104 protein-coding genes (1 of these 104 cut by a window edge) are annotated in these 114,806 nt (G+C 71.4%); 43 read left to right on the forward strand and 61 right to left on the reverse strand.

The features are described 5' to 3' along the window. Positions 1-22: 22 nt before the first annotated feature. From ABD999_RS18560 to ABD999_RS18580, 5 genes are all read right to left on the reverse strand, one after another. Positions 23-559 carry a hypothetical protein gene (locus tag ABD999_RS18560; protein ID WP_271279089.1) on the reverse strand — a complete coding sequence of 179 codons (537 nt, stop codon included), beginning with the start codon at positions 557-559 and terminating at the stop codon, positions 23-25. A gap of 240 nt (positions 560-799) precedes the next feature. Further along, a complete protein-coding gene (locus ABD999_RS18565; RefSeq protein WP_345482808.1) occupies positions 800-5,671 on the reverse strand; it encodes an NAD-glutamate dehydrogenase in 4,872 nt (1,623 codons plus the stop codon). A 24-nt stretch (positions 5,672-5,695) separates the two neighbouring features. Next, positions 5,696-5,959 (reverse strand): hypothetical protein, encoded by a 264-nt coding sequence (locus tag ABD999_RS18570; protein ID WP_148034193.1) that lies wholly within the window; start codon positions 5,957-5,959, stop codon positions 5,696-5,698. A gap of 83 nt (positions 5,960-6,042) precedes the next feature. Next, a complete protein-coding gene (locus tag ABD999_RS18575; RefSeq protein WP_148034194.1) occupies positions 6,043-6,240 on the reverse strand; it encodes a zf-HC2 domain-containing protein in 198 nt (65 codons plus the stop codon). Next, positions 6,240-6,794: a sigma-70 family RNA polymerase sigma factor gene (locus ABD999_RS18580; protein ID WP_246639336.1), complete on the reverse strand. Its 555-nt coding sequence runs from the start codon at positions 6,792-6,794 to the stop codon at positions 6,240-6,242. The genes ABD999_RS18575 and ABD999_RS18580 overlap by 1 nt, the downstream gene beginning before the upstream one ends. A gap of 120 nt (positions 6,795-6,914) precedes the next feature. On the opposite strand from ABD999_RS18580, the gene ABD999_RS18585 reads away from it, so the two are divergent. The 4 genes from ABD999_RS18585 (at position 6,915) to ABD999_RS18600 (ending at position 11,326) form a co-directional block, all read left to right on the forward strand. After that, positions 6,915-7,547: a DUF4142 domain-containing protein gene (locus tag ABD999_RS18585; protein ID WP_261808830.1), complete on the forward strand. Its 633-nt coding sequence runs from the start codon at positions 6,915-6,917 to the stop codon at positions 7,545-7,547. After that, the gene (locus tag ABD999_RS18590) at positions 7,544-8,959 is read left to right on the forward strand and encodes a DUF1996 domain-containing protein (protein WP_271276710.1); all 1,416 of its coding nucleotides are present in this window, start codon (positions 7,544-7,546) and stop codon (positions 8,957-8,959) included. The genes ABD999_RS18585 and ABD999_RS18590 overlap by 4 nt, the downstream gene beginning before the upstream one ends. 77 nt (positions 8,960-9,036) lie before the next feature. Continuing rightward, the gene (locus tag ABD999_RS18595; RefSeq protein WP_148034196.1) at positions 9,037-9,816 is read left to right on the forward strand and encodes a hypothetical protein; all 780 of its coding nucleotides are present in this window, start codon (positions 9,037-9,039) and stop codon (positions 9,814-9,816) included. Between the two features lie 28 nt (positions 9,817-9,844). Then, a complete protein-coding gene (locus ABD999_RS18600) occupies positions 9,845-11,326 on the forward strand; it encodes an NADH-quinone oxidoreductase subunit NuoF family protein (RefSeq protein ID WP_271276709.1) in 1,482 nt (493 codons plus the stop codon). 3 nt (positions 11,327-11,329) lie between these two features. Here the strand turns inward: ABD999_RS18600 and ABD999_RS18605 are convergent, their stop codons facing one another. Next, a complete protein-coding gene (locus ABD999_RS18605) occupies positions 11,330-11,959 on the reverse strand; it encodes a GNAT family N-acetyltransferase (protein ID WP_271276708.1) in 630 nt (209 codons plus the stop codon). Positions 11,960-12,067: 108 nt separating this feature from the next. Beyond that, entirely contained in the window at positions 12,068-13,015 is a 948-nt protein-coding gene (locus ABD999_RS18610) for an AraC family transcriptional regulator (RefSeq protein WP_148034199.1), read from the reverse strand. A gap of 105 nt (positions 13,016-13,120) precedes the next feature. On the opposite strand from ABD999_RS18610, the gene ABD999_RS18615 reads away from it, so the two are divergent. Together ABD999_RS18615 and ABD999_RS18620 are read left to right on the forward strand one after the other, a co-directional pair. Then, positions 13,121-14,017: an NADP-dependent oxidoreductase gene (locus ABD999_RS18615; RefSeq protein WP_271276707.1), complete on the forward strand. Its 897-nt coding sequence runs from the start codon at positions 13,121-13,123 to the stop codon at positions 14,015-14,017. A 10-nt stretch (positions 14,018-14,027) separates the two neighbouring features. Next, positions 14,028-14,585: an NADPH-dependent FMN reductase gene (locus tag ABD999_RS18620; protein ID WP_219543550.1), complete on the forward strand. Its 558-nt coding sequence runs from the start codon at positions 14,028-14,030 to the stop codon at positions 14,583-14,585. Here the strand turns inward: ABD999_RS18620 and ABD999_RS18625 are convergent. The 3 genes from ABD999_RS18625 to ABD999_RS18635 are packed head-to-tail and all read right to left on the reverse strand — an operon-like array spanning position 14,575 to position 18,366. Then, the gene (locus tag ABD999_RS18625; RefSeq protein WP_271276706.1) at positions 14,575-16,536 is read right to left on the reverse strand and encodes an acetoacetate--CoA ligase; all 1,962 of its coding nucleotides are present in this window, start codon (positions 16,534-16,536) and stop codon (positions 14,575-14,577) included. The two genes, ABD999_RS18620 and ABD999_RS18625, sit on opposite strands and share 11 nt — an antisense overlap. A gap of 58 nt (positions 16,537-16,594) precedes the next feature. After that, on the reverse strand, positions 16,595-17,452 hold the full coding sequence (locus ABD999_RS18630; protein ID WP_148034202.1) for a serine hydrolase: 858 nt from the start codon (positions 17,450-17,452) through the stop codon (positions 16,595-16,597). Beyond that, the gene (locus ABD999_RS18635) at positions 17,449-18,366 is read right to left on the reverse strand and encodes a LysR family transcriptional regulator (RefSeq protein WP_219543552.1); all 918 of its coding nucleotides are present in this window, start codon (positions 18,364-18,366) and stop codon (positions 17,449-17,451) included. Before ABD999_RS18635 ends, ABD999_RS18630 begins: the two co-directional genes overlap by 4 nt. 107 nt (positions 18,367-18,473) lie before the next feature. On the opposite strand from ABD999_RS18635, the gene ABD999_RS18640 reads away from it, so the two are divergent. After that, positions 18,474-20,060: a penicillin-binding transpeptidase domain-containing protein gene (locus tag ABD999_RS18640; protein WP_271276705.1), complete on the forward strand. Its 1,587-nt coding sequence runs from the start codon at positions 18,474-18,476 to the stop codon at positions 20,058-20,060. A gap of 37 nt (positions 20,061-20,097) precedes the next feature. Here the strand turns inward: ABD999_RS18640 and ABD999_RS18645 are convergent, their stop codons facing one another. From ABD999_RS18645 to ABD999_RS18685, 9 genes are all read right to left on the reverse strand, one after another. After that, entirely contained in the window at positions 20,098-20,805 is a 708-nt protein-coding gene (locus tag ABD999_RS18645) for an HAD family hydrolase (RefSeq protein ID WP_271276714.1), read from the reverse strand. Between the two features lie 83 nt (positions 20,806-20,888). Beyond that, positions 20,889-21,515, reverse strand: coding sequence for an HAD family hydrolase (locus tag ABD999_RS18650; RefSeq protein WP_148034205.1), 627 nt, complete (start codon positions 21,513-21,515; stop codon positions 20,889-20,891). A 1-nt stretch (position 21,516) separates the two neighbouring features. After that, entirely contained in the window at positions 21,517-22,041 is a 525-nt protein-coding gene (locus tag ABD999_RS18655; RefSeq protein ID WP_148034206.1) for a DUF6912 family protein, read from the reverse strand. A gap of 31 nt (positions 22,042-22,072) precedes the next feature. Next, entirely contained in the window at positions 22,073-22,720 is a 648-nt protein-coding gene (locus tag ABD999_RS18660) for an HAD family hydrolase (RefSeq protein ID WP_271276704.1), read from the reverse strand. A 54-nt stretch (positions 22,721-22,774) separates the two neighbouring features. Then, the gene (gene nagZ, locus ABD999_RS18665) at positions 22,775-24,097 is read right to left on the reverse strand and encodes a beta-N-acetylhexosaminidase (protein ID WP_271276703.1); all 1,323 of its coding nucleotides are present in this window, start codon (positions 24,095-24,097) and stop codon (positions 22,775-22,777) included. 69 nt (positions 24,098-24,166) lie between these two features. After that, on the reverse strand, positions 24,167-24,427 hold the full coding sequence (locus tag ABD999_RS18670; protein ID WP_148034208.1) for an HPr family phosphocarrier protein: 261 nt from the start codon (positions 24,425-24,427) through the stop codon (positions 24,167-24,169). 47 nt (positions 24,428-24,474) lie between these two features. After that, a complete protein-coding gene (locus ABD999_RS18675; RefSeq protein WP_148034209.1) occupies positions 24,475-24,921 on the reverse strand; it encodes a PTS sugar transporter subunit IIA in 447 nt (148 codons plus the stop codon). An 11-nt stretch (positions 24,922-24,932) separates the two neighbouring features. Then, on the reverse strand, positions 24,933-25,169 hold the full coding sequence (locus ABD999_RS18680; RefSeq protein WP_148034210.1) for a PTS sugar transporter subunit IIB: 237 nt from the start codon (positions 25,167-25,169) through the stop codon (positions 24,933-24,935). Positions 25,170-25,219: 50 nt separating this feature from the next. Further along, complete coding sequence (locus ABD999_RS18685; RefSeq protein WP_378525255.1) at positions 25,220-26,242, reverse strand: SIS domain-containing protein; 1,023 nt, start codon at positions 26,240-26,242, stop codon at positions 25,220-25,222. Positions 26,243-26,378: 136 nt separating this feature from the next. Between ABD999_RS18685 and ABD999_RS18690 the strand changes: the two genes are divergently transcribed. From ABD999_RS18690 to ABD999_RS18700, 3 genes are all read left to right on the forward strand, one after another. Further along, positions 26,379-27,119 (forward strand): GntR family transcriptional regulator, encoded by a 741-nt coding sequence (locus tag ABD999_RS18690; RefSeq protein ID WP_271276701.1) that lies wholly within the window; start codon positions 26,379-26,381, stop codon positions 27,117-27,119. A 24-nt stretch (positions 27,120-27,143) separates the two neighbouring features. Further along, the gene (locus tag ABD999_RS18695) at positions 27,144-28,472 is read left to right on the forward strand and encodes a PTS transporter subunit EIIC (protein ID WP_271276700.1); all 1,329 of its coding nucleotides are present in this window, start codon (positions 27,144-27,146) and stop codon (positions 28,470-28,472) included. 181 nt (positions 28,473-28,653) lie between these two features. Beyond that, positions 28,654-29,031: an Rv3235 family protein gene (locus tag ABD999_RS18700; RefSeq protein ID WP_271276699.1), complete on the forward strand. Its 378-nt coding sequence runs from the start codon at positions 28,654-28,656 to the stop codon at positions 29,029-29,031. 326 nt (positions 29,032-29,357) lie between these two features. Here the strand turns inward: ABD999_RS18700 and secA are convergent, their stop codons facing one another. Continuing rightward, a complete protein-coding gene (gene secA / locus ABD999_RS18705; RefSeq protein WP_219543558.1) occupies positions 29,358-32,153 on the reverse strand; it encodes a preprotein translocase subunit SecA in 2,796 nt (931 codons plus the stop codon). 224 nt (positions 32,154-32,377) lie between these two features. On the opposite strand from secA, the gene ABD999_RS18710 reads away from it, so the two are divergent. Continuing rightward, a complete protein-coding gene (locus ABD999_RS18710; protein WP_148034216.1) occupies positions 32,378-32,638 on the forward strand; it encodes an HGxxPAAW family protein in 261 nt (86 codons plus the stop codon). A 173-nt stretch (positions 32,639-32,811) separates the two neighbouring features. Beyond that, the gene (locus tag ABD999_RS18715; protein ID WP_271276698.1) at positions 32,812-34,026 is read left to right on the forward strand and encodes a winged helix-turn-helix domain-containing protein; all 1,215 of its coding nucleotides are present in this window, start codon (positions 32,812-32,814) and stop codon (positions 34,024-34,026) included. An 85-nt stretch (positions 34,027-34,111) separates the two neighbouring features. Here ABD999_RS18715 and ABD999_RS18720 read toward each other — a convergent pair whose 3' ends face one another. The 6 genes from ABD999_RS18720 to mtrA form a co-directional block, all read right to left on the reverse strand. Further along, positions 34,112-34,810, reverse strand: coding sequence for a response regulator (locus ABD999_RS18720; protein ID WP_148034218.1), 699 nt, complete (start codon positions 34,808-34,810; stop codon positions 34,112-34,114). A 171-nt stretch (positions 34,811-34,981) separates the two neighbouring features. Further along, entirely contained in the window at positions 34,982-35,644 is a 663-nt protein-coding gene (gene hpf / locus ABD999_RS18725) for a ribosome hibernation-promoting factor, HPF/YfiA family (protein WP_148034219.1), read from the reverse strand. Between the two features lie 608 nt (positions 35,645-36,252). After that, positions 36,253-37,077, reverse strand: coding sequence for a phosphoribosyltransferase family protein (locus ABD999_RS18730; RefSeq protein ID WP_271276697.1), 825 nt, complete (start codon positions 37,075-37,077; stop codon positions 36,253-36,255). A gap of 897 nt (positions 37,078-37,974) precedes the next feature. Continuing rightward, positions 37,975-39,738 carry an LpqB family beta-propeller domain-containing protein gene (locus tag ABD999_RS18735; protein WP_148034220.1) on the reverse strand — a complete coding sequence of 588 codons (1,764 nt, stop codon included), beginning with the start codon at positions 39,736-39,738 and terminating at the stop codon, positions 37,975-37,977. After that, positions 39,725-41,461: an MtrAB system histidine kinase MtrB gene (gene mtrB, locus ABD999_RS18740; RefSeq protein ID WP_345482810.1), complete on the reverse strand. Its 1,737-nt coding sequence runs from the start codon at positions 41,459-41,461 to the stop codon at positions 39,725-39,727. The genes ABD999_RS18735 and mtrB overlap by 14 nt, the downstream gene beginning before the upstream one ends. A 19-nt stretch (positions 41,462-41,480) precedes the next feature. After that, positions 41,481-42,158, reverse strand: a complete 678-nt coding sequence (gene mtrA / locus ABD999_RS18745; protein WP_090763607.1) for an MtrAB system response regulator MtrA — start codon at positions 42,156-42,158, stop codon at positions 41,481-41,483. A gap of 267 nt (positions 42,159-42,425) precedes the next feature. Here mtrA and ABD999_RS18750 point away from each other — a divergent pair, with 267 nt between their 5' ends. The 5 genes from ABD999_RS18750 to ABD999_RS18770 all read left to right on the forward strand — a co-directional run bounded on the left by ABD999_RS18750 (position 42,426) and on the right by ABD999_RS18770 (position 47,980). Then, a complete protein-coding gene (locus tag ABD999_RS18750; protein ID WP_271276695.1) occupies positions 42,426-43,688 on the forward strand; it encodes a DUF3824 domain-containing protein in 1,263 nt (420 codons plus the stop codon). Beyond that, complete coding sequence (locus tag ABD999_RS18755; protein WP_148034223.1) at positions 43,685-44,302, forward strand: DUF4129 domain-containing protein; 618 nt, start codon at positions 43,685-43,687, stop codon at positions 44,300-44,302. Before ABD999_RS18750 ends, ABD999_RS18755 begins: the two co-directional genes overlap by 4 nt. Before the next feature lie 117 nt (positions 44,303-44,419). Next, the gene (locus ABD999_RS18760; RefSeq protein ID WP_271276694.1) at positions 44,420-45,634 is read left to right on the forward strand and encodes a DUF4350 domain-containing protein; all 1,215 of its coding nucleotides are present in this window, start codon (positions 44,420-44,422) and stop codon (positions 45,632-45,634) included. Then, on the forward strand, positions 45,624-46,604 hold the full coding sequence (locus tag ABD999_RS18765; protein ID WP_271276693.1) for an AAA family ATPase: 981 nt from the start codon (positions 45,624-45,626) through the stop codon (positions 46,602-46,604). Before ABD999_RS18760 ends, ABD999_RS18765 begins: the two co-directional genes overlap by 11 nt. Continuing rightward, positions 46,604-47,980 (forward strand): DUF58 domain-containing protein, encoded by a 1,377-nt coding sequence (locus tag ABD999_RS18770; protein WP_271276692.1) that lies wholly within the window; start codon positions 46,604-46,606, stop codon positions 47,978-47,980. The genes ABD999_RS18765 and ABD999_RS18770 overlap by 1 nt, the downstream gene beginning before the upstream one ends. Here the strand turns inward: ABD999_RS18770 and ABD999_RS18775 are convergent. After that, positions 47,977-48,969, reverse strand: coding sequence for a stage II sporulation protein M (locus ABD999_RS18775; protein WP_271276713.1), 993 nt, complete (start codon positions 48,967-48,969; stop codon positions 47,977-47,979). The two genes, ABD999_RS18770 and ABD999_RS18775, sit on opposite strands and share 4 nt — an antisense overlap. Before the next feature lie 51 nt (positions 48,970-49,020). Here ABD999_RS18775 and ABD999_RS18780 point away from each other — a divergent pair, with 51 nt between their 5' ends. Next, the gene (locus tag ABD999_RS18780) at positions 49,021-49,926 is read left to right on the forward strand and encodes an RDD family protein (RefSeq protein WP_271276691.1); all 906 of its coding nucleotides are present in this window, start codon (positions 49,021-49,023) and stop codon (positions 49,924-49,926) included. A gap of 51 nt (positions 49,927-49,977) precedes the next feature. On the opposite strand, the gene ABD999_RS18785 is transcribed toward ABD999_RS18780, so the two are convergent. Both ABD999_RS18785 and ABD999_RS18790 read right to left on the reverse strand, forming a co-directional pair. Continuing rightward, the gene (locus tag ABD999_RS18785) at positions 49,978-51,366 is read right to left on the reverse strand and encodes an LVIVD repeat-containing protein (RefSeq protein ID WP_148034228.1); all 1,389 of its coding nucleotides are present in this window, start codon (positions 51,364-51,366) and stop codon (positions 49,978-49,980) included. 79 nt (positions 51,367-51,445) lie between these two features. Next, positions 51,446-52,783, reverse strand: a complete 1,338-nt coding sequence (locus tag ABD999_RS18790; RefSeq protein WP_271276712.1) for an LVIVD repeat-containing protein — start codon at positions 52,781-52,783, stop codon at positions 51,446-51,448. A gap of 221 nt (positions 52,784-53,004) precedes the next feature. On the opposite strand from ABD999_RS18790, the gene ABD999_RS18795 reads away from it, so the two are divergent. Beyond that, the gene (locus ABD999_RS18795) at positions 53,005-53,640 is read left to right on the forward strand and encodes a DUF305 domain-containing protein (protein ID WP_148034230.1); all 636 of its coding nucleotides are present in this window, start codon (positions 53,005-53,007) and stop codon (positions 53,638-53,640) included. Positions 53,641-53,642: 2 nt separating this feature from the next. On the opposite strand, the gene ABD999_RS18800 is transcribed toward ABD999_RS18795, so the two are convergent. Together ABD999_RS18800 and ahcY are read right to left on the reverse strand one after the other, a co-directional pair. Continuing rightward, positions 53,643-54,878: an adenosylhomocysteinase gene (locus ABD999_RS18800; protein ID WP_148034231.1), complete on the reverse strand. Its 1,236-nt coding sequence runs from the start codon at positions 54,876-54,878 to the stop codon at positions 53,643-53,645. A 67-nt stretch (positions 54,879-54,945) separates the two neighbouring features. Then, positions 54,946-56,373, reverse strand: a complete 1,428-nt coding sequence (gene ahcY, locus ABD999_RS18805; RefSeq protein WP_222709088.1) for an adenosylhomocysteinase — start codon at positions 56,371-56,373, stop codon at positions 54,946-54,948. A 102-nt stretch (positions 56,374-56,475) separates the two neighbouring features. On the opposite strand from ahcY, the gene ABD999_RS18810 reads away from it, so the two are divergent. Both ABD999_RS18810 and ABD999_RS18815 read left to right on the forward strand, forming a co-directional pair. After that, positions 56,476-56,835: a MerR family transcriptional regulator gene (locus ABD999_RS18810; RefSeq protein WP_271276690.1), complete on the forward strand. Its 360-nt coding sequence runs from the start codon at positions 56,476-56,478 to the stop codon at positions 56,833-56,835. Then, positions 56,832-57,302, forward strand: coding sequence for a GerMN domain-containing protein (locus tag ABD999_RS18815; RefSeq protein ID WP_271276689.1), 471 nt, complete (start codon positions 56,832-56,834; stop codon positions 57,300-57,302). The genes ABD999_RS18810 and ABD999_RS18815 overlap by 4 nt, the downstream gene beginning before the upstream one ends. Before the next feature lie 4 nt (positions 57,303-57,306). Here ABD999_RS18815 and ABD999_RS18820 read toward each other — a convergent pair whose 3' ends face one another. Genes ABD999_RS18820 through ABD999_RS18840 form a run of 5 tightly spaced genes read right to left on the reverse strand, consistent with a single transcriptional unit; the run spans position 57,307 to position 61,306 of the window. Further along, a complete protein-coding gene (locus ABD999_RS18820; RefSeq protein WP_271276688.1) occupies positions 57,307-58,233 on the reverse strand; it encodes a cation diffusion facilitator family transporter in 927 nt (308 codons plus the stop codon). Between the two features lie 46 nt (positions 58,234-58,279). Next, positions 58,280-59,386 carry an SIS domain-containing protein gene (locus ABD999_RS18825; protein ID WP_271276687.1) on the reverse strand — a complete coding sequence of 369 codons (1,107 nt, stop codon included), beginning with the start codon at positions 59,384-59,386 and terminating at the stop codon, positions 58,280-58,282. Continuing rightward, positions 59,383-59,550 carry a Trm112 family protein gene (locus tag ABD999_RS18830; RefSeq protein ID WP_219543568.1) on the reverse strand — a complete coding sequence of 56 codons (168 nt, stop codon included), beginning with the start codon at positions 59,548-59,550 and terminating at the stop codon, positions 59,383-59,385. Before ABD999_RS18830 ends, ABD999_RS18825 begins: the two co-directional genes overlap by 4 nt. Further along, positions 59,547-60,896, reverse strand: a complete 1,350-nt coding sequence (locus ABD999_RS18835; protein ID WP_148034238.1) for a phosphomannomutase/phosphoglucomutase — start codon at positions 60,894-60,896, stop codon at positions 59,547-59,549. Before ABD999_RS18835 ends, ABD999_RS18830 begins: the two co-directional genes overlap by 4 nt. Positions 60,897-60,937: 41 nt before the next feature. After that, a complete protein-coding gene (locus ABD999_RS18840; protein WP_148034239.1) occupies positions 60,938-61,306 on the reverse strand; it encodes a DUF3499 domain-containing protein in 369 nt (122 codons plus the stop codon). Between the two features lie 149 nt (positions 61,307-61,455). Between ABD999_RS18840 and ABD999_RS18845 the strand changes: the two genes are divergently transcribed. Then, positions 61,456-61,896: a metallopeptidase family protein gene (locus ABD999_RS18845; protein ID WP_261808834.1), complete on the forward strand. Its 441-nt coding sequence runs from the start codon at positions 61,456-61,458 to the stop codon at positions 61,894-61,896. A gap of 13 nt (positions 61,897-61,909) precedes the next feature. Here the strand turns inward: ABD999_RS18845 and ABD999_RS18850 are convergent, their stop codons facing one another. The 4 genes from ABD999_RS18850 to ABD999_RS18865 form a co-directional block, all read right to left on the reverse strand. Continuing rightward, complete coding sequence (locus tag ABD999_RS18850; protein ID WP_271276686.1) at positions 61,910-63,214, reverse strand: DUF5719 family protein; 1,305 nt, start codon at positions 63,212-63,214, stop codon at positions 61,910-61,912. 58 nt (positions 63,215-63,272) lie between these two features. After that, positions 63,273-66,809, reverse strand: coding sequence for a glycosyltransferase (locus tag ABD999_RS18855; protein WP_345482811.1), 3,537 nt, complete (start codon positions 66,807-66,809; stop codon positions 63,273-63,275). Between the two features lie 114 nt (positions 66,810-66,923). Further along, positions 66,924-67,184, reverse strand: coding sequence for a WhiB family transcriptional regulator (locus tag ABD999_RS18860; protein WP_185088496.1), 261 nt, complete (start codon positions 67,182-67,184; stop codon positions 66,924-66,926). A gap of 318 nt (positions 67,185-67,502) precedes the next feature. Next, the gene (locus tag ABD999_RS18865; RefSeq protein ID WP_271276896.1) at positions 67,503-69,710 is read right to left on the reverse strand and encodes a hypothetical protein; all 2,208 of its coding nucleotides are present in this window, start codon (positions 69,708-69,710) and stop codon (positions 67,503-67,505) included. A gap of 159 nt (positions 69,711-69,869) precedes the next feature. On the opposite strand from ABD999_RS18865, the gene cofD reads away from it, so the two are divergent. The 3 genes from cofD (at position 69,870) to ABD999_RS18880 (ending at position 72,957) form a co-directional block, all read left to right on the forward strand. Continuing rightward, positions 69,870-70,808: a 2-phospho-L-lactate transferase gene (gene cofD, locus ABD999_RS18870; protein ID WP_271276897.1), complete on the forward strand. Its 939-nt coding sequence runs from the start codon at positions 69,870-69,872 to the stop codon at positions 70,806-70,808. Beyond that, a complete protein-coding gene (locus ABD999_RS18875; RefSeq protein WP_271276898.1) occupies positions 70,805-72,097 on the forward strand; it encodes a coenzyme F420-0:L-glutamate ligase in 1,293 nt (430 codons plus the stop codon). Before cofD ends, ABD999_RS18875 begins: the two co-directional genes overlap by 4 nt. 125 nt (positions 72,098-72,222) lie before the next feature. After that, complete coding sequence (locus ABD999_RS18880; protein ID WP_271276899.1) at positions 72,223-72,957, forward strand: lytic polysaccharide monooxygenase; 735 nt, start codon at positions 72,223-72,225, stop codon at positions 72,955-72,957. Between the two features lie 45 nt (positions 72,958-73,002). Here ABD999_RS18880 and ABD999_RS18885 read toward each other — a convergent pair whose 3' ends face one another. The 7 genes from ABD999_RS18885 to ABD999_RS18915 all read right to left on the reverse strand — a co-directional run bounded on the left by ABD999_RS18885 (position 73,003) and on the right by ABD999_RS18915 (position 82,499). Further along, positions 73,003-74,751, reverse strand: a complete 1,749-nt coding sequence (locus ABD999_RS18885) for a substrate-binding and VWA domain-containing protein (RefSeq protein WP_271276900.1) — start codon at positions 74,749-74,751, stop codon at positions 73,003-73,005. An 82-nt stretch (positions 74,752-74,833) separates the two neighbouring features. Next, on the reverse strand, positions 74,834-77,392 hold the full coding sequence (locus ABD999_RS18890) for a bifunctional FO biosynthesis protein CofGH (RefSeq protein WP_271276901.1): 2,559 nt from the start codon (positions 77,390-77,392) through the stop codon (positions 74,834-74,836). 59 nt (positions 77,393-77,451) lie between these two features. Then, entirely contained in the window at positions 77,452-78,348 is an 897-nt protein-coding gene (locus ABD999_RS18895; RefSeq protein ID WP_271276902.1) for a DNA-3-methyladenine glycosylase family protein, read from the reverse strand. 58 nt (positions 78,349-78,406) lie between these two features. Next, complete coding sequence (gene manB / locus ABD999_RS18900) at positions 78,407-79,486, reverse strand: mannose-1-phosphate guanylyltransferase (RefSeq protein ID WP_246639343.1); 1,080 nt, start codon at positions 79,484-79,486, stop codon at positions 78,407-78,409. Between the two features lie 35 nt (positions 79,487-79,521). Further along, on the reverse strand, positions 79,522-80,640 hold the full coding sequence (locus ABD999_RS18905) for a glycosyltransferase family 4 protein (protein WP_271276903.1): 1,119 nt from the start codon (positions 80,638-80,640) through the stop codon (positions 79,522-79,524). Positions 80,641-80,733: 93 nt separating this feature from the next. Next, positions 80,734-81,612 (reverse strand): lysylphosphatidylglycerol synthase domain-containing protein, encoded by an 879-nt coding sequence (locus ABD999_RS18910; protein WP_271276904.1) that lies wholly within the window; start codon positions 81,610-81,612, stop codon positions 80,734-80,736. A gap of 59 nt (positions 81,613-81,671) precedes the next feature. Next, entirely contained in the window at positions 81,672-82,499 is an 828-nt protein-coding gene (locus tag ABD999_RS18915; protein WP_219543579.1) for a class I SAM-dependent methyltransferase, read from the reverse strand. Positions 82,500-82,608: 109 nt separating this feature from the next. Between ABD999_RS18915 and ABD999_RS18920 the strand changes: the two genes are divergently transcribed. Genes ABD999_RS18920 through ABD999_RS18930 form a run of 3 tightly spaced genes read left to right on the forward strand, consistent with a single transcriptional unit; the run spans position 82,609 to position 85,761 of the window. Next, positions 82,609-83,655: an SPFH domain-containing protein gene (locus ABD999_RS18920; protein ID WP_271276905.1), complete on the forward strand. Its 1,047-nt coding sequence runs from the start codon at positions 82,609-82,611 to the stop codon at positions 83,653-83,655. A gap of 50 nt (positions 83,656-83,705) precedes the next feature. Then, the gene (locus tag ABD999_RS18925; protein ID WP_271276906.1) at positions 83,706-84,767 is read left to right on the forward strand and encodes a TFIIB-type zinc ribbon-containing protein; all 1,062 of its coding nucleotides are present in this window, start codon (positions 83,706-83,708) and stop codon (positions 84,765-84,767) included. A 37-nt stretch (positions 84,768-84,804) separates the two neighbouring features. Next, positions 84,805-85,761, forward strand: coding sequence for a lysylphosphatidylglycerol synthase transmembrane domain-containing protein (locus ABD999_RS18930; protein ID WP_271276907.1), 957 nt, complete (start codon positions 84,805-84,807; stop codon positions 85,759-85,761). On the opposite strand, the gene ABD999_RS18935 is transcribed toward ABD999_RS18930, so the two are convergent. From ABD999_RS18935 to ABD999_RS18945, 3 genes are all read right to left on the reverse strand, one after another. Continuing rightward, a complete protein-coding gene (locus ABD999_RS18935) occupies positions 85,665-86,723 on the reverse strand; it encodes a glycosyltransferase family 4 protein (RefSeq protein ID WP_271276908.1) in 1,059 nt (352 codons plus the stop codon). The genes ABD999_RS18930 and ABD999_RS18935 overlap by 97 nt on opposite strands. Positions 86,724-86,725: 2 nt before the next feature. Beyond that, complete coding sequence (locus ABD999_RS18940; protein ID WP_148037069.1) at positions 86,726-87,622, reverse strand: glycosyltransferase family 2 protein; 897 nt, start codon at positions 87,620-87,622, stop codon at positions 86,726-86,728. A gap of 89 nt (positions 87,623-87,711) precedes the next feature. Beyond that, positions 87,712-89,742, reverse strand: a complete 2,031-nt coding sequence (locus tag ABD999_RS18945; RefSeq protein ID WP_271276909.1) for a hypothetical protein — start codon at positions 89,740-89,742, stop codon at positions 87,712-87,714. Positions 89,743-90,251: 509 nt separating this feature from the next. On the opposite strand from ABD999_RS18945, the gene ABD999_RS18950 reads away from it, so the two are divergent. From ABD999_RS18950 to ABD999_RS18970, 5 genes are all read left to right on the forward strand, one after another. Further along, positions 90,252-91,703 carry a hypothetical protein gene (locus ABD999_RS18950; RefSeq protein WP_271276910.1) on the forward strand — a complete coding sequence of 484 codons (1,452 nt, stop codon included), beginning with the start codon at positions 90,252-90,254 and terminating at the stop codon, positions 91,701-91,703. Between the two features lie 143 nt (positions 91,704-91,846). Continuing rightward, a complete protein-coding gene (locus ABD999_RS18955; protein WP_219543585.1) occupies positions 91,847-93,463 on the forward strand; it encodes an LCP family protein in 1,617 nt (538 codons plus the stop codon). Between the two features lie 151 nt (positions 93,464-93,614). Continuing rightward, positions 93,615-94,781 (forward strand): acyltransferase family protein, encoded by a 1,167-nt coding sequence (locus tag ABD999_RS18960; protein ID WP_271276911.1) that lies wholly within the window; start codon positions 93,615-93,617, stop codon positions 94,779-94,781. A gap of 56 nt (positions 94,782-94,837) precedes the next feature. Further along, positions 94,838-95,824, forward strand: coding sequence for a glycosyltransferase (locus ABD999_RS18965; protein WP_271276912.1), 987 nt, complete (start codon positions 94,838-94,840; stop codon positions 95,822-95,824). 36 nt (positions 95,825-95,860) lie between these two features. Further along, the gene (locus ABD999_RS18970; RefSeq protein ID WP_148037064.1) at positions 95,861-96,577 is read left to right on the forward strand and encodes an acetoacetate decarboxylase family protein; all 717 of its coding nucleotides are present in this window, start codon (positions 95,861-95,863) and stop codon (positions 96,575-96,577) included. On the opposite strand, the gene ABD999_RS18975 is transcribed toward ABD999_RS18970, so the two are convergent. The 8 genes from ABD999_RS18975 to ABD999_RS19010 form a co-directional block, all read right to left on the reverse strand. Further along, positions 96,574-97,071 carry a TetR/AcrR family transcriptional regulator gene (locus tag ABD999_RS18975; RefSeq protein WP_271276913.1) on the reverse strand — a complete coding sequence of 166 codons (498 nt, stop codon included), beginning with the start codon at positions 97,069-97,071 and terminating at the stop codon, positions 96,574-96,576. The two genes, ABD999_RS18970 and ABD999_RS18975, sit on opposite strands and share 4 nt — an antisense overlap. Continuing rightward, the gene (locus ABD999_RS18980) at positions 97,043-97,423 is read right to left on the reverse strand and encodes a DUF4260 family protein (RefSeq protein ID WP_271276914.1); all 381 of its coding nucleotides are present in this window, start codon (positions 97,421-97,423) and stop codon (positions 97,043-97,045) included. Before ABD999_RS18980 ends, ABD999_RS18975 begins: the two co-directional genes overlap by 29 nt. 98 nt (positions 97,424-97,521) lie before the next feature. Continuing rightward, the gene (locus tag ABD999_RS18985; RefSeq protein WP_219543591.1) at positions 97,522-98,406 is read right to left on the reverse strand and encodes a glycosyltransferase; all 885 of its coding nucleotides are present in this window, start codon (positions 98,404-98,406) and stop codon (positions 97,522-97,524) included. 188 nt (positions 98,407-98,594) lie between these two features. Then, the gene (locus ABD999_RS18990; RefSeq protein ID WP_148037061.1) at positions 98,595-99,362 is read right to left on the reverse strand and encodes a CDP-alcohol phosphatidyltransferase family protein; all 768 of its coding nucleotides are present in this window, start codon (positions 99,360-99,362) and stop codon (positions 98,595-98,597) included. Further along, positions 99,340-100,398 (reverse strand): iron-containing alcohol dehydrogenase family protein, encoded by a 1,059-nt coding sequence (locus ABD999_RS18995; protein WP_271276915.1) that lies wholly within the window; start codon positions 100,396-100,398, stop codon positions 99,340-99,342. The genes ABD999_RS18990 and ABD999_RS18995 overlap by 23 nt, the downstream gene beginning before the upstream one ends. Before the next feature lie 9 nt (positions 100,399-100,407). Further along, entirely contained in the window at positions 100,408-101,142 is a 735-nt protein-coding gene (locus ABD999_RS19000; RefSeq protein WP_219543592.1) for a phosphocholine cytidylyltransferase family protein, read from the reverse strand. Between the two features lie 77 nt (positions 101,143-101,219). Further along, the gene (locus ABD999_RS19005; protein WP_219543593.1) at positions 101,220-101,843 is read right to left on the reverse strand and encodes a DUF5941 domain-containing protein; all 624 of its coding nucleotides are present in this window, start codon (positions 101,841-101,843) and stop codon (positions 101,220-101,222) included. Then, positions 101,840-103,276, reverse strand: coding sequence for a CDP-alcohol phosphatidyltransferase family protein (locus ABD999_RS19010; protein WP_271276916.1), 1,437 nt, complete (start codon positions 103,274-103,276; stop codon positions 101,840-101,842). The genes ABD999_RS19005 and ABD999_RS19010 overlap by 4 nt, the downstream gene beginning before the upstream one ends. A 95-nt stretch (positions 103,277-103,371) precedes the next feature. On the opposite strand from ABD999_RS19010, the gene ABD999_RS19015 reads away from it, so the two are divergent. Next, positions 103,372-104,619, forward strand: coding sequence for an SDR family oxidoreductase (locus ABD999_RS19015; protein WP_271276917.1), 1,248 nt, complete (start codon positions 103,372-103,374; stop codon positions 104,617-104,619). A gap of 37 nt (positions 104,620-104,656) precedes the next feature. On the opposite strand, the gene ABD999_RS19020 is transcribed toward ABD999_RS19015, so the two are convergent. Beyond that, positions 104,657-105,673 (reverse strand): glycosyltransferase family 2 protein, encoded by a 1,017-nt coding sequence (locus ABD999_RS19020; RefSeq protein ID WP_271276918.1) that lies wholly within the window; start codon positions 105,671-105,673, stop codon positions 104,657-104,659. A gap of 81 nt (positions 105,674-105,754) precedes the next feature. Here ABD999_RS19020 and ABD999_RS19025 point away from each other — a divergent pair, with 81 nt between their 5' ends. The 5 genes from ABD999_RS19025 (at position 105,755) to ABD999_RS19045 (ending at position 110,132) form a co-directional block, all read left to right on the forward strand. Then, entirely contained in the window at positions 105,755-107,197 is a 1,443-nt protein-coding gene (locus ABD999_RS19025; protein ID WP_271276919.1) for an LCP family protein, read from the forward strand. 33 nt (positions 107,198-107,230) lie between these two features. Next, positions 107,231-107,578 (forward strand): STAS domain-containing protein, encoded by a 348-nt coding sequence (locus ABD999_RS19030; protein ID WP_271276920.1) that lies wholly within the window; start codon positions 107,231-107,233, stop codon positions 107,576-107,578. A 47-nt stretch (positions 107,579-107,625) separates the two neighbouring features. Further along, complete coding sequence (locus tag ABD999_RS19035; RefSeq protein ID WP_271276921.1) at positions 107,626-108,486, forward strand: GNAT family N-acetyltransferase; 861 nt, start codon at positions 107,626-107,628, stop codon at positions 108,484-108,486. After that, the gene (locus tag ABD999_RS19040; RefSeq protein WP_271276922.1) at positions 108,483-109,316 is read left to right on the forward strand and encodes an LLM class flavin-dependent oxidoreductase; all 834 of its coding nucleotides are present in this window, start codon (positions 108,483-108,485) and stop codon (positions 109,314-109,316) included. The genes ABD999_RS19035 and ABD999_RS19040 overlap by 4 nt, the downstream gene beginning before the upstream one ends. A gap of 81 nt (positions 109,317-109,397) precedes the next feature. Continuing rightward, positions 109,398-110,132 carry a DUF4097 family beta strand repeat-containing protein gene (locus tag ABD999_RS19045; RefSeq protein ID WP_271276923.1) on the forward strand — a complete coding sequence of 245 codons (735 nt, stop codon included), beginning with the start codon at positions 109,398-109,400 and terminating at the stop codon, positions 110,130-110,132. Positions 110,133-110,160: 28 nt separating this feature from the next. On the opposite strand, the gene ABD999_RS19050 is transcribed toward ABD999_RS19045, so the two are convergent. Continuing rightward, positions 110,161-110,361, reverse strand: a complete 201-nt coding sequence (locus tag ABD999_RS19050; protein ID WP_271276924.1) for a hypothetical protein — start codon at positions 110,359-110,361, stop codon at positions 110,161-110,163. Positions 110,362-110,479: 118 nt separating this feature from the next. Between ABD999_RS19050 and ABD999_RS19055 the strand changes: the two genes are divergently transcribed. From ABD999_RS19055 to ABD999_RS19070, 4 genes are read left to right on the forward strand one after another with little or no spacing between them, the layout of a single operon-like run. Then, positions 110,480-110,935: a TetR/AcrR family transcriptional regulator gene (locus ABD999_RS19055; RefSeq protein WP_345482812.1), complete on the forward strand. Its 456-nt coding sequence runs from the start codon at positions 110,480-110,482 to the stop codon at positions 110,933-110,935. Continuing rightward, positions 110,932-111,315 carry a group I truncated hemoglobin gene (locus tag ABD999_RS19060; protein WP_271278380.1) on the forward strand — a complete coding sequence of 128 codons (384 nt, stop codon included), beginning with the start codon at positions 110,932-110,934 and terminating at the stop codon, positions 111,313-111,315. Before ABD999_RS19055 ends, ABD999_RS19060 begins: the two co-directional genes overlap by 4 nt. After that, positions 111,316-112,437: a globin domain-containing protein gene (locus ABD999_RS19065; protein WP_148037035.1), complete on the forward strand. Its 1,122-nt coding sequence runs from the start codon at positions 111,316-111,318 to the stop codon at positions 112,435-112,437. Then, a complete protein-coding gene (locus ABD999_RS19070) occupies positions 112,434-113,081 on the forward strand; it encodes a DivIVA domain-containing protein (RefSeq protein ID WP_271278379.1) in 648 nt (215 codons plus the stop codon). Before ABD999_RS19065 ends, ABD999_RS19070 begins: the two co-directional genes overlap by 4 nt. A 758-nt stretch (positions 113,082-113,839) precedes the next feature. On the opposite strand, the gene ABD999_RS19075 is transcribed toward ABD999_RS19070, so the two are convergent. Continuing rightward, a protein-coding gene (locus tag ABD999_RS19075) for an NACHT domain-containing protein (RefSeq protein ID WP_271278378.1) crosses the window boundary here: on the reverse strand, positions 113,840-114,806 show its 3' portion. Its footprint extends 1,739 nt past the window's final position; the window shows 967 of its 2,706 coding nt (coding positions 1,740-2,706); its start codon lies off the right edge, out of view; the stop codon is at positions 113,840-113,842.

Genomic DNA, 114,806 nt, shown 5'->3' on the forward strand with positions numbered 1-114,806 from the left:
CTCTCCGCATCAGCCACTTCGCTCACCCCCGTGACTGGCCGGCCCGCCGGACGGGACGCGTGCGCCGACGTGCCCCCTCACCCTCGGCCTTCTCCTGGGTCCGCGCCGGCCGCTTGGCCCGCGCCGGCTCCTCGGCCTCTTCCTCTTCGCCCTCCTCCTCTTCAGGCTCTTCCTCGTAGTCCTCTTCTTCGCCTTCTTCGCCTTCTTCGTCGCGGGACGCCTGTTTGGTGACCTTGTCCGCGGCTTCGCCGACACCGCCGAGCGACCCCGCGCGCTCCTGCAGCCTCTGGCTCAGAGAGTCGATCTGCCTGCTCGCCGCGGTCATGACCGCCGTCTTGCCGGCCTCCACGAGCTCGCCACGAAGGCGTTCGGTGATCTGCTGGAGCTCCGGGGTCGAGCCGAGCGCCTTGACGCCCTGCGCGAGCGGGCCCCCGTTGCCGCAGCTCGCACGCCCCGCCAGCCCCGCCGCCGCCAGAGCCGCCGCCGTGCGCAGCTTCCGGCGCCTTCCGAGGCAATAGCCGGCGAGTACGGCGAAGGCCACCTGCAACTTGTTCGACATGATCAGCGCTCCTTCCGCTCGCTCACCATCTCGACGAACACTGGTGCAGTGCAGGCGGACAGACCCGAATGTGCTGGTGCCTGTTCGCCGCGGCATGCCCTACCCGCAATTCGGACAAAGCACCTCATTCGGTGAAAAGTGGCGCAGACTTGACGCGAGGCGCGTCCATCCGGACCACTGGTGAAACCCGCCTCGTCCGGGGCGGCACCGGCCGATCAGGCGCCGCCCCGGACGACGGGCTCAGGCCTCCGTGCGCGGGAGGCTGGTCGACGAGACCAGGGTGCGGATGGCGCGGAGCGCCACCGACAGCGTGGCCAGGTCGAAGTTGTCGCTCTCCCAGATCTCGGAGAGCGTCTGCCTGCTGCGCCCGACCGCCGCCGAGTTCGCCTCCACCCACCTGGCCAGCCGCTCCTCGGGGGGCAGCCCGGAGGAGCTGTGAGCCAGGACGTCGCGGGTGAGCGAGGCGTGGGCGGCGTAGAGGTCGTCGCGGAGGGCGGCGCGGGCCATCGCGTTCCACCGGCTGTCGCGGGGCAGCGCGATGATGCGCTCCCTGAGGCGGGCCAGTTGGAGGCGGTCGGCGAGGTCGAAGTAGACCTCGGCGACCTCGTTGACCGGGCGGCCGCTGATGGAGGCGATCTCCACCAGGTCGAAGGTGGAGTAGGCGGGCACCATGGCGGCCACCCGCTCGGCCAGGTCGGCGGGGACGCCGCGGGCCACGAAGGAGTCGCGGCGGTCCTCGAAGGCGGCCAGGTCGGGGCCCGTGAGCAGCTTGGGCAGGTGGCCGAGGAGGCCGTTGACGCCCTTGACGAAGAAGCCGACCGAGCCCGCCAGGTCGAGCGGCGGGCGGCGGTTCGTGAGCAGCCACCGGGTGCCGCGCTCGCCGAGCTTGCGCGCCTCCAGCAGCATGGCGAGCTGGGTGGCGGTGTCGATCTCGTTGTCCAGCGACTCCACCTTGCGGTGGAAGCTGGCCAGGTCGAAGACCTCACGCGTGACGAGGAAGGCCCGCACGATGTCGGGCAGCGAGGCGCCGGTCTCCTCGCCGACCCGGAACAGGAACGTGGTCCCCATGGAGTTGACCAGGTCGTTCACGATGCCGGTGACGATGATCTCGCGCCGCAGCGGGTGCGCGTCCATGTAGGCCCGGAACCGCTCGCGCAGCGCCGACGGGAAGTACGAGACGAGCCGGGGCGCGAGGTAGGGGTCGTCGGGGAGCTCGGTGCCGAGCAGTTCGGCGTCGGCGACGAGCTTGGTGTAGGCGAGCAGGACGGAGAACTCCGGCGCGGTCAGCCCGAGCCTGGACTGTCGGCGCTCGGCGAGCGCCTTGTCCGACGGCAGGAACTCCAGACCCCGGTTGACCCGGCCGTCGCGTTCGAGGCGGCGCAGGTAGCGGGCGTGGATGTGGAGCATCTCGACGGCCTGGGCGCGGGCGGCGGCCAGGACGACGTTCTGCGCGTGGTTGTCGCGCAGCACCAGCTCGGCCACCTCGTCGGTCATGGAGGTGAAGACCTGGTTGCGCTGCTTGTCGGTCATCTCGCCGTCGCGGACCACCTGGTCCAGCAGGATCTTGATGTTGACCTCGTGGTCGGAGGTGTCGACGCCGGCGGAGTTGTCGATGAAGTCCGTGTTGATGAGGCCGCCGTCGAGCGCGAACTCTATGCGGGCGAGCTGGGTGAAGCCGAGGTTGCCGCCTTCGCCGACGACCTTGCAGCGCAGGTCGGCGGCGTCGACCCGGAGCGAGTCGTTGCCCTTGTCGCCGACGTCGGCGTGGGTCTCGGCGCTGGACTTGACGTAGGTGCCGATGCCGCCGTTCCACAGCAGGTCGACGGGGGCGCGCAGGATGGCGCTGATCAGGTCGTTGGGCGCCAGTGAGGTCACGTCGCCGGGCAGGCCAAGCGCGTCGCGGATCTGCGGGGTGAGCTGGACGGACTTGGCGGTACGGGGGAACACGCCGCCGCCCTTGGAGATGAGCGAGGCGTCGTAGTCGGCCCAGGAGCTGCGCGGCAGTTCGAAGAGACGGCGCCGCTCGGCGTAGGAGCGGGCCGCGTCGGGGCTGGGGTCGATGAAGATGTGGCGGTGGTCGAAGGCGGCCACCAGCCGGATGTGCTGGGACAGCAGCATGCCGTTGCCGAACACGTCGCCCGACATGTCGCCGATGCCGGCCACGGTGAAGTCGGTGGTCTGCACGTCCACGCCCATGGTGCGGAAGTGGTACTTGACCGACTCCCAGGCGCCGCGGGCGGTGATGCCCATGGCCTTGTGGTCGTACCCGATGGATCCGCCGGAGGCGAAGGCGTCGCCGAGCCAGAACCCGTACTCCTTGGCGACCCCGTTGGCGATGTCGGAGAACGTCGCGGTGCCCTTGTCGGCCGCGACCACCAGGTAGGTGTCGTCGCCGTCGTGCCTGACGGTGTCGGGCGGCGGCACGACCTTGCCGTCGACCAGGTTGTCGGTGACGTCGAGCAGGCCGGAGATGAACATCCGGTAGCACTCGACGCCTTCGGCGAGCAGGTCCTCCCGGGAACCGGTCACGGGCGGACGTTTCACCACGAACCCACCCTTGGAGCCGGTGGGGACGATGACCGTGTTCTTCACCATCTGGGCCTTGACCAGGCCGAGGATCTCCGTCCGGAAGTCCTCCATCCGGTCCGACCAGCGCAGCCCGCCCCTGGCGACCTTGCCGTAGCGCAGGTGGACGCCCTCCACCCGGGGCGAGTACACGAAGATCTCGTACTTCGGCCGCGGCAGCGGCAGCACGCTGATGGCCTGCGGGTCGAACTTGAGCGAGATGTACGGCTTCCGCTTCCCGTCGACGGTCTGGAAGTAGTTGGTGCGGAGGGTCGCCTCGATCATCTCCAGGTACGCGCGCAGGATCCGGTCCTCGTCCAGCGAGGCCACCTCGTCCAGCGCTCCCAGGATCTCCTCCTTGAGCGCCCCCGTCAGGTCCTCGCGCACCTCGCCGTCGCGGCGCGGGTCCAGGCGGGACTCGAACAGGCGCACCAGCAGCCGGGACAGCCGCACGTTGCCCAGCAGGACCTGCTCGATGTAGCGCTGGGAGAAGTTGCTGCCGGCCTGGTGCAGGTACTTGGCGTAGACGCGCAGGATCTCGACCTGCTCCGTGGTCAGCCCGGCCTTCAGGATGAGCGCGTTGAAGTCGTCGGCCGGCGCCCGCCCGTGCCAGAGCGCCATCAGCCCGTCCTGGAAGAGCCGCTTGAAGTCGCCGCGCTCGATCTCGGGTGACGGGGTGTAGCGCAGCCCGAAGTCGTAGATCCAGGCGTTCTTCGTGGCCGGGTCGTTGTCGCGGTCGATCTCGTACGGGCGCTCGTCCACCACCTCGACCCCGAGGCGCTGGATCAGCGGCAGCATCTTCGACAGCGAGATGGACGACCCGAGCCGGTAGACCTTGAGCCGCCGCTCCCCCTCCGCGGCGTCGTACGGCTCGTACAGGTTGAGGTCGATCTCGTCGTCGCCCGCGCCGACGAGGTGCTCCAGCCGGCGCAGGTCGGCCACGGCCACCTGGGGCTGGAAGTCGGCCTTGTACGCCTCGGGGAAGGCGACGTGGTAGCGCTTGACCAGCCCAGGGGCCTCCTCCTCGGAGGTCATCTCCCTGATGGCCGCGCCGAGGTCGTCCTCCCAGGAGCGGGTGATCGCGGCCAGCCGCGCCTCCAGCTCCTCGACGTCCACGCCCGGCGCCGGGAGCTGCTTGCCCCGCTCGCCGCGGATGACGACGTGCAGCCGGGCCAGAGCGGACTCGCCTATCGACGCCCGGTAGTCGAGACCCTTGCCGCCCAGCGCCTTGAGCAGCAGCTCCTGCATCTGCAGGCGGACCATGGTGGTGTAGCGGTCGCGCGGCAGGTAGATCAGGCAGGAGATGTAGCGGCCGTAGTCGTCGCGCCGCAGGAAGAGCTTGACCTGCTTGCGCTCGCGCAGCCGCAGCACGCCCAGCGCGATCGGCAGCAGCTGCTCGGTCGAGGTCTGGAACAGCTCGTCGCGGGGGAACGTCTCCAGGATCTCGATGAGGTCCTTGCCGTCGTGGCTCTCCGCGGTCAGCCCGGCGGCCTCGATCACGGCCGCCAGCTTGCGGCGCAGCACCGGGATGCGGGAGATGGACTCGTTGTACGCGACGTGCGTGAAGAGGCCGAGGAAGCGGCGCTCGCCGACGACCTCGCCCTCGGGCGAGAAGAGCTTGACGCCGATGTAGTCGAGGTATGCGTCGCGGTGGACGGTGGCGCGGGAGTTGGCCTTGGTGATGATGAGCAGCTGCTTCTCGCGGGCCCTGGCGCGCAGCTCCGCGGGGAGCGCGGAGAAGCTGTCGGAGTGCACCTTGTCGTCGCGCAGGATGCCGAGCGCGGCGCCCGGCAGGGCGCGCAGCGTCTCGCCCTCCTCGCCGCTCTCCAGGCGGTACTCGCGGTAGCCGAGGAAGGTGAAGTGCCCGTCGGCGAGCCAGCGCAGCAGGTCGAGACTGTCCTCGACCTCGGCGGGCGGCAGCGGCGGGGGGTTCACCGCCAGGTCCTCGGCGGTCTGCAGGGCCAGCGCGCGCATCTTGCGGAAGTCCTCGACCGCGTGGCGCACGTCGGTGAGCACCCGCTGCAGGTCGGTCTCCAGGGCCTTGAGCAGCGCGGGGTCGGACTGGCGGTCGATCTCGACGTGGATCCACGACTCGACCAGCATCTGCCCGGTGACGTCCTCCTGGCCGCTGCCGAGGATCTTGCCGGTCAGGTCGCGGCGGACCCGGATCTGCGGGTGGACCACGAGGTGGACGCCGATGCCGTGCCGGTCGAGCTCCATCGTGACGGAGTCGACCAGGAACGGCATGTCGTCGGTGACCACCTCGACCACCGAGCGGCCGGGGTCCCAGCCGTTCTCGTCCAGGGTGGGGGTGTAGGCCCGGACCACCGGCCTGCCCTGCGGGCGGGTCTCGGCCAGCTGCCGCTGCGACATCGCCGGACCGTACACGTCCACCAGATTGCGGTCGAGCAGGTCGTCGGGGGGCACGTGCCGGTAGTAGACGCGCAGGAAGGTCAGTGCCTCCTCGGGGCTCACATGGTCGCTGCCCACCGCGCACCGTTGCGCGGCTCGCTGGAGCAGCTCATCCTTGGCCTCGTCGAGCGGCATTTCGCTCTCACTCCTTTGTGAGGGTTAGCCATGGCGGGGTTGGAGCCAGGCTTTGAGTTCCCACGACAGCGGGAAATAGTACATTTCACTACGGACATGCCCGTATGGACTGAAAACTTCCGGCCGGCGGGACATCGGCCCCGAACGCAAGAAAGTCCTGGGGGCGTCATCGTCTCCCAGGACCTCGACCTGCTCGACCAGCCGGAGGCGGCCGCCGTAGGACAACCGGCGGCCCTCCTCACCGAACTGCCTGTCGCGAGGGACGGTCGCATCGTCGTCGATGCCCACCGCACACCTCCCCCACATCCCCGGTGAAGCGAAACCGGGCGCACGCCTCGCCGTACCGATACCACCCGAAAAGGGCAAAGACGTCAACGTGACATCGACATCGGCGGGTCGTCTTCGGATGCGGAGGGCGCCTGCTTGAGCTCGTCGAGCCGGTCCGGCACTTCGGCCAGTTCGACAAGCTCAGCCTGGCACTGCTCGCACACCTCGAGGTGGCGCTCGAACGCCTCGTGCTCCGAATCATCGAGCACGCCGAGGACGTAGGCGGCCACCCCGTCATGCATCAGCCGGCTACCCCCTTGTCCCGCAGAAGTTCACGGAGAGCCCGGATGCCGTAGTAGAGCCGGGACTTCACCGTGCCCGGCGGGATCCCCAGAATCGCCGCCGCTTCACTTATCGTACGGTCCCGTAGGTAGGTCTGCTCAATAACTTCGCGGTGTTCGTCCGACAGGCTGCGCAGAGCGTCCGCCACGACGATCGCGGACAGCGCTCTCTCGGAGCCGTCGGGCACCGCCATCATGTCGACTTCCGGGGGCTCGACCTCATGAGGCCGAACACTCTTTCGCCGACGTCCGTCAATGACGATCCGGCGGGCCACGGTCAGCAGCCACGCCCAGAGGAGGCCCGGTTCCCACTGCAGTCTGGCCGAGTTGCGCCAGGCCCGGACGAGCGTCTCCTGCACCACATCCTCAGCCCATTGCAGATCGTTACCGGTCGACTTACGTACATGGCGCAGTAGAGGGCCGCCGAACTCCTGGTACAGCACCGCGATGCGGTGCTCCGCCTCGGCATCAGCACTCTCGAACCTGCCGTCGAGGTGACTCAGCACGGGGCACATCTTTACACCTTCGTTATCAGTCCGGTAGCCACTCCGATAACTCCAGTTATTTCTAACTATTCCTCAGGATGGGTGAACCGGCCGTGATAAGGCCGCGTACCTCCCACCATGCACAGGCTTTTGCGTGGCGAAGTAGTGATGTTCGGCGGCTTCGCCCTCGCGGCAGCGGTCACGATCCTCCTGGTCATGCCGCAGGCGAACACGGCCGTGCTGACAGAGGTGACGCAGACGTCCACGGGCCCGCTCGGGCCCGCGGACCGCGACTTCCTCGTCAAGGTGCGGCAAGCCGGCCTCTGGGAGATCCCCGTCGGCCAATGGGCCCAGAAGCGCGCGGACTCCGCGCGGGTCAAGGACGTCGGGCAACATCTCGTGGAGGACCACACGAAGCTGGACGCGCAGGTACGCCGGGTGGCGGCGAAGCTCAACGTCCCGCTTCCCGATCGGCCGAGCCCTGACCAGCAACGGTGGATGGCGCAGCTGGCGTCCGAGACCGGTCCGGCATTCGACAGGGACTTCGCCCGCCTGCTGCGTGCGGCACATGGCAAGGTGTTCGCCGTCGTGGCGAACGTGAGGGCGGGCACCCGCAACGCCGAGATCAGGAAGTTCGCCGGGACGGCCGTGACCGTGGTCATGCGGCACATGACGCTGCTGGAGTCCACCGGCCTGGTCAATTACGACGAGCTTCCGGAGCCCCCGTTGCCCTCACAGGCAGCACCCGCCCCAGCGGCGGTCGACCCGAGGAGACAACCATGAGATCCAGACGCATGGCCGCGGCCATATCCGCCTTAGCGGTGGTGGCCGGCGGGCTGGTGTCCGCAGTGGTCGTCGGCGGCGCTCAACCGGCCTTCGCCGACTGTGAGATCACCGAACAGCGGCCTCCTGGTCAGCAGCAGAACCAACCGCAGGACCAACCTCAGGACCAGCCTGAAGACCAGCAGCAGGACCAGCCACAGGACCAGCCTCAGGACCAGCCGCAGCAGAGCCAGGCTCCGCAGGAGCAGGATCAGGAGAACCAGGGCCGGGACGACGACCAGCAGGGCCAGGATCAGGGAGCCCAGCAGGACCAGAACGGCGACGGGCAACAGAACCAGGAGAACCAGAACCAGAACGACCAGCAGGGCCAGAACGGAGGCGGGGCCCTCGTCGACCCGCCGGCGGACCCTGAGGCGTCCGCTGAGACCTTCGGGCAGCGGAACCGGGACCAGGACCGCGACCGCCGCCGGAACAGGCCCAGGCCCAGTCAGCAGCCGTCCAGCACCGCCTCACCGTCGCCCACCGGAGGCCAGGAGTCGGACTGCCTGAACATCGGCCCGTTCGTGACCGACTTCGTGGACATCAGGCAGATCCCGCGCAGCCGGCAGGACGCCCGCATCGGCCGAGGCGGCTCGCGCGGCACGTTCGTGTCCCGCTGCGGCACCAACGGTGAGGGCCACTTCAACCCCGACAACTTCATCGTCGCTCCCGGAGTGCGCAATGGGGCACACCACCTGCACGACTACGTGGGCAACCTGTCGGCAGACGCCTTCTCGACCGACGAGAGCCTGGAAGCCGCGGGCACCACGTGCCGCCTGGGCGACAAGTCCACGTACTTCTGGCCGGTGCTGCGCGACCGCACGGTCGACGAGAACGTCGACGACCCCGACCGCAACGTCGGCCAGGTGCTCCGTCCGCGGTCGGTGACCCTGCAGTTCCGCGGCAACGCGCGTGCCCGGGTCGTGGCGATGCCGCGCTTCCTGCGGATCATCACCGGCGACGCCAAGGCGGCCACCAACGGCCCGGCCAACGCCCGCGCCGGCTGGTCCTGCAGCGGCTTCACCAACCGGATCAGCTCCGACAAGTACCCCCTGTGCCCGCGCGGCAGCCAGGTCCTCCGGATCATGGACTTCCCGAGCTGCTGGGACGGCCAGAACAACGACAGCGCCAACCACCGCACGCACATCGTCTTCCCGGACCAGAGCGGCGCCTGCCCGCAGGGCACGCAGCCGGTCCCGCAGCTGCGGATGACTCTGGCCTACTCGGTGCCAAGGGGACCCTCGTTCGCCCTCGACGCCTTCCCCGAGCAGTTGCACAACCCGGTCACCGACCACGGTGACTTCGTGAACGTGATGCCGGAGCGGCTCATGTCCAACGTCGTGAACTGCATCAACCGAGGCCGTCGTTGCTGACCTCCGTCCCCGGGAACAGCAACGAGGCCGAGTAGGCCCTCCCGAGTCGCACCCTCATCCGACCTTGGAGGGAATGGATGCTCCACAGACGACACCCCCGGCACGCCCCCACTCAGCTGGATACCAGGAACATCCGGCTCGGGGCGAGCGCGTCGATCGCCGCGGTCCTTCTGTCGGTCTTCGCACTGACACTGACGGATCGCGGCATGGAGATGCTCGGCCGAGGGGTGAGCTTCCTCGAGTACTACGCGGGCGTGCTGGCGCTGGTGTCCCTGACAGCGACGGTGGCCCTGGGGTTGCTCACCACCGAACGTGTTTTCCTGTCCCCGGCGAACCGGGTCCGCGCGCAGCTCGCGCACCGGGCCGCCGCGTTCGCCGGGACGGCGTTCCTGCTCACGCACGTCGCGCTCATGATCTCGCTGGAGCACGTCTCGCCGGCCGCCGCCGTGATCCCCGTCGAGGGGATCTACGTCGGGTTCGGGACGATCGCCTTCGACGCGATGGTCGTGGTCGTGATCACGGGGATCGTACGGGGAAGGTTCGCGGTGACCGGCAGGCCGTGGGTGTGGCGGCTGATGCACGCCTCCGCCTACGTGGCCTGGCCGGTCTCCATCCTGCACGGACTCACCGCGGGCCGGTGGGCGGCGAGCTGGGTCTCCTGGTCGTACATCGCCTGCCTGGCCGCCGTCGCCTCTGCGCTGCTCGTCCGCCTGCTCGCGACGATGCTGCGGCCGCCGCAGACCGCGGAGTGGGTCGACGCGCCCGAGGCCAGTGACGCACCCGTCGAGGTGCCCGCGGGGGTCAACGCGCCGGTGAGCCTCGCCGAGGCCCGGCGGAAGTACCGGGAGGCGGGATGACCCCGCCCATGATCGACCAGGAGAAGCCGTGATCCCCCATTCGGTGCCGCGCGTGCTGCGGCTGGGACCGGCCCGGCTCACCGCCGGACTCGACCACACCAGGCGGCTGGACCTGCCGGCGCATCGCACGCTCCACGGCGACCAGGTGCCCCGCACGCTGGACGACATCATCGCCCAGGTGGAGGAGGTGGACATGCGCGGGCGCGGCGGCGCGGCGTTCCCGTTCGCGCGCAAGCTGCGGGCGGTCTCCGACGCCGCCGGCTCGGGCGAGTGCGTGGTCCTGGTGAACGGGGCCGAGGGGGAGCCCGCCAGCTCCAAGGACGCGATGCTGCTCGTCCGCAACCCGCACCTGGTGCTAGACGGCGCCGTGCTGGCCGCGGAGGCGCTCAACGCCCGCGAGGTGGTGGTCGCCACCGTGGCGGGCGAGGTGGCCGAGTCGTCCATCACCGCCGCCGTGGCCGAGCGGCGCGCCGCCAACGTGGCGGGCGCCGCCGAGAGCCGCATCGGGATCCGCGTCGTCGGCCTGCAGGAGCGGTTCATCTCCGGCGAGGGCGGCGCGCTGGTGCGCGCCGTCAACGGCCTGGAGCCGGTGCCGCCCGGCCGGAAGCGGCGGGCCAGCACGAGCGGCGTGGACGGCCTGCCCACCCTGCTGTCGAACACCGAGACGTACGCGCAGCTCGCGGTGCTGGCCGAGCTCGGCGCCGAGCAGTACGCGAAGGTGGGCACCAGCAGGGAGCCCGGGACCGTGCTGCTGACGGTGAGCGGCGGGGCCGCGAACCCGGCGGTGGTGGAAGCCCCGACGGGCACCAGGCTGATCGACGTGCTCGACGTGTGCGAGTCGGAGATCGGCGACGGCGTGCTCATCGGCGGCTACCACGGCGCCTGGCTGGACTCCCGCACGGCGATGTCGGCGATCGTCTCGCGCGAGGGCATGAAGCAGGCGGGCGGCAGCCTGGGCGCCGGCATCGTGGTGCCTCTCGGCGAGTCGACCTGCCCAATCGGCGAGGCGGCCCGGGTGGCCGCGTACCTCGCCGCCCAGTCGTCGGGGCAGTGCGGCCCGTGCCGGCTGGGCCTGCCCGACGTGGCCAGGGGCCTGACGGCGCTGGCGGACGGCACGGGCTCGATCGACGCGGTGCGCCGCTCGGTCCGCGCGGTGGAGCGGCGGGGGGCCTGCTTCCACCCGGACGGCACGGCCAGGTTCGTGCTGTCGTCGCTGGACGCGTTCGAGGAGGACATCGCGCTCCACCTGGAGCATGGCTCCTGCGGGCGGCCGGTGCGCGGCGTGCTGCCGCTGCCGGAGCGCGAGGACGAGCCGGAGTACCGCCTGGACGTCGACTGGACCCGCTGCCAGGGGCACGGGCTCTGCGCGCACCTGCTGCCGGAGTTCGTGACGCTGGACGACTACGGGTTCCCGTCGTTCAAGACGGTGCCCGGCTGGATGCTGAAGGAGGCGAACCGGGCCGTGGACATGTGCCCGGCGCTCGCTCTGCGGCTGGCGGAGGCGGGTTGACCGCTACAGGCCGAGCAGCGGGAGACACGGGCCCAGGTGGTGGATCTCGATCCCCTCCACCGGGGTCCAATCGGCGCGGGGCAGGCGGAAGTTGCGTGAGACGACCGGCCTGCCCTGCCGCCTGTGCAGGGTGATGCCGTCATCGTGGTAGCCGAACTTCCTGGTCACCGCGATCGAGGAGTGGTTGTCCTCGAACGCCTCGGTGGTCGCGTACTCGGCGCCCAGGCCGGCGAAGGCCAGGTGGAGCACCGCGCCGCGCATCTCGGTGCCGATGCCCATGCCCTGGAACCGGCGGCCCAGCCAGGACCCCGACGACACCTCGCGCAGGAGCGTGAAGTCGCGGCCGGCCAGCGCCTGCGTGCCGACGATCCGGCCCTCGAAGACCACCACGAAGTCCAGCGACCACTTGGCCGGCGACAGCTCGCCCCACTGCCGGAAGTGGTACTGGATCGTGCTGTGGGCCCGTTCGGCCGGGGCCGCCTCGGACCAGGGGAACAGGAACGGCATCACGCCGGCTTCGTGCACGCCTTCGGCCGCCCGTTCCGCGAGCTCGTCCAGGTCCTCAAGTGAGGGATAGCGGAGTTCGAGACGCGGCGTCGTGATGGAAAGTCGAAAAAACGGCCAACTACGCATAGTTCCGTATATTTCCACCGAAAGGCCGCGTCAGCGAACGCTTTTCTCTCGACTGTCAAAAACCCGCGAAACGCTGAAAAGCGGCCCATCGTCCGTACATGATGGACTTCACTCGGCAAGGGCCGGTGTCAGCGGGCAGGACTCCCGCCGGTACCTGCCCGGAGCGACCCCGTGCGCGCGCTTGAACGCGTTGGCGAACGCGAACTCCGAGCCGTAGCCCACGCGGCGCGCGACCTCGCTCAGCGGCGCGTCGGTCGAGCGCAGCAGCCGCGCGGCGGTGGCGAGCCGCCACCAGGTCAGGTAGCCCAGCGGCGGCTGCCCCACCAGCGTGGCGAAGCGGCGGGCGAAGGCGGCCCGGGAGAGCCCGGCCAGCTCGGCGAGCGAGGCGACCGTCCACGGGCGGGCGGGGTCGCCGTGGACGGCCTCCAGGGCGGCGCTGATGCCGGGGTCGGCCAGGGCGGCGGCCCAGCGGCCGACCGTGCAGCGCTCGACGTCGAAGTCCAGGTAGGCGCGCATGATGTAGAGGAGCAGGGTGTCGAGCAGGGACGCCACGATGGTGTCCGCGCCCAGCCGCGGGTCGGCGATCTCGGCGGCGAGCAGGTCGACGGCCGCACGGAGCTCCCGCTGCTCCCCCAGGCGCGCGGGCAGGTGGATCAGGTCGGGCAGATCGCGCAGGATCGGGTGGCCGAGCGTCTGGTCGAGCCGGTAGCCGCCGCAGAGCGTCACCGTGACCGCGCCGGACCCGCCCGCCGAGGCGGAGGCGAACAGCTCGATCTCCCCGTCGGGACCGCAGTGGCTGTCGGCGATCTCGGTGGCCGGCGAGTCGGCCAGCACGTAGCCATGGCCGTGCGGGAAGAAGAGCACGTCGCCGACGTGGAGCTGGATCGGCTCGCCCGAGTCGGGGAGCAGCCAGCAGGACCCTTGCAGGATCACCTGGAAACCGGCGGAGCCGGGCATCGCGGGGAACCGCTGACCCCACGGCGCGTGCCAGGCGACGCGGACGGAGTGGGGCAGCCCGACCCGCATGCCGGCGATCACATCGCTGAGTACGTCCACAGGATGAGTCTAGCCCGGAAGACGATCGCGTATAAACGACAGACATTCACGCATTGGAAGGCGCACCCATCCCTCCTACCGTTGCTTGCGGCAGAGGAGGATTCCGTGACCACGACCCTGATGCGCGCCGCGCGCATCCATGAGTACGGCGACGCCGGCGTGATCCGTTACGAGGCCGTGCCGAGACCGTCTCCCGGGCCGGGCGAGGTGCTCGTCCGGATGGCGGCCACCTCGTTCAACCCTTCGGAGGTGGGGCTGCGGGCGGGCTACCTGAAGGACGTGCTCGACCTGACGCTGCCGCTCACGCTGGGCTGGGACCTGGCGGGCACCGTCGCCGAGACCGGCCGGGGCGTCACCCGCTGGTCGCCGGGCGACCGGGTGTTCGGCCTGGTGAGCGGGAGCGCCGCCGAGTACGCGGTCGCTTCCGAGACCGAGCTGGCGGCCGCGCCGGAGGGCATCCCGCTGGCCCACGCCGCCGCGATCCCCGTCGCCGGGCTGACGGCCTGGCAGGCGGTGTACGAGGAGGCGGGGATCCGGGCCGGGCAGCGGGTGCTCGTCAACGGCGCGGGCGGCGGGATCGGCCTGTTCGCCGTGCAGCTCGCCAAGCGGGCGGGGGCGACCGTGACCGCCACGGCGAGCCCGCGCAGCCGGGAGGCGGTGGCCCGGCTGGGCCCTGACGAGATCGTCGACTACACGGCGGAGCCGCTGCCCGGCGGCATGGACGTGGTGCTCAACCTGGCGGCCGTGGCCCCCGCGGACGCGGCGGCGCTGGCCTCGCTCGGCGACCTGGTCATCACCGTGGCCACACCGGTCGAGGCCCCGAACGCCCGCCACTTCGTCAGCCGCGCCGACCCGGGCCAGCTCGCCGAGATGGCGGCGCTGATCGACAAGGGCGAGCTCGTCGTCGAGATCGCCGAGACCCACCCGCTCACCGCGTCGGCCGAGCTGCACCGCAGGGCCGAGGCCGGCGAGATCCGCGGCAAGATCATCATCACTTTCTGAGGAGCACTTCATGATCAGGATTGGCATCGTCATCGGCAGCACCAGGCCCGGCCGGGCGGCCGAGACCGTCGCCCGCTGGGTGCACGACCTGGCGGTCAAGCGCGGCGACGCGGACTACGAGCTGGTCGACCTGCAGGACTTCGCGCTGCCGCACCTGGACGAGGCGGTGCCCGCCGCCATGGGCCAGTACGCGCGTGAACACACGAAGGCGTGGTCGGAGCGGATCTCCGGGCTCGACGGCTTCGTGTTCGTCACCCCCGAGTACAACCACTCGTACACGGGGGCGCTGAAGAACGCCATCGACTTCCTCTTCCACGAGTGGGGCGACAAGTCCGCGGGCCTGGTCAGCTACGGCGTCGACGGCGGGGCGCGGGCGGCCGAGCACCTGCGGCAGGTGCTCGGCCAGGTCAAGATCGCCGACGTGCCGGCCCAGGTCACGCTCTCGCTCTACACCGACTTCGAGAACATGAGCGTGCTGGCCCCCGGTCCGCACCAGGAGGAACGCGTCACGGTCATGCTCGACCAGGTCGGCTCGTGGGCGAAGGCGCTGCGCCCGCTCAGGGTGTGAAGTAGCGCAGCACCTCGGGGTTGGCCATGGCGTCGGGGTTGGCCGCCTGCTCGACGGGCGTGCCGAGCAGGATCTTGCGTACCGGCACCTCGAGCTTCTTGCCCGACAGCGTGCGCGGGATGCCGGGCACCGCGTGGATCTCGTCGGGCACGTGGCGGGGCGACAGCTCCTTGCGCAGCGCCGTGCGGATCGCCCGCTCCACCTCGGGGGTCATGTCGGCCCCGTCGGCGAGCGTCACGTACAGCAGCAGCCGCCCTTCCTGCCCGAGCTGGCCGGTGTCGATGACGAGGCTGTCGGCCACCTCGCCGAACCGCTCCACGACCCGGTAGAACTCGCTGGTGCCCATCCGGACGCCGCCTCGGTTCAGCGTCGAGTCGGAGCGGCCGTAGATGACGCAGCTGCCGTCGTCGTTCAGCTTGATCCAGTCGCCGTGGCGCCACACGCCCGGGTAGACGTCGAAGTAGCTCTCCCGGTAGCGCTCGCCGTCGGGGTCGTTCCAGAACCCGACCGGCATCGAGGGCATCGGCGCCGTGATGACCAGCTCGCCGACCTCGCCGACGACCGCCTTGCCGCTGGGGTCGAAGGACTCCACCTTCGCCCCCAGCGACCGGCACGGGATGACCCCGGCCCTGATCGGATGGAGCATGGTGGCCCCGACGAACCCGGTGCAGACGTCGGTGCCGCCGGAGAACGACCCGATCGGCACCCCAGGCAACCGCTCGCTCACCCAGGCGAACCCCTCCGGCGGCAGCGGCGACCCGGTCGAGCCGACCCCGCGCAGCCGCTCCAGCCCTGCGGGGACGACCCCGGCCTTCATCGAGGCCATGAGGTACGGCGCCCCCACCCCGAAGTAGGTCACCCTCTCGGAGGCGGCGATCCGCCACAGCGCGGCGGGCGACGGATGGGCGGCCGAGCCGTCGTAGAGCACCGGGGTGGCCCCCACCAGCAGGGCACCGATGAGGTAGTTCCACATCATCCAGCCGGTCGTGGTGTACCAGAAGAACACATCGCCCTCACCCAGGTCCTGGTGGAAGGAGAGCGACTTGAGGTGTTCCAGCACGACGCCGCCGTGGCCGTGCACGATCGGCTTGGGCAGCCCGGTCGTGCCGCTGGAGTAGAGGATCCACAGCGGGTGGCCGAACGGCACCCGCTCGAACTCCAGCGGCCCCGCCACCGCGCGCAGCCCCTCCCAGCCGATCACCTCGCCGTGCGGCACCTCGGCGGTGTCCGGCCCCGCGGGCTCGGCGTGCTGCGGCGGCCGCCCGTCCTCGGCGGCGGCGAGGTACGGGATCCACACGGTGGCGCGCAGGCTGGGCAGCGCGGCGGCGATCTCGTTGACCGCGTCCGAGCGGTCGAAGCTCTTCCCGTTGTAGCGGTAGCCGTCGACCGCGATGAGCACCTTGGGCTCGATCTGCGTGAACCGGTCGACCACGCTCGGCACCCCGAAATCGGGCGAGCCGGCCGACCAGATCGCGCCGAGCGACGCGGTCGCCAGGAACGCGATCAGCGCCTGCGGGATGTTCGGCAGGTAGCCGGCCACCCGGTCGCCGCGCCCGACCCCGAGCCGCACCAGGCCGGCCCGCACCCGGGCGACCTCGTCACGCAGCTCGGCGTACGAGATCTCCTGCCGGGCGCCGTCTTCCGAGACGAACACGACCGCGGTGCCCTCGGTGCGCCGCAGGGCGTTCTCCGCGTAGTTGACGGCGGACCCGGTGAACCATTCGGTGCCGGGCATCGTCCCAGAGATGACGGGCCCGTCGCCACGCTCTCCGACCACCTGGAAGTAGTCCCAGATCGACGACCAGAACTCCGCCGGGTGGTCGACCGACCACTGCCACACGTCCTCGTACGCCTCGCCGGGGCGGCCCAGCCACGCCAGATAGCGTGTCAGCTCGGCGCGGGCCACGATCTCGTCGGTCGGTTCCCAGAGAAGTGCACCTTCAGCAACCATGTGCCCCATCCTGTCGGCAGGCCGGGCGGGATTCATACCCGCGTTCCCACATAACTTGCTAGCGCCTCAGGTGGTCCACCGCCATACGCGCGGCCGTGCCGATCACCGCGTCGGCGCGCGGATGGTTGAGTGCGGCGCTGAAGGCGCGGGTGATGACCGCCACGGCGTAGCGGCCGCCGTCGGGATACTCGACCACGCCCGCCTCGCCGCGCATCGTCGGCAGCGTGCCGGTCTTCCCGCTGACCGCCACGTCGTCGTACGGGAAGCCGGCGGCCAGCCGGTGCGGCCAGACCTGGAGGTTGAGCACGGTGCGCATCCACGCGCAGGACTCGGGCGAGGCGGCCTCGTCGTGCCAGATCAGCCCGAACAGGCGGGCCAGCTCGCGCGGGGTGCTGCGGTTGGTGCGGGCGGGGTCGAGCGCCCGCATCCTGGCCAGGTCCTCCGGGTCGAGGTACGGCCAGCCGTGCCCGGTGTCGACCGCCATGCTCCCGTTGGTCTCCCCCGCGGTCATCAGCACGCGGGTGGCCTCGAACCCGAACCCTTCCAGCATGGCGTTGACCGCGTCCATGCCGACCCTGGACAGCAGCGCGTCGGCGGCGGTGTTGTCGCTCACCGCGATCATCAGGTAGGCGAGGTCCCGCAGCGACATGGTGACGTCGTCGTGCATGGCCGACAGGCCCGTGGGGCCGGCGGCCCGGTCGGCGGCGGTGACGGTCACCCGGCCGGTCAGGTCGAGCAGCCCGGCGTCGGCCTGCCGGCAGAGCTCGACCATCAGCGCCACCTTGAACATCGAGGCCATCGGCAGCCACTCGTCGGGGTCGTGGCCGACCTCCCGCCCGGAGTCGAGGTCGGCGGCGAACAGCCAGCCGGTCACGCCCGCCACCCGGAACAGCTCCGCGAACGCCGGCCCGGTCATGCCAGCATCCCCGGCCTCCGGCTGACCCGCCGCACGGGGGCCGCCGCCTCGTCCGTCATCCCGGCCCGCTCCTTCAGAATCCGTACGGCCAGCGCGGAGAAGCCCTTGACCGCCTCCGTCTCCGCCCGCCAGGCCGTGGAGACCTTATAGGCGATGGGGGAGCCTAGCAGCGGCCGCCAGGCCAGGCCCGGCACCTCCGCCCTGGGCGCGAACGCCACCGCCATCCCGGCCAGCACCAACCCCAGCCCGGCGCCCTGGTGGACCTGGCCGGGCACGTAGCCGTGGCGGCGGCACTCGGCCAGCGTCTCGGCGTGCATGCCGGGCTCCCCCTCTCTGGGCGGCATCAGCAGCTCGCGCCCGCCGAGGTCGGCCAGGTGCAGCTCGCCCGCGCGGGCCAGCGGGTCGCTTTCGGCCAGCAGCACGCCCTGCGGCTGCACCAGCAGCGGGCCGAAGCCGAGCCCGGGGGCGTTCACCGGGTGGCGCACCAGGCCCACGTCGATCGTGCCGCCGGCCAGCGCCGTCACCTGGTCGGCCGTCCAGATCTCCGCCGGCGCGAGCCGTACGCCCGGACTGGTCTCGCGGAAGCCCTCGACCAGGGCGGCGATCGCGGCGGCGGCCAGGTCGGGCGGCACGCCGACCTTCAGCACGGCGCCCTCGCCGTGGCGGGCCAGCTCGTGCAGCCGGTCGACCCTGGCCACGATCTCCCTCGCCTCGCCGAGCAGCAGCCTGCCCGCCTCGGTGAGCCGGACCTGGCGTCCGCCCCTGTCGAACAGCCGCACGCCCAGCTCCTCCTCCAGGCGCTTGATGCGCTGGCTGAGGGGCGGCTGGGCCATGCCGAGCCGGATCGCGGCGTTGCCGAAGTGGAGCTCCTCCGCGACGACGGTGAAGTAGCGGAGGTGGCGGACCAGGTCCATGGCCAGCCACTATATCTAGATTTATATCGATGAGGGCCATATATCAGTATTGGACAGGCTGTGTCGGGCTCTGCTGTCCTCGTCGCATGGCTTCGCAAATGGGGGAAATGTACGCATATCTGCAGCCGGAGGCCGCTCCCCGGCGCAGGAGACGCAGGTGGCCGTGGATCGGGGCCGCGATCATGGTGCCGGTGGTCGCCGCGGGGACCGTATGGGCGCTGCGCACCACGGGCTCGCCGGAAGAGGTGGCCGACGCCTACCTGACGGCGTGGAGCGGGGGCGACTACGCGGCGATGCGGGAGCTGGTCGCCGACCCGCCCGCCGACTTCGAACGCCGCCACCGCCGCTTCCTCGCCGACCTGAAGGCCGAGCACATCACGCTGCGACGGCACGTGCCCAACGGCGTCTTCGCCGCGAGCGCCGAGGACACCGGCTCGGTCAGCTTCACCGCCGCCGTGCAGGGCGCGGGCGACTGGAGGTACGGCGGGGAGCTCAAGGTCGTCGAGCGGGACCGCACCTGGAAGATCGACTGGAGCCCGGCCGCGCTCCACCCCGAGCTGACCGGGAACCGGTCGATCAGGCTCATCCGGGTCGAGGACGAGGCCACCCCGGTACTCGCCGCCGACGGCACCCGGGTCGACGCCCCCGGCTCCCCCGGCTCGGTGCAGCAGCTCGTCGCGGGGCTGCGCGAGACCTACCCCGACCGGTTCGCCGAGACCAAGAGCAACCTTGTGCGGCTGTACGAGGGCGGCAAGCCGGTCAAGACCCTGTCGGGAACGCGGGAGAAGGAGCCCGTGCGCATCACGGTCGACCTGAAGGTGCACGCGGCCGGCGCCGCGGCGCTGGAGGACGTGGACAAGCCGGCCGCGCTGGTGGCGCTGCGGCCCTCCACCGGGGAGATCCTGGCCGCGGTGAACAAGCCCGGCGGGTTCAACCGGGCGCTGCTCGGCAAGTACCCGCCGGGCTCGACGTTCAAGGTGGTGACCGCCGCCGCGCTGGTCGCCGGCGGGGCCGAGCCGGACGCGGACGTGTCCTGCCCGGCCGAGCAGAACATCGGCGGCTTCCCGTTCCACAACGCCGGGTTCAAGGACTTCGGCACGCTGTCGTTCCGTGACGCGTTCGCGCACTCGTGCAACACGACGTTCGGCGACATGACGGTGTCGGGCCTGGGCGCCGAGCGCCTGGCGGAGGTGGCCCGGAGCTTCGGCTTCGGCGAGAAGATCACCCCGGGGGTGCCGGCGGTCAAGGCCGACTTCCCCGCCCCGAAGGACGCCACCGACCTCGCCTCGGCCTCCATCGGGCAGGGCAGGGTGCTGGCCAGCCCGCTCAACATGGCGTCGGTGGCCGCCGCGATCGCCGACGGCGCCTGGCGCCCGCCCCGGCTCGTGGCCGAGGAGGCGGTGCCCGACCGCACGCTGCGGCCGCGGCCGCTGGAGGACGACGTGGTGGCCGCGCTGCGCGACCTCATGCCCGCCGTCGTCACCGACGGCACCGCGCACGCCGTACGCTTCCCGCCCGGTACCGCGGGCAAGACCGGCACCGCCGAGTACGGCTCGGGCAAGGAGCCGCCCTCGCACGCGTGGTTCATCGGCTACCGGGGCGACCTGGCCTTCGCCGTCGTGGTGGAAGGCGGGGGCGCGGGCTCCGCGGTGGCGGCCCCGGTCGCGGCCCGCTTCCTGCGCGAGCTGAGCTGATCATCCCGCGCCTTCGGAACCGGCCTGGTCGCCCTGATCAGCCCGCCTTGCGGTCCATCGGGCTGGTCAGCGCGGCGACCGCCGCCACCACCTCGGCGGCGTTCGACAGGTCGGGCAGCACGATGTCGGCCCCCGCCTCGCGCAGCTCGGCCGCCGTCGCGCGCCCCGAGGCCACCGCGACCATCCCGGCCCCGCCGATGCGGGCCGCCTGCACGTCACGCGCCGAGTCGCCGATCATCACCGTGTTGGCCGAGGTGAACGGGACGCCCAGGCGCTCCTTGGCCCGGCCCTGGGCGACCTGCAGCAGGCTCGCCTTCGGGTAGGGCTCCTCGCCGTAGCCGCCGAGCTCGAAGTCGACGTACTTGTCGAGCCCGAACGCCCTGAGCTTGAGCACCGCGTTGCTCTTGATCGTGCCGGTCAGCACGGCCTGGATCGCGCCGTCGAGCCGGGCCACGGACCTGAGCGCGTCCTTGGCCCCGGCCATCATCCGGCCCTCCTTGGCCAGCCGCTTGCGCCGGTCGGCGAAGGCCGCGGACAGCGCGTCGAGGAAGCGCGGCAGGTGGTCGTCGTCGGCGACGACGCCGTTGACGGCCAGTGTCTCGAAGATGATCTCGGAGTCGGGCCGGCCCATCGGCGGCACCAGCTTGACCAGCGGCCGCCCGGTCACGGCGCGGAACGCCTCGGCGTAGGCGTCTCTGGTCACGATCGCCACGTCGACCAGCGTGAGGTCGACGTTCCACAGCACCAAGCGGTTGATGGCAGCCTCCTGAAAGCGAACCCTTGCCAGGTTACGGCCAACTCCGCCGCCGGGGCCGCCCTCCGCCGGTTTCAGGTATGGTCGAGCGCCTCGGCGAGCGTGTCGACGACCGGGAAGCCGGTCGACTCCAGCTCCTCCCTGGTCGACATGCCCCCGGTGTAGAGCACCGCGCGGGCGCCGACATGGCGGGCCGCCACCCCGTCGTCGACGCTGTCGCCGATCACCAGCACGTCGCGCGGGCGCACGCCGACCGAGGCGATGTGGGCCTCCATGTGGGCCGCCTTCTCCCCGCCCGTCACGCCGAGCAGCCCGTCGACCCGGTTGAAGTGGCGGGTGATGCCGAACGAGTCGACCTTCGGCACGAGATGGGAGTGCGGCGCCATGGAGCAGAGCGACTGCGTGCCCGTCCACGTGGTCAGCGTCACCTCGGCGTCGGCGGCCAGCCCGCAGACGCCGCTCAGGCGGTAGTAGGCGTCGTGGAAGCCGTCGTCGAGCAGCTCCCACTCCCCCTCGGTCAGCGGCCTGCCCAGCATGCGCTCGTACGCGACCCAGATGGGCCTGGTGTAGACGGCGCGGAACCCGTCGGCGGTGAGCGGGGGCAGCTCGTACGCCTTGAAGACCTCGTTGGTGGCTCCGACCACGGCGTCGATGTCGTGGAAGAGGGTGCCGTTCCAGTCCCACACGATGTGCTTCGTCATGTCACCCGCCTGCCTGGTCGAGGGTCAGGAGGTCGGGGATCTCCTGCGTCGCGTACCACATCAGCTCGTGGGCCTCGGCGCCGTCGACGACGAACCGGGCGTCGTCGTCGCCCCCGTCGGCGTCGGGGAGCGCGGCGACGGCCGCCTTGACGTCGGCGACCGCGTACTCGTCGTCGACGTGCACGGCCGCCACCTTGGCCAGCGGGACCGGCTCGGCGACCCGTACCCTGCCCTTCTCCTCCACGTCGGCGTTCGCCTGGATGGCGCCGTCGGCCACCTCGGCGGCCACCACGACGCGGCGGGGCGCGGCGTGCACGCCGTCGGCCAGATCGGCGGCGAGCATGCGCAGCGAGGCGCGGGCGGCCTCGGTGAGGGCGACGTACTCGAGCTCCTCGGTGTCGCCCGAGGCGTACCACTCGACCAGCGCGGGCGTCACCGCGTAGCCGGTCAGCGGGGCGGGGCCGAGCTCACCGGTCTCGACGGCCCTGGCCAGCGCCGGCAGGGTGCACGGCAGGTAGACGCGCATCAGGAACCTTTCGCAGCTTGCACGGGCACCATCATGCCCGCCGCAGCGGGAGCCGGAGGAGAGACTCGAGTTCCAGGATGGTGGTGTCCGGTTCGCGGTGGTGGATGCCGGCGATGCCGAGCGCGCGGGCGGCCACGATGTTGGCCTCGATGTCGTCGATGAACACGCACGACTCGCCCGGCTGCCCGATCAGGTCCAGCGCGTGGTGGAAGATGCGCGGCTCGGGCTTGCGCATGCCCACCTCGCCGGAGATGACGACCGCGTCGAAGACCTCGTCCCAGCCGTCGCGCTCGTAGGTGTTGGACCAGGAGTTGGACAGCAGGCACGTCTTGACGCCGTGCCCGCGCACCTCGCGCAGCATGTCGTACATGGCCTCGGCCCGTTCGAACCCGGCGAACATGCGCGTCAGCAGGCCCTCGGCCACGGGCGGCATGCCGTCGAGCGTCAGCAGGCGGGCCGCCAGGTCGCGCTCGAAGGCGGCCCCGTCGAGCTCACCGCGCTCCAGGGCGTGGATCGCGTTCTCCTCGTCCTCCCCGCTGTAGGCGACCTCGACCAGCTCGCGCATGACCGCACGGTAGTGCTCACCGTCGATGCGGTCGGCGTCGATCCACTTGGCGATGGAGTCGGCCATGCTGGTGGTCAGCACACCACCCCAGTCGATCAGCACCCCGGTGACCACACTGCCTCCTCCTCACGGAAATCAGGTTAAAGAGTAAAGGGTCCGGCGCCGCCGTCAGCGCACGCGGGCGGCCAGCCTGCGGTGCTCGGCCGAGCGCACCACCTCGGCCGCCTTCTCCGCCGAGACGACGGGCGGCTCGCCGAGCAGGCCGCGCTCCTTCTTGAGCGTGAGGAGCCTGGTGACCGACTCGTCCAGCCGGGCCTTGGAGACGCGGCCCGACTCGACCGCCTTCAGCACCGCCTGATACTGCTTCGGCAGGTCGTTCGGCATCAGCAGCAGGTCGGCGCCGGCCAGCACGGCGCGGACCGCGACCTCGCCGTCGTCGTACTTCACCCGGGCTCCGGCCATGTTGAGCGCGTCGGTGGAGATGACGCCCTTGAAGCCGAGCTCCTTCCTCAGCAGCCCGGTCAGGATCGGCTTGGACAGCGTGGCCGGGTCGCCCGACGGGTCCAGCTTGGGGAACACGATGTGCGCGGTCATGATCGCGTCGACCCCGGCGGCGATGGCGGCCTTGAACGGCGGCGCGTCCAGGCGCTCCCACTGGGCCCTGGTGTGCTTGATCACCGGCAGGCCGGTGTGGCTGTCGATGCGGGTGTCGCCGTGGCCGGGGAAGTGCTTGGCGGTGGCGGCCACCCCGGCGGCCTCGAAGCCCTTGACGGCGGCGCCGACCATCTTGGCCACCTCGCCGGGCCGGTTCCCGTACGCGCGCTCGCCGATCACCGGGTTCTTCGGATCGATGTTGACGTCGGCCACCGGCGCGAAGTCGAGGTTGACGCCGAGAGCCCGCAGCTCCTCGCCGGTGGCCTGGGCCACCTCCCGCGCCACCGAGGGCTTGCCGGTGGCGCCGATCCTGGCGGCGCCGGGGAAGCGGGTCATCACCGCGGACATCCGCGACACCAGGCCGTTCTCCTGGTCGGTGCCGATCAGCAGCGGGAGGTCGGTGGACTTCTGCAGCCCGTTGGTCAGCCCGACCACCTGGCCGACGCTCTTGACGTTGGCCGGGAACAGGATGACGCCGCCCAGGTGGTATTTGGCGACGACCTTCTCCGGGGTCTGGGCGCCGTAGCGGGCCTGGTTCTCGCCGGAGACGGTGTCGGCGGCGGTGCCGTAGACGACCGGCATGAACAGCTGGCCGACCTTCTCCCGCACGCTCATCCCGGCCAGCGCCCGCTTGACGGGGTCGGCGGCCGGGGCGGCTCTGGACCCGGTGGCGGTGGGCTCGGTGGCGGTGGGCTCGGCGGGCCGGCCGGCGGCTTCGGTGGCGGGACTCGCCTCGGACGCGGGCGGCTTCGCGGCGGGGGCGACGTCCGCCGCCCCGCCGCCGCATGCCGTGAGTGCCACCGCCAGGAGACTCGCCGTACCGATCCGTCGCAACATGGATCCCACGCTATCCATGACCGGCGGATGCGCCGTCCCCTTTTTCCACAGGACCGCCAGGGACGGGGGTCAGGGGGTCGAGGCGATGTCCGCGAGCCGGTCGAGGATCTCCTCCGACCCGTCGCCCTCCGCCCTGATGACGATCTCTTCGCCCTTGCGGACGTCGAGCGCCATGATCTGCAGGATGCTCTTGCCGTTGATCGGATCGCCGCCCGACGACCGCGCCACCGTGACGTCCATCGGTGCCTTCATCGCCATCTGCACGAACGTGGCCGCCGGGCGGGCATGCAACCCCACCTCCGCGGCCACGGTCGCCTTCCGTTCGCCCATGGGCTCCTCCTTCTTCTCCGGTCCGGACCAGCCGGACCCCTGTCGCGTCACGTCCATTGGAACAGCTCGTCGCCGGCCCGTACCGTGCCTTCGGCCAGAGCCGTCACCGCCGAGTCGAGCGCGTCCAGCGCCACCACGGGGCAGACAGGTGAGCGCCCGCCCGCCTCGATCTCGGTGGGATCCCAGGCCACGACGGGCTGGCCGGCGCTCACCCGGTCGCCTTCCGCCGCGAGCAACCGGAACCCCCTCCCCTTGAGCTGCACCGTGTCGATGCCCAGATGCACCAGCACGCCCCTGCCGTCATCGCCCACGATGACGTACGCGTGCGGATGCAGTTTCATGATTTTTCCAGTGATGGGGGCGACTGCCTCGCCCGGCCCCCTGCTGGGGTCGATCGCCGTCCCCGGCCCCACCATGCCGGCCGAGAACACCGGGTCGGGCACGGCGGCCAGCCCCACCGCCGCGCCCTCCACCGGGGCGAGAACAGTCGTCATGGCCCCGCCCTCTAGCCGATGATGTCCTCGATGTCGCTCGCGATGGTGTCCGCCTCCGGGCCGACGACGACCTGGATCACGTTGCCCGCCGCCATCACGCCGTGGGCGCCCGCGGCCCTGAGCGCGGCCTGGTCGACCTTGGACGTGTCGTGCACCTCCGTGCGCAGGCGGGTGATGCAGGGTTCGATGTCGATGATGTTGCCGGCTCCGCCCAGGCCGGCGATGAGCGCGTTCACGTCCGCCGCCATCAGGCCCTCCTCGTCCGTGGCTGTGCGACCAGGCTACTCAGGCGCCGGGTTCAGTCGGTCTGGGTGACCTTGTTCAGGCCGCGCGGCGCGTCAGGGTCGATGCCCAGCCGCCGGGCGAGCGCCTCGGTGAGCAGCTGCCCCGGCACGATGAGGCCCATCGGGGCCACCCATTCGGGCAGGTCGGGGCCGTTCATCGCGGCCGTGCCGGCCGCGGCGAGCGCCCTGCCGCCGCCGATCGTGTACGCCGCCGCGCCCGCCGAGACGACCCGCTCGGCCAGCGCCACCGTGCCCTGCAGCGTGGGGCCGCTCTCGGCGGCGACGAGCAGCGCCGGGGTGGCGTGGTCGACCACGGCGATCGGGCCGTGCAGCAGGTCGGCGTACGACAGGCCCATGGCGTGCAGGTAGCACGCCTCCTTGAGCTTCAGCGCGGTCTCCAGCGCGGTGGAGAAGGCCAGGCCGCGGCCGGAGACGACCACGCCGTGCTTGTCCGCGAGCCCGTCCACGACGGCGTCCACGTCACCGGGCTCGGCGATCAGCTTCTCCACGGCCTCGGGCACCCGCAGCAGGTCGGCCCGGTCCACGTCGGCGCCGAGCCCGATCGCCAGCACGGCCAGCGCGGCGAGCTGGGTGGTGTAGGTCTTGGTGGCGGGAACCGCCTCCTCCGTCCCCGCGACCGTGCACAGCGCCAGGTCGGCGGCCTGGGCGAGCGGGCTGTCCGGGCCGCCGTTGGTGACCCCGACGGTGGCGGCCCCGCAGTCCTTGGCCCAGGCCAGCGTCTCCACGATCTCTTCCGTACGGCCCGACTGGGAGATCGCGACGGCCAGCACGCCCTCCAGGTCGAGCTTGCGGCGGTAGGTGGTGGCGATGGACGGCGCGGCGAGCGCGGACAGCCGCCCGGCGTGGGATTCCACCAGATAGCGGCCGTAGACTGCGGCGTTGTCGGAGGTGCCACGTGCGACGAACAACAACTGCCGGGTCCGCTCACCCAGCGCCCGCACCTCGTCGATCCTGGGCAGCAGGGAGTCGATCGTGGCCCGCAGCGCCTCGGGCTGCTCGGCGATCTCGCTGCGCATCTTGGTCATCTGGGGGCTCATTCCTCGGGGAGTTAGCGTTCCGGACTTGACCCTGTTTCAGGACATGTGGTCTAGTCCGGACTAGACCAGTGAGAACCATAACCCATCAGACTGGCCCGAGCGAAGGGAGGATCCCGTGGCCCACATCGACCCGGACAGCCCGGTGCCCAAGTACTTCCAGCTCCGCGAGATCCTGCTCGACCTCATCGACAGCGACGAGCTGAGCATCGGCGCCGCGATCCCGTCCGAGCGCGAGCTCTGCCAGCGCTTCGGCCTGTCGCGGATGACCGTGCGGCAGGCGGTCGACCATCTTGTCTCCGAGGGCCGCCTGCACCGGGTGCCGGGCAAGGGCACGTTCGTCGCCCGGCCCAAGATCGAGCTGGCCCTGCAGCTCACGTCGTTCACCGAGGACATGCGCGCCAGGGGCATGGCGCCCGGCTCGCGCGACCTCGACCGGCGCACCATGCGCGCCAGCGCCCACCTGGCCAAGGAGCTGGGCATCCAGCCTGGCGAGGAGGTCCACTTCATCGAACGGCTGCGCACCGCCGACGGCGAACCGCTGTCGATCGAGCGCGCGCACATCCCGGTCAAGCTCGCCCCCGACCTGGCCGACCACGACCTGACCGGCAGATCGCTGTACGAGCTCCTGGAGAGCCGCTACGGGCTGGTCATGGACGCGGGCGAGCTGACCATAGACGGGGGGATAGCCGATCCGAGCGACGCCGACCTGCTCAAACTTCCCCGCGGCGGCGCCGTGCTGCTGCTCCAGCGCAGGTCGTTCTCCGGAGGCGTCTGCGCCGAGCTGGGCGTGTCCACCTACCGGGCGGACCGCTACCAGCTGCGCACCCTACTCGAAATGCCCGCAAGACGGGGTTGAGGGCCCGACCCGGAGGAACACCCGGTGAACGAGACCACCGCCGCCCGGCCTTCGCCGTTCTCACGCCTGATGAACGTGCTGCAGAGGCTGGGCCGCTCGCTCATGCTGCCCATCGCCGCCCTCCCCGCGGCCGCCCTGCTGCTCCGCTTCGGCCAGCCCGACATGCTGGGCGCCAACGGCGCCGAGCCCGGCGGGCTCGCCGACGTGGCGGGCTTCGCCTGGATGACCGAGGTCGCGGCCGTGCTGGCGGCGGCCGGCGAGGCGCTGTTCGAGAACCTCCCGCTGCTGTTCGCGGTGGGCGTGGCCATCGGCTTCGCGCGCAAGTCCGACGGCACGACGGCGCTCGCCGCCGTGGTCGGCTACCTGGTCTTCGACCGGGTGAGCAAGGTGATGTTCGCCGGCTCGGCCATCCGCGAGACCGTGACCCTGCGGCAGGCCGCGGACCAGGGCGTCATCGAGATCATCAACCACGGCATGCAGAACCCCACCAAGGTGCTCGGCGGCATCCTGATAGGGCTGGTCACCGCGCTGCTCTGGCAGCGCTTCCACCGGATCAAGCTGCCGTCGTGGCTGGCGTTCTTCGGCGGGCGGCGGTTCGTGCCCATTCTCACCGCCTTCGTGGCGCTCGGGCTCGGCGTGCTCATCGGCTGGGTGTGGCCGATTCTCGGCGAGTGGATCGGCCACGCCGGGGAGGCGCTGACCACCCTCGGGCCGCTCGGCACCGGCCTGTACGGGCTGATCAACCGGCTGCTCATCCCGCTCGGGCTGCACCACTTCGTCAACTCGATCGTCTGGCACGTGGTGCCCACCTGCGAGGTGGGCGGGCGGGTGCTCGGCGGCGACTGGAACTGCTACTTCGGCGGCGCCCCGGAGTCGGGGCAGTTCATGGCCGGGTTCTTCCCCGTCATGATGTTCGCGCTGCCGGCCGCCGCGCTGGCCATGTGGCGGGCCGCGCCCCCGCACCGGCGGGCCACGGTGGGCGGCATCATGCTGTCGGCGGCGCTGGCCTCGTTCGTCACCGGCATCACCGAGCCGATCGAGTTCGCGTTCATCTTCGTCGCGCCGCTGCTGCTGGCCGTGCACGCCGTGCTCACCGGGCTGGCCATGGCGCTGACCACGCTGATCGGCGGGCAGCTCGGCTTCGGCTTCTCGGCCGGGCTGCTCGACATGCTGCTCAACGCCAGCAAGTCCAACACCCAGAACCTGCCGGGCATCCTGCTGCTCGGGGTGGCGTACGGGGCGGTCTACTACGTCGTGTTCAGCTTCCTCATCAGGCGGCTGAACATCATGACCCCGGGCCGGGAGCCGGAACCGGACGTGGACTCGGGCGAGGCCACCCCTATTCGGTCGTGACATCGCGGCGTGGCCGAGGGTCCGCAACCCGGACGCGGCCACCCCAACACGCGCTGACCTTCTTCGCGATCCTCCGCGAACCAGGGCATGGATCGGGGAAGTTGGCGTGCCGTGTATCCCGGGGCCCGGCCGGAACCTCTTAGTACCGTCTCTCACCAGGAACGCCCCCCGGAGGCTCCCGATGTCGCCCTCTCCCCACGTCCACGGCTCGCTCGCGCTCGACACGCCCCTTGTCTGGGGCCCGCCCGGCGCGCTCCCGGACGAGCGCCGGCTGCGCCACCTCGGCCAGGCGCTCGCCGAGGTCCTCTCCGGCCGCCGGCCCCCGGAGACGGTCGCCGACCGCCTCACCGACCAGGCCTACCGCGAGCTCGTACGGGCCGGTCGCATGCTCGACACCCGTCGCCCGCCCTTCGTCGGCGTCCCCCACGTCAAGGAGCCCAGCGACGGCGTGGTGGAGATGTGCCTCCTGGTCCACTGCGGCGAGCGCGACCGCGTCCTGGCCCTGCGCCTGGAACGCAGGGGCGTGCAGTGGCTCTGCACGGACTTCGAGACCGCCTGACGGCAAGCCGGCTCCAACCGAGCTCCCAGTCGCCCAGGAGATCGTGTCGCGGGGCAGCGCGGTTCGTGCCCCGCGAGACGGAGCTCACCTGGAACCAGACGGGGCCCCAGGGTGCGACGGGTCCCGCCGGACCTCAGGGTGAGCAGGGTGTTCCGGGGATGGGCGGCCCGACGCCTCCGACAGCCACCGGACGTTCCTCACGCTGAAGACCGGCTGCTCCACCCTGATCGTGCGGCGGGTTTCGGAATCCTCCACCACCCACCTCTGAGCCGGACGCACGAGGACCCCCCGCCCGTCCGCCGGGCGAGGGGTCCTTGTGTCACGCGTCAGTTGCCGGCGTTCTTCGGGTCGCCGTGGCAGCGCTTGTACTTCTTGCCCGAGCCGCACGGGCAGGGGGCGTTGCGCTCGACGTTGCCGTAGGCGGCGCGCTCGGCCGAGGTGGTGCGGACGCGGGTGTGCTCCACGTCGCCCTGCTCGCCGGGAGCGGTGTACTCCAGCTCCGCCGGGCGGTCGGGACCGCGGAGGCCGCGCGCGATGATGGAGCGCGTCTCGGCCAGCACCGGGTCTTCCTGCTCCTCGACGATGGGGTTCTCCTGAACCTCCACCTCCAGGTTGAACAGGAAGCCTACGGAGTCCTCCTTGATGCCCTCGAGCATCGCGTTGAACATCTCGAAGCCCTCGCGCTGGTACTCGATCTGCGGATCCTTCTGCGCGTAGGCCCGCATGCCGATGCCCTCGCGCAGGTAGTCCATCTCGTAGAGGTGCTCGCGCCACTTGCGGTCGAGGACGGACAGGATGACGCGCCGCTCGAGGTCGCGGGTCGCCTCGGCGCCCCACTCCTCCTCGCGCCTGGCGTACGCCTCCAGCGCGTCGGCCTTGACCCGCTCCCTGATCAGGTCGTCGGTGACGTTCTCCTGACCACCGGCCTCCTCCAGGAGGTCCTCAAGCTTGACGGAGATCGGGTAGAGGCCGGCGAACGCCTTCCACAGCTTCTCGAGGTCCCACTCCTCGGAGAACCCGTCGGAGGTGGCGCCGTCGACGTAGCCGTCGACGACGTTGCCGATGAAGCCGCGCACCTGCTCGTGCAGGTCGGCGCCCTCCAGCACGCGCCGGCGCTCGGCGTAGATCACCTTGCGCTGGCGGTTCATCACCTCGTCGTACTTGAGAACTTCCTTGCGGATCTCGAAGTTCTGCTGCTCGACCTGGTGCTGGGCGGAGGCGATGGCCTTGGAGACGATGCCGGACTCGATCGGCTGCTCGTCGGGGATGTTGAGGCGCGTCATGATCGCCTCGACCCTGACCGAGTTGAACAGGCGCATCAGGTCGTCGCCGAGCGACAGGTAGAAGCGGGACTCGCCCGGGTCGCCCTGGCGGCCGGAGCGACCGCGGAGCTGGTTGTCGATGCGGCGCGACTCGTGGCGCTCGGTGCCCAGCACGTAGAGGCCGCCCAGCTCGGTGACCTCGTCGTGCTCGGCCTTCACCGCGGCCTTGGCCTTCTCCAGCGCCTCGGGGTAGGCCTTCTCGTATTCCTCGGGCGTCTCGACCGGGTCGAGACCGCGCTGGCGCAGCTCCTGGTCGGCGCGGAACTCGGGGTTGCCGCCGAGCATGATGTCGGTGCCTCGACCGGCCATGTTGGTGGCGACGGTGACGGCGCCCTTGCGGCCCGCCTCGGCGATGATCGACGCCTCACGCGCGTGGTTCTTCGCGTTGAGGACCTCGTGCGTGACGCCTCGGCGCCTGAGCGCCTTGGACAGCCGCTCCGACTTCTCGACCGAGGTGGTGCCGACGAGGACGGGCTGGCCGTGCTCGTGGCGCTCCTTGATGTCGTCGACCACCGCGTTGAACTTGGCGTCCTCGGTCTTGTAGACGACGTCGGCCTGGTCCTTGCGGACCATCGGCCGGTTGGTCGGGATGGGGACCACGCCGAGCTTGTAGGTCTGGTGGAACTCGTTGGCCTCGGTGGTCGCCGTGCCGGTCATGCCGGCGAGCTTGGTGTAGAGGCGGAAGTAGTTCTGCAGGGTGATCGTGGCGAGAGTCTGGTTCTCGTCCTTGATCTTCACGCCTTCTTTGGCCTCGATGGCCTGGTGCATGCCCTCGTTGTAGCGGCGGCCGTGGAGGACGCGGCCGGTGAACTCGTCGACGATGAGGACCTCGCCGTCGGTGACGATGTAGTCCTTGTCCTTCTTGAACAGCTCCTTGGCCTTCAGGGCGTTGTTCAGGAAGCCGACCAGGTGGGTGTGCTCGGCCTTGTAGAGGTTGTCGATGCCGAGCCAGTCCTCGACCTTCTCGACGCCGGACTCGAGGATGCCGACCGTGCGCTTCTTCTCGTCGACGATGTAGTCGCCGGTGCTCTCCTCGCCGGGGTTCTTCGCCTCGACGCCGCGGCGGAGCCGCGGGACGATCTTGGCGAACTCCTGGTACCACTTCCCGGACTGCTCGCCCGGGCCGGAGATGATCAGCGGGGTCCTGGCCTCGTCGATGAGGATCGAGTCGACCTCGTCGACGACGGCGTAGTTGTGGCCGCGCTGCACGCACTCGTCGAGCCCCCACGCCATGTTGTCGCGCAGGTAGTCGAAGCCGAACTCGTTGTTGGTGCCGTAGGTGATGTCGGCGAAGTACTGCTTGCGGCGCTCGTCGGGCGCCTGGCCGGACAGGATCACCCCGACCTCGAGACCGAGGAAGCGGTGGACGCGGCCCATGTTCTCGGCGTCGCGCTTGGCCAGGTAGTCGTTGACCGTGACGACGTGGACGCCCTTGCCGGACAGCGCGTTGAGATAGGCGGGGAGGGTGCAGGTGAGGGTCTTGCCCTCACCGGTCTTCATCTCCGAGATGTTGCCCATGTGGAGATTGGCGCCGCCCATGATCTGCACGTCGAAGTGGCGCTGACCGAGCACGCGGCGCGCGGCCTCGCGTACGGTGGCGAACGCTTCGGGAAGCAGGTCGTCGAGCGACTCGCCATCGGCATGGCGCTGCTTGAACTCGTCCGTCAGGGCGCGCAACTCCGCGTCGGACAGGCTCGTGAAGTCGTCCTCGATGGAGTTGACCTGGTCTGCGATCCGCTTGAGCTTACGCAGAGTCTTGCCCTCGCCGGCACGTAGGATCTTGTCGAGAATGGCTGCCACTTTATGTAAAGCTCCTCGCAGGTCTACCCCGGCGGCGCCGCCAGGAGGAGAGGCCGAGACAAACTTCCCCGCTGCCATCGTAGGCGGTTCTCCAACCAGACACAGCCACCGTGCCGACAAGGGCGCAGGACATGTCTGGGAGAATGTCAGGCGGGCTGATAGTACGCCGGTCAAAGGCCGGTTCGCCCCGATAACCGGGATATCCGGGCAAGGAGGGATTTGTCATGGTTGAGGGACAGAAGTCGGAGCAGACCGAGAATCTCGGTAGCCACGGCGGCCGCGCGTCCTCATGGCTGGCCGTGACGGTGATGCTGCTCGGCAGCGTCGTCGCCGGATTCGGCCTGACCATGGAGAACTGGATGGTCGTCTGGATCGGCGTCGGCCTGTTCGTGGTGGGCGGCATCCTCGCCCTCGTGTTCGACATCTTCACCGATGTGGTGATCGACGCACCCCGGGTGGGGCTGAACGCCGAAGACCACCGCTGACGTTTCCCCCTCGGAGCGGGCACCGTCGAGGCGGCCCCTCCGAGAAGCACCCCCGACGGCGACGGGTTCGTCCCATGATGAACGCGGGCCCGCTGACGGTAATTCCCGGGCCCCGTTCTGTCAGTGGCCGCGGCTAGCATTCCGGCCATGCTCCCCCGTACGGAATCGCGAACATGACCGAACTGACCGCCGACGAGGCGCGCCGGCTCATCCTGCGCGCCCAGGGGCTGCTCGGCTCCGACGGCCGTCAGGGCGGGGTGCAGGGCATGCTCCGCAGGCTCGGCGCCGTCCAGCTCGACACCATCTCGGTGCTCGCCCGCTCCCACGAGCTCGTCGCCTACGCCCGGCTCGGCGCCGTGGGCAGGCCCGCCGTCGAGCAGGCCTACTGGGACGCCCCTGCCCGCAGCTTCGAATACTGGTGCCACGCCGCCTGCATCCTGCCGATCGAGAACTGGCCCCTTTTCGCGTTCCGGCGGCGCGCCTACCGCGAGCGCCGCTTCCGCTGGCACGAGGTGCCCGACAGCGTCGACAAGCTGCTCCAGCAGGTGCGCGACCACGGCCCGCTCACCACCGCCGACGTCGGCGGGGCCAAGAACGGCGGCCCGTGGTGGGACTGGTCCGACTCCAAGATCGGCCTGGAGTGGCTGCTCGACATCGGCGAGGTGGTCTGCACCCGCCGGGTGGGCTGGCGCAGGGTCTACGACCTGGCCGAGCGCGTGGTGCCCGCCGGCCTGCTGGCCGAGGACCTCACCGACGAGGAGTGCGTCGTGCGGCTCGCGGGCATCGCGGGCCGGTCACTCGGGGTCGCCACGCGGGCCGACCTGATCGACTTCCTCCGCCTCAAGGGGCGCTCCGCCGCGATCCTCGACGAGGCCCTCGCGAGCGGCGCCGCCGGGCTGACGCCGGTGCGCGTCGCCGACTGGCCCGCCGCCAGGGCCGGCCGCAACGGCTCGGCGCCCGGATCCGTGCCCAACGCCTGGGCCGACCCGGCCGCGCTGGAGTCGGAGCCGCGCGGACGCCACCGCACGACCCTGGTCTCGCCGTTCGACTCGCTGATCTGGCACCGCGGCCGCACCGAGCGCGTCTTCGGCTTCGCCTACCAGCTTGAGCTGTACGTGCCGAAGCACAAGCGGGTCCACGGCTACTTCACGATGCCGGTGCTGGCCGGCGGCCGCCTGATCGGCAGGGTGGACCCGGCGCGCGAGGGCACCACGCTGGTGGCCAGGAAGGTCAGCCTGGAGCCGGGCCTGACCAGCGCCCGCTGGGTCGAGGCGATGGGCGACGCGCTCCGGTCGGCCGCCACCTGGGTCGGCTGCGACACCGTACGCGTCGAACGCGCCGACCCACCCGAGCTCGCCGAGGCACTCAACACGACCCTGGCCCGCTGACTTGACCAGGTCAGCGAGCCGCTGGGCCCGCCGCCGCCTTGGCCCGCCCTCCCTCAGGGGGAGGGGCGGGCGGGGCTAGGGCGGATCAGGTGATTTCCAGCATGCGCTCGCGGACCGCGTACACCACGGCCTCCATGCGCGAGTGCAGTTGCAGCTTGTCCAGGATGTTGCGGACGTGGTTCTTCACCGTGTTCTCGGAGATGAACAGCTGCTTGGCGATCTCCCGGTTGTTCATGCCCTTGGCGACGAGCCGCAGGACCTCCATCTCGCGCTCCGTCAGCCGCGGGACCGGCACCTGCGGCGGGCGTTCGGTCTCCTTGCGGCTCATGCTGGCGAACTCGTTGATGAGCTTGGCCGCCATGGCCGGGTTGATCAGCGACTGCCCCTCGTGGACGCCGCGGACCGCCGCGGGCACGTCGTTGATCTGGACGTCCTTGAGGAGGTAGCCGGTCGCGCCGGCCTTGATGGCCTCGAAGAGGTCTTCTTCCTCGTCGCTCACCGTCAGCATGATGATGCGGGTGCTCGGCACCGAGGCCTTGATGCCCTTGGTCGCCTCGATGCCGTCCTGCCGCGGCATGCGCACATCCATCAACGCCACGTCGGGCATGAGGCGATCGGCCAGCTCGACCGCCTCCTGACCGTCGCTCGCTTCCCCGACCACCTCGATGTCAGGCTCCGCGGCCAGCGCCAGGGCCAGGCTGCGCCTGATCAGCTCGTGATCGTCCACGATCAGCACGCGGATCGGCTCGCCGCCGGAGGGGCGCGCCTCGCCGGACTCCGTCACAAGGCCTCCTTGATGCGCCTCGCGACCGTCGTGTCTCCGGTTCGCTCGCTCGTCCTCGCCTGACTGAGCTCGCTCACGTCTCCTCCTCGTCGGGGGCCAGAGCCGTCGAACCGCCATGATCGCACGTGTGCCGCGGTTCTCGGGTGGTCGAGAAGATCTTTCCGGCGGCCGTCAGGGCTCTACGAGCCGCAGCACACCGTAGTTGTACCCACGCCGGTTGTAGACGACGGATGGCAGGCCGCTCTCCTTGTCACGGAACAGATAGAAGTCGTGTCCGACCAGCTCCATCTCGAGGAGGGCCTGGTCGATGGTCATGGGCTCTGCTTTGTGGTGCTTCTCCCGGACGATCAGAGGGCCTTCGCCGTCCATCTGGATGGGGACGATGTCGTCGTACTGCTTGTCTTCCGGCAGCCGATCCTCCTCGGGCTCGGCCTCCTCGCGGGCGGGCTCGACCTTGGACGGCGCGGGCGCGGCCAGGTCGGGCATCGTGGCGGTGATCTCCGCCATGGACGGCTGCTTGTGGTTGCCGTGATGGATCTTGCGCCGGTCGGCCAGCCGCCTGAGGCGGCCCTCCAGCTTGTCCATCGCGATGTCCAGAGCGGCGAAACGGTCGTCGGCGCTGGCCTCCGCGCGGATGGCGGGGCCGCGGGTGTGAATGGTCAGCTCGACCCGCTCTCGCTGGTCGGCCGCGCGCACGTTGCGCTCCTTCGACACCTCCACATCGACTCGGATGAGTTTGTTGTCCAGACGCTCGATCCTGGCCAGCTTGGTTGTCACCTGGTCTCGGAACCGATCACTCACTCCCGTGTGCCGGCCCTTGACGATGATGTCCATGCAACAGCCCCCCTTCGTCTAACGACTGAGATAGAGCGCCCGACGACTCGCGTGGTGCCGGGCAGGGTTTTCTGCTGTCCGCCTGTCCTTCAGGGTTACCCTCCTCCGACGCCTCGTCACCGGGAACGCGGGTGGCACCCGTCCGGCCGACCTGGTCTTCGACCCCACATCCGCCTGCTGAGGGTTTCGCAGCTCTGATGCCACTACCGCCCTTCTCTCCTGGCGGGGGACATCTGGACCCCCGGGGAGGCAGGACTTACCCCTAAGCCGCACCGTGATCGGACGACGAAAAGTCGCCTTACGTGGGCCGTTTCGCCTGCGGCTGGCATCGGCTAGCGGAGCCGGGAGCCCCGGCTCTGCGCAACCACGGACCCGAACGGGTGCCATGTTCAGAACGCTATCCGGATCGGCGGCGAATGTCAGCCGGAGGAAGCTCCAAAGGATCACTTTCCGTGATTTTCGCGCGGGGTTACGGGCCGGCTGAATGCCCCGTTTGGTCCCACGGCACCCCTTACAGGACAGGGCGGCAAGCCTTCTGAGCTGCCTCACCTGGCGCTTCCCGCTACGGACATGTGGCCCTCCGGAAGGCAACACACCTGGGCCTTTCTTTACTGACTGTCACCGTGACCATTTCGTGAGATCCGGCGTGTCGCGGCGACGGTGACGGCCAGCGGCACCGTCGCCCCCACCGCCCGCAGCGCCCTCGCGGCGTCCGCGAGCGTGGCTCCCGTCGTGACGACATCGTCCACGACGACCACCCGGGCACGATCGAACACACCCCCGGCCCTCCGCACGAAGCCTGCGGAACTCCCACGTACGCGGACACCACCCCTCCCTGCGACCCGCAGATCATGGACACCTCCTCTCTCTGCGACCGACAGATCGTGGGCACGTCCTCCTCCTGCGACCGACAGATCGAGGGCACCTCCTCTCCCTGCGGCCCACAGATCGTGGACCCCTCCTCTCCCTGCGACTTCGAGATCGCGGACAGCGCTCTCAGATACGGAGAAGGACCCGGCCAGGTTCGACACCCGGTCGGCGGAGCTCAGGCCCGACTGGTCGGCCACCTTCCGGCGCTGCCGCAGCGCGGGCCAGAGCGTGACGGCCATCCCCCGTCCGCGCAGCCGGCGCACCACCCGCTCCGCCAGCGCGCCCACGTGGTCGTGACCCCGCCCCTTGACGGCCGCCCGCCCACTGGGCACCGGCACCACGATCACCCCCTCCCCTCCCAGAAGAAGCCCGCACTCCCCCACCCCACGAAGCCCCACCGACGACCGAGCGCTCCCCCGTCCACGAAACCTCTCCACAGCGCCCTCAGCGCCCTCCTGCGGCGACCGGAGGGCCGCCACGAGGGCGAAGGCCAGAAGGTCGGCGAGGGCCGCCGCCAGGGCCGCCTCACCCCGTTCCTTGTAGGCGATGACGGCCTTGCGCACCACGCCCCCGTACGGAGAAGCGGACCAGCACACGGGAAGCCCATCGGGACACGGCGCGGGCATCCGGCGAGAGGGCACCACCACACCCGCCAGACACTCCTCGCACAGACGCACCCCCGGAGCGCCACAGCCAAGACAGGGCTGCGGCAGCACGACATCAAGCAGACCGGCGAACACGGCCCCAGCATGCCGTCGCCCACCGACACTTTCGGTAGCCGAACAAGCACCCAGAGACGCCACCTGTCACGAGACTCTCTACGGAACTACGGCGAGCTGAGCGGGCCGTCAGGCACGCCTATCGGCGCCCAGCCCGAGGGGGTTCCCAAAAGGATTTTCGCTTTTGGATCTTTCGTTTGAACCCAAGACGCTGACCGAGCGTGCGTCCCTCGGGCCCGCACAGAAAAGATCAAGAGAGGCGCGTGCCTCTGCGCTCGCGCCGCGAGAAATTCGGGCTCGCGCCCCAGGAAGCTTCGCACCCGCGCCCGCAAGAGACGCCCGGCGCACGCCCCAAGAAGCTTCACGCCCACGCCCCAAAAGACATCCGGCTCACGCCCCACAAGGCTTCGCACCCGCGCCCGCGAGAGACGTCCAGCTGCGCCCCAGGAAGCTTCACGCCCGCGCCCCCGAAAGACTTCCCGCTAACGCCCCACAAAGCATCGCGCCCGCGCCCGCGAGAGACGTCCAGCTGGCGCCCCACAAAGCTTCGCATCCGCGCCCGCAAGAGACGCCCGGCTCGCGCCGCAAGAAGCTTCGCGCCGCACCAAAGGACTTCCGCTCACGCTCCAGGAAACTTCACGCCCGCGCCCCAAGAAACCTCCGGCTCGCGCCCCAAGCACCTTCCGGCTCGTGGTTGAGGCGGCCAAACCAATCGAGAGCCGCCGGAGCGATCCCCCGAAGTCAGCCCAGGGCGAAGATCGGCTGGTCGACGGCGGTGGCGGGCTTCGGGGTCCAGGTTTGTTTGTCGCGGCTGTATTCGAGGATCTCGTTGCTGTCCTCGGTGGTCGCCAGGATCGCGTCGCCCAGGGCGGCCAGGCGCTCCAGTCGCTTGCTGGTGGTCGGGAGCTGGGTGGTCTCCCCGTCGCCGACGTTGATCTCCTTGACGACCTGGCCCGCCTTGGTCTGGACGAGGACCAGGAGGTGGCCGCCGTCGCTCCAGGCGATGTCCACGATCTCGTCGCCGCCCGAGACCGTGGTCAGCGTCTCGAAGTTGCTCAGCATGGCGTTGCCGCCGCCGCCCGTGAGCGCGCCGACCTGGACCCGGTTGTCGCCGATCTCGACCGCGACGCGGACCCCGTTGCGCGCCATCCGCAGCGAGGTGACGTTCAGCCCCTGGAGGGCGGGCGCGGCGACGCGTTCGGGCCCGCGGCCGACGACCGGGTGGGAGCGGATGACCTCGCCGTTCTGCCGGTCGAACGTCCACAGGCTGCCGTCGCGGTGCCAGGACGGGTCGGTGAGGTCGGCGCCGGGGATGGACTCCTGCCAGCGGCCGTCGGGCGAGTGCCGGGTCACCCAGATGCCGCCCGCCGCGGACCTGGCGGCGATCCGGTCGCGGTCCTTGGAGACGGCGAAGCCGGTGTAGCCCTGGCTGGGCTGTCCGGCGGGGCCGGTCACGGGGTGGCCCTCGCCGTCGCTGCCCAGCACGAAGACCGCGCCGCCGCTGCTGTAGAACACCTGCTTGTCCTCGCTGCCCAGCCAGCTCTCCGGCAGGTTGGCCGGCACGGTGAGCGGGCCGGAGGAGAAGAACTGCTCGCCGTCGAGCAGCACCTCCAGGGTGCGGCCGTTGGCCAGGTTGTTGCTGCTCAGGCTGGCCCTGAGCTGGGCCTGCAGGCCCTGTGTGTAGGTGTCGAGCGGGTTGAACGGGCCGCCCATGTTGATCACCACCCGGTCCTCGGTGGACCGGATCCACCGCACTCTGGCGCCCTCCGGGAACTCGTTGCCGACCGCGCCCTGCAGCCCGCTGGTCGGCCCTTCGGCGAGGCGCTCGACGATGGTCTGGGCGAAGCTCTTGTCGGGGTCGACGCGCAGCCGCAGCCGGTCGACGACCAGCCGGTCGGGCTGCGGGTCGGCGCCGGAGCTGCCGTTGAGGTAGTAGAGGTTGGTGGGACGGTACGCGCGCCGCACGTCGGCGTCGGTGAGCAGCAGGCCCTGCTGCAACCCGTTGACCTTGAAGGCCCCGTTGGCGTCCTTGACCAGGGTGATCGGCCGGTTGATCTTGGGGTCGTCCGACGAGCCGACCGGCACGTACGTGTCGTCCTCGTTGATCTGCGCGATCTTGTTGCCCTGGATGGAGAGGACGGTCTCGTTCTTCTCCTTGTTCTCGACGAGCTCGCCGAACCGGAACGAGTTGTCGATCACCGTGATGGCGCCGTCGGGCTTCCAGACCCGCCTGGCCTCCTCGGTCAGGTACTTGGGCAGCACGGAGGGGTCGTCGTCGTAGGCGGCCATGGCGGCCAGCAGGCCCTCCACGACCTGCTGCGGCCCCCAGTCGGGCTGCGGCGCGACGGCGAGCATGCGCTGGAACGGCACGGTGACGGAGTCGCCGCTGCCCGCGTCGTCCACCGGGAACGGCCCGCCCACGGGGATGACCGCGCAGCCGGTGCCGGCCAGGAGCATGGTGAACGCGAAGGCGGCGGCGCCGCCCAGCCGCCTAATCCTCGTCATGGCCGCCCCCGTCTCCGGTGGCCGGCAGCAGGACCGGCGTCATCTGGCCGCGCCAGGTGCGGCGCATCTCGATCTCGGGCGGGACCAGCGACAGCGGGGAGCCCTTGAGGTCGGTGCCGGCCTTCCTGGGCAGGGTGAGCCGGAACTGCGAGCCCTCGCCCGGCTGGCCCCACGCCTGCAGCCAGCCGCCGTGCAGGCCGGCGTCCTCGCGGGAGATCGCCAGGCCGAGCCCGGTGCCGCCGATGGTCCTGGCCCGCGACGGGTCGGCCCGCCAGAACCGGTCGAACACCAGCGTGTCCTCGCCGGGTTTGAGCCCTATGCCGTGGTCGCGCACCGCGACCGCGACCGCGTCCCTGTCGGCGCCGACGGTGACCACGACGTCGCGGCCCTCGCCGTGCTCTATGGCGTTGAACAGCAGGTTGCGCAGGATGCGCTCGACCCGGCGGTTGTCGACCTCGGCCATGCACGGCTCGTTGGGCAACCGCAGCTCGAAGCGGGTGCTGTGGCGCTCGGCCAGCGCCTCGGAGTCGGCGATGGCGCGCAGCACCACGTCGCGGATGTCGACGGAGTCGAGGTCGAGGTCGGCGGCGCCGGCGTCGTACCGGCTGATCTCCAGCAGGTCGGCCAGCATCGACTCGAACCGTTCGAGCTGGGCCTGCATCAGCTCGGCCGAGCGCGAGGCCATCGGCTCGAAGTCCTCGCGCGCGTCGTACAGCAGGTCGGCGGCCATGCGGACGGTGGTGAGCGGGGTGCGCAGCTCGTGCGAGACGTCGGAGACGAACTGCCGCTGCACCTGCGACAGCTCCTCCAGCTGGTGGATCTTGAGCGCCAGGTTGGCGGCCATCTCGTTGAACGAGGTCGCGAGCCTCGCCAGGTCGTCCTCGCCGCGCACCTTGAGCCGCTCGTCGAGCTTCCCGGCGGCCAGCCGCTCGGCGGCCTGGCGGGCGAGCCTGACCGGCGTGACGACCTGGCGGGCCACGAGGTACGCGATGGCGGCGAGCAGCAGCACCAGCCCGAAGCCGACCACGACGATGGCCAGCCGGACGTTCGACAGCATCTGCTCTTCCTCGTCGAACGGGAAGAAGTGGTAGACCTCGTAGCTGCCGTTGACGTGGATGATGGCGCCGATGACGAGGGTCTGCCTGTGCTGGCTCTCGCCGGGCAGCCTGATCGGCTCGGTGTAGCGCTGCGGCCTGTCGATGAACTTCTCGGCCTGGCGGCGCAGCATCTGCTGCAGCGCCTCGGGGATGTTCTGCTCGTTGACGTTGCCCGACGCGCGCGACCGGCCGGGCTCGTCGACGTTGAGTATCAGCACCTCGTAGCGCTTCTTCCAGCCGTCCCTGCCGGTGCCGATGATGTTGTCCATCACCTCGTCGAGCGGGTCGGGCGGCACGCTCTTGCCGGGATCGGAGGACTTGGCCTGGTCGTCCTCGCGCCGGGTGAGGGCGTCGGCGATCTGCAGCCGGTCGGCGGCGGCCTCGCTGGCGGCGGACTGCTGCCGCCGCTCGATGACCGAGTTGTTGATCTGGTCGGACAGGAAGATGCCGAGCACCACCACGACGATCAGCGAGATGACCAGGGTGCTGGTGACGACCTGGAGCTGGAGCGAGCGCCGCCACAGCCGGCGCGCCCTGCCCGCCGCACGACGAGCCCGCCGCCGGATCCCGCCGAGTATCTGGCGGAGGGTCCGGCGGCGTGTGCGTCTCGTCTTGGCCGGGGGCATGGCGGGGAGAGCCGGGTCCCTAAGCGGGACCGGCCTTGTAGCCCACGCCGCGGACCGTCACCACGATCTCGGGGTGCTCGGGATCCTTCTCGATCTTGGCGCGGAGGCGCTGCACGTGCACGTTGACCAGGCGGGTGTCGGCCGCGTGGCGGTAGCCCCAGACCTGCTCCAGCAGGACCTCGCGGGTGAAGACCTGGCGCGGCTTGCGGGCCAGGGCGACGAGCAGGTCGAACTCGAGCGGGGTGAGGTTGATGGTCTCGTCGCCGCGCTTGACCGAGTGTCCGGCCACGTCGATGGTGATGTCGCCGATCTGCAGGATCTCGGGGGTCGGCTCGTCGGTGCGGCGCAGCCTGGCCCGCACCCGGGCCACCAGCTCCTTCGGCTTGAAGGGCTTGACGATGTAGTCGTCGGCGCCCGACTCCAGCCCCAGCACCACGTCGATGGTGTCGCTCTTGGCCGTGAGCATGACGATCGGCACGCCGGACTCCGCCCTGATCCGGCGGGCGACGTCGATGCCGTCGGCGCCGGGCAGCATCAGGTCGAGCAGGACGAGATCGGGGCGCGTGTCGCGGAACGCGTCCAGCGCCTTGTCGCCGTCACTGACAAAGGATGGTTCGAAGCCCTCTCCGCGCAACACGATGCCGAGCATCTCGGCGAGAGCGGCATCGTCATCGACGACCAGCACGCGACCTTTCATGGCCCCTCATTCGTTCTACGCATTCTGGGACATACCTGCACGGTCGGTGAAGGTTACCCCCGCTCGGCCCATGAGTGTGACATGAGTCCCGCGAAAGGTCTGTATCAGGCTCGCGCCGCGACCGCTTTCTTCAGTCTGCGGTAACGGAAGGTCTTTCGGCCACCCTGGACGAGATCCGCCGCGCCGAAACGCGTGGAATGCGAGCCAAGATGCGGTCTTCTCGACGGCGCGACGCCACCCAGCCGCCCAGCGTGCCAGGATTGGGATATGTCAGACGGTCACGGTTCCGCGTCAGAGAGGCCTTCGGGCTGGGCAGCGGAGCAGCCCCCGCCCTACGGCGCGCCTCCGGCGTCGCCGTGGACCGCCCCCGGCAGCGAGCAGCCGCCGCCTTCCGGTCCTCCTCCCTACGAAGCCGGCCCCCAGTCCGGCGGGCAGCAGTCTTACGGGCCGCCCCACGGCCCCTACCCGCAGGGCCAGCCCTACGGGTACGGTCCCCACCCGCCCGCGCTGCGGCCCGGCATCATCCCCCTGCGCCCGCTCGCTCTGGGCGACATCTACGACGGCACCATCAAGCTCATCCGCTCCAACCCGAAGGCCGTGCTCGGGCTGTCGGCGGTCGCGGCGCTGCTCGCCGCCATCCCGCTGGCCGTCGGCCAGGGCTTCGTGTTCGGCGCCGTCGCGCCGCTGATGAACGACCCCGCCGCCCTCCAGGCCGAGGACCCGGCCGGCACCTACGGCATGCTCGGGGCCCAGTACGTCAGCGCCTTCGTCTCGTACGCGATCAGCTTCGTCGCGGTGACGGTGCTGACCGGGGTGCTGACGCGCATCCTCGGCCGGGCCGTGTTCGGCGGCAAGATCACCACTCAGGAGGCGTGGCAGACGACCAGGAGGCGGCTGCCCGCCCTGTTCGGCGTCGTCGGGCTGCTGGCTCTCATCATGCTGGCCCCGGTGGCCGTCATGGCCGCGGTGCTCGTGGTCGCCTTCGGCACCGTCGCCGGGGGCTCGCCCGAGGCGGCCGGCGGGCTGCTCCTGCTGTTCCTGCTGATGATCGTGCTCTACATCGGGTACGTGTTCTTCTTCCGCACGCGCTTCGCCTTCGCGCCCGCGGCCGTGGTGCTGGAGGGCAGGGGGCCTGTCGACGCGATGCGCCGCTCGTGGAACCTGGTGACCGGCGACTTCTGGCGCGTCCTCGGCATCCTGTTCCTGACCACGCTGGTGGTCGGGCTGATCGCCAGCATCCTCCAGGTGCCGTTCATGATCGCCGGAATGGTGATCGGGCTGGTCGGCAGCGGGTCGGTGGCGACGATCGTGATCGGTTCCATCCTGGTCGCCGTCGGCGGCACGCTCGGCGCCATGATCACCTACCCGTTCGAGGCGGGCGTCGCCGGGCTCCTGTACGCGGACCGCCGCATGCGGGGCGAGGCCTTCGACCTCGTCCTGCAGACGGCGGCCATCGAGCAGCAACGGCAGGGCTGGGTGCATTCGACGGCCGACGAGCTGTGGCACCCGTCCAACTCCGCCAAGTCGTGAGCCCGATCGGCAGGGACGAGGCCGCCGGGCGTGCGGCGCGCGAGCTCCTCGACCCTCAGTACGCTCGGGAGCCGCTGTTCGACCGGCTGCAGCGCTGGTTCTTCCAGTTCGTCAACGACCTGCTCGACACGGTGGCCGGTGGCGGCACCGCGGGCGGCGTGCTGGCGGCGATCGTCATCCTGCTGCTGCTCGTGGGCGTCGCGGCGCTGGTCGTCTGGCAGGTCCGCCGCGCCGGCCGGCGCAGGGCCGCCGCTCCCGGCGAGCTGTTCGACACCCGGCGGCTGACGGCGGCCGAGCACCGTGAGGCCGCCGAGCGGCTCGCCGCCGAAGGCCGGTGGACGGAGGCGATCCAGGAGCGGCTGCGCGCCATCGCCCGCGACCTGGAGGAGCGCGCCCTGGTCGACGGCATGCCGGGCCGCACCGCCGCCGAGCTCGCCGCCGAGGCCGGCCGGGCGCTCCCGCCGTTCGCCGCCGACCTGGCGGCGGCGGCCCGCTCCTTCGACGACGTCACCTACGGCGACGTCCGCGGCACCCCCGCGGCCTACGAGTCCATGAGCACGCTGGACACCCGCCTCGCGACCGCCCGCCCGGCCGCCCTGGGAGCCACCCCATGACCCTTCCCCGCCCGTCGCCCCCGCACGACCGCCCCGTCCAGGCCACCCCAGCAGGACACCACCCCCTGGAAGGACGCCGGGCCGGGAGGCCGGGTGGGGTGCGGTTCGGAGGTTCTGATGGCCGGTGAAGGCGTGCGGGTGAGGCCGGAGGAGAGCGTTCCGGCGTCGGGCGGGCTGGCGCCGGCGGCCGGGGGCGGGTCGGTGCCGACGTCGCCGACCGTGCGGTCCGTGTGGCGGGGCGGCCGGCTGATCGCGCTGCTCGGCCTGATCGTCGTGGCGGTCGCCACGGCCGTGGTGCTGCTCGGCCCCGACCGGGGCGCCCAGCGCTTCCTCGATCCGGACGACACCTCGCTGCAGGGCTCCAAGGCGCTGGCCGAGCTGCTGCGGGCCAGAGGCGTCACGGTGGACCGGGTGGACTCGGCGGAAGCGGCCAGGGCCCTGGGCGGCGACAGACTGCTGTTCGCCGGCGACACGACGTACGTGGACACGTCCGCCCTGGCCTCGCTCCCCGGCGACCGGCTGATCGTGGGCTTCTACGACCTGCCGACGCTCGCCCCGAACGTCGACCCGGTGCCGGAGGCGGTGCGGGAGCGCTCGCGCGACCCCGAGTGCGCGCTGCCCGCCGCGACCGCCGCGGGGAGCGCCTACATCGGCGGGGTCGCGTTCGAGGTCCCCACCGGCGGCACGGGGTGCTATCCGTCGCATGAGGGCTCGACGCTCGTCAGCTTCCCGAACGGGTCCGGCACGACCACGGTCGTCGGCAGCGCCTCGTTCATGACGAACCTGCGCCTGGCCGAGGACGGCAACGCCGCGCTGGCGCTCAACCTGCTCGACACCGGCAAGCCCGTGACCTGGCTGGTGTCCCCCGACACCCCGCCCACCGGCGACCTGGCGGGCATCGAGGGCCGCTCCATGTACGACCTCATGCCCGCCGGCGTCGGCTGGTCGCTGGTGATGGCGTGCGTGGCGGTGGCGCTGGTGGCGTTCTGGCGGGGCAGGCGGCTCGGCCCCGTCGTGGTGGAGCGGCTGCCGGTGGTGGTGCGGGCCGCCGAGACGGTGGAGGGCCGCGGCAGGCTCTACCGCGCCAGGAAGGCCAGGGCCAGGGCCGCCGACGCGCTGCGGGCGGGCGCGATCGACCGGCTGACGCCCCGGCTCGGGCTGGGCCAGGGCGCGGACAGCCGGGAAGTGGTGGCGGCGATCGCCGTACGGACGGGTGAGGACGCGCAGCGGGTCGGCGCCGCGCTGTACGGGCCTTCGCCGGAGACGGACGACGAGCTGGTCGCCCTGGCCGGATACGTGGACCACATCGAAAGGAAGGTCAGTGAGCTCTGAGCATTTCGCCCGGACGGCGGCCCCCGCGGACGCGGCCAGGGAGGCGCTGAGCGCGCTCCGGGCCGAGGTGTCCAAGGCCGTCGTCGGGCAGGACGCGGTGGTGACCGGGCTGGTCATCGCCCTGCTGTGCCGGGGACACGTGCTGCTGGAGGGCGTGCCGGGCGTGGCCAAGACGCTGATGGTCCGCACCCTCGCCGCGGCGCTGTCGCTGGATTTCAAGCGGGTGCAGTTCACCCCCGACCTGATGCCGGGCGACGTGACCGGCTCGCTCATCTACGACGCGAAGACGGCGGAGTTCGAGTTCCGCGAGGGCCCGGTGTTCACGAACCTGCTGCTCGCCGACGAGATCAACCGCACCCCGCCGAAGACCCAGGCGGCGCTGCTGGAGGCGATGGAGGAGCGGCAGGTGAGCGTGGAGGGCGCGGCCCGCCCGCTGCCCGACCCGTTCGTGGTGTGCGCGACGCAGAACCCCGTCGAGTACGAGGGCACCTACCAGCTCCCCGAGGCCCAGCTGGACCGGTTCATGGTGAAGCTGACGGTGCCGCTGCCGCCGCGTGACCAGGAGATCGCGGTGCTGGAGCGGCACGCGCTCGGCTTCGACCCGCGCGACCTGTCGGAGATCAAGCCGGTGGCGACGGCCACCGACCTGGAGGCGGGCCGCCAGGCGGCGGCGCAGGTGCACGTCGCCCCCGAGGTGCTCGGCTACATCGTGGACGTCGCCCGCGCCACCAGGAACTCGCCGTCGCTCCAGCTCGGCGTCTCGCCGCGCGGGGCGACCGCGCTGCTGGCTGCCTCACGGGCGTGGGCGTGGCTGTCGGGCCGCGCGTACGTGACTCCGGATGACGTCAAGGCGCTGGCCAGGCCCGCGCTCCGGCACCGGGTGCAGCTGCGGCCGGAGGCGGAGCTGGAGGGCGCGACCGCCGACGGCCTGCTCGACGGCATCCTCGCCTCGGTCCCGGTCCCGCGCTGATGGCGCTGACGGGACGCGCCGGGCTGGTCGCGGCGCTCGGGATCGTGGTGGTGCTGTTCGCCCCGCAGCCCGGCCCCGCGCTGGCCGGGGTGTGCCTGCTGCTGGCCGCCGGGATCCTCGTGGACCTGGTGTTCGCGGGCGCGGTGCGGCCGCTGCGCTTCCACCGGTCGGGCGAGCGGCTGGTGCGGCTCGGGCAGCGGGCGACGGTGGAGCTGACGGTCGAGAACCCGGGGAGCAGGCGGGTGCGCGGGGTGCTGCGCGACGCGTGGCCGCCGTCCGCCGGGGCGGCGCCGCGCGAGCTGGCGCTGGACGTGCCGGCCGGCGAGCGCCGCAAGCTGGTCGTGACGCTCACCCCGACCAGGCGCGGCGACCGCGAGTCCGTGGCGGTGACCGTGCGCTCGCGCGGGCCGCTGGGGCTGGCCGCCCGCCAGGGCAACCACTACTCCCCCTGGTCGGTGCGGGTGCTGCCGCCGTTCCTGTCGCGCAAGCACCTGCCGTCCCGGCTGGCCAGGCTGCGCGAGCTGGAAGGTCAGCATCCGGCGCTGGTGCGCGGTCAGGGCACCGAGTTCGACTCACTGCGCGAGTACGTGATCGGCGACGACGTGCGCTCGATCGACTGGCGGGCCACCGCGCGGCGGCACGACGTGGTCGTGCGCACCTGGCGGCCGGAGCGCGACCGGCGGGTGCTGATCGTGCTCGACACCGGCCGCACCTCGGCGGGCCGGGTGGGCGCGGCGCCGATCCCACTGGCCGGGGCGGTCGCGGACGGCCAGGGCGGGCTGCTGGTGCGTCCCGCGCCGCGTCCCGAGCCCGGGTGGCCGCGGCTGGACTGGTCGATGGACGCGGCCCTGCTGCTGGCCGCGCTCGCCGCCAGGGCCGGCGACCGGGTGGACTTCCTGGCCTACGACCGGTCGGTGCGCGCCTGGCTGAGCGGCGCCTCCCGCACCGAGCTGCTGTCGTCGCTGGTCAACGTGATGGCGCCGATCGAGGCCGAGCTGGTCGAGGCCGACGCGCAGGGCATGGTGGCCGCGATCCTGTCCCGGGCCAAGCGCCGCTGCCTGGTGGTGCTTCTCACCGACCTGAACGGGGCCGCGATGGACGAGGGTCTGATGCCCGTGCTGCCCCAGCTCTCCTCGCGCCACCTGGTGCTGGTGGCGGGCGTGTCGGATCCGCGGGTGGCGGCGATGGCCGCCGGACGGAGCACGGCCGAGGAGGTGTACGACGCGGCGGCGGCCGAGCACGCCCGGCTGGAACGCCGGCGGATCACGGCCAGGCTGCGCCGCCACGGCGTCGAGGTGGTCGACGCGCCGCCCGACGACATCGCGCCCGCGCTGGCCGACCACTACCTGGCGCTGAAGGCCGCAGGCCGGCTCTAGCCGCTCGGGGCCACGTCGGGGGCGTCCTCCAGGTCACCGGTCTGGTCGTCGCGGGCCGCGCGGCGTCCGAACGCGATCACGTACCCGAGGAAGACCACCTCGGCGAACACCCCGATGCCGACGCGGGCGGCGGTGGGGAGCCCGGACGGCGTCACGAACGCCTCGATCAGGCCCGACACGAACAGCACCACGACCAGCCCGAGCGCGACCGCCATCACCGCTCTGCCGTGCTCGGCCAGCACCTCGACGCGTCTGCGGGGGCCTGGCGCGATGACGGTCCAGCCGAGCCGCATGCCGACGGCGGCGGCGAGGAACACGGCCGTGAGCTCCAGCAGGCCGTGCGGGGTGATGAGGCCGAAGAAGATGTCGAGCTTGTCCCTGGAGGCCATGAGTCCGCCAGAGATGCCGACGTTGGCGGCGTTCTGCCAGAGCACGTAGGGAATCGGCAGGCCCAGGAGGACGGCGTAGGCGATGACCTGGAGCGACACCAGCGCGTTGTTGATCCACACGCGGTTGGCGAAGGACGCCGCGGGGTTCTCCGAGTAGTAGTCTGCGAAGTCGTGCTCGACCAGCTGGGTGATCGCCTCCTCGGTGGCGATCGAGGCCTGCACCCTCGGGTCGCCGGCCACCCACGCGCCGAGCGCCCAGGCCACCGCCACGAACGCCAGCGACGTGGCGAGCCACCACCAGCGCGTCCGGTAGGCCACCACCGGGAAAGAGACCGTGAAGAAGCGGACGACCTCCCGCCAGGCCGGGTTGCGGGAGCCGGTGACGGCCGAGCGGGCGCGGGCGACCAGCGCCGACAGCCGGCCGGCCAGCATCGCGTCCGACGAGGAGGAGCGGACGATCGACAGGTGGGTCGACACCCGCTGGTAGAGGTCGACGAGCTCGTCCACCTCGGCCCCCGTCAGGGAGGAGCGGTGCTTGACCAGGTGCTCCAGCCGATCCCATGTCGGGCGGTGGGCCGAGACGAACGCGTCGATGTCCACGTGACCATTCTGGCCGCTCACGCGGGCGGTCATTGCCGTTAGGCTCCACATATGTCAGAGGTTGTGACCGGTGACGCCGTCGTCCTGGAGGTACGGGTAGCGCAGTTCCCCTCGCGCGCCCTGGCCTTCTTCATCGACTACGCCATCCAGATCCTGCTCCTGATCGGAGGGCTGAGCACGCTGCCGTACCTCGCGGCGTTCACCGATCCGGCGATGTTCGCGGCCGTGGTGACCCTGTTCCTGTTCCTGGTCATGGTCGGCTATCCGGTGATCTTCGAGACGGCCACGCGCGGGCGCAGCCTCGGCAAGCTGGCGCTCGGGCTGCGGGTGGTGAGCGACGACGGCAGCCCCGAGCGGTTCCGGCAGGCGCTGTTCCGCGGGCTCGCCGGGCTCGTGGAGTTCTGGGCCTTCTTCGGGGCGCCGGCGCTGATCTCCTCGCTCGTCTCGCAGAAGGGCAAGCGGCTGGGCGACCTGTTCGCCGGGACGATGGTGATCTCGGAGCGGGGGCCGCGCGACAACTCCGACGCCATCGTGATGCCGCCGCAGCTGGCGTCCTGGGCGGCGTCCCTGGAGCTGTCACAGGTGCCGGACGAGGTGGCGACGGCCGCCCGTCACTACATCCTCCGCTGGCATGACCTGTCGCCGCGGATCCAGTACGAGATGGGGGTGCGGATCGCCACGCAGATGGCGTCGTTCGTGTCCCCGGCCGCGCCGCCGGGGGTGCCGCCGCACGCCTACCTCAGCGCCGTGCTCGCCGAGCGCCGCCGCCGCGAGCAGGCCCGCCTGATGCGCCAGGCCGCGCCTTCCCCGTACGCGCCGCAGACCGGCCCGTACGGCCCCCCTCCCGTCCAGCCGGCCCCGTACGGGCCCGCTGCCGGTCCTCAAGGCGGGCCGAATCCGTACGGACCACCGCCGCCCGCTTCGGAGGGGACCGGCGGGTTCGCGCCGCCGCAGTGAGGGGCGCCGGCCCCGGTGAGCCGGGACCGGCGCTGATGGTCGGGTCGTGGCCTAGTGGCGGCCCGAGCCTCCACCGGGGTAGGACTCCTGGGTCTGGACGTTGAGGATGTCGCTGCGGACGTGCGACGCCCCCTTGACCAGCGGGTCGTCGATCTTCAGCACGTCGAGGCCGTTGTCGAAGTCGGCCGCGTACACGTACCCGTTGTAGTAGTACGCCGACCAGACACCGCCGCCGCTGCCGTCGGCCTTCGGCCCGCGCTCGAAGTAGCCGAACTCGCGCGGGTTGGCCGGGTCGGTGAAGTCGATGAACGAGACTCCGCCCATGTACCAGGCCTGGACCATGATGTTCTTGCCCTTGACCGGGATCAGCGAGCCGTTGTGCGCCACGCAGTTCTCGGTGTCGGCCTGGTGCCGCGGGATCTTGAAGTAGCCCTGGAAGACCAGCTCGCCGCGGTGGATGCGGTAGATGGCGTCCGCGCCGCGGTTCGGCCCGACGGTCTCGTTGCAGGTGGCCGCGCCGCCGCCGCCGAGCTCGTCGGTGAACAGCACCGTCCTGGCGTCGTTGGTGAAGGTCGCCGAGTGCCAGAACGCGAAGTTCTCGTCCGTGGTCCTGGCGGTCACCTGCGGGTTGAGCCGGTCGCGGATGTCGAACAGCACGCCGTCACCCATGCAGGCGCCGGCCGCGATGTCCTTCTCCGCGTAGACGGTGATGTCGTGGCAGCCGGTGGTGGGCACGAGCAGCCCCGGCTGGGTCTCGTTGCCGCCGTCGGGGAAGACGACCGGCGTGGCGGCCACGTGCGCCTGCGTCGGGTTGCGCAGCGGCACCTTGATGATGGAGATCTTGTCGTGCGGAGGCTGGCAGTCGGGCAGGTTGGCCGCCGGCAGGTACGACGAGACGTAGACGTAGACGTTCTTGTTCCGGTCCCGGCCCTTGCCGGGCACCAGGGTCAGGGTGTGGGAGCCGCAGTCGGTCTCGACCGACTTGATGTAGCGGGGGTTGCGCTTGTCGCGGATGTCGAAGATCCGGACGCCCTCCCACGACTCCTTGATCGCGGCGCTCTGCCCGGTGCTGTTGCACGAGTCGTCGCTGCGGGAGCTGTCGACGGCGGCGAACAGCAGGTCGCCGTAGACGCTGAGGTCCATCTGGGCGCCGGGGCAGACGACCGAGCTGACGACCTTGGCCCGCTTCGGGTTCTTGATGTCGTAGATCGAGAATCCGCCGTAGTTGCCGACGTAGGCGTAGTCGCCCTGGAAGGCGATGTCGGTGTTGATGGTGCCGGCGAGCGGCGCCGGCTTGGGGATGTTGAGCACGTGGCTCACGTTCGGGCTGTGGACGATCGTGTCCGCGGGCGGGATGTCACCCGCGGTGGCGGGTAACGCCGTAAGGCTCAGGGCGACGGCTGCGCCTGCCGCGAGCAGCGTTCGGAACATACGGGACATGCAGAGAGCCTCCTTGGTCTCGTGTTTCCTCATGCCGAAGGCGGCGGGGCCCCGGTGAGGTCCCGCCGCCGACGGACGATCAATGGTGCCCGTGGTCCTTGTAGGACTGCTGGGTCTGGGCGTTGAGGATGTCGAACTTCACGCCGTTGGCCTTGTTGGTCCGCGGGTCGTTGATCTTGAGGACGTCGAGTCCCAGGTTGAAGTCCGAGCCGTAGATGTAGCCGTTGTAGTAGTAGGCCGACCAGTGGCCGCCGCTGAGCGGGTTGGGCGCGTCGGGCCCGCGCTCGAAGAAGGCGATCTCCTGGGCGTTGGCCGGGTCGGTGAAGTCGACGACCGAGATGCCGCCCTGGTACCAGGCCTGGACCATGATGTCCTTGCCCTTGACCGGGATCAGCGAGCCGTTGTGCGCCACGCAGTTCTCGGTGTCGTCCTGGTGCCGCGGGATCTTGAAGTAGCCGCGGAAGGTCATCTGGCCGTCGGCGCCGATGTCGTAGTACGCGTTGGCGCCGCGGTCCGGCCCGATGGCCGCGTTGCAGGTCGCCCTGGTGCCGCCGCCGAGTTCGTCGGTGAAGATCACCCGCGAGCCGCTGTTGTTGAAGGTGGCGGAGTGCCAGAAGGCGAAGTTGGTCTCGTCGCGGACGGTCGCGGTCACCCTCGGGTTCTCCGGGTCACGGATGTCCATGAGGATGCCCTCGCCCATGCAGGCGCCGGCGGCGATGCCCTTCTCCGGGTAGGCGGTGATGTCGTGGCAGCCGGTGGTGGCCGACTTGCCGTTGGGGTACGAGCCGGGCACGCCGGGGAAGCCGCCGTCGGGGAACAGGTTCGGCGTGGCGATGACCGACGCCGAGCCCGGGTCCCGCAGCGGGACCTTGACGATGGAGATCAGGTCGTGCGGCGGCTGGCAGTCGGGGAAGGCCGCGTTCGGGCTGTACGAGGAGATGTAGAGGTAGACGTTCTTGCCGCGGCGGTCGGGGACGAGCGTGTGCGTGTGGGAGCCGCAGTTGGTCTCGACGGACTTGATGTACCGCGGGTTCTTCTTGTCGCGGACGTCGAAGATCCGGATGCCCTCCCACGACTCCTTCACGGCCGCGCTCTGGCCGGTGCTGTTGCAGGAGTCGTCGTTGCGGGAGGAGTCGACGGACCCGAACACCAGGTCACCGTAGACGCTGATGTCCATCTGGCCGCCGGGGCAGACCACGGAGCTGACTACCTTGGTCTTCTTGGGGTTCTTGATGTCGTAGATCGAGAAGCCGTAGTAGTTGCCGACGTAGGCGTAGTCACCCTGGAAGGCCATGTCCGTGTTGATGTCGGCCAGGGCCTCGGGCTTGGGCACGTTGGTGACGTGCGTGATGTTCTGGCTCTTGACGATCTCGCCGGGAGCCGGGATGTCCGCAGCCTGCGCGGGGAGGCCGGCCATCACCAAGGTGAGGGCGGCTCCAGCGAGGACGAGGAACCTGCGGGTGGACGGCACGGGAGGTGTCCTCCTATAAAGGGGGCATAAATGGTGAAATTTTCACCCTTCAACTCCGCTCACGACCAGCACGCAATATGTCAAACATTAGAGCAGGTTGCCCTCTATTAATGATCACCATTCCCTCTTAGAATGCGACGTTCCGACCGAAACCGTCAGGAGGCTGAGTGCGCGCTGCGCTCGTCGTCGTCACCGGTGCCCTCACGATATTCGCCGTTTCAGGCTGCACCTCAGAGACTCAGGCCCCGCGCGCCGACTCGACGGCGCCGGTCATCGCCCCCGGCAAGCCCGGCGAGGAGGCCAGGACGCTCGCTCCGGGTGAGGCGGTCACCGCCGTGCCCCAGGCGAGCGCGAACGCGGCCGACGTCGCGTACGTCCAGGACATGATCGTCCATCACCAGCAGGCGCTCGACATGGCCATCCTGGCGCCGAACAGGGCGGAGTCGGCCAAGCTCAAGAGCCTCGCCTCGCGGATCAAGGACTCCCAGGGCCCGGAGATCCAGTGGATGCGCACCTGGCTGCAGCAGCAGGGCCAGCGGGTGCCCGACCACCACGCCGCGCACGACGGCATGGCCGGCATGGCCACGCCCGAGCAGATGGAGCAGCTGAAAGCGGCGTCGGGCCAGGCGTTCGACCGGCTGTTCCTGGAGCTGATGATCAAGCACCACGAGGGCGCGATCGAGATGTCGACCGAGGTGCTCAAGGGCGGCTCGCACCTGCGGATCGAGGAGCTGGCCAACGACGTGGGCGTCACCCAGCTCTCGGAGATCCGGCGGATGCGCGAGATGCAGGCGGCCGGTTAGCGCTAGGAGCCGCTGCGCCAGGAGTGGAGGTAGGACTCCTGGTCGCCGGTGAGCACGTCGATGCCGATGCCGGCGGCCACCAGCTTGAGCCTGGCCACCTCCTGGTCGATCTCCTGGGGCACGTCGTACACGCCGGGCGCCATCCCCGCCCGCTCGCGGGCGAGCCAGGCGACGGCGAGCGCCTGCGCGGAGAACGACATGTCCATCACCGCGGCCGGATGGCCCTCGGCGGCGGTGAGGTTGACCACCCGGCCCTCGGCGAGCAGCAGCAGGCGGCGGCCGTCGGGCAGGACGTACTCGTCGGTGTTGGGCCGGATCCCGCGGTGCACCTCGCTCGCCAGCTCGTCCAGCGCCCGCACGTCGATCTCCACGTCGAAGTGGCCGGCGTTGGCCAGGATCGCCCCGTCCTTCATGGCCGCCACGTGCGCGGCCGTGATCACGTCGCGGTTGCCGGTGACGGTGATGAACACGTCGCCCGCCGGGGCCGCCTGCTCCATCGGGCGCACCTCGTATCCCTGGAGGGTGGCGTCGAGTGCCTTGACCGCGTCGATCTCCGTCACGATCACCCGCGCGCCCAGCCCTTTGGCCCGCTCGGCCACGCCGCGCCCGCAGTAGCCGAACCCGGCGACCACGACCGTGCTCCCGGCCAGCATGGTGTTGGTGGCCCGCATGATGCCGTCGAGCGTCGACTGGCCGGTGCCGTAGCGGTTGTCGAACATCCGCTTGGTCCGGGTGTCGTTGACCGCCACCATCGGGAAGCGCAGCGCCCCCTCGGCGGCCATCTGCCGGAGCCTGATGACGCCGGTGGTGGTCTCCTCGCACCCGCCCGAAACCCCGTCGAGCAGGTCGGTGCGCTCGGTGTGGAGGATGTTGACCAGGTCGCAGCCGTCGTCGAGCACCAGGTCGGGCCGCACGTCGAGGGCCTGGTGGATGTGACGGTAGTAGGTGGCCCGGTCGACGCCCGCCCTGGCGTGCACGGCCACGCCGTAGCCGCGCAGCGCCTCCGCCACGTCGTCCTGCGTCGACAGCGGGTTGGAGGCGGCCAGCGCGATCTCCGCGCCGCCCGCCTTGAGCGTGCCCATCAGCACCGCGGTCTCGGCCGTGACGTGCAGGCACGCGGCCACCCGCAGCCCGTCGAGCGGCCGCTCGGCGGCGAACCGCTCCCCGAGCGCGGTCAGCACCGGCATCGAACGGGCGGCCCACGAGATGTGCCGCTCCCCGCTCTCCCACAGATCCATGCAAGCCTTCAGACACCAAGGCTCCGGAGGGGCGCCCGCCCCTCCGGAGCATCGAACACGCCGGAGATCAGTAGCGGTAGTGGTCGGGCTTGTACGGGCCCTCGACGTGGACGCCGATGTAGGCCGCCTGCTCCTTGGTCAGCTGGGTGAGCTTGACGCCGAGGGCGTCGAGGTGCAGCCTGGCGACCTTCTCGTCGAGGTGCTTGGGCAGCACGTAGACGTCGATCGGGTAGTCCTCCGTCTTGGTGAACAGCTCGATCTGCGCGATCACCTGGTTGGTGAACGAGTTGGACATGACGAACGACGGGTGGCCGGTGGCGCAGCCGAGGTTCATCAGCCGGCCCTCGGCGAGCACGAGGATGGAGTGACCGTCGGCGAACACCCACTCGTCGACCTGCGGCTTGATGTTGCGCCGCTCGATGCCGGGGGTCTTGGCCAGGCCGGCCATGTCGATCTCGTTGTCGAAGTGGCCGATGTTGGACACGATCGCCTGGTGCTTCATCCGCGCCATGTGGTCGGCGGTGATGATGTTGAAGTTGCCGGTGGTGGTGACGAAGATGTCGGCGATGCCGACGACGTCCTCCAGCGTGGTCACCTGGAAGCCGTCCATGGCCGCCTGGAGCGCGCAGATCGGGTCGATCTCGGTGACGATGACCCGGGCGCCCTGGCCGCGCAGCGCGTCGGCGCAGCCCTTGCCGACGTCGCCGTAGCCGCACACCACGGCCACCTTGCCGCCGATGAGCACGTCGGTGGCGCGGTTGAGGCCGTCGATGACGGAGTGGCGGCAGCCGTACTTGTTGTCGAACTTGGACTTGGTGACCGAGTCGTTGACGTTGATCGCCGGGAACAGCAGCTGGCCGTTCTTGTGCATCTCGTAGAGACGGTGCACGCCGGTGGTGGTCTCCTCGGTGACGCCCTTGATGCCCTCGGCGATCCGGGTCCAGCGCTTCTCGTCGGTGACGGTGCGCTTGAGGAGGCCGATGATGACGTGCCACTCCTCGGGGTCCGCGTCGGTGGCGTCCGGCACGAAACCGGCCTTCTCGTACTCGGCGCCCTTGTGGACCAGGAGCGTGGCGTCGCCGCCGTCGTCGAGGATCATGTTGGGGCCGTCGGCGCCGGGCCAGGTGAGCGCCTGCTCGGTGCACCACCAGTATTCCTCGAGCGTCTCGCCCTTCCAGGCGAACACGGGCACGCCCTTGGGGTCGTCGGCGGTGCCGTCGGGGCCGACGACGACCGCGGCGGCGGCGTGGTCCTGGGTGGAGAAGATGTTGCAGCTCACCCAGCGCACCTCGGCGCCGAGCGCGACCAGCGTCTCGATGAGGACGGCGGTCTGGATGGTCATGTGCAGGGAGCCCATGATCTTCGCGCCGCGGAGGGGCTGGGAGGCCGCGTATTCACGGCGGATCGCCATGAGGCCGGGCATCTCGTGCTCGGCGAGCCGGATCTCCTTGCGGCCGAACTCGGCCAGTGAAAGGTCGGCGACCTTGAAGTCCATCTGCGTTACCCCTCGCGTCATCGTGTGGTCGCGGACGAGTCTAGGCGGCAGTCCGGCAAGGTCGCACCCCGAGACCCCGGAAGTTGACGTAAGAATGTAAGAATGCGAATCACGGAAGCGGCCAAGCGGCTCGGCATGTCTCCCAGGATGCTCCGCTACCGGGAAGCTCTCGGGCTGCTGCCACCGGTGCGGGGTCGCGGCGCGCACCGGCGTTTCGGCCCTGAGGAGCTCGCCGCCGTCGCCCACGCGGTGGAGCTGGAGAAGCGGTTCGACGTCTCACCGGCCGAGCTGGCGTTCGCGCTGCGCGCGCTCAGCGAGCCGGCCGTCGCCGCGAGCGTGCGCGAGCTGGGCGTGCGCATCGGCCGCATCCAGGTGCCGCGCAGGGCGCTGGACTTCGAGAAGGAGAAGGCGCTGCGCCTGCTGCGAACCCCGGGTGCCGGCGATACGTCGAACAGGGCATGAAAGAGCTGCTGCTGGCCACCGTGCTGGCCCTCACCCCCGCGCAGACCGCCGCCGACGTCCAGGTCTACTTCTCCAAGGGGCACGGGGTGCCCGGCAAGGTCGTGCCGGTCACCAGGACCTCCCCGCACGCCGGCGTCGCCAGGTTCGCCGTCGAACAGCTCCTCAAGGGCCCCACCGCCGCCGAGCGGCGCCGCGGCCTGCACTCCGAGCTGACCGGCAAGCTCCGCGGCCGCTCCGACTGCGGCGCCGACTTCACGCTGAAGATCCGCAAGGGCACCGCCACGCTCCGCTTCTGCCGCACGGTCTGGGGCTCGGGAGTCGGCTCCGACGCCCGGGCGCTGCGTACGATCGAGGCGACGCTCAAGCAGTTCGCCACCGTCAAGAAGGTCGTGACGCTGGCCAGAGACGGCCGGTGCCTGTTCGACCAGACCGACTCGGGCAGGTCGTGCGTCACCGGCCACGAGTGACCGGTCAGACCGTGGGCGACACCTCACGGTCGAGGTCGGGCTCCAGGTAGATGACGCGGGCGATCGGCACCGCCTCGCGGATGCGCCGCTCGGCCTCGTCGATGCCCTGGGCGATCTCCGGCGCGGTGTCGGACCGCGTCACCGCGATCTTGGCGGCCACCAGCAGCTCCTCCGGGCCGATGTGCAGCGTCTTCATGTGGATGACGCGGTCGACCTGCGAGGAGGCTTCGAGCGCGGCGCGGATGCGGCCCTCCATCTCGGGGGCGGCGCTCTCGCCGAGCAGCAGCGACTTGGTCTCCACGGCCAGGATCACCGAGATGACGGCGAGCAGGGCGCCGATCATGAGGGTGCCGACGGCGTCCCAGACCGGGTTGCCCGTCACCACGGCCATCGTCACGCCGAACAGCGCGAAGATCAGGCCGAGCAGCGCGCCGAGGTCCTCCAGCAGGATGACGGGCAGCTCGGGCGCCTTGGACCGGCGGATGAACGCCATCCACCCCTGGTCGCCGCGGACCGCGTTGGCCTCGATGATGGCCGTGCGGAATGAGAAGATCTCGGCGATGATCGCGAAGATCAGCACGCCGAACGCCCAGCCGGGCGAGGTGAGCGGCTCGGCGTGGGTCAGCTTGTGATAGCCCTCGTACAGCGAGAACAGCGCGCCGATCGCGAACAGCACCACGGCCACCACGAACGCGTAGAAGTAGCGCTCGCGCCCGTAGCCGAACGGGTGCTCGCGGGTGCTGGCCCGCTTGGCCCGCTTGCCGCCCAGCAGCAGCAACGCCTGGTTGCCCGAGTCGGCGACGGAGTGGATGCCCTCGGCCAGCATCGACGACGACCCGGTGAAGGCCGCCGCCACGAACTTCGCGACCGCGATGGACATGTTCGCGGCCAGAGCCGCGATGATTGCTTTGGTTCCGCCACTCGCACTCACCGGTCGTCTCCAGTCATACGATCACAAAGTCCTGGACGGATGGATCCTAGTGGGAAATCCGAGCCCTCAACTCCGTGATCGGCCGCACCGGGGTCGGGTCGACGCCGTAACCCAGCGCGAGATAGGTGCTCGCGAAATCCGCCAGCCCGATCAGCGAGGCCAGCCGCTCCAGCGGATGGTCGCCGTCGGACGCCAGCTCGGTGACCCGCACGTCGCGATCCTGCGCGACCCGTAGGACCGCCTCCCTCGTGCTGGTCACCCGGGGGTGCTCCTCCATGTCGCGCAGCAGCACCAGCCGGAGCGTCCGTGAGGAGGTGTCGGCGAAGATGTCGCGCTCGGCCAGCGGCCCGTCGAGCACCGCCACCTGGTTGTGGCCTGCCTCGGGCAGCTCGCCGGCCATCGCGGGATATTTGGCGTTCTCGTTGAGCCGGTGGGCGAAACGGGTGGCCGCCGCGGTGGCCAGCGGGGACGAGCCCCAGATCATCGGCACGGATTCGGCCAGGTCCATCGCCAGCGCCTTGCCGGGGTTGATGAACGAGTCGCTGGACGGCCGGCAGCGGTGCGCGATGTCTTCGAGCGTCCTGGCCACCCGCTCGTAGACCGTCGGCTCGGCCCGCACCAGCCTCAGCGAGGCGGCGGCCACCACCAGCGGGGTCGTCACGAGCCACAGGTCGGCCCTGGGCCGGCGGCCGGTGGGGATCGCCACATGGAGCGAGGACGACTGGACCGCCACCGCCTCCAGGGCAGACCCCGCGGGCCCGACCGCGAGGAGTGTGCAGCCGCGCCGCACCGCCTCGGCCGCCATGGCGAGCGTCTCTCCGGTCTCTCCGGACCAGGAGACGGCGATCACCAGGTCGGTGGCGCCCACCCAGCCGGGGAGCTGGTAGGAGCGCACCGTGACCACGGGGATCGGAGCGCCGGGCCCGCACACCGCGGCCAGGATGTCGCCCGCGAGGGCGGAGCCCCCCATGCCCGCGACCACGACCGCTCTCGGCCGCACGTTCGCGGAGAGGCGGTCGACGCCGGACTCGACCGCGCACCGATAGCCGGTGCGGACCTGGGCGGCGGAGTCGGCGACCGCGCGGAGCATGCCGCCGGGGTCGCCCTCGGTGAGGTGATGCGTGTCGTCGAGCCGCTCGGGCTCCCAGGTCACGGCTTCCTGGCCTCGTCGACGAGCAGGACGGGGATGTCGTCACGGACGGGATAGACCAGGCCGCAGCCGGTGCAGGCCAGCTCCTCGGCCTCGCCTTCGGCGCGGAGCGGCGCCTTGCACGCCGGGCACGCCAGGATCTCCAGCAGCCAGTCGTCGATCTTCACTGTTGAACCTCTCTCAGCAGGTCGAGGACCTCGTCCCGGACCGCCGTCATCGTGGTCTCGTCGGCCGCTTCGGCATTGAGCCTGAGCAGCGGCTCGGTGTTGGACGCGCGCAGGTTGAACCACCAGCCGTCGCCGCTCACGGTGAGCCCGTCGAGCTCGTCGGCCTCGCCCCGGCCGCCGAACGCCGAGCGCACGCGGCGCACGGCCGCGTCCTGGTCGGCGACCGTGCTGTTGATCTCGCCCGAGGCGTGGTAGCGGGAGTAGGCGGACACCACCCGCGACAACGGGTCGGGCTGCTCGCCGAGCGCCGCCAGCACGTGCAGCGCGGCCAGCATGCCGGAGTCGGCGAACCAGAAGTCGCGGAAGTAGTAATGAGCGGAGTGTTCGCCGCCGAAGACGGCCCCGGTGCGGGCCATCTCGGCCTTGATGAAGGAGTGGCCGACGCGGGTGCGGACCGGGTCGCCGCCGTGCTCGCGGACGATCTCCGGCACGCCGCGCGAGGTGATCAGGTTGTGGATGACCGTCGCGCCGGGGTGTTTGGCCAGCTCACGCACCGCCACCAGGGCCGTGATCGCGGACGGCGAGACGGACTCGCCGCGCTCGTCGACCACCCAGCACCGGTCGGCGTCGCCGTCGAAGGCCAGGCCGATGTCGGCGCCTTCCGCCACCACGGCCCGCTGCAGATCGACCAGGTTGGCCGCCTCCAGCGGGTTGGCGTCGTGGTTGGGGAAGGAGCCGTCGAGCTCGAAGTAGAGCGGGGTGAGGTCGATCGGCAGCCCGGCGAGGACCTCGGGGACGGTGTGGCCGCCCATGCCGTTGCCGGCGTCGACCACGACCTTGAGCCGCCTGATGCCCGACAGGTCGACGAGCGTGCGCAGGTGGTCGGCGTAGCCCGGCAGCAGGTCCTTCTCGATCAGCGACCCGGTGGGCGTGGCCGTGACGCCGACCAGCTCGGCCGCCCGGTCGCGGATCTCGGTGAGCCCGGTGTCGCCGCCGATCGGCACCGCGCCCGCGCGGCACATCTTCATCCCGTTGTACTGCGCGGGATTGTGGCTGGCCGTGAACATCACGCCCGGCAACCCCAGGCTGCCGCTGGCGTAGTAGAGCAGGTCGGTGGAGCCCAGCCCGGCGTGCACCACGTCGGCGCCGCGGGAACGGGCGCCCCGGACGAACGCGTCGGCCAGCACCGGGGACGACTCGCGCATGTCGTGGGCGAGGACCATCGACCGGGCGCCGGTCACCTCGACGAACGCCGCCCCCACGGCCTCGGCCACCGGCTCGTCGAACTCGTCGGGCACCAGGCCACGAACGTCATACGCCTTGAAGATCCTGGCGAGATCGCCCATCCAGCTCCGCCCCTAGGTCGTCACTCCGGCTAGAGCCGAGCCTACCGGTCGCGGTGCTGCTGGGCCGACCTCAGAACACGCAGGTGTCCGCGCCGCCCGACCTCGACTCCCTGGCCGACTGGCTCCCCCACGCCGGATCCGCTGGGCCTGGCCGCCTCCCTGACCGCGTTGGCCAGCGCTTCGAGATCGTCGGTGCTCGGTGTGGCGCCGTCGGTGGGCAGACGCACCACCTCCCAGCCGCGGGGGGCGGTGAGCCGCTCGGCGTGTTCGGCGCACAGGTCATAACAGTGCGGCTCGGCGTACGTCGCCAGAGGGCCGAGAACTGCGGTCGAATCGGCGTATACGTACGTGAGCGTGAAGACGGCAGGCTGACTGCAGGCGGTGCGGGAACAGCGGCGGACGGGGCTCACGGAGGGACCGTATCTGGTAAGGGGGCGGGACGCCACTATCTGAGCGCTCTTAAAAGGCGTGTCGCCACAATTCGGACAGCTGTCGCAGCCTTTCCACCTACATGCACCGATGCCGGTGTTCTTCGCCGGGGGCGGCTTACACTTGCCGTGTGACTAGCAAGCGCGGTCCTCGACGGCGCGACAGGCACGGCCGCGGCCTGCGCGGCCCGATCGCCCCTTCCTACGTTCCCATGGCCCGTGCCCGCAGCGAGCGCTTCGACGACCTGGTGCTCGACGCGGTCGACCGGCTCAGGCCGAAGTGGGGCAGGCAGCTGTCGTCGGTGGAGTTCGCGGTGGAGGAGGTGCCGCCGCTCAGCGAGCTGGGCGACGGGCCCGGCTTCGGCGCCGACCCGATCCCGCTCGGCCGCGCCGACACGGCCAGGGGGCAGGACCCGGCGTCCATCGTCCTCTACCGGCGCCCGCTGGAGGCCCGCGCCCGCGACCGCGACACGCTGGGCGCCCTCGTCCACGACACCGTGGTGGAGCAGGTCGCCTCCCTCCTCGGCCTGTCCCCCGAGACCGTCGACCCGGGCTACGACGAACGCCGCTGACAGCCGCGGCAGGTCAGGGGAGGACCGCACGGGGAGTGTCGGTGAGCGGCCGGAGCACGGTCCAGAGCCGGGCGGGGGCCAGGGGCTGAGCCGTGATCAGGAGACCGCTCCTGAGCCGCTCCTCCATCACCCGCCCCCCGTACACCCGTCCCGACACCGGCGTGACCACCACCGCGTACGCGCCCTCGCCCTTCAGCCGCACGTTCCTGGTCCGGTCCGCCGGCACCGCCACGTCGATCGGCGCGGGCGGTTCGCCGCTCTCCGGCACCACCTGCACCCGCACCTCCCCCGCGGCGCCCGGCGCGGTCAGCACCAGCCGGGAGCCGGCGCCGTTGGCGGCCACCGCGCTGCCCAGGTCGAGAGAGGGCGTGCCGGCGGTGAACGCCACGTCCGGCTGCCGCCCCGTACCCGTGATCACCACGCCCGCCACCACCGGCGCCGTCGAGGTGAGCACCAGGGCGGCCGACTCGCCGCCGATGCCGGTGGTCACGTCGAGCGGCAGCACGCTGCCCGCCGGCACGTCGACGGACTCCTTGCCGCGCATCGCGTACGCGGCGCCCTCGGTCACGGCCTTGATCGTCACGGTCGCGTCGGTCTCGCCGGGCGCGGCAACCAGCAGCTCACGACGCCCGCCGCCGCCGGGGACCGCGGGCACCACGACCTCGGTGGCCGGGGCCGCGGCCGGGGGCAGCCAGTCGACGCCGCCGGTCTCCAGCACCGCCCTGGCAGAGACCGCCAGCCTCCCGGTGAACGTCTTCACGCTGACCGCCATCACGTCGGCCGCGTCGGCCAGCGTGCGGAGGTCGATCTGGCGGTGCTCGCCGGGCTTGATCTCCAGCCCGAGGCCCCTTTCGCCGGAGACGGGCCCCTCCGCCGCGTACACCTCGACGTCGGCGAAGGCGGGCGCCTTGTCGGCGTTGACCAGGTGCAACGTGACGCGGGCGCGGGCGGGTCCCGGCCCGACGAGCCAGCTCTCGGCGGCGGGCTCGGCGCACCGCACCCCGGCCAGCCCGCGCCCGGTGCCGCTGGTCGTCCGCGTGATGTAGCCGGCCTCCAGTCCGCCCGGCCCGCTCACCGTGTACGGTTCCGCGTCCCTCATCGGCTCCCGTGACAGCGTCCCGGGCAGGTAGACGCTGACGTCCTCGCCTCGTGTGGCGGGACAGGCCGCGGTCGCCGCCTCCACCGCCACCTTCCTCGGCTGCGCCTCCACCGGCCGCTCCGCCGCCGGCCTGGTCACGTACGCGACCCCGTACAGACCGGCGAGCACCCCCACCACCAGCAAGATCAGCCCGAACCGCCCGGCCGCGAACCTCCTCATACCCCACCCCCCAGCCGAGACCGACCGACCACCCACCGGGGGCCCACGACGCGCGCTCTCATCGGGCGCCTGCCAGGACCGGGGACGGGTGGGAGGGTTCGGGGTCGGTGGCGGGGTCGCGGCGGCCGGGTGCGGCCAGCAGCAGCACGGCGAGGACCATCGCGCCCTGGAGCCACAGCCACGGGGTGTGCAGGAAGTGCGCGGGCGGAGGCTGGACGGGGGTGACCGTCTCGGCCACCCGCCACAGCCCGCCCGCTTCCGACAGGCTCATCCGCTGCAGCGACGGCTGCGAGTCCAGCGTCTCGGCCAGTCCGGCCGGCACCGGCGGGGCGATGGCGACCATGGCCACGCCCTGCTGGGCGAGCGTGGCGGCGTCCGTGCCGCCGCGCCCGCCGACGAGCCCTTCCGCGGCGGTGCGGACACGTGCGCGGGCCTCGGGGTCGGCGGGCAGTTCCGCCTCGCCGAGGAGCGGGGCCCGGCCGGGCAGCAAGGTGAACTCCGAACCGTTGACGAGCAGGATCCGCTCTCCGGGCCGCGCGTGGATCGCGGCCAGCGGGGGCGTCGGGTCGGGCACGTCCGATCGGAGCGGCCCGCGTACCCCCTGGACGACCCAGTGACCGGCGGCGAGCAGCGGCGCGCTGATCGCCACGGCGGCCACCAGCACCGCCGCCATCCGGCGCACCCCGCCTGCCGCACCCAGCGCGGCGAGGCCCGGCGCGCTCAGGCCCGCGAGCACGATCAGCGCGGCGGCGGCCAGTGCCAGCGGCACGCCGGGCCAGGCCGTCGCGCCCGACACGGTGATCCGGGCGATCACGACCGCCACCAGCATCGCGAACAGGGCGGCCGCCCACCCGGCGGCCACCGCCCGCCGCCGCCTGCGGGCGAGCAGGGCGGCGAGCCCCGCGGCGACCAGCCCGGCGGTCACCCAGAACGGCGGCACGCCGGGCCCGCCCGGGTTGAGCGCCAGCAGGGACTCCGGCCCGAGCCGGGCGTCGCTCAGCGCCGGGCCGTGCAGCCCGGCCTCCAGCAGGAGCCGGCCCGGGTCCAGCGCCTGGTCCACCAGCCACGGCAGCAGCAGGGCGACCGGCACGGCCAGCGCGATGCCCGCCGAGGTCAGGACGCCGGGCCGCGCCCCGCGCAGCAGCCAGGCCGCCGCCCCGCCCAGCACGGCGACCAGCACGTAGACGAGCGGCACGAACGCGGTCCCGACGGCCAGCAGCAGACCGAGCCCCCAGGCGGCGCGGCGCGACCGGCGCGGGTCCCCGAACAGCAGGTGCCCGCCGAGCACCGCGTAAGCGGGCAACAGCACATGCACCACCGCCGTACCCAGCCGCCCGGCCGCGACCGCACCGGTCACGACAGGCAGCAACGCGTACGTCGCCGCAACCCACACCCGAACCGCCACCCCGGTACGAGTGACCGCCCCTTCACCCCACCCGGCCGCGGAATCGGCGGCCCGGCCGGCCGCCCCGGTAGCGGTGGCCCGGCCCGCACGCCGCCCCGCCGGAGAAGCGGCAGCCGAACCCTCATCCTGAGCCCCCGACCCGGTATCGACGGCAGCTCCACGCCGCCCCCGCCGCCGCCTGCCCGGCTCGGCACCCGCAGGGCGGCCAGCGGCCGAAGTGACGTCCAGGGTCGAGGAGAGGCCCCGGCGCGAAGACCCGCTCGCGGCCAGAGCCCGGTCGGAAGGCGAGGCGAGATCAAAACCCGAAGAACCCTCCGCAGCCGGGGAGCGGCCAGAGGATGAGATGAAATCCGGACCCGAAGAACCGTCCCCAGCCGGAGAGCGACCCGAGGACGAGGCGAAATCCGGACCCGAAGAACCGTCCCCAGCCGGAGAGCGACCCGAGGACGAGGCGAAATCCGGACCCGAAGAACCGTCCCCGACCGGGGAACGACCCCAGGGCGAGACGGGATCACGACCCGAAGAACCGTCCGCGACCGGGGACCGACCCGAGGACGAGAGGGGATCACGACCCGAGAAAGCATCCGCGACCGCCGAGCGACCCGAGGACGAGAAGGGATCACGACCTGAAGGACCGTCCGCGGCCGGAGAGCGGTCGGACGGGGGGTGTTTTGAGCGGCGGAGGAACGGGGGGCGGCCGGTTGGGTGGTTCGGGCGGCGGAGGAATGGGGGGAGGTCAGGGAGGGTGGTCAGGCGGCGGGTGGCGAGGTACGCGGACGCCCCCGCCAGGGGCACCGCGCCGAGGAGCAGCGCCGACACCACCGGACCCGTCTGCCCGAAGGCAGGCAGGGACAGCGCCGCCAGCACCGCCACGTACGGCGGCGCCCAGCCGGCGGAGCCGCCGGTGTAGAAGGCCCAGAGGTCGGCCGCGCTCCCGGTCACCGGGACGAGCGCCCCGCCGCCGAGCCGGTCTCCGCCCAGCAGGGAGCGCGAGGCCACCAGCGTGACCAGGGTGAGCGCCAGCACGAGCAGCACCCCCGGCCGGCCGAGGAAGCGCTTGACCGCGCCGCGGTCCTCCGGCGGGAGCTCGTCGGGGTCCTCCGGCTTGCCGGGGGCGGCGGCGTGGTGGTGCCGGCCGGCGGACTCGACCGGCCGGTCGCCGCTCAGGAAGCCGCGCACCATGTCGACCAGCCGCCGCAGCCCCGACCCTCTGGGCGTGAGCAGCAAGCGGACTCGCGCGTACCCCTTCTTGCGCCCCGCCCGCCTGGCCCGCCGCGCCCGCAGCAGCCGCAGCGGGTGGATGAGGATGGACCCGAGCGCGACCAGCTCGTCCAGCGCGTTCGCGGGCTGCTTGCCCACCAGGAACAGCGACGTCCGTACGAACGAGCCGAGCACGTTCCTGACCAGCGCCCACAGCATGGTGCGGAACGGCAGGTTCGCCATGACGACGAAGATCGCGTTGCGCCGGTCCAGGCGGCGCGGGTGGTCGCCGCTGACCGTGATGCGCCGCCGCCTGCGTGCCGCCGCCTCGGCGTGCCAGGCGACGGCGTCGGTGACGGCCAGCACGCGGTGGCCCGCGTTCCGTACCCGCCAGCACAGGTCGAGGTCGTCGCGGAAGAGCGGGAAGAACGGGTCGAGCCCGCCGGCCGCCTCCCACACGTCGCGGCGGATCAGCATCCCGGCGGTGGACACCGACAGCGCCTCGCGGGTGCCGTCGTGCTGCCCCTGGTCGAACTCGTGCGGCTCCAGGCCGGTGTCCCTGCGGCCGGTGAGCCCGACGGTCACGCCGATCTCCAGCAGCCGCCGCCGGTCCAGCCAGTCGCGCAGCTTCGGACCCAGCACGGCGGCCTTGCGGTCCTGGCCGGCGGCGTACAGCAGCGCCTCCAGAGCCCGCCAGTCGGGGGCGCAGTCGTCGTGCAGCAGCCAGACCCACTCGTCCTCGACGGCGGGCAGGTCGCTCAGCGCCTCGGCCACGGCCTCGCCGAAGCCCGTGGACCGGGGCAGCCTGCGCACGTTGCCGGGGCCGAGCGCCTCCGTCAGCAGGTCGGCCGAGCCGTCGCGGCTGCCGTTGTCGACACCGACCACGCGGTCCGGGCGCCGGCTCTGGCCCAGCAGGCCACGCAGGGTCTCCCCGAGCCAGCGGGCCCCGTCGTGGGAGACGACGACCACGGTGACATAGGGACGGGACATCAGGCTCCAAGGGGCGGATGATCGGCGGCGCTTACCCTACAGGCCGAACCGGGTCATCCACATGAAAAAGGGGTCACACGGGAACTCCCGTGTGACCCCTCCGTCCACATATCGCTAAACGGCCTCGCGCTTGATCCTTCTGCGCTCCCGCTCGGACAACCCACCCCAGATGCCGAAGCGCTCGTCGTGCTCAAGTGCGTATTCCAAGCACTCGGCACGAACCTCGCACGATCGGCACACCTTCTTGGCTTCTCTGGTGGAGCCGCCCTTTTCCGGGAAGAACGCCTCCGGATCAGTCTGCGCGCAGAGCGCGCGCTCCTGCCAGCCCAGTTCTTCAGCGTCAAGCTGATCTTGTGCGATGACCAAGTCGGTCACTGCACACCTCCCTGCCGCCCGCCCGCAATGGAGCCCCCCATGGAACGCCTTCCTTATTACCCACCCACTGGAAGGCGTAACAACATGGTTGTAATTACACGCGTGTGCTGTACGTGACGTCAAGCGGCATGCCGGTATCCGGGGAAAGACCTGGTCTCGCCCCGGTCCAGCTCGCGTGTGTGGTTCGCGCCCGAATTGCGCCGTTCTGATGCGGCGTGGACGGGCGTGTTCAACGCTGTCAGCGGTCGGAACCGTATCAGGGCGGGATAGAGCTCCGCCCTTCAGCCACCTCTTCTCTAGCAGTCCTTTGCGGGTCCCTTACCTGCGGGGCTCGTTGGGGGTGTATATCGCCGTCGGGTCGATCGGGTCGTCCCCGCGGTAGGAGTTCGGGTCGAGCCTGACCGTCGAGTCCGCCGGCTGGCCGCCGCTCCAGCCCGCGGGCGCCTGGTGGGTCGGCTGGTAGGCCTGCGGCTCGTACGGGTTCGGCTGGCCGGGCTGGTGCTGGCCCTGCTGCGGCGCCTGGTGCTGGGGCTGGGGCTGGTGGGCCTGCTGCTGGGGCGGCTGCTGCGGGTGGCCGAACGGGTCGTCGTACGGGTTCGGCTGGCTGGTGTAGTCCGGCACGCGCAGGTCGGGCTGGGTGCCGATGATGCCTGACTGGTACGTCTCCGCCTGCTGGTAGGCGTCGAGCAGCTGCTGCGAGCGCGGGTCCACGGGCGGGTCGGGCTCCTGGGGGGACCCGAACTCGTGGCCGGAGTACCCCGTGAACGGCTGGCCGCCCTGCTGCGGGGACTGCTGGTCGAACGCCGGCGGCTGGTCGTAGTAGGGCTGCTGGGCCTGGTCGGCCTGGGGGTAGGGGACGCTCGGCGCGGTCTCGCCCGAGGAGTAGGGCTGGCCGAACCCGCCGGACTGGCCCGCCGAGGGCTGGCTGTCCGCCTGCGGCGTGTACGGGGCGTACGCGTTGGGCTGGCTGTCGGCGGGGGCGTACGGGTTCGGCTGGGCGTAGACGTCGGGCTGGCTCTCGGCCGGGGCGTACGGGTTGGGCGGGGGGTACGCGTTGGGCTGGCTGTCGGCGGGCACGTACGGGGCGGGCTGGTACTCCTGGGACTTGAACCCGGCGTCCGGCGAGGTCTCACCGGAGGTGTACGCGGCCTGCTGGGCCTGGGGGGCGTAGGGGTCCTGGGCGTGGGCGGGCGTGGCGTACGGGTCCTGTCCCTGGCCGGGCGGCACGTACTGCTCCTGCGACTGCGCGGGCGGCGCCGCGTACGGGTCCTGGGCCTGCGGCGCGAACTGGTCCGGCGCCTGCGCGGGCGGCGCGTACTGGTCCTGGACGGGCGGAGTCGCGTACGCGCCCTGAGGGGGCGGGGCGTACTGGTCCTGCGCGGGCGGGGCGAACTCCTGCGCGGGCGGAGTCGCGTACGCGCCCTGGGCGGGCGCGGCGTACTGGTCCTGGACGGAGGGGGCGTAGGCGTCCTGGGCGGGCGGAGCGTACTGGTCCTGGACGGGTGGGGCGTAGGCGTCCTGAGCGGGCGGAGCGTACTGGTCCTGGACGGGCGGGACGTAGGCGTCCTGAGCGGGCGGAGCGTACTGATCCTGGACAGGCGGGACGTAGGCGTCCTGAGCGGGCGGAGCGTACTGGTCCTGGACGGGCGCGGCGTACTGGTCCTGGGCCGGGGCCTGTTGGGGGAAGGCCGGCTCGTGGTTCTGGTCGCGGTCCGCGGGGGCGGCCGGGAGCGCGGCCCTCGGCTGCTGGGACGGGGGCTGCGGCTGGTAGGCCTCCTGCCCCTGCTGCGCGAATCCGGGAACGCCCTGGGACGGAGGCTGCTGGGCGTACTCCTGCGACGGAGGCTGGGGAGCGTATTCCTGGGGCGGCGGCTGGGGGGCGTACTCCTGGGGCGGCGGCTGCTGGGCGAACCCCGGCATCGGCTGGCCCTGCGAAGGCGGCTGCTGGCCGTAGCCCGGCATCGGCTGGCCCTGGGACGGAGGCTGCTGGCCGTACCCCTGCTGCTGGCCGAAGTCGGGCTGCTGCCCGTACCCCTGCTGGCCGAAGCCCTGCGGGCCGTACCCCGGCGGGAAGCCCTGCGGGTAGCCGGTGGGCTTGCGCTCGGGCAGGACCTGGGGCAGCAGGTAGACCAGCGCGATGACGGTCAGCGCGAGATGGGGCGCGCCGCCGAGCACGAACTCCACGGTGGAGCGCGCGCCCCGGTCCGCGAACAGCCCCAGCAGCAGCGACAGCGCGCCGAACAGGGTGGCCAGCCCCAGGAACGCCGCGGCGCCGTACGCCGCGATCTTGGCCTTGGGCGAGGGCGGGCCGACCTTGGTGAGCAGCAGCACCGCGCCGAGCAGCAGCGCGGTCACCACGGGGCTGGTCAGGCCCCCGAAGTACGTGGCGGCGCGCTCGGTGATCGTGAAGCTGTCGGACGAGCCGATGAAGATCCGGCCGAGCGTGACCAGGATGTCCAGACCGCCGGCGGCCAGCATGATCCAGGCGGCCGGCTCTCTCAACCGGGCGACGTCAAGCTTGTTCACAACTACCCCCATCAGACCCTTTAGCCCGAAGGGAGTTTGCCATATCGTGGCAAAGACCGCTTCGATCACAGGTCGCGCGTTGGTCTCAATGCGCGCCCTTCCTCCCGCTTGCCCCGGCTCAGGGGAAGGGACAAAAGGGCACGATGCAAGACTGACCGCATGCACATCGTGTCCCTCGCCGGCGGCATCGGCGGCGCCCGTTTCCTGCGCGGGCTGCGCGCCACCGCCCCGGACGACCAGATCACCGTGATCGGCAACACCGGTGACGACATCACCCTGTTCGGCCTGCGGGTCTGCCCCGATCTCGACACCGTCATGTACACCCTGGGCGGCGGCATCAACGAGGAACAGGGCTGGGGCCGCCTGGACGAGACCCACGTGGTCAAGGAGGAGCTGGCCGCGTACGGGGTCGAACCGCAGTGGTTCGGGCTGGGCGACCGCGACTTCGCCACCCACATCGTGCGCTCCCAGATGCTGGAGGCCGGCTTCCCGCTTTCCCAGATCACCCAGGCCCTCTGCACCCGCTGGCAGCCGGGGGTGCGGCTGCTGCCGATGACCGACGACCGGTGCGAGACGCACGTGGTCATCTCCGACGAGCGGGGCAGGCGCGCCGTCCACTTCCAGGAGTGGTGGGTCCGGCTGCGCGCCTCGGTCCCGGCGGAGTCGTTCGCGCTGGTCGGCGTCGACGCCGCCAAGCCCGCGCCGGGCGTGCTGGAGGCCATCGCCGAGGCCGACCTGGTGATCCTGCCGCCGTCCAACCCGGTGGTCAGCATCGGGACGATCCTCCAGGTCCCGGGCATCCGCGAGGCGCTGCTGGCGAAGACCGTGGTGGGCGTCTCGCCCATCATCGGCGGCGCCCCGGTGCGCGGCATGGCCGACGCCTGCCTGACGGCGATCGGGGTGGAGACCAGCGCCCAGGCGGTGCTGGAGCTGTACGGCGCCGAGCTGGTCGACGGCTGGCTGGTGGCACCCGAGGACTCCGGGGTGGAGCTGGAAGGCGTCCGGGTGGCGGCCCGTCCCCTTCTCATGACCGACCAGGACGCGGCGGCCGCCATCGCCCGCGCCGCCCTCGACCTCGCGCAGGAGCTCTCCCGATGACCGCTGACCCCACCCTCTCCGCGGCCGAGCGGCTGGAGGTGTTCGGCGTGCCCGGCCTCGGCGAGGTGCGCCCCGGAGACGACCTGGCCGCCCTGCTGGCGGACGCGGACGTGCGTGACGGCGACATCGTCGTGGTCACGTCCAAGATCGTGAGCAAGGCGGAGGGCCGCGTCCGCGAGGCCCCCGACCGGGCCAAGGCCATCGAGGACGAGACCGTCCGGGTGGTCGCCAGGCGCGGCGACACGGTGATCTCGCAGACCCGCCACGGCTTCGTCATGGCCGCCGCCGGGGTCGACGCGTCCAACACCGCCGCCGGCACCGTCCTGCTGCTCCCCGAGGACCCCGACGCCTCGGCGCGCCGGATCAGGGCCGGTCTGGGCCGCCGCGTCGGAGTGATCGTCTCCGACACGTTCGGCCGGCCGTGGCGGAACGGGCTGACCGACGTGGCCATCGGCGTGGCAGGGATGCTCCCGCTGGCCGACTTCCGCGGCGGCGCCGACACCCACGGCAACCCGCTCAGCGCCACCGTGACGGCCCTGGCCGACGAGATCGCCGCCGCGGCCGAGCTGGTCAAGGGCAAGCTCGACGGCGTCCCCGTGGCAATCGTGCGCGGGCTGTCGCACCTGGTGACCGAGGACGACGGCCCAGGGGTCCGGCCGCTGGTGCGGCCCGCCGACGAGGACATGTTCCGGTACGGGTCACGCGACGTGGTCTTCGCCCGCCGGACGATCAGGGCGTTCGCCGACCGGCCGGTGGATCCGCAGGCGGTGCGGCGGGCCGTGGCGGCGGGCATCGCCGCCCCCGCGCCGCACCACACGACGCCGTGGCGGTTCGTGCTGGTGGAGTCGGCGGAGACCCGGGTGCGGCTGCTCGACGCCATGCGGGAGGCGTGGATCGCCGACCTGCGCGGCGACGGGTTCACCGAGGAGTCGATCGCCAAGCGGATCAGGCGCGGCGACGTGCTGCGCGACGCGCCCTACCTGGTGGTCCCGTGCCTGGTGATGGAGGGCTCGCACACGTACCGCGACGAGCGGCGCAACGCGGCGGAGCGGGAGATGTTCGTGGTGGCGACGGGCGCCGGGGTGCAGAACTTCCTGGTCCAGCTCGCCGTCGAGGGGCTGGGCTCGGCGTGGGTGTCGTCGACCATGTTCTGCCGCCCGGTGGTGCGTGAGGTGCTCGACCTGCCGGAGGCGTGGGACCCGATGGGATGCGTCGCGGTGGGCCACGCCGCCGCTCCCCCGCGCGACCGGGCGCCGCGCGACGCCGCGGACTTCACGGTGACGCGTTGATCCGGCGCGGCAGGGGTCACGTATCTCTCACTGACTGGCTTTCTCATGAATAGTCACGAATCGGTTCACTGTTAGGAAACTTTCCTTTACATTGGGCGCACCCCCCAAGGTAAAGGAGCCACTCGATGCGAAGGATGCTCACAGTACTGTCGGTGGCGGCGCTCGCCTCCGCCACCACGGTCGTCTCCGCCGCCCCCGCCCTGGCCCACGGGTACGTGAACGCGCCGCCCAGCCGGCAGGCCCACTGCGCGCAGGGCCGGGTCTCCGGCTGCGGCGACATCATCTACGAGCCGCAGAGCGTGGAAGGCCAGAAGGGCCAGCGCAACTGCCACGGCGGCGTCGCCCGCTTCGCCCAGCTCAGCGACGAGAGCAAGAACTGGCCCGTCACCTCGGTCGGCACCACGGTCAACTTCAACTGGACGCTGACCGCCCGCCACGCCACCAGCACCTGGGAGTACTACATCGGCGCCAACCGCGTCGCCGTGTTCAACGACGGCGGCCGGCAGCCCGCCGCCCAGGTCAGCCACACCGTGAACCTGTCGGGCTACAGCGGCAAGCAGAAGGTGCTGGCCATCTGGAACATCGCCGACACCCCCATGGCCTTCTACGCCTGCATCGACCTGCAGATCGGCGGCGGCGGCAACCCCACCCCGACTCCGACACCCACCCCCACGCCCACCACTCCGACCCCGACCCCGACGCCCACCTCGAACCCGGGCGGCACCTGGAAGGCCGGCACCGCGTACGCGGTCGGCTCCACCGTGACCTACGGCGGCGCCACCTACCGCTGCATCCAGGCGCACACCGCCCTCACCGGCTGGGAGCCGCCGAACGTGCCCGCACTCTGGCAGCGCGTCTGACGATCCCGTGAGCCGAAGGGGGCGCCCCGCACGGCGCCCCCTTCTTCACGCCCCCGGCTTGCAGGTGGGGTGGCAGAGGCGGCGGGCCAGGGCGGCGAGGAAGACGTCGATGATCTCGCCGGGCTGCTGGGCCACGTGCAGCGAGCCGTTGGTGGCGGCGGTGATGGCCGTCAGGCCGTCGCGGTCCACGTCGTCGCCGAAGGCGATGACGATGATCTGCACCGGCCGGTCCGGCTTCCACTCCCCGCGCAGCCGATCCAGCAGGGCCTGCCGCTTGACGCCGCGGCCGTCGTCCTTCCCGGCGGTGATCACCAGGAGCGTGTTGTTCATCTCCTCGCGGTACTCGCCGCCGACCTCGCGGAAGCCGCCGAGTATCGCGTCGTAGAGCGAGCTGTCGCGGTCGGGGTCGGCCTTCATGGTGGTGGTCAGCCGGTTCAGCTCGCCGCGCCGGACGAGCTGGCCGGACTCCGGCTCGTTGATCGGCCCCAGGCCGACCCGCTCGCGGTAGCCGTGCAGGCCGCCGGCCCGGTGCGCGAACTCCCACAGCCCCATGTGCGTGGACTCGGGGAAGAGCTGGAGCCCGATCCTGGCCGCCTCCAGCGCGACCTCGGCCTTGGTTGTGCCCTTCAGCTTCTCCGCCATGTGCCTGGAGGTGTCGGTCAGCACGAGGATGTTCGTCGGCGGGGCGAGCCTGCTCCACGCCCGCAGCGCCTCGTCGATGTCCTCGGGCGACACCGACGGGCGCACCTTCGGCGTCGCCTGCGGGATCTCCGGGCCCGGCGAGATCGGCCCGTGCGCGCCGTCCCCCGACCTGAACCCCGCCCGGCGCACGATCTCCTGCGCCTCGGCGTCCGCCAGCCAACCGGCGAACGCCTTGGACGCCTCGGCCACGGCCGGGTCGGTGGCGGTCACCACGTACGGGTAGTCGAGCGTGATCGTGCCCTCGCGCGGGTGCAGCGCGACCACCGGGTCGTCCGACGGGGCGCGGTTGTGGTGCCACACCGACTGCTCGGGCACGATCACGACCGGCCGCTGCCAGAACGTGCGGTCGTCCACGGCGGTCAGCATGCTCCGGTAGTCGGGCGCCGAACCGGCCTGCGCCCACCGGACGAAAGCGGTCAGCGCCTTGTCCGCCTCCGGGCCCGTACCGACCACGTCGCGGGCGGCGGCGACGGTGGCGATGCCGGCGCCCGCCAGCGACGGGTCGGGCACGCGGACGACGTCGGGCTCGTTCTCCGTGGGCGCGAGCCGGCCCCGGGCGGTGGCCGGGAACACCATCCGCCAGTTCATCTCCGTCTTGCCGATGGCGAACCGCTCGGCGAGCGACGAACGGGTGGCGAACACCAGCGGCGAGGTGGCCACCACGGTCTCGCCGCCCGGCAGCGCGCCGGCCCCCTGGTCGCGGGCGAGCCGGATCCAGGCGGACGAGTCGGCCACCCACCCGTCCGGCCGCTCGCGCAGCACGCCCACCTTGTCGCCGATGAGCGTGCGTAAGACCGTGGCCGGAGGCTGCTCGGTCACCTGGACGAGCACGCACCGGCCGCCGGCCGTGGTGCTGGTCTCGTTGAACCGCCCGGCCGCCTCCATGACGGCGGGGGCCACGTCCACCGCGGCCGCCACGTCGACCAGAACAGGCTCTCGCGTGGCGCACACGGCCGCGCCGCCGCCGAACACCAGGACGATCGCCGCCGCGAGCACGGCCACCACGGTCGTGCCCGCCAGCACGCCGCGCCACAGCGCCCGGCTCCGCCTCTGCTGGGGGGACAGCGCGGCGCGGTGTCGGCCCAAACGCACGGTGAAACCTCTCTCCGAAGGGGGTGCCGATGCTCCCAGTGCCTCCCAGAGCGGACGCCAGTCTAACTAGAACTGGTTATATCTACGCCAGGGGCAGCACCCTGCGCACGCTCTGGCACACGCCGTCGCTGGCCGCGGCGGCGGCCAGCCGCTCCGCGCTGGGCACGCCGTACTCGGTGGTGCGCTGGCGGACCGGCCGCCCGGTCACCTCCACCATGGCCCGCAGCTCGCTGATGGTCTTGTACGAGCCGTTCTCCGACCCGGCCATCCGGCTGATGGTCTCCTCCATGAGGGTGCCGCCCAGGTCGTTCACGCCGCCCTGGAGCACCTGGCGGCACAGGTCGTCCCTGAGCTTGACCCAGGAGCACTGGATGTTGCGGATCGCGCCGTGCAGCAGGATCCTGGCCAGCGCGTGCACGGCGCGGTTCTCCTGCGCGGTGGGGCCGGGCCTGGCCACGCCCGCCAGATAGATGGGCGCGCTGGTGTGCACGAACGGCAGCAGCACGAACTCGGAGAAGCCGCCGGTCTCCTCCTGCAGCCGCCTGATCAGCTTGATGTGCCGCACCCAGTGCAGGTGGTTGTCCACGTGCCCGTACATCATCGTGGCGGTGGTCGGGATGCCGACCCGGTGGGCCGTCGTGACGACGTCGATCCACTCGGCGGCGGGCAGCTTGCCCTTGGTGAGCACCCAGCGCACGTCGTCGTCGAGGATCTCGGCGGCGGTCCCGGGCAGCGAGTCGACCCCGGCCTCGCGGGCGCCGTGCAGCCACTCCTCGACGGACAGGTTCGCCCGGCTGGCGCCGTTGATCACTTCCATCGGAGAGAAGGCGTGCACGTGCATGTCCGGTGTGCGCGCCTTGACCGCCCTGGCGATGTCGAAGTACGCGGTGCCGGGCAGGTCGGGGTGGATGCCGCCCTGCATGCACACCTCGGTGGCGCCCGCCTGCCAGCCCTCCTCCGCCCGGTCGGCCACCTGCTCCAGGCTGAGCGTGTACGCGTCGGCGTCCGTCCTGCGCTGGGCGAAGGCGCAGAAGCGGCAGCCGGTGTAGCAGACGTTGGTGAAGTTGATGTTCCTGTTGACCACGTACGTCACGTCGTCGCCGGCCGCCTCCCTGCGCAGCGCGTCGGCGATCCCGGCCAGCTCGTCCAGCGCCTCGCCGTCGGCCGACAGCAGCGCCACGGCCTCGTCGTCGGTGAGCCCGGCGGGGTCGCTCGCGGCCCTGCCCAGCGCCTTCCTGATCTCGGCGGGCGTCCCGCCGCCGCCGGTCGCGGTGGGGAGGCGGTCGCGCAGGGCCTCCCAGTCGCCGTACACGTGGTCGAAGTCGTCCCGCCGGTCGTGGGTGCGGCCCGTGGTGTCGACCTCGACGTGCAGGTCCACCCGCCCGCCTGGGGCGAACCCGCCGTCGGGCTCCTGCCAGGGCAGTCCCTCCGGGATCGCGCCCTCCCTGGCCAGCCCGGTCTCCGGCTCCGCCAGCGCGGCCACGTGCGCCGCCAGCCGCGGGTCCAGCCACGGCTCGCCCGCCCGGACGTACTCGGGATAGATCGTCAGCCTCTCCCTGAGCCGGAACCCCGACTCGGCGGTACGCGTCGCCAGCTCGTCGATCTGCGGCCACGGCCGCTCCGGGTTCACGTGGTCCGGGGTCAGCGGCGACACGCCGCCCCAGTCGTCGATCCCGGCCCGGATCATGAGCGCGTACTCGGCGTCGACCAGGTTCGGCGGCGCCTGGACGCGTGCCTTCGGCCCGAGGACGAGCCGGGTCACGGCGATGGTGGCGGCCAGCTCCTCCAGGTCGGCGTCCGGCAGCCCGCGCATCGCCGTGTCCGGCTTGGCGCGGAAGTTCTGCACGATGACCTCCTGGACGCCGCCGTACTCGCGGGCCACCCGGCGGATCGCGAAGATCGACTCGGCCCGGTCCTCGATCGTCTCCCCGATGCCGATGAGGATGCCGGTGGTGAACGGCACGTTGCTGCGCCCCGCGTCCTCCAGCACCCGCAGCCGCACCGCCGGGTCCTTGTCCGGCGACCCGTAGTGGGGCTGCCCCTTCTCCTCGAACAGGCGCCGCGACGTGGTCTCCAGCATCATGCCCATGGACGGGGACACTGGCTTGAGCCGCTGCAGGTCACGCCAGCTCAGCACGCCCGGGTTGAGGTGCGGCAGCAGCCCGGTCTCCTCCAGCACCCTGATCGCCATCGCGCGCACGTACGAGAGCGTGTCGTCGTAGCCGTGCGCGTCGAGCCACTCGCGGGCCTGGTGCCAGCGGTCCTCCGGCCGGTCGCCCAGCGTGAACAGCGCCTCCTTGCAACCCAGCGCGGCGCCCTGCCGGGCGATCTCCAGCACCTCGTCGGGGGACAGGAACGGCGACGGCAGCTTGTGCGGGGCGGTGGCGAACGTGCAGTAGCCGCAGCGATCCCGGCACAACCTGGTCAGGGGGATGAACACCTTACGGCTGTAGGTGATGGTCCCGGCACGGCCGACGGCCTCCAGGCCCGCGTCCCGTACCCGGGAGGCGTGCCCGAGCAGGGCGTCGAGATGCTCACCCCGCGCGTGCAGCAGCACGACGGCCTCGGTGAGGTCGAGCGCCTTGCCGTCACGGGCGCGGGCGAGAGCGCGGCGAAGGGCCGAATCACTGACAACGGTCATAGGCAGACCTTACTCAGAGGAACTTCGCAAAGCGGACGCCCGGTACCGCAGAACCGCGGTCAGAACGACCGGTAGTCCCTGGCGGCCATCCGGGGGCCGCGGGCCGGCGGGCGGCGGCCGGTCAGCGTGATGAACAGACCGGCCCGGTGGCGATGGCCGAGATACGGCTCCAGCAGGCGCAGCATGCCCGGGTCGTCGGTCTTCTCCCCCGTCAGCGCGTACCCCACGATCTTGGCGAGGTGGAAGTCGCCGACGCTGATCGCGTCGGGGTCGCCGAAGACCCGCTGGCGCACCTCCGCCGACGTCCACACCCCGATGCCCGGCAGCGCCCGCAGCAGCCGGTCCAGCTCCTCGCTGGTGGCCGCCGCCTCCAGCTTGGCGGCGTGCCAGGCGGCGGTCGCGATCGTCTTCGCGCGCACGGTCTCCGCGCCCGACCGGTGCCAGTGCCAGGCCGGGATCTCGCGCCACACCGACGGCTCCGGCGCCACCCGCATGCCCTCCGGGGCCGGCCCCGGCGCGGGCTCGCCGTAGCGACCCAGCAGCCACCGCCACGCCCGCCAGGCCTCCTGGCCGACGACCTTCTGCTCCAGCACCGCGGGCACCAGGGCCTCCATGACCCGCCCCGTCCTGCCGATCCGCAACCCCGCGTGCCTGCGCACCGCCTCGCGCAGGATCTCGTGCCTGGCCTCGAACCCGGAGACGTCGTCGTCGGCGCCGAGCAGCGCCGGCAGCCCGTCGAGCATCCACTCGGCCCCCGGCCCCCAGGCCTGCCCGCGCACCTGCCCGCCCGCCACCGACACCCGCAGCGTGGCGATCCCTCCGGGAGTGCGGCAGGTGCGCCAGATCGCGCCGTCGGGCGTCTGCCGCCAGGCCGGATCACCGCCGCCCCGCTTGTGCGCCGCCAGCGCCAGGCCCACGTCCAGCGGCCCGTCCGGAACCCAGCTACGCTCCCTCACCCGTCCAGTCTGCCGTGCCCCCGCAGCTCAGCGCACCAGCACGAAGGCGTACGGCCGGTCACTCGTCGCTGGAGTAGCGGATCGCGCGCTCCGGCAGCTCCACCCCGGGCCAGACGCGCACCCCGGCCAGCAGCTCGTTGCCCGGCCCCACGACCGCGCCGTCGCCGATCACCGCGTCGCGCACCACCGCGCCGCCGCGCACCCGCGCGCCCCGGCCCAGGACCGAGTCGGTGACGACGGCGCCGGGCTCCACCACGGACTCCTCGCACAGCACCGAGCCGGTCACCGTGGCGCCCGCGCCGACCACCGCGCCTTCGCAGACGGACGTGCCGCCCTGCACCTTGGCCTCCGGCGACACCGACGAGCCAGGCAGCGCCAGGAACTCGCCCGTGGCCCCCGGCATCGCGGGCGACTCCAGCCGGCCGAGCACCAGGTCACGCGAGCCCTGCACGAACGCGGCCGGCGTGCCGACGTCCAGCCAGTAGGTGCGGGTGGCGTAACCGAGCACGGGCCGCCCCGACTCGATCAGGGCGGGGAACGTCTCGCGCTCCACCGACACCACCTCGTCGCGCGGGATCTCGTCGATGACCGACCGGGTGAACACGTAACAGCCGGCGTTGATCCGGTTGGTCACCGGGTTGGGCGTCTTCTCCAGGAACGCCGTCACCCGCCCCTCGTCGTCGGTGGGCACGCAACCGAACCGGGCCGGATCTTCCACCTCCGTCAAATGGAGCGTTACAGCGGCCTGGCGCGCCAGGTGGAGGCGCACCTGCTCGCCGATGTCGTGACCCGACAGAATGTCGCCGTTGAGCACCAGGACCGGATCGGACGGCCCCGAGCCGAGCGCCTGGGCCGCGTTGCGGATCGCGCCGCCGGTGCCGAGCGGGGTCTCCTCCGTCATGTACTCCAGGGAGAGCCCCAGCGCCGACCCGTCGCCGAAGACCGGCTCGAACATCGCCGCCTTGTAAGACGTCGCGAAGACGATCCGGCGCACCCCGAACGCGCGGGCGCGCGCCAGCTGGTGGGCCAGGAACGGCACCCCCGCCGTCGGCAGCAGCGGCTTCGGCGTGCCGAGAGTCAACGGGTGCAGGCGCGTGCCACGGCCTCCGACCAGGAGTATCGCCTCGAGGTCTGGCAAAGAGCTGCTCTCCATAGTTGTGGGAGGTTACCGAACTATTCCGTCGCGCGTTGGAAGGCGCACAGGTGTGCCTCGGCCGAAGCTTCCCAGGTGAACTCGCGTGCCCTCCGCAGCCCCGCCTCGCTGAGCCGCCGCCTCCTGTCGGGCGAGGCCAGCAGGTCGGCGAGCCCCGCGGCGATGCTGCCGGCGTCGGGCTCGGTGTAGGCGACGGCGTCGCCGCCGACCTCCGGCAGTGACGTGCGGTGGGTGGTGAGCACCGGGGCGCCGCAGGCCATCGCCTCCAGCACCGGGAGCCCGAACCCCTCGCCCCGCGACGGGAACGCCACCACGAGCGCGCCGCCGAGGAACCCCGCCAGGTCGGGCGCGCCCAGGAAGCCCGGCCGCACCACCTTGACCGTGGCCTCCACCTCGCGGCAGGCCGCGTCGACGTCGTCCTCGTGCACGCCGCCGCCGAGCACCAGGGCCGGCGGCGTCTCCAGGTCCTTGACCGCCGTGGCGAAGCCGCGGATCAGGTTGGGCACGTTCTTGCGCGGCTCCAGCGCGCCCAGGAACGCGACGTACGGCTGCCCGTGCAGCCCGCACCGGCTGGCCGCCCGCCGGGTCTCCTCCTCGGAGGGCGGGTGGAACTGGCTCTGGTCGACCCCGTGGTAGGCGACGTCGATGCGGGTCGGGTCGGCGTGGAGGACGCGCACGAGCTCGTCCCTGGTCGCCTTGGACGGCACGATCACCCGGTTGGCGTGGCGCACGGCGGTGCGGGTCGCGGAGCGGAAGAACGAGGCCTTGGCCGGGCTGTACTGCTCGGGCTCGGTGAACCAGGTGACGTCGTGCACCGTCACCACGGTCGGCAGGCCCGAGCGGAGCGGGATGGAGTAGTAGGGGGCGTGGATCACGTCGGCCCCGGCCTGGCGGGCGAGCAGCGGCAGGCCGGTCTGCTCCCAGGTGAGCCTGGCCGCGCGATTCGTGATCGAGACGGGACCGGGGAGGACGCGCGCGGACGGGGCGAGGCGTCTGTAGCGGGCGGCGTCGGCCCGCTGGCAGACCACCGCCAGGTCGGCGCCCGCCCGGTCGAGCGCCGCCACCAAGCCGTCGACATATCTGATCAGTGCGCCGCGGTCGGCGGGAACCGCCGCCGCGTCGACGAGCACTCGAGGCATTACGTGATCTTCTCCCCTCAAGATCAACGTGGGACCCGGCGGCCCCCCTCTTCTTCCACCTTATGACCAGCGTCCCCCAAAACGTGCGCCAAATCACACGGAGGAACGCCGCGCTGACAATCCGGCCACACCGGCGCAGATCAGGTCACCCAGCACGATCACCACGCGGGAGCTGAGCGCGACCGCGATGGCTGGCCCGGCCGGCATCACCGGCGCCAGCGCAGCCACCATGGCCACCTCCCTGACTCCCGCCCCTGCGGGCACCACGAACGTCATGATGCCCAGGCACCACGACAGCGCGAACGCCCCGACGGCGAAGACCACCCCGCCCTGCGGGGCGACGAAGTAGAGGTGGATCCCGTAACAGGCCCAGCCCGCGAACGCCCAGCCGAGCGCGGCGAGCATCCCCTTACGGGTGAGCGGCCGCTCCAGCGGCGGCCGCTTCAGCCTGCGCAGCCCGTAGCCGATCACCGCGTTGATCACCTTGGGCTCCAGCAGCACGAGCAGCGCCGGCACCAGGAGCAGCAGCCATCCGAACCGGTCCCAGCCCAGCGTGGCGAACGCCACCAGCAGCCCGCTGGCGAGCTGGACCGGCATCATCAGGAAGAACGCCGCCGCGCTCCTGGCCCGCGGCACCCCGAGGTCGCGGCCCATCTCCATCTGCGCGAGCATCGGCCAGACGGCTCCCGGGATGTACTTGCCGAGCTGGCCCACGAAGAACACCTTGGCCGCGCTCCGTACGGGAAGCCGCGACCCCAGGTCGGCCAGCAGCGTCCGCCACGTCAGCATCGCGCCCAGCAGCGCCGCCACCACGGCGGCCAGCGAGGCTCCGACCATGCCCGGCGTCAGCTGCCGGAACCCGGCGGCGACCTCCTCCCACCGCGACGCCACCGCCCAGGCCCCGAACCCGAGCGCCACGACGAGGAACCCGCCCCGCACGGCCGTCCGCCACCCCCACCGCCTGGAGGGCACGGCACGCGGCTCTCCGCCGGACGGAAGGGACGGCGACGCCTCGGACCGGGGGACGTCCGTCACAGCGGCCGGACCCGTTCGGGGGGCTGCGGGAGCGCGGGGCCCGCGGGCGGGCGCGGGGTCTTGGTCGCGACCCAGAGGTACGTGGGAACGAGGGGAAGCAGCAGCCGGAGCGCCGCCCGGGGGGTGCGGGCCAGGAGAGCGCGCGCCACGCGGCCCGGGACGCCGGAGAACAGCTCGCCGCCCGCGAACCGCTCCGGCGTCGCGAGCACGGGGAACGTGTAGTCCCACACGTGGAAGGCGCGCAGCATCCTGCGCAGCCCGCGCCGGGTGCGGAACCGCTCGTAGTAGTGGTCGGCCCGCCCGGACGCGCGCACGTAGCGGTCGGCGAGCGAGGGCGGCAGGTAGGACAGGAACGGCAGCTTGTAGTGCGGCTCCATGACGCCCAGCCGGTTGCCCAGCCCGAGGTAGAGCACGCCCTCGTCGGAGAGCACCCGGCGCATCTCGGCGACCACCGCGTCGGGGTCGACCACGTGCTCGTAGATGTGGTTGAACACCAGCACGTCGATCGACCCGTCGGGGAACGGCAGCGCCGTGCCGTCGCCGCAGACGAACGCCACCCGCTCGCCGAACCGGTCGGCCGCCCTGCGCAGCCCGGGCACGTCGATGTCGACGCCGAGCGTGTGCTTGGCCCCCGCCGCGGCCAGCTCGTCGGCGATGAACCCGGCCGAGCAGCCGACGTCGCCCACGGTCAGCCCGCCGAGCGGCCCGTGGAAGTGCTCCAGCACCGCGATGATCTTCGCGGCCTTGCGCCGGCGCTTCTCCTCGTCGAGCATCGCCGCCTGGAACTCGGAGTAGGCCAGCTGCGCGACCCGTTGCTTCCCCACGACGCCCAACAGTACCCGCGCCCGCCGCGACCATCAGTCGATCCGGCTTTGGTACCGTGCCCGCCAGTGCGAACCACCAATAAGCGGGTGCTCTATGGCTTTTCTGGACATGATCCGCGGCGAATTCATCGACATCATCGAATGGCTCGACGACAGCCGTGACACGATCGTGTGGCGCTTCCCCCGGCACGACAACGAGATCAAGATGGGCGCCAAGCTGGTGGTCCGGGAGTCCCAGGTGGCGGTGTTCGTCAACGAGGGCCACATCGCCGACGCGTTCCCGCCCGGCACGTTCACGCTGCAGACGCGCAACCTGCCCGTCCTGTCCACGCTCAAGGGCTGGAAGTACGGCTTCGACTCGCCGTTCAAGGCCGAGGTGTACTTCGTCAGCACCCGGCGGTTCACCGACTTCAAGTGGGGCACGCAGAACCCGATCATGCTGCGCGACCCGGAGTTCGGCCCGGTGCGGCTGCGGGCGTTCGGCTCCTACTCGGTCCAGGTCACCGAGCCGATGAGCCTGCTGCGCGAACTGGCAGGCACCGACCAGCGCTTCCGCACCGAGGAGGTCGAGGGCTACCTGCGGCAGACGATCGTCGGCCGGCTGGCGGGCGCGCTCGGCGCGGCGCAGGTGCCGGTGCTGGACCTGGCCGCCGACCAGCACGCCATGGGACAGAAGCTGGCCGACATCCTCTCCGCCGACCTGTCCACCGTGGGGCTGTCGATCCCGAACTTCTCCTTCGAGAACATCTCGTTCCCGCCCGAGGTGGAGAAGGCGCTGGACAAGCGCACCCAGATGGGCCTGGCCGGCGACCTGGGCCAGTACACGAGGTTCCAGGCGGCCAACGCGCTGGAGAACGCGGGCGGCGCCGGCGAGGGCATGGGCCTCGGCATGGGCATCGCGGCCGGCCAGCAGATGGCGGCCTCTCTGAGCCAGCCCGCCCAGCAGCCGCCGCCGCTCCCCCAGCGGCACCAGTGGTTCCTCGGCGTCGGCGGCGAGCGGCGCGGCCCGTTCGACGAGGCCGGACTGGCCGCCGCCGGGCTCACCCCCGACGCGCTGGTGTGGCGGGCCGGCATGGCCCAGTGGGCGCCCGCCCGCGACGTCCCCGAACTGGCCGCCCTGCTGCACAACACCCCGCCGCCGCTCCCGCCGTCCTGACCGGCTCCCTCGTCCTCACCGCCCCGGCGCCCCGTACGGAAAGACCCGCGATGACCTCGCTCACCCCCACCACCCACCCCTGCGGGGGCTGCGGCGCGAGCGTCCAGTACGCGCCCGGCACCAGCGTGCTGCGCTGCCCGTACTGCGGCCACGAGCAGCCGATCGCCGCCCCCACCCGGCACGTACGCGAGCACTCCTACGACGCGTTCCTGGCCAAGCCCCGCGTCCAGGCCATCGCGCCGAACCAGTTCACCTGCCCGGGCTGCGGCGCCCGCACCGAGAGCGACGCGATCTCCAAGGACTGCCAGTTCTGCGGCACCGCGCTGGTCGCGGGCAGCACCGGCGACGAGATCGCGCCGGAGGCCGTGCTGCCGTTCGCGCTCGACAAGGGAGCCGCCCGCGACGCGCTCCGCACGTGGACCAGGTCCCGCTGGTTCGCCCCGAACCGCCTCAAGAAGGTCACCGAGGCGGAGTCGATGAAGAGCACCTACCTGCCCCACTGGACGTTCGACGCGAGCACCTTCTCCCACTACTCCGGCCAGCGCGGCGTCCACTACTGGGTCACCGAGACCTATACGGACAACGGCCAGACCAAGACCCGCCGGGTGCGCAAGACCCGCTGGTACCCGGCCAGCGGCTCGGTGACCAGGGCGTTCGACGACGTGCTGGTCTCGGCCACCGCCCGGGTGCCCATGGAGCGGCTGGACGCGCTGGAGCCGTGGCCGCTGGAGCGCGCGGTGGCGTTCGAGCCCGGCTTCGTCGCCGGCCACCACAGCCTGCGCTACGACGCCGGACCCGAGGCGGGCCTGGAGAACGCCAAGGGCAAGATGGCCGAGGTGATCGCCGCCGACTGCAAGCGCGACATCGGCGGCGACGTGCAGCGCCTGCACAGCGTCGACACCCGCTACGCGGACGTCACGTTCAAGCTGGTGCTGCTGCCGGTCTGGGTCGGCTCCTACCTGTATGGAGGCAGGCCGTACCAGGTGCTGGTCAACGGGGTGGGCGGCGAGGTGCAGGGCGATCGCCCGTACAGCGCCGTGAAGATCACCCTGGCGGTGCTGGCGGCGGTGGCGCTGGTCGCGCTCGTCGTCTCGCTGTTCGTGATGCGGTAACTGGCTTTCACCTGGGCGGACACCGTACCCTTGCGTGATGTTCCGCCGCCTGCTGCGCATCGTCCTCGCGCTGGTCGCGCTCGGGTTCCTGGGCTACGGCCTGGCGGCCAACTGGGCCGACACCACGGCGGCGGTCGCCGAGATCCCGCTGTGGGGGGTCGCCGGCGCGTTCGCCGCCGTGCTGCTCGGCCAGTTCTGCATGCTGCTCGCCTGGCGGCAGGTGCTGGCCGGGCTGGGCTCGCCGCTGCCGGTGCGGACCGCGGGGCGCATCATGTTCGTGGGCCAGATGGGCAAGTACATCCCCGGCGCGATCTGGGCGTACGCGGCGATGATGGACCTGGGCCGCGACCACGGCAGCCCGCCGCGCCGCACGTTCGCGTGCATCTCGCTGGCGCTGGTGATCAACCTGGGGGTCGGCATCGCGATCGCCGCCGCCACGCTGGCCACCCAGGAGGTGGTGCGGCAGGCATGGTACCTGCTGCTCCTGCTGCCGGTGATCGCCGTCTGCATGCATCCGAAGATCCTCACCTGGGGGCTCAACCTGGCGCTGCGGCTGGCCCGCCGCGACACGCTCGACTCCGTGCTGCCCGGCCGCACGGTCCTGGTCGCGGCCGCCTGGACGGTGCTCGGCTGGCTCGTGTACGGGCTCCACACGTGGATGCTCGCGGGCCGCTGGGACCTGTACGTCATCGCGACCGGCGCCTACGCGTTCGCCTGGTCGACCGGGCTGCTCGCGTTCCTGGTGCCGGCCGGGGTGGGCGTGCGGGAGGGCGCGCTGGTGCTGGTGCTCCACCCGATCCTCGGCACCGGCCCTGCGCTCGCGGTGGCGGTGGTGTCGCGGCTGGTGTTCACACTCGCCGACGTGACGGCCGCCGGGCTGGCGTTCCTGCTGGGCCGTCAGCCGAGCAGGGTGGCGGTGTACGAGGCCCAGAACGGGTCGGGGTCGACGGCCTTGACCCCCGACCGCAACCTCTCGGGCTCCCCCGAGGCGTAGAACCGCTCGATCGCGTCGCGGAGCGCGCCGGCGCTGCCCGGCTCCACGAGCAGCCCGTCGACGCCGTCGGTGACATGGTCGGCGAGCGCCCCCACCCGGGTGGCGATCACCGGCACGCCGTGCTCGTGCGCGAGCCACACGTTCTGGCTGGCGGTGGCGCTGCGGTAGGGCAGCACCAGCGCGTCGGCCCCGGCGAACAGCGAGGGCACGTCCTCGGCCGCGACGTAGCCGGGCCTCAGGTCCACCCGGTCGGCCAGGCCCAGCTCGCCGACCAGCGCCTTCGTCTCGTCGAGCCCGCCCCAGAACTCCCCGGCCACGGTCAGCGACACCCCCGCGGGCAGCGCCCGCAGCAGCAGGTCGAGCCCCTTGTACGGGCGCACGATGCCGAAGAACAGCAGCCGCCGGTGCACCCGGTCGGACCGGGCGCCGTGGGTGGACGGCAGGTGCGGCGGCAGCGCGGCCACCCGCACCGGCCTGGTGGTCAGCTCGCGGGCCACCCCCGCCTGCTGCTCGGAGTGGGTGAGCACCACCCCCGCCCGCCTGAGCAACGCCTTCATCAGCGGCCGGTCGTACGGCTTGCGCTCGTGCGGCAGCACGTTGTGGCAGAGCGCGACCGTCCGGGCCCGGCCCCGCAGCCCGGCCAGGATCGCCAGGTAGGGCGGCACCTGCACCGGGCTGAGCACGGCCAGGACCACCAGGTCGGCGGCGCGCAGCCGCCGCCCGGCGGCCACCCACCCATCGGGCCTGCGCCAGTCGAGCTCGCGCAGCACCTTCGGGTACGGGACGCCTTCCGGCGCGTCGATCGTCTGCTGCCCCGGGTAGAGGAACGACGGGTACTGCGCCCGCCAGGACTCGATGACCACGTCGTGGCCGAGCGCGGCCAGCCGGTGCGCCAGCTCGGTGGTGTGCTGCGCCCCGCCGCCCTTGTAGGGGTAGGTGGGTCCGACGATCGCGACGCGCACGCTCAGTCTCCCCGCGACCGCACGATCAGGTCGGCCAGCAGCGCCACCGACCCGATCAGCATCCCGGACAGGAAGATCATGACGGTGTTGGCCGGGAAGTAGAACGGGTGCTGGATCATGTCCCACGCGCCCTTCACGAGCCCGATGCCGACCAGCCAGAGCGCCGGCGGCATGAGCACCTTGAGCGGGTTGAAGTACATGATCATCCGCAGGACCTGCAGGATGTAGCGGTAGGCGTCGGAGACGAAGCTGAACTTCGACTTGCCCGCCCGCTTGGCGTAGCCGATCGGCAGGTAGTAGACGTCGTGCTGGTTGGACAGGAACGACAGCGTGATCGTCGTGACGCAGGAGAACCCGGGCGGCAGCAGCCGCAGGTAGGGCTTGGCCACCGACTTGCGGAAGGCCCGCAGCCCCGAGTTGAGGTCGGGGATCTTCTGCCCGGCGAGCATCTCGGCGACCTTGCGGATCACCCACTTGGCGGGCACCCGCAGCAGCTTGTGGGACCCCTCCTCGCTGGTGCGCGCCCCGACGACCTGGTCGATCGTCGGGTCCTTGTCGAGGATCTGCACCAGCTCGGGGATGCGCTCGTTGGGGTAGGTCATGTCGGCGTCGGTCCAGACGACGATCTCGCCCCTGGCCTCCTGCGTGCCGATCCTGCGCACGGTGCCGGAGCCGCCGTTGCGGTGGAAGGCCCGGATGCGCAGGTGGGGGTAGAGCGGCGCGGCCTCCTTGAGCCTGGCCAGCGTCTCGTCGGTCGAGCAGTCGTCGACGGCGACCAGCTCGTAGGTGTAGCCGCTCGAGTCCATCGCCTTGGTGATGCGGTCGACCTCGTCGATGACATGGTCCTGCTCGTTGTAACAGGGCAGGACGATGGTGACGTACGGGGTTTCCTCATCCACGGCGGGTCCACCTTGCTGCGGGGGCTCGGAGCGTTCTCACGTGGGACGAGGGTACTCTGCCCGGTCCGTGGCCGAGTGCACATCACAGGTCAAGGCAGGGCCATCCACACGTTGATCCGCAGTGACCAGGTGCCGTCGGGCGCCTCGGTGAGCGACCGCTCGTCCTGCCGGGTGACCAGCCCGATCAGCTGCGTGACCGGACCGTACGGAGCCACCTGCCCCTCCTCGGCGGCCAGCACGACCGGGGTGCGCCCGGCGGCCCGCACCCGCTCGACCAGGCGGCGCACGTCGGACTCCGGCGCGGTGTCGCCCTCCACCTGGCGCACCTCCGCGGCCGGGACGCCGCAGGCGCCGCGGACGACCTGCGTGTACCGGTCGGCGGTGACCCGTTCGGCGATGAGCACCGAGGCGTCCGGCGGGATGCGCGCGCACATGGCGGCCACCGCGGCCGCCTCGCCCCGCCCGACCGGCGTGAAGGCGGTGCCGATCGAGGTCACGGCCGGCGGCACGACCAGGAGCAGCGCGCAGACCGGCACGACCCAGCCGCGCCACCTGCCCTCTCCCGCCCGCTCGCGCAGCCGCTCCGCCCCCCACACGGCCAGCAGGATCACGCCGGGGATCACCACCGGCACCAGGCGGCGCGCGGCCCACGGGTGGTCGGGGGTGATCGCCGGGCGGAGCAGCGTGGTGAGCGTGGCCCAGCCGATGACCGCCAGCGGCAGCAGCCATGGCAGGCCGCGGCCGCGCAGCAGCCGGTGCGTCAGCACGGCCGCGGCCAGCGTGGCGAGCACGAGCGCCGGGACGCCCACGTACCACGCCACCCAGTGCAGGGTGTGCTCGAAGTACAGGCGGGTGCCGTCGATCGGCAGGCCGTTGGCCTTCTGGATCTGCTCGATGAAGGTGGCGGTGAGCCGGTCGTCGACGTTGTCGGGGACCCGGCGCACGGTCACCAGCCAGGGCCGCACCGCCAGCCCGGCCATGGTCAGCGCCACCAGCGTCGCCCCCGCCGCCGGCAGCCAGCCCGGCGGCCTGAGCCTGGCCAGCAGCGGGGCGGCCACCGTACCGGCGAGCGTCAGCACCAGGACGGCGGCGCAGATCAGCAGCAGCGGCCGCATCGAGCTGGACAGGTACGTCAGGTAGGGCCGCGACAGTCCGTAACCGGCGGCCAGGCCGAGGCCCGCCCCGGCGGCGAGCCCGGCCAGCAGCGGCGGCCCCAGCCCTCCGTGGCGGCCGGGCGACCGGCGGCCCATCGCGACGAGCAGGCCGGCGAACGCCAGCACGGGCAGCACGTCACGCAGGCCGTCCACCCGCACCAGCACGGCCAGCCCGAGCGTCAGCCCGCCCAGCGCGGCCCCGATCCGCCGCCCGTGCCCGTACAGGGCGTCGTGCACCAGCGCCAGCCCGCCGAGCAGCAGGAGCATCGACGGGATCTCGCTGAAGGTGGCGCGCGAGGTGTAGATGATCGGCATGCAGCAGGCGAACGCCAGCGCCGCCACCGGGGCCCAGCGCCCGCCGGCCAGCCGGGCCGCCAGCCCGGCCACGGCGAGCACCGCCAGCGCCCCCAGCACGACCGGGGCCAGGAACAGCCCGCCCAGCCACTCCCCGAGCGCGAACAGCATCGGCGCGCCCGGCATGAACTGCGGCACCACGGAGTCGCCGACGGCGTAGAAGCCGACACTCTCGAAGATCAGCGACGGGTCGGCCCCGCCGAACGCCTCCGGCCGCGCGGGGATCGGCAGCGATCCCTCCCGCGCCAGCCAGATGGCGTACTGCGCGTAGGTGGACGGGTCACGCCGGACGGCGAGCTGCTCACCGTGCATGACCCCGTTGAACACCCCGGCCCCCGCCGCGACCGCCACAGCAGCGGCCACCTGCCCCACCGTGGCCCGCACGGTGTCGACCGGCCCGTGTCCGTCGGCGTCCTCCGCCACGCTGACCAGCCCGCGCGTGCCCGCCCAGCACAGCAGCCCCGCCATGGCCAGCCCGAGCGGGATCGCCACCACCGGCCGGTAGACGCCGAACGCGAGCAGCGGCAGCGCGGCCAGCAGCCACCCGGCCACGGCCAGCGCGGGCAGCACCGAGAGCGCCGCGAGCACCCGGCCCGCCGGCGGCCTCCGCATCGGGTCCAACCAGGCGATTCCCATCGGTGAGCGAGCGTATCCAACCTCAAGCCGACGGCACGCCAGGCAGCGCCGAGAACCCACCAATCATGATCACACTAAACCCCCGGCCCCCCAGCACACGATGACGAAAGCCAAGACCAACAGGGACGAGTCACGGATTCACCCCACCTACGGCGGGTCGGGCAGGCCGAAGGCTTGCTATCGGCGCCCAGCCCGAGGGGTTTACCAAAAGGCTTTTGAGTGTCCACCCCACCTACGGCGGAAAACAGAAGAAGGAGACCCCAGCCCGAGCAGACGACCACGACAGCACACGACGTGGCCGGCTTGGGATGCCGGCAGGGCGGGCGGGGCCGGTCACGTACGTGACGGGGGGAAGATCGGGAGGGCACGGGGGCCGGTAGCGAACGCGGCGGGACGGAAGAAGACCCAGCGCCGCGACGTGACGGGAGACAAGGAACCGGCTTGAGATGACGGCGCCGCGGGCGGGGGCCGGTAGCGTACGCGGCGTGGGGGGAGATCGGGAGGGCGCGCGGCGAGCAGCCGCTCGCGTGCGCGGCGTGGTGGATGAGCGGGCCGGGTTCGGGCGGCACGGGTGGTTTCTGGCGGTCCTGGCGATCGGCGCCGCGCTGCGGGTGGTCACGATGCTCGGTTACCGGCCGGCGCTGTGGTTCCCCGACTCCTACACCTACGTGGTCACCGTCCTGCGCCCCCGGCCCGATCTGGTGCGCCCGGCGGGCTACTCGATGTTCATGAAGCTGCTGGAGCCGCTGCACTCCTTCGGCGCGGTCACCGCCGCCCAGCACCTGCTGGGGCTGGCCACCGGGGTGCTGGTCTACTGGGCCGCGGCGCGGCACACCCGGAGGTGGATCGCGACGCTGGCCGCCGCCCCCGTGCTGGTGGAGCCGTACCAGATCGAGCTGGAGCACCTGCTCGTCTCCGACACGCTGTTCATGTTCCTGGTCGTCGCCGCCGTCGCGCTCGCGCTCGCCGGACGGCCCAAGGCGGTCACGATCGGGCTGCTGCTGGCCGCCGCCTCGCTCACCAGGACCGTCGGGCAGCCGTTGATCGTGGTGCTGGTGGCCTGGTTCTTGCTGCGCCGTCAGATCAGGCCGGCCTGGATCATGCTGGTGGCCGCGGTGGTCCCGATCCTCGCGTACGGGGGCTGGTTCTACGCCACCTACCAGCGGGTCGGCGTCATCGGCGCGAACGGCGTCTTCCTCTACGCCCGCACGATGTCGTTCGCCGACTGCGCCGAGATGGACCCGCCGCCCGACCTGCGGGTGCTGTGCGACCCGCGCCCGGCCGGCCAGCGGCCGCCGTCGCAGGAGTACATCTGGGCCAGGGACGCGCCGATCGTGGCCCTGCCCGGCATCACGTTCACCAAGGAGACCGACGACCTGGCCATGCGCTTCGCACTGCTGGCGATCCGCACGCAGCCGCTCGACTACGCCGGCTCGGTGCTGGCGGAGCTGGGCCGCTCGTTCGTGTGGGGCCGCCCGGTCTACCCCGACCAGGAGATCTACGGCTACTACCAGTTCCCCGAGACCCCGCCGGGGCCGCCGGGCCGCTACCCGGCGCAGGTCGGCACCGAGTTCGCCAAGCGCTACGAGCAGGGCCCGATCGGCACCTCGATCGTGGAGCCGTACGCCGGGTGGATGCGCGCCTACCAGGACGTGGCGCGGATCCCCGGCACGGTCCTGCTGGTGGTCCTGCTCGTGCCGCCCGCCGCCGTGGCGTGGCGGGCATTCCGGTACGGGCGGGGCCCGGGTTCCCCTCGTGCCCTGTGGCTGCTGCCCTGGTCGGTGGCCGTCGTGTTGTTGATCACTCCGGCGGCCGTGGCCGAGTTCGACTACCGGTACGTGCTGCCGGCGGTGCCGCTCGCCTGCCTGGCGGCGGCCCTGGCCTGCGGGAACGGTAGAGAATTTACTGATCTTATTCCACGAAATGTCCAACTCTGAGTATGCTTTGCCCCGGTATCATCACCGCTGGGTCACGGTCGATTACTCCAGTCATGGCTGCGGCGACGCCGCCGGTGACCTAGTCTCGTGGCGCAGAACGACCGAGCCAGCGCGTGAGGCGCAGCGACGAGGCTAGGGGGCGCATGAGTGACTACAGAGGCATGTCCGTAGAGGACAGCAGGTCCCCCCAGCCCGGCAGCAGGATGGCACGCAGGCTCGCCGCCTCGGCGCCGCCTCCGCCGAAGGAGCCCGAGCGCGGCCGGCGGGGCGGAGACGGCGGCAACGGCAAAATGCGCGTGCTGGCCTGGGTCAGCATCGCGGCCACGTCCCTCATGGTCGCCGGCTCGCTGACCGGTTACGTCGCCTACCGCGACGCGTTCGGCGCGATCGACCAGAAGAACGTCAAGGACGACATCATCAACCCCCGCCCCCGCGACACCGGCGCGCTCAACGTGCTGCTGGTCGGCTCCGACACCCGTGCGGGCGACGGCAACGCCCAGTACGGCCAGGAGACGGCCCGGCTGGCCGACGCGGGCGGCAAGCGCACCGACACGATCATCGTCCTGCACATCTCCCCCAACCGCGATCAGGCGAGGCTCATCAGCTTCCCGCGCGACTCGATGGTGGACATCCCCAAGTGCAAGAACGAGACGACCAAACAGGAGATGCCGCCCAGCCGCGCGATGATCAACTCCGCCTACAACCACGGCGGCGTCGCCTGCACGATCTCCACCCTGGAGACGCTGACGGGCATCCGCATCAACCACTTCGTCGAGGTCGACTTCAGCGGCTTCAAGAACATCGTCGACTCGCTCGGCGGCATCGAGATCTGCCTCAAGTCCGGCGTCAACGACAAGAATGCCAAGCTGGTCCTCCCGCCCGGCAAGAGCCTGCTCAACGGCGAGAAGGCGCTGGGCTACGTGCGGCTGCGCAGCTACGGCGACGGCAGCGACATCCAGCGCATCAAGCGCCAGCAGATCTTCCTCAGCAAGGTCATCGCCAAGGCCACCAGCAGTGACCTGCTCACCGACCCGATCAAGCTCACCGGGTTCATCAAGTCGGCCGCCCAGTCGGTGACCATGGACCCCGACCTGGCCAACAACCCGCAGAAGCTCATCGACATCGGCATGAGCGCCAAGGACCTCACCGCCAAGGGCGTCAAGCTCACCACGGTCCCGTGGATCCCCGACCCCGAGGACGAGAACCGCGTCGTCTGGCAGCAGCCGGCGGCGGGCGAACTGTTCGACTCCATCATCAACGACACCGAGCTCCCCGAGCCCACGCCGAGCGCGACCGCCGACAAGCCGAAGGTCGCCGTCAAGCCCGGCCAGGTGCGGATCCAGGTGCTCAACGCCACCGGCGAACCGGGCAGGGCGCGCGAGGTCGCCGACCAGCTCGCCAAGGAGGGCTTCCAGGTCACCGGGCTGGGCAACTACGCCGACGCCGGCGGCCAGCCGGTCGCCGCCACCGAGGTCCGCTACCCGAAGACGGCCGAGACCGGCGCCGACCACGCCGACGTGCTGACCAAGAAGCTCAACCCCGCGCCCGACGCGACGGCCGGCAAGGTCAGGCCCACCAACACCGAGCCCTACACGCCGACGGTGGCCCCCACCACCGCGCCGGCCGCCGACGGGCCGAAGGGTCCGGTGCTCCAGCTCGTCATCGGCACCGACTTCAAGGCCGTCAAGGTCACCAAGCTGTCGGAGGCCGTGGAGAAGAACACCATCACCGCGTCCCAGCAGAAGAACGTCTGCGTGTAAGGCTCCTGCAAGTTGTCTGTGTAACCCTCAGGCCGTGAGACAGGACCTCCGGCGCCCGCTAGGGTGGTTCGGGTCGGCGACGCGGCTCGCCCTCGCGGGCGTCGCCGCCTGTCGCGTACCCCGGCCCCGAGCGAAGCTGAGCGACTTCCCTGTGTCTGACACCAAGTACTCCCCTCCGGTCCAGGTTCCCGGCGAAGAGAGTGCGGGGCCGGCGAACACAGGGGCCCGCTGGCCGCTCCCCGGCGGCGGCGGCCTCTTCGAGCGCCCTGGCCAGGAGCAGGCCGAGCCCGCCCAGAAGCCCGAGCCCGAGGCCGGGCCGCCGAAGCGCAGGCGCGACCCGTACCTCGACAACGTCAAGTTCGTGCTCATCGCGCTCGTCGTGGTGGGCCACTCGCTGGTGCCGACGCTCGACGCCGACTCCAACCGGGCGCTCTACATCTTCATCTACACCTTCCACATGCCGCTGTTCGTGCTGATCAGCGGCTACCTGTCCAGAAACTTCTGGAACTCCAACGCCAAGACCAACAAGCTCGTCGACACGTTCCTCGTGCCGTACGTGATCGTCGAGGTCGGCTACGCGGCGCTGCGCTTCTCCCTCGGGCAGAAGTGGAGCCTGACGATCATCGACCCGGCGTGGCTCAACTGGTACCTGCTGGCGCTGCTGTTCTGGCGGCTGTCGACGCCGGTGTGGAAGCGGATGAAGTTCCCGATCCCGGTGGCGATCGCGATCTACCTGTTCGCCGGGTTCTCCGAGATCTCCGGTGACTTCAGCATGGACCGGTTCTTCGGCCTGCTGCCGTTCTTCGTGATCGGGCTGGTCATGCAGCCGGAGCACTTCGAGCTGCTCAACCGGCTGTGGATCAAGATCGCCTCGGTGTTCACCATCGTCGCCGCGGCCACCGTGGCCATCCTCATCGCGCCCAGGGCCAAGCTCGCGCCGTTCTACTTCAAGAACAGCTACGAGAAGATGGACCTGTCCTGGTACATGGGGCTGGGCGTGCGCGTCGGGCTGCTGGTCTGCGCCCTGGCGCTCTGCTTCGCGGTGCTGGCGCTGGTGCCGCGGGGCGAGACGTGGTACTCCGATCTCGGCACCCGCACCCTCTACTGCTACCTGCTCCACGGCATCCCGGTGCTCATCGCCAAGGAGCAGGGCTGGCTCAACCTGCCGTGGCTGCACGGCCCGCTCGGGGCGCTGGCGATCAGCTTCAGCTGCTTCGCGCTGGCGATCGTGCTGTGCCTGCCGGAGACCCGGACGGTCTTCAAGTGGGTGCTGGAGCCGCGCCTGACCTGGCTCTATCGCCGTCCTTCCAGAAGTTAAGCGGCAGTTACCCCCGCATTCACGCCTTTGACCCGGTCGGCGCGGAGCATCGACGCATGCGGGTATGCGTTGCCACCGTCGTCCATCATCCCGAGGACGCCCGGATCATGCATCGGCAGATCAGGGCGCTGCTCGACGCCGGCCACGAGGTGACCTACGTCGCGCCGTTCACCTACCACAACGTGACGCCCACCCCACGGCTCACCGCCGTCGACGTGGCGCGCGAGGCGGGCCCGGGCCGGGCCCGGTCGGCTCTCAGGCGCGGCGTGCGGGGCGCCGACCTCCTGCTCGTGCACGACGCCCGTCTCCTCCGCGCGCTGCCGTACCGCCGCCCTCCGGTCGTCTGGGACGTACGCGAGGACGTCTCCGAGGCCAGGCTGGCGCGGGCCGCACGCAGGTGCCACGTGATCACACCGGACGTGGTGCCCGAGGCCACTCTCGTGGCGCCGGAGCCGCCCCCTCCCGGGGAGACGAGAGTGGTCCACATCGGCCGGCTGTCGGCCGCCAGGGGCGTGAACGAGCTCATCGGCCTGGCCCGGCGGCTGGCCCCGCACGGCATCCGGATGGACCTCATCGGCCAGGCCGACCCGGCGGCGCGCCCGCTGCTGCGTGACGCCCAGCGGGTCGGCCTGCTGGACTGGTTCGGCCACGTGCCGCTCAGGCACGCGCTGCGGATGGCCGAGGGCGCGCTGGCCGGCCTGTCGCTGGCCGGTCCCGCGGTGACCGGGCCGCCCACCAAGATCCTCGACTACCTGGGCCGGGGCCTCCCCGTCGTGACCACCTCGCAGGGCGCCGGGGTGGTGGAGCGGGCGGGCTGCGGCTTCGTGGTCCCGCTGGACGTGGACGCGGCGCTCGACGCCGTGCTCGACCTGAAGGAGAGCCCCGAGCTGCGCCGGTCGCTCGCCGCGCGCGGGCACGCGCACGCCCGCGCGCACCACCACTGGCCGGACCACGCGCCGGCGTTCGTGGCCCGGATGGAAGGCTGCGCCGGGGTTCCCGCCCGCGCCCCGTCGTTCGCGGTACAGAGCAGGTCCGCGGGGTGATGGTCACGGCGTCCGGCGGTTGATGTACTAGACGCCATGGCATCGCATCTGATCCAGGGCCGGACGGTGAGCATGCCCGTCCGGGTACGGGACGTCATGGTGTGTGGCGCTCTCTACCTGGTCCGGGCCGACGCCGCACGGGCCGTGCTCGCGTATTCGGGGCTGGACGTGGCCGAGGTGCTGCCCGGCAAGGCCGTCTGCGTGCTGGTGTTCGCCGACTACCGCGACGGCGATCTCGACTCCTATCACGAGTTCGGCATGGCGTTCCTGATCCGTCGGCCGGGGGCGACGGGCTCGGTGGGGCTCGCCGACCTGCGGAACGCGGCCGCGTTCGTCCACTGGATGCCGGTCGACCAGGGCTTCACGCTGGAGGCGGGGCGCTCGCTGTGGGGCGTGCCGAAGGAGCTGGCCGACATCGACCTGCGGCTCGGCTCCCCGTACAAACGGTGTGTCCTGAGCAGGGACGGCAGGCTCGTGCTCGACATGCTGGTCAAGCCCGGCGCTCCGCTGCCCGGACCGGGCCCGGTGATCGCCCTGGACGCCTACACGCACCGCGACGGGCTCACCCGGCGCATCCCGTGGACCGTCCAGACCCGCGGCCTCCGCGTGCGCCCCGGCGGCGCGCTGATCCGGCTGGGCAACCATCCCATCGCCAAGGAGCTGAGCGAGCTGGGCCTGCCCAAGCGCCCCCTGCTGGCCGGCACGGTCGCGCACGCCACCATGGCCCTGGAAGAGGCCGAGCTCGTCCGCTAGCGGGCGAACGCGGCCAGCCCTGCCCGCCAGGCGCCGTCGAGGTCGGCACCTGGCGGGAAACGACCGTCGAGCTCCAGCATCACCATGCCGTGCGCGAAGGCCCACACGGCCCGCGCCAGCAGCGGGTCACCGTCGACGGCCTTGACCAGGGGCAGAGCCGTCCGGTCCTCCAGTCCGGCGGGCAGAAGTCCGCGCGGCAGCGGCCCGGTGCTCATCAGCCGGTAGAGATGGGGGTGGGCCAGCGCGTAGGCGCGGTAGGCCCGCGCCAGCACTCCCAGGCCGCCCTGCGACGCTTCCAGGGCCCGCGCCAGGTCCTGCATGGCGATCGCGATCACCTCGGCCTCGACGGCGCTCTTGTCGGGGAAGTGCTTGTAGAGCGAAGGGGCCCGGATGCCCAGCCGCCCGGCCAGCGCCCGCATGGTGAGCGCCTCCGCGCCGCCCTCCTCGACGAGGCGCAGGGCCGCCTCAACGATCTGCCGTGACCGCTCGGACACGCCGGCTCCCATCCCGTTCCCGTAGTCCGTAACCGAACGCGCGATCGGCGGCGATGTGCATCAGCCAGGCGAGCCCGGCGGTCCACGTCGGCACTCCGCCGATCGGCCAGAAGATGTATCCAACCAGCAGCAGGAGGGGCGCCCACGCCCGGTGTGCCGCGTTGTAGAACGGCACCGCCCGCGGTGACAGCCGCCCGCCGCCGGCCTTCCTCGCCCCCACGAGCATGGTCAGGTCCGGCAGGATCGCGAAGACCACCGCTGTGACCCAGGCCATTCCCCCGTGCTTGGCCACCTCGAAGACGATGAAGGCCAGGCAGAAGATCGCCAGACCACCCCACGCGCCTCTTCCCATGACCGCCCTCTCGTTGGCTAACGCTGTTAGCCGAAGGCTATGGCTAACAGCGTTAGCCGTCAAGCGGGGAAAAGCCCTCGCCGTGACGGCGAGGGCTTTCAGACGATGGGCGGGCGGCCGAGCTTCACCATGCGCCAGGCCGTCTTCCAGGCCATCGGGCGGCGCTCGCCCGCGGGTGTGCGCAGGCCCTCGAAGAACCCGGTGAACCATGCTTTCAGCGAGTCTTTGGAGCCGCGCTCCCTGATCAGGGTCAGCACCACCCAGTCGAGCAGGTAGAGCGCCGCCAGCGGCCACGGCAGGTTGCGGCGGGCCAGCCACACCCGGTTGCGCGCGTTGAGCCGGTAGAACTCGGCGTGGCGGGTCGGCGGGACCTGGGGGTGGTACATCACGGTCTCGGCGTCGTACTCGATCCGGTAGCCCTCGCCGAGCAGCCGCCAGGCCAGGTCGGTCTCCTCGTGCGCGTAGAAGAACCGCTCCGGCAGCCCGCCCACCTGGAGGAAGGCCGAGCGGCGGACGGCGGAGGCGCCGCCCAGGAACGTGGTGACCGGTGAGCTGCGCTCCGGGTCGCCGGCGCGCAGGCGCGGGACGTGACGTCGCTGGCCGATGCCGCCGTCGGGGTCCATCACCCGGAAGGAGATGACGGCCAGGTCGGGCTCGGTGGCGAAGCGGTCGCGGACGTGCGCGGCCACTTTCTGGTTGGCGTACCAGCCGTCGTCGTCGAGGAACAGCACCACGTCACCGGAGCACTCCTCGACCCCGCGGTTGCGGCCCGCGGGTATGCCCGTATTGTGGTCGAGCCGGATCGTCTTCACGGTCGCCGACGAGCCAGCGGGGGGCGTCGCGGACAGCTCGGGCACGTCTGCGCCGTTGCCCACGATCACCACCTCGACGTCACCGTCGATCTGGTTGAGCGCGGACTCGACCGCCCGGTCCAGCTCCGCGACCCGGTTTCCCATGGTGAGGATGACGCACGAGATCTTCAACGAATCATCGTCCTGACGCGTTGAGAGCACGGGCGGAGCAATCTTTCATGATCACCGAGTCTGCTGGGTGGCTTATTTCCTGATATTGGTGGAGCTAAGCGTATCGGAACCGGTAGTGAACCCCCACCGAACCGGGGATGTCCGATCAATACGACGGACGAGAAGCCCTGCCGGTTCCGAGAATCGCATCACGCCAGCCGCCTCGACGCGAGAATGCTGACCAAATGCAGGACAACCTGTAGCCCTGCCGCGACCACACAGGCCACGACGAGCACCCGGGTGGCCGCCAGATCGCCCCGCACCACGTCGATCACCGCCGTCGCGAGCGCGAGCAGCGACAGCTCGATCGGCTGCACGATCCGGTGGAACCCGGTCGCCGCCAGGACCCGCCTGCCCAGCCCCAGCAGCCCCGAGCGGAACTGCACGGCGGCGGACTCGGTCGCGGCGGGCAGGCCGCCCTTGGCCCGTGCCACCTCCACCAGGTCGGACTCCGCCTTGATGAGGATCGCGCCGAGCGCCGCCGCGAAGCCCAGCACGGTGTACCAGTCGGGCAGCACGGCCGACGCCCGCCAGCCCAGCCCGGCCAGCAGCGCCGCCTCGGCGAAGTAGGCGCCGACCCGGTCGAGGTAGACGCCGGTCAGCGAGGTCTTGCCGGTCCACCGGGCCAGCTCGCCGTCGGAGCAGTCGAGCAGCAGGTAGACCTGGATCAGCAGGGCGGCGGCCACGGCCGCCCACAACCCCGGCAGCGCGATCACCACCCCCGCCGCGACCCCCGCCACCGTCATCACCCAGGTGAGCTGGTTGGGCGTGACGCTCGTCCTGGTCATCAACCAGGTGACGTAGATCGACAGCCTGCGCATGTAGAGCACGCCCGCCCAGTGCTCGCCGTTGCGGCGCTCCAGATGACCGGCGGGCTGGGCGACCCCGCGCAGCTCAGCGACCGAAGGCCCGGACATAGTCCTCCACCCGATCGCGGATCTCGGAATCCTGCAGGCGCAGGTGCTCCAGGATCGTGTAACGGCCGGGACGGGTGGCGGGCGCGAGCGAGACCGCGGCGGTGAACTGCTCGCTGCTCAGCCCGATGTCGCCGGGGGTCACCGGCAGCTGGTGCTGCCGCAGGCAGCCGACCACCTGCTTGAGCCGGGCCTCGTCCTCCCTCAGGAAGTAGCAGAAGGCGGTGCCGACCCCGGCGAGCTCGCCGTGGTTGGAGGTGCCGGGGAAGAGCTGGTCCACGGCATGCATGATCTCATGGTCGCCACCGCTCGCGGGCCGCGATGAGCCGGCGACCACCATCGACATGCCCGACAGGATCAGCGACTCGGCCAGAACGGTCAGGAACGCGTCGGACTCGACGGAGTCGGCCCTGCCGAGCAGCGCCTCGGCGGCCGTGCGCGCCATCGAACAGGCCAGCCCGTCTATCGGCTCGCCGCGCTCGACGTGGCTGAGCTGCCAGTCCTCGCACGCCGACAGGTTGGCGAGCACGTCGCCGACGCCCGAGCGGACCAGCGACTGCGGGGCCTTGTGCACGAAGTCGAGGTCGACCAGGACGGCCAGCGGCATCGGCACACCGAACGTGCCCTTGCCGCCCTCGTACAGCAGGGAGGCCGTCGGCGAGCAGATGCCGTCGTGGGACAGGTTGGTGGCCACCGCGACCATGGGGATGCCGGCCAGCGAGGCGGCGTACTTGGTCGTGTCGATGGTCTTGCCGCCGCCCACGCCCACCACCACCTCGTAGGCGCCCTTCCGCAGGTCGGCGCCGAGCGAGACGGCGGCTTCCACGCTCCCGTCGGAGACGCGGAACACCTGGGCCTCGTCCAGCGTCGGCGCGATCAGGCTCTCTATGTGGTCGCCCTGGCCGGGGCCGACGGCCACCGCGACCCGGCCGGAGGTGGCGACCCTGCTGTCGGCGAGCAGCGCGCCGAGCTCCGCGACGGCACCGCGCCTGACCTCCATCTGGATCGGCGCGGGCAGCATCCTCGCAAGAAGCGGCATCCGGCCCCCTCAGTAGTGGACGGCGATGGTGCGGGCCTTGGCCAGGTCGTCGTGGTTGTCCACTTCGACCCAGTCGACCTCGCCGATGGGGGCGACGTGGATGGCCTCGCCTCGCTCGACCATCTCCTGGTAGCCGTCTTCGTAGTAGAGCTGCGGGTCGCGCTCGAAGGTGGCCTTGAGCGCGTCGGCCAGCCGCTCGGCGGCGCCCGGCCGGATGAGCGTGGCGCCGATGTACTCGCCGTACGCGTCGGACGGGTCCATCAGCTTGGTGATGCGGCGCAGCGCCCCCTCCTCGGAGAGCGTGACCTTCATCTCCTCGTCGGCCAGCTTCTTCACGTCGTCGACGGCGAGCAGGATGTCGCTGGTCTCGGGCGCGGCGAGCAGCGTCTTCTCGACCGAGACGGGGTGCACGGTGTCGCCGTTGACCAGCAGCGCGCCGCGGCCGAAGTAGTCACGCGCGCACCACAGGGAGTAGGCGTTGTTCCACTCCTCGGCCTTGTCGTTGTGCACGAGGGTGAGCTCGACGCCGTGACGCTCCTCCAGCTCGCGCTTGCGCTCGTGTACGGCCTGCGCCGCGTAACCGACGACGACCACGACCTCGCGCAGGCCCACGGCGGCCAGGTTGCGCAGCGAGATGTCCATGATCGTGGTCTCGCCGTCGACCGGCACGAGCGCCTTAGGCAGCGTGTCGGTGTACGGCCGCAGGCGTCGTCCGGCTCCAGCGGCCAGCACCATTCCCAGCAACGTGCACTCCTCAGTCGAGCATGACTACGTAGGCCCAAAGGTTAGTTGGCTTTCGGCCTCGTGAGGGTAATCCGCCGTTAGTCTTGCGTTCCCGTGTCCGCCGTGCGCACCCCGGTCCTGGGCGCGGCGAGCCAGCATGTGAGGCTCTCCCACCCGAAAGCGCCCCACAGATACACCGCCAGCAGCACGAACCCACCGGTCACCCAGCCCACGAGGGCGAACAGGCCGAGCACCAGCATCCGCCCCTCCCAGCCGAGGCCGAGCGCGGCCAGCCAGGGCGGCGGGTAGACCTGCTGGCGCAGCCGGTAGACCAGGTCGTAATGGTGGAAGGCGGCCGCCCCGAGCAGCAGGAAGATCAGCACCGGGGGCACACCGTGGGCGAAGCCGCAGGCGGCGATGAAGGCGTACTCGATCCCGCGCAGGATCGGCGGCGCCATCCAGTCGAGCCGGCCGTCGTGCGGATGGGAGCTGCCCGGCCCGGCCAGCAGCAGCGTGACGAGCGGCGCGAACACCGCCAGCCCGCCGGCCCCCGCGACCCCCATCAGCAGCAGGATCCCGATGACGAAGGCGGCGGCGACGAGCGGCGGCAGCGGCGGGAGCTGCCCGGCCACGAGCATGCCCATGCCGCGTGAGAGCGGCCCGTCGTCGCGGTAGGCCACGACCTTGCCCCGGGGCACCGGCACCATGTGGACAGAGCTCATTCAGCAGACCTCATCATCCGGCCGACGAGCTGGTAGGCGGCGGCCACCGCGCCCCAGCCGAGCAGCGCCACGAACGTGACCCGGGCGTCGGACACCGCGGCCGTGACCGCGATCAGCGCCGTACGCTCCCCGATGGGCAGCACGACCATCCTGCGCAGCCAGTGGACCGCGGAGCCGTGACGCACCCGCTGGGCGATCCTGAGCAGCCCCTGCCGAGGGCGGCGGCGCCCGGCGTCGGACGGCTCCAGCAGCGAGCGCGATGGCCTGGCAGGCAGCGCGCCGGTCTGGCCGGCGTCCCACACGGACCCGGCGTACGCGAACTGGAGCGAGTGGCGGACGGCCTGCAGCATCATGGCGGCGACGGCGAGGAACCAGATGCCGTCGGGGTTGCCGCCGCCGTGCGTGGCCGCGTAGCCGTAGGCCAGCCCCACGTAGACCGCGTACTCCTTGAACCGGTCGGCCATCCCGTCGGCCCACGCGCCGAGCGGCGTGTACCCGCGCGTGTAGCGGGCGAGCTGGCCGTCGAGGCAGTCGAGCGCGAACGACAGGTAGAAGAGCAGGGCCCCGGCCACCAGCGCGACCCTGCCGCCCTGGGAGAACCAGACCGCCGCCAGCACGGCCACGGCGACCGAGACGCCGGTGACGGCGTTCGGGGTGAGCTTGAGCGCGTGCGCGGGCCTGATCAGATGGCGGGTCAAGGGCGAGACGAGGTATGAGGTGAAGAAGCCGTCGTCGGACTTCACCGCGCCGTCGAGGCGGACCTGGTCCTCGTCCACCTCCGCGAGCCGCTCGATCGCGGCGTCGGCGGAGGCCTGGCCGGTGGGCCGCACGCAGTGGAGCGGCCCGAGCGCCGCCGTGCGCACCGGCACCCCGGATCTGACCAGCCCGACCAGCAGCAGGTCGACGGTCTCGACAGGGGTGACGGGGCCGAGCCTGCCCGACTCCGCCAGCTCCGCCAGCTCCTCCGCGACCTCGGCGAGCACGCCCAGGTCGGCCTCGCCGGCCTGCAGCCCGCCGGCGAACGCGGTGTTGGCCTCCGGCACGGTGTGGAACGAGCTGCCCGCCGCGGTGATCCGCCCGCCCTCGACGCGGAGCGGCGGCCGGGTCGGCCCCGCCGCGGCCTCGCCGTCGACCAGCGCCCGCGTGTCGCGCGCCGGGTGCTCCAGCAGTACGGCCAGCGCCTCCGTGTGGGCCACCAGGTCGCCGGGCAGCAGGGCGACCGGCCCCGACGCCACGCGCGCCAGCTTGGCCACCACGCGCAGGTCGGCGGCGAGCCCGCCGGCCGACGTCAGCACCTGGACCTCGCGGGTGGGCAGGGTCGCGAGCTGGTCCGCGAGCCGGTCGGTGAGCGTGCCCTCGCGGCAGCCGAGCCGGGCCGCCGGTGTCGTGGCGAGCAGCACGATCGTGCCGCTCTCGGTGAGCGAGTCGGTCAAGGCGCGGGTCCTCCCGTTTGATGAGGGAGCGCGTGGCACACAGCGTAGCGATCGGGCCACGCGATAGCACGGACCAGTACCGTTACCCTCGAACTATGATTTCTCGGCTGCCCTCCATCGGCGTGGTGCTCGCGGGCGGCACAGGCCGGCGTGTCGGCCACAGTGAGCCGAAGCAGCTCATCAAGCTGGCCGGGCGGACGATCCTGGAGCACACGATCGAGCTGTTCGACGCCTCTCCCGACGTCGACGAGGTGGTCGTGCTGATGACGCCGGGGTTCGTGGAGCCGGTGCGCGAGCTGGTGCGGCGGTGCGGTTTCGGCAAGGTGACCGCGATCGTCGAGGGCGGGGCGAGCCGGACCGAGAGCACCTGGCGGGCCCTTCAGGCGGTGGGCGAGCGGGAGTGCAACGTGCTCCTGCACGACGCCGTGCGGCCCTTGCTGGAGCCCCGGATCATCACCGACTGTGTCCGCGCCCTGGAGACGTACGAAGCCGTCGAGGTGGCGATCCCCAGCTCCGACACGGTGCTGGTGGCCGAGGACGACATCGTGCGCGAGGTGCTGGACCGGTCGCGGCTGCGGCGGGCGCAGACGCCGCAGGCGTTCCGGCTGTCGGTGATCCGCGAGGCGTACCGGCGGGCGATGGCCGATCCCGGCTTCGCCACCCGGCAGGCGACCGACGACTGCGGCGTGGTGCTGCGTTACCTGCCGGAGGTGCCGATCTACCTGGTGCCGGGCAGCGAGCGCAACATGAAGGTCACCCACCCGATCGACCTGTCCATCGCCGACCAGCTACTGCGCCTGGCCGCCGCCGGCACGCCCGCGCCCGCCCCGCCCGACTACCGGCGGGTCCTCTCCGGCCGCACGGTCGCGGTGTTCGGCGACGGCGCCGTCCTCGCCGCCCTGGCGTCCGGATACGGCGCGGTGGTGCGGTGCTTCCCCGCGGACCTGGCCCGTACGGAGGAGCAGGCGGCCAAGGCCCTGGCCGAGGCGGGCCCGGTGCACCACGTCATCCACCTCGCGGGGCCGCGCCCCGGTTCGCTCGCGGCGGCCGACGCGGAAGCCCTGGCCCTGGCCTGCCTCGGGGCGTCGAACGTCGCCAGGGCCGCGTACCCGCTCCTGCGCGAGACCGGCGGCACCCTCGTCCTCCAGGCAGACGGCGGCGACGGCAGCGTCGCCGCCCCGGCCCGTGCGGCGACCGCCGAGCTGGCCCGAGCCCTCGCCTCCGAATGGGCAGCCGACGACATCCGCGTCAACGCGGTCCTCACGACCGACCCCCACCGGACGGCGCGGACCTGCCTGGACGCGCTCGCCTCCGGCCTGACCGGACAGGTCATGGAAGGCTGATCCCACGCTCACGCACCGTACGGAACGGTGCGTGGCGTCAGCGGGATGGGCGGGCCAGTTTGCGGGGGCTGGTGAGGAAGCCCCAGCCCCATGACATGTGCATGGTCGCGTACACCACCGGCAGCCGCAGCCTGGCCGACCAGGGCAGCCCGCTTCCGGTCAGCGCCGAACCCGCCACGATGGCCGCGGCGTATCCGCCCGGGACGACCAACCCCAGGGGGAAGAACGGCGCGACCACCAGCCCGAGCAGGATGGCCAGCACGGCGGCAGGCGGCGCGAGGTAGCGCAGGTTGATCGTGCCCTCGTGGGTGCGCGCCACCACCCGGCGCCATCTGCCGTAGTGGAAGTACTGCTTGGCGAGCGCCTTGACGTTGGGCCGAGGCCGGTAGGAGACCCGCATCCGCGGCTGGAACCACACCAGGCCGCCGGTCTGGCGGATGCGGTGGTTCATCTCCCAGTCCTGGGCGCGCTGGAAGTGCTCGTCGTAGCCGCCCACCCGGGCCAGCGCGGAGCGCCTGAACACGCCGAGGTAGACCGTGTCGGCGGGCCCGGCCGTGCCGCCGACGTGGAAGGCCGCCGCGCCCACGCCGATCTTGGAGGTCATCGCGCACGCGACGGCCTGCTCGAACGGGCTGACGCCCTCGGCCGCCATCACGCCGCCGACGTTGTCGGCTCCTGTCTCGTACAGGGTCTCGACCGCCACCCGCAGGTAGTCGGGCGGGAGCATGGCGTGGCCGTCGACCCTGGCGATGATGCCGTTGCGGGAGGCGGCGATGGCGGCGTTGAGCGCGTTGGGTGTGCGGCCCGTGGGGTTGGGCACGACGGTCACCCGGCGGTCGGCGGCGGCGATGGCGTCGGCGACCTCTTGCGTGCGGTCGTGTGACGGACCGACGGCGAGGACGACCTCGATCTCACCCGGGTAGTGCTGGGCGAGCACCTGGTCGACGGCTTCGCGGAGATGGCGTTCCTCGTTGAGGACCGGCATGACGACGGAGATGGGGGGCCAGCCACGCGTCTCCGCTGGCGCGTGCGGCGAGTCGGGGAACTGCTTCATGGCGGGGCTCACGCTACTGTACGACCACGGGAGGACGGCAATCGAGAGCGCAATCCTCCGGCGGCACGGAGGGGGACGGTCATGCGCGACCCAGGCGAGGAGGACGCCGGGGTGATCGTGGGCGGCGACGCCTACGGCGGCGTCAAGCTCGCCGGCGGGCGGCGCAGGCCGCGCAGGAGCGCCAGGGTGCGGCGGCGCAACGCGGTCCTCGCGGGCCTGCTGTCCACGGGCGTCCTGATCGGCACCGGCGTGGTGTGGGCGACGCCACGCCAGATCGGCACGGTCGACGCGGGGGTCGAGGAGACCGCGCCGCGCGGGGCGGAGAACATCCTGCTGGTGGGCGTCGACAAGCGCGACGACCTCACCCGCAAGAAGCAGAACGAGCTGAAGCTCGGCCGCGAGTCGGGCCAGCGCACCGACACCATGATGGTGATCCACCTGTCGGAGGACCACAGCCGGATCACCGTGGTGAGCCTGCCGCGCGACACCTGGACGACGATCCCCGGCAAGGGCGATCACAAGATCAACTCGGCCTACCAGTTCGGCGGCCCGAAGCTCACCGTGCAGGCCGTGCAGCAGGCCACCGGCCTGAAGATCAACCGGTACATCGAGGTCAACGTGCTGGGCTTCATCGACGTGGTCGACTCGCTCGGCGGCGTCACCGTCTGCACGCCCGTGCCGATCAACGACCCGAAGACCGGTCTCAACCTCGCCGCCGGCACCCACGAGCTGCAGGGCGCGCAGGCGCTGGGTTACGCCCGCACCCGCGCCACCGCCCGCTCCGACCTCGACCGGATCGACCGGCAGCAGCAGGTGATCTCGGCCCTGCTCAACCGGGCGCTGAGCGCCGACACGCTGGCCAACCCGGCCAAGCTGGCCTCGTTCGTCAACACCACGCTCGGCACGATCAAGGTCGACCCCGACGACGGGCTGCTCGGGCTGGCCACCCAGCTGCGGGACGTCAAGCTCGACAACGTGCAGTTCGCCGACGTGCCGCTGGAGGACGTCGACTTCCGCACCTCCACGGGCGAGTCGGCGGTGCTGTGGGACAAGCAGAAGGCGCGTGAGCTGTTCCGGGCCATCGAGGCCGACCAGGACCTGATCAAGCCCACCCCCAAGGCGAGTCCCTCGGCCAAGGCCTCGGCCGGGCCGACGTCCGTCCCGCCGCAGCAGATCTCGGTCAAGGTGCTCAACGGCACGCTGATCACCGGGCTCGGCGCCCGGACGCGCACCGCGCTGGTCGCGTACGGCTTCCAGGTGCCCGAGGACGCCGGCAACACCGCGCGCAAGGACCACAAGAAGACCGTGGTGCGCTACGGCCCCGGCCAGGAGGCCGCCGCCCGCACGGTCGCCGCCGCCATCCCCGGGTCCGACCTGCGGAAGGCGGACGTCAAGGAGATCGAGGTCGTCATCGGCGCCGACCAGCCGAAGGTGGCCAAGCCCAAGGCCTCCACGACGCCGTCGGCGCGGCCGAGCGCTTCCCCATCTGCGGAAACGGCAACGCAGAACATCTGCAAGAAATAGGTTAACAATCAGCCAAGGGGGCACCCTTTCCCCATGATTGTCAGGTCTTGGCAGGAGGAACTCTGCACGGTCCTGCGCGTCTCCGGGGAGCTCGACGTGGCGGGCGCTCCCCGGCTGCGCGCCGAGCTGGAGCCGGTCCTGTCCTCCCCCGGCCCGCTCATGCTCGTGATGGATCTGAGCGAGGTGCCGTTCTGCGACTCGGTGGGGCTGGGCGTGCTGGTCTCGACGCACAACCACGCGCGGCGCACCGGCGGCAGGCTGATCCTGGTCCTCCAGGAGGGCATGATCAGCCACCTGCTGACGATCACCAACCTCGACCGCCACTTCGAGACGAGCCCCTCGCTCACGGACGCCCAGGCGGCGCTCGCCGCCGCGGCGTAGCCCTGCCCAGGGATGCGAGACGATGTCATCGTCCCTGCGGTTCTCCTGTGGAGGCATTGGCGTTGTTCGAGGAGTTCCCCGAGCCCGCGCGGTCCCAGCTCGTGGCCGCCCACGACGAGGGCAGGACCCGGCCGGAGTGGTGTTTCACTGACGGGCCCGTCCGGCTGGCGTTCTGGGCGCCCTTCGCCGGCGCGGAGCCGATGATCGTCTGGCAGTTCACGGCCGGCCCCGACCCGGCCGCCGCCTCGCGCCTGCTGCGCCGGGCCCTCGCCGCCGCCGGCGTCCAGAAGGTCATCCATGACATCTCGCTGCCGTCCGGCCTGTCGCCGCTCATCGACCGTGCGGTCGAGCACGAGTCGCTGACCGGCGCGGGGTTCGCGCTGGAGGTCGAGCGGCTGCTGCTCGAATGGCGGCCAGGCGGCGACCTGCCCGCCGACCCCGGCCGGCTGACCTACCGCCCGGCCAGGGAGCTCGACCCGGCCGAGGTGCTCGACCTGCTGGTGCGCATCTCGTACGGGTCGCTCGACCACGACACCCGGGTGGAGCTGGCGACGGTGGGGGCCGAGCACGAGGCGCGCTGGATGTACGACGACCTGATGAACCGCAAGGGCAAGCCCGGCTGGTTCGTGATCGGCTGTCTGGACGGCGAGCCGGTCGGCCTGGTCGCGCCCGACGACCACTCGATCGCCTACATCGGGGTGGTGCCGGAGCATCGCGGCCACGGCTACGTCGACGACCTGCTGGCCCACGGCACCCGCACGCTCGCCGAGGCCGGGGTCCAGCGCGTCGTGGCCGCCACCGACGTGGCCAACGCCCCGACCGCGGCGGCGTTCCTGCGGGCCGGATACTCCGAGGCCGGCCGCCTGCACCGCTACTACTGGCGACTCCGTGATGGGATGTCCTCGTGAGACTTGGTGTGATCTTCGACCGGGATCTGCCGCCGGAGCGGCTCGTGCCGGTGGCGCGGGCGCTCGACGCCCTGGACCGGGTGGACGACCTGTGGGTGGTCGAGGACCTGGGCTGGACCGGCGGCGTCTCCTCCGCCGCCACCGCCCTGGCCGTCACCTCCCGGCTGCGCGTGGGCATCGGCATCGCCCCGGCGCCGCTGCGCAACCCGATGCTGCTGGCCATGGAGCTGGCCAACCTGGCCCGGCTGCACCCCGGCAGGCTGGCCGCCGGGATCGGCCACGGGGTGCCGGCGTGGATGGCCCAGGCGGGGGCCGCGCCGCCGTCGCCGCTGGCCCTCCTGGAGGAGACGATCACCTCCGTACGGGCGCTGCTGAGGGGCGAGACGGTCACCATGGCGGGCCGGTCGGTCCAGTTGGACGGGCTGTCGCTGGTGCACCCGCCGCGCGAGGTCCCGCCGGTGCTGGCGGGCGTCAAGGGTCCCCGCTCGCTGGCCCTGTCCGGGCGGGTGGCTCAGGGCACGATCCTGCCCGAGGGCCTCGGTACCGACCAGGTCAGGCAGGCGCTCGGCCAGATCTCCCCCGCCGGTGATCACGAGCTCGCCGCCTTCACCTACCTGCACGTCGGGCCGGGCTTCCCCGGCCACGTGGCCGAGGGCCAGGCCGAGTTCCTGGGCGTGGCGCCGGAGGAGGTGGCGAGCGCCGTCGGCACCGCCGAGGAGGCCGCGGCGCACGTCAGGGCCCTGTGGTCGGCGGGCGCCGGCACCGTGCTGGTCCGCCCGGTGGCCGCCGACCCGGTCCCCCACGTGGAGGCCCTCCTCACCGCGCTCTGACGGGGATCTGGCCGAAAGGCGGACAGCGATCGGCCGGAAGGCTGATCCGCGCCCACCGGCGCCCCGGCCACGATCGGAAGCATGAAGCGGACCTTGACAGTGGCAGCGGTGATCGCCGGGATGGCCGGGCTCGCCGGTTGCGGCGCGACCTTCGACGACACCGAGACGCACTCCGCGCGGGCGTTCGCCCATTCAGGGGCGACGCTGGTCGTCAAGTCCTCCGTGGGCGGCCTGCGCTTCCTGCCGGGCACGGCCGGCGAGGTCCGGGTCGACCGGTGGCTGGAGGGGAAGGCGGCCAGGGACGGCAACGCCTCCTGGTCGTTCCGAGGGGGCGTGCTCCGGCTGAGCGCCGACTGCACCATGGTGTTCGGCACCTGCGGCGCCCGCTACCACGTACGGGTGCCGCCGGGGACGAGGCTCGTGGTCGACGGCTCCGACGACGGCGTCATCCTGAAGAACCTCGACCAGGACGCGGACGTCTCGACCCGCGGTCCCATCACGGCCGAGGGGACGTCGGGCAGGCTGCGCCTCCTGGGCGGCGAGGAGCCGATCAAGGGCTCGGGCCTCAAGTCGGCCGACGTGCGGGCCCGGACGGTGAGCGGCTCGATCGCGCTGGCCTTCGCCGTCGCGCCCGTCAAGCTGGACGCCCGGTCGCGGGAGGGCGGGGTGACGGTGGCGGTGCCGCGCGAGAAGTACGCGATCACCGCCGAGTCCGCCGAGGGGTCCGAACGCTCCGAGCTGAAGAGCGCCAGGAGCGATCGGACGATCGTCGCCAGAAGCGAATCCGGAAATATCCGGATCAAGGGGGTTGGTTGACCCGGCGGCCGTGCTCCCGGCTCCCGGGTCAGTCGCCGTCCTGGTCGTTGTCGTCCTGGTCGTTGTCGTCCTGGCCGTCGTCCTGGTCGTCGTTCTGCTGGTTGGTGTTGACGACATCCGGGTCGTCGTCGCCGTCGTCGCCACCGCCTCCGCAGGCGCCGGTCAACCCGAGCACGGCCACCATCGCGGCGGCCGCGAGCATCGACCTGTGACTCCTCCGACGCAGCATGCGCATCTCCCTTGATCAGTGTCTTTACCGTCGTTTCCTCCTTATCCACCATCAGCCCGGTTTAACAGGAGGAAGACCTGATTAGGTAAACGACCGGTCGTTCATATAGTCTCACGGCATGACACACGACGGCCGCCGGCTGCGCGGCCAGCGGAGCCGGGAGGCGATCCTCGATCAGGCCGTGAGCCTGGCCTCCGTGGAGGGCCTCGACGGGCTCTCGCTCGGCCGGCTGGCCACCACGCTCGGCATCAGCAAGTCGGGCTTCTTCGCCCACTGGCGCGACAAGGAGCAGCTCCAGCTCGACGCCGTCGACTGGGCGGCCCGCCAGTGGACCGAGCAGATCATCTCTCCCGCGCTGCGCGCGCCGGCGGGCGTCCGGAGGCTGTTCGCGCTGCACACGACGCCGATGCTCTGGCTCCGAAGAAGGGTGACGGCAGGAAGCCCACGACCATCACTCACCTTCTCGCGGGCACCCGGGCTTCCGGTGTCCCCGAGCGCCAGGGCGCGTCTATTCACCATGCCCCGAGTCGTGACCGCGTCCTGCGACGCATTGGCCCCCTTGGAGGATCTGTGACAACCTCGACGTCCTACTATGACCAGATCGGCGGCGCGCCGGCTGTTCGCGACGTCGTCGACCTGTTCTACGTGCGGGTCCTCGACGACGCCGACCTCAAGCCCTACTTCGCCGGCATCGATATGCCGAGGCTGAAGCGGCACATGGTGGTGCTGCTGTGTTCCGTCCTCGGCGGCCCCGAGCCGTACGAGGGCCGCGACCTGGCGGAGGCGCACCGCGGCATGGGCATCACCGCCGACCACTACGCGAAGGTCGGCGAGATCCTGCTGTCGGTGCTGCAGGGGGCCGGCGTGGGGGACGAGATCCTGCAGCACGTCGTGCTGATCCTGAACAAGGTGGAGTCGTCCATCGTGGCCGAACCTGTCGAGACGGCCGACTGAGTGGACGCGCAAGCTCTGAAGGACAGCTGGCGCCTCGTCGCCCGGTCAGGCGACCAGGTGCCGCTGTACTTCTACTCGGCCCTGTTCCTGATGAACCCGGAGACGAGGGACCTGTTCCCGGTGTCGATGGCGAGCCAGCGCGACCGGCTCGTCAGCGCGCTCGGGCACATCGTCAGCAACGTCGACCGGGTGGAGGAGCTGGTCCCGTTCCTGCAGCAGCTCGGCCGGGACCACCGCAAGTTCGCCGTGGTGACGGAGCACTACCCCGCCGTCGGCAGGGCGCTGCTCGCCACCCTGGAGCACTTCATAGGCGACCGGTGGACGCCCGCCCTCGCCGAGGACTGGACGAAGGCGTACAGCCTGGTGGCCCAGGTGATGACGGACGCCGCCGCGGACGCGTCCAGGACCACCCCGCCCTGGTGGGAGGGCGAGATCATCAGCCACGAGACCCCCGCCCTCGGCATCGCGGTGATCAGGGCGCGGCTGAACTACCAGTACGGCTACCGTCCCGGCCAGTCGGCGTCGATCGCGCATCCCATGCGGCCGCGCGTCTGGCGTTTCTACTCCTTCGCCAACGCGCCGCGCCAGGACAACACCATCGACCTGCACGTCCGCATGGTCGACGGCGGCGTGCTGAGCGCCGCCCTGGTCATGGGCGCGCGGCGCGGCGACGTCCTGCGCGTGGGAGCACCCGTGGGCGACAGGCTGAGCCTCACCCCCGAGATCACCGGCGACCTGCTCCTCATCGCGGGCGGCACCGGCCTCGCGCCGCTGAAGGCGCTGGTGGAACAGGTGATGTACGAAGGCCCGTCACGGAAGGTCGACGTCGTCGTCGGCGCCCGGACGTCCCGGGAGCTGTACGACCTCGAAGCGCTGTCCAAGATGGCCGCGGAACACCCCTGGCTGACCGTCGTCCCGGCCGTCTCCAACGACCCCTTCTACCGGGGCGTCCGCGGCAACGCCGTGGACGTCGCGCTCCAGGCATGGCGTGGCCAGCAGGTCTTCGTCTGCGGCTCCACGGAGATGGCTCAGAGCACCGTCGGACGACTGCTGGACGCGGGCGTGCCCTCCGAGCGGATCCACTTCGACGAGTTCACGAGCGACAAAGGCGGGGAGTCATGACGGCAGAGATGCCTTGGGGAGATCACCCGGAGCGCGAACGCCAGCCTCTCACCCCGGATCGGGTACGCAAGCAGGAGTTCTCGCGCACACCGCTCGGACGCCGCGGCTACAGCGAGGACGAGGTGCGCTCGTTCCTGTACCGGGTCGCGGAGGACATGGCGGCCGGGGACAAGGAGAAGGCGGACCTCCGGGCGTACATCGACCGTCTGAAGCAGTGGTACAAGGACCACGGCATCAGCGTCGAGCACGCCGCTCCCCAGCAGGCCCTGAGCGTCGACGCGATCAACATCCTCTCCCGCGCCCAGCAGACCGCCGACGTCCAGATCGCGGAGGCGGAGGACTACGCCCGGCGGATCCTGGGGGAAGCCCGCCAGCAGTACGAGGTGATCCTCACGGAGGCGCAGCGGCAGGCGGAGGAGGCCGCCGACCAGGCGGTCGGCGCCTACCGCTCGCGCGGCGGCGAACACGGCGCCGAGGCCGAGGAACTGGAGCGGCAGATCGCCTACCTGCGCACCTTCGCCGACGTCACCCGGGTGCAGTTGCGGGCGGTGCTGGCGGGGCTGGCGCAGGAGGTCGACAAGCTCGGCACCATCCCTGACCAGGACGGGCAGCTCCTCCACGGCCCCTCACCGGTCCACCGCTGACCGGGGCCGTACGTCTGCCCTGGCGCGGTCGCCGACCACCTTCTCGACGACATCACCGCGGCGCCGGCTTCGCCGCCGGAGCGGGCGCCTGCGGGTGTTTTGCCCTTGATCGTGTGTTTGCGGGCGTGAGCCCCGGCACCGGAGCGCTGGCGGGGCAGCTACGTAACCTCCCGCGAAGAAGGGCGTCACAGCTCCGCCTCCAAGGAGCGGCAGGCGGGGTTCTCGCTGGTTAACGCCTACTTAGAAGCTGGCGGGCCATCACCATGCGCTCGATCTGGTTGGTGCCCTCGTAGATCCGGGTGTTCTCCGAAGCTAGATTCGGCACCCTGCGAGAACACGCTGATCATGGGGCTGAGCAGGGGTGGAGTCTTCGGACGCCCCTCATCACTTCTCGCTGGTTGCGACATCACTTCTCGCTGGTTGCGACACTCCCACGGAACAGTGACGGAACAAGACCGTAGGCTCCGGGGTCGTCAGCGTTGCCGAACTGGCACCGCCATGCCCGACGGAGGAAGGTCTCGGCGGCGATCGCCCCATGCCACGAGACGGGCGCCGAAGTCCGCGATCGTCACGGCCTCAGCCAACCAACACCCGGTTTAGGAGAGCGCGGTTGGTCCGTCTCCTGCAGCGGTTTGAACTGGGGAAATGCCTAATTCGACGTCCCAGGCTATGAAGATCATCTCGTAGCTGTCCCGAGACAGACATGGGAGGACCTTCCAAGCCGTCGCAGTGCCGTAACTGTCACGGCCCCGTGCGCGTCACTGTTGATCGAACTTCTCCGTCCGGCGCAGCCGCACCTTCCGAGGTCCGCTCGCATTCACCTTATCGAGGGTGATTTTACCCTCCTCAAGCATCCTACGGACGAAGCCCTGCCAGGCTTCGAGACCGTACTCCAGAATCCAATTGTTCAACGGGCTCGCATATGGTGCGAAATCACGCGAGCTCACGACAACCGGTCCCCTGGCAAGGGCCATGTTCGACTTGAAGTAGCTGTCGATCTCGTTGACCTCGTCAGTCGTGTCCTCAGTGAGACCGAGTACAAGCTTGATCCTCGACTGACCGACCGCCAGCTCGCTCTGTGTAAGCACCTCAAGCACCTGTTTGTGGGAATCACCCACCAGAGCCGCGCCCGACGACCTCGACAGATCCATCCGATCGACGTGGCTGGAGATCAACAGAAGTTCGACGCCGGGTCCGATGGCCAGATTCAGGATGTGCGCCTCCTTCAGCGTGATCCGGCCGGTGCCACCGAGCTCCAGATCCTCCACTGTGATCCGGCGCGCGGCGCGAGGGCCGTCGCTTGTCCCGTGGACCTTCGCCCACAGCTCGCCGAGGCTGATCGCTCCGGGTAGGCGTGGACTATAAGGCTCCGCTATAGCCACCTTGTCTTGAAGTGCCGTAATCAGTTCGGTTGGTGCCCTGTCGTGCTCCGTCCGCCACATGGAGACGATCAGTTGTGCGCATAGCGTCGATATGGGAACGCTGAAAACTAGTGAGACAGCCTGGTTGAGCGGCAGCCTGGTGATCTGCCGAGCAAGAAAATGCTCGGCGATCGCGAGGTGCGTGAACTTGAACGAGAGGTCGTTTTCCGCCCATTCAGCGCTCACTCCGCATAGCGCAATTAGCCGGCGCTTCTCTTCGGGGGTAAGATTGCGGTCCATGGCCTGGGACGCCGCCAGTTCCAAATCTTCCTCGGAGATCTCTGGTACAGCGTTCCGAGCGGCC

The organism is Nonomuraea ferruginea, from assembly GCF_039540635.1.
Classification (GTDB): domain Bacteria; phylum Actinomycetota; class Actinomycetes; order Streptosporangiales; family Streptosporangiaceae; genus Nonomuraea; species Nonomuraea ferruginea.

Coding starts and splice junctions, on each gene's coding strand:
- ABD999_RS18920 (WP_271276905.1), top strand. CDS start 82,609: ATGATCCGCGGCGAATTCATCGACATCATCGAATGGCTCGACGACAGC.
- ABD999_RS18655 (WP_148034206.1), bottom strand. CDS start 22,041: ATGCGCGTCTACCTGCCGTGCACCCTGCCGGCGCTGGCCAGGGCCGTC.
- nagZ (WP_271276703.1), bottom strand. CDS start 24,097: ATGTTGCGACGGATCGGTACGGCGAGTCTCCTGGCGGTGGCACTCACG.
- ABD999_RS18800 (WP_148034231.1), bottom strand. CDS start 54,878: ATGGATCTGTGGGAGAGCGGGGAGCGGCACATCTCGTGGGCCGCCCGT.
- ABD999_RS18735 (WP_148034220.1), bottom strand. CDS start 39,738: ATGACGAGGATTAGGCGGCTGGGCGGCGCCGCCGCCTTCGCGTTCACC.
- ABD999_RS19050 (WP_271276924.1), bottom strand. CDS start 110,361: ATGCTGCGTCGGAGGAGTCACAGGTCGATGCTCGCGGCCGCCGCGATG.
- ABD999_RS18680 (WP_148034210.1), bottom strand. CDS start 25,169: ATGGCGGCGGACGTGAACGCGCTCATCGCCGGCCTGGGCGGAGCCGGC.
- ABD999_RS18715 (WP_271276698.1), top strand. CDS start 32,812: ATGACCGAACTGACCGCCGACGAGGCGCGCCGGCTCATCCTGCGCGCC.
- ABD999_RS18630 (WP_148034202.1), bottom strand. CDS start 17,452: ATGACCGGGCCGGCGTTCGCGGAGCTGTTCCGGGTGGCGGGCGTGACC.
- ABD999_RS18925 (WP_271276906.1), top strand. CDS start 83,706: ATGACCTCGCTCACCCCCACCACCCACCCCTGCGGGGGCTGCGGCGCG.
- ABD999_RS18620 (WP_219543550.1), top strand. CDS start 14,028: ATGATCAGGATTGGCATCGTCATCGGCAGCACCAGGCCCGGCCGGGCG.
- ABD999_RS18880 (WP_271276899.1), top strand. CDS start 72,223: ATGCGAAGGATGCTCACAGTACTGTCGGTGGCGGCGCTCGCCTCCGCC.
- ABD999_RS18785 (WP_148034228.1), bottom strand. CDS start 51,366: ATGTCCCGTATGTTCCGAACGCTGCTCGCGGCAGGCGCAGCCGTCGCC.
- ABD999_RS18580 (WP_246639336.1), bottom strand. CDS start 6,794: ATGTGCCCCGTGCTGAGTCACCTCGACGGCAGGTTCGAGAGTGCTGAT.
- ABD999_RS18990 (WP_148037061.1), bottom strand. CDS start 99,362: ATGTCCGGGCCTTCGGTCGCTGAGCTGCGCGGGGTCGCCCAGCCCGCC.
- ABD999_RS18670 (WP_148034208.1), bottom strand. CDS start 24,427: ATGGGCGAACGGAAGGCGACCGTGGCCGCGGAGGTGGGGTTGCATGCC.
- ABD999_RS18625 (WP_271276706.1), bottom strand. CDS start 16,536: ATGGTTGCTGAAGGTGCACTTCTCTGGGAACCGACCGACGAGATCGTG.
- ABD999_RS18930 (WP_271276907.1), top strand. CDS start 84,805: ATGTTCCGCCGCCTGCTGCGCATCGTCCTCGCGCTGGTCGCGCTCGGG.
- ABD999_RS18635 (WP_219543552.1), bottom strand. CDS start 18,366: ATGGACCTGGTCCGCCACCTCCGCTACTTCACCGTCGTCGCGGAGGAG.
- ABD999_RS18675 (WP_148034209.1), bottom strand. CDS start 24,921: ATGACGACTGTTCTCGCCCCGGTGGAGGGCGCGGCGGTGGGGCTGGCC.
- ABD999_RS18685 (WP_378525255.1), bottom strand. CDS start 26,242: ATGCGCAGCGAGATCGCCGAGCAGCCCGAGGCGCTGCGGGCCACGATC.
- ABD999_RS18750 (WP_271276695.1), top strand. CDS start 42,426: ATGTCAGACGGTCACGGTTCCGCGTCAGAGAGGCCTTCGGGCTGGGCA.
- ABD999_RS18700 (WP_271276699.1), top strand. CDS start 28,654: ATGTCGCCCTCTCCCCACGTCCACGGCTCGCTCGCGCTCGACACGCCC.
- hpf (WP_148034219.1), bottom strand. CDS start 35,644: ATGGACATCATCGTCAAGGGCCGGCACACGGGAGTGAGTGATCGGTTC.
- ABD999_RS18815 (WP_271276689.1), top strand. CDS start 56,832: ATGAAAGAGCTGCTGCTGGCCACCGTGCTGGCCCTCACCCCCGCGCAG.
- ABD999_RS18980 (WP_271276914.1), bottom strand. CDS start 97,423: ATGGGAAGAGGCGCGTGGGGTGGTCTGGCGATCTTCTGCCTGGCCTTC.
- ABD999_RS18560 (WP_271279089.1), bottom strand. CDS start 559: ATGTCGAACAAGTTGCAGGTGGCCTTCGCCGTACTCGCCGGCTATTGC.
- ABD999_RS19070 (WP_271278379.1), top strand. CDS start 112,434: ATGACGGCAGAGATGCCTTGGGGAGATCACCCGGAGCGCGAACGCCAG.
- ABD999_RS18640 (WP_271276705.1), top strand. CDS start 18,474: ATGTACGCATATCTGCAGCCGGAGGCCGCTCCCCGGCGCAGGAGACGC.
- ABD999_RS18595 (WP_148034196.1), top strand. CDS start 9,037: ATGCTCCACAGACGACACCCCCGGCACGCCCCCACTCAGCTGGATACC.
- ABD999_RS19045 (WP_271276923.1), top strand. CDS start 109,398: ATGAAGCGGACCTTGACAGTGGCAGCGGTGATCGCCGGGATGGCCGGG.
- ABD999_RS18835 (WP_148034238.1), bottom strand. CDS start 60,896: ATGGGCGATCTCGCCAGGATCTTCAAGGCGTATGACGTTCGTGGCCTG.
- ABD999_RS18650 (WP_148034205.1), bottom strand. CDS start 21,515: ATGACGAAGCACATCGTGTGGGACTGGAACGGCACCCTCTTCCACGAC.
- mtrA (WP_090763607.1), bottom strand. CDS start 42,158: ATGAAAGGTCGCGTGCTGGTCGTCGATGACGATGCCGCTCTCGCCGAG.
- cofD (WP_271276897.1), top strand. CDS start 69,870: ATGCACATCGTGTCCCTCGCCGGCGGCATCGGCGGCGCCCGTTTCCTG.
- ABD999_RS18965 (WP_271276912.1), top strand. CDS start 94,838: ATGCGGGTATGCGTTGCCACCGTCGTCCATCATCCCGAGGACGCCCGG.
- ABD999_RS18905 (WP_271276903.1), bottom strand. CDS start 80,640: ATGCCTCGAGTGCTCGTCGACGCGGCGGCGGTTCCCGCCGACCGCGGC.
- ABD999_RS18710 (WP_148034216.1), top strand. CDS start 32,378: ATGGTTGAGGGACAGAAGTCGGAGCAGACCGAGAATCTCGGTAGCCAC.
- ABD999_RS18875 (WP_271276898.1), top strand. CDS start 70,805: ATGACCGCTGACCCCACCCTCTCCGCGGCCGAGCGGCTGGAGGTGTTC.
- ABD999_RS18605 (WP_271276708.1), bottom strand. CDS start 11,959: ATGCGTAGTTGGCCGTTTTTTCGACTTTCCATCACGACGCCGCGTCTC.
- ABD999_RS19030 (WP_271276920.1), top strand. CDS start 107,231: ATGATTGTCAGGTCTTGGCAGGAGGAACTCTGCACGGTCCTGCGCGTC.
- ahcY (WP_222709088.1), bottom strand. CDS start 56,373: ATGGACTTCAAGGTCGCCGACCTTTCACTGGCCGAGTTCGGCCGCAAG.
- ABD999_RS18575 (WP_148034194.1), bottom strand. CDS start 6,240: ATGCATGACGGGGTGGCCGCCTACGTCCTCGGCGTGCTCGATGATTCG.
- ABD999_RS18565 (WP_345482808.1), bottom strand. CDS start 5,671: ATGCCGCTCGACGAGGCCAAGGATGAGCTGCTCCAGCGAGCCGCGCAA.
- ABD999_RS18995 (WP_271276915.1), bottom strand. CDS start 100,398: ATGCCGCTTCTTGCGAGGATGCTGCCCGCGCCGATCCAGATGGAGGTC.
- ABD999_RS19005 (WP_219543593.1), bottom strand. CDS start 101,843: ATGAGCTCTGTCCACATGGTGCCGGTGCCCCGGGGCAAGGTCGTGGCC.
- ABD999_RS18890 (WP_271276901.1), bottom strand. CDS start 77,392: ATGACCGTTGTCAGTGATTCGGCCCTTCGCCGCGCTCTCGCCCGCGCC.
- ABD999_RS19055 (WP_345482812.1), top strand. CDS start 110,480: ATGACACACGACGGCCGCCGGCTGCGCGGCCAGCGGAGCCGGGAGGCG.
- ABD999_RS18770 (WP_271276692.1), top strand. CDS start 46,604: ATGGCGCTGACGGGACGCGCCGGGCTGGTCGCGGCGCTCGGGATCGTG.
- ABD999_RS18790 (WP_271276712.1), bottom strand. CDS start 52,783: ATGGCCGGCCTCCCCGCGCAGGCTGCGGACATCCCGGCTCCCGGCGAG.
- ABD999_RS18590 (WP_271276710.1), top strand. CDS start 7,544: ATGAGATCCAGACGCATGGCCGCGGCCATATCCGCCTTAGCGGTGGTG.
- ABD999_RS19025 (WP_271276919.1), top strand. CDS start 105,755: ATGCGCGACCCAGGCGAGGAGGACGCCGGGGTGATCGTGGGCGGCGAC.
- ABD999_RS18850 (WP_271276686.1), bottom strand. CDS start 63,214: ATGAGGAGGTTCGCGGCCGGGCGGTTCGGGCTGATCTTGCTGGTGGTG.
- ABD999_RS18945 (WP_271276909.1), bottom strand. CDS start 89,742: ATGCGGAGGCCGCCGGCGGGCCGGGTGCTCGCGGCGCTCTCGGTGCTG.
- ABD999_RS18780 (WP_271276691.1), top strand. CDS start 49,021: ATGTCAGAGGTTGTGACCGGTGACGCCGTCGTCCTGGAGGTACGGGTA.
- ABD999_RS18970 (WP_148037064.1), top strand. CDS start 95,861: ATGGCATCGCATCTGATCCAGGGCCGGACGGTGAGCATGCCCGTCCGG.
- ABD999_RS18810 (WP_271276690.1), top strand. CDS start 56,476: ATGCGAATCACGGAAGCGGCCAAGCGGCTCGGCATGTCTCCCAGGATG.
- mtrB (WP_345482810.1), bottom strand. CDS start 41,461: ATGCCCCCGGCCAAGACGAGACGCACACGCCGCCGGACCCTCCGCCAG.
- ABD999_RS18760 (WP_271276694.1), top strand. CDS start 44,420: ATGGCCGGTGAAGGCGTGCGGGTGAGGCCGGAGGAGAGCGTTCCGGCG.
- ABD999_RS19020 (WP_271276918.1), bottom strand. CDS start 105,673: ATGAAGCAGTTCCCCGACTCGCCGCACGCGCCAGCGGAGACGCGTGGC.
- ABD999_RS18855 (WP_345482811.1), bottom strand. CDS start 66,809: ATGTCCCGTCCCTATGTCACCGTGGTCGTCGTCTCCCACGACGGGGCC.
- ABD999_RS19015 (WP_271276917.1), top strand. CDS start 103,372: ATGATTTCTCGGCTGCCCTCCATCGGCGTGGTGCTCGCGGGCGGCACA.
- ABD999_RS18955 (WP_219543585.1), top strand. CDS start 91,847: ATGAGTGACTACAGAGGCATGTCCGTAGAGGACAGCAGGTCCCCCCAG.